112 protein-coding genes, 6 tRNA genes, 2 rRNA genes, 1 pseudogene and 1 riboswitch (1 of these 122 cut by a window edge) are annotated in these 113,485 nt (G+C 58.4%); of the genes and pseudogenes, 95 read left to right on the top strand and 26 right to left on the bottom strand.

Annotated features, from left to right (window positions below):
• The 13 genes from PHV01_RS03890 to PHV01_RS03830 all read left to right on the top strand — a co-directional run.
• Positions 1–2,471, top strand: a 23S ribosomal RNA gene (locus tag PHV01_RS03890) (it extends 556 nt beyond the left edge of the window).
• A 33-nt stretch (positions 2,472–2,504) separates the two neighbouring features.
• Positions 2,505–2,846 (top strand): helix-hairpin-helix domain-containing protein, encoded by a 342-nt coding sequence (locus PHV01_RS03885; RefSeq protein WP_337289830.1) that lies wholly within the window; start codon positions 2,505–2,507, stop codon positions 2,844–2,846.
• A 63-nt stretch (positions 2,847–2,909) separates the two neighbouring features.
• Positions 2,910–3,026 (top strand): 5S ribosomal RNA (rrf, locus tag PHV01_RS03880).
• A 214-nt stretch (positions 3,027–3,240) separates the two neighbouring features.
• Positions 3,241–4,872 (top strand): N-acetylmuramoyl-L-alanine amidase, encoded by a 1,632-nt coding sequence (locus tag PHV01_RS03875; protein ID WP_337289829.1) that lies wholly within the window; start codon positions 3,241–3,243, stop codon positions 4,870–4,872.
• A 78-nt stretch (positions 4,873–4,950) separates the two neighbouring features.
• Complete coding sequence (locus tag PHV01_RS03870; RefSeq protein ID WP_337289828.1) at positions 4,951–5,520, top strand: GerMN domain-containing protein; 570 nt, start codon at positions 4,951–4,953, stop codon at positions 5,518–5,520.
• Between the two features lie 35 nt (positions 5,521–5,555).
• Complete coding sequence (gene rph / locus PHV01_RS03865; protein ID WP_337289827.1) at positions 5,556–6,293, top strand: ribonuclease PH; 738 nt, start codon at positions 5,556–5,558, stop codon at positions 6,291–6,293.
• A gap of 36 nt (positions 6,294–6,329) precedes the next feature.
• Positions 6,330–6,935 (top strand): RdgB/HAM1 family non-canonical purine NTP pyrophosphatase, encoded by a 606-nt coding sequence (gene rdgB / locus PHV01_RS03860; RefSeq protein ID WP_337289826.1) that lies wholly within the window; start codon positions 6,330–6,332, stop codon positions 6,933–6,935.
• Positions 6,936–6,982: 47 nt separating this feature from the next.
• Positions 6,983–7,059 (top strand) — tRNA-Pro (locus tag PHV01_RS03855).
• 15 nt (positions 7,060–7,074) lie between these two features.
• Positions 7,075–7,152: transfer RNA gene (locus PHV01_RS03850), tRNA-Arg, on the top strand.
• An 84-nt stretch (positions 7,153–7,236) separates the two neighbouring features.
• Positions 7,237–7,311, top strand: a tRNA-His gene (locus tag PHV01_RS03845).
• A 1-nt stretch (position 7,312) separates the two neighbouring features.
• Positions 7,313–7,389, top strand: a tRNA-Arg gene (locus PHV01_RS03840).
• A 107-nt stretch (positions 7,390–7,496) separates the two neighbouring features.
• A tRNA-Arg gene (locus PHV01_RS03835) sits at positions 7,497–7,573 on the top strand.
• Positions 7,574–7,616: 43 nt separating this feature from the next.
• Positions 7,617–7,692: transfer RNA gene (locus PHV01_RS03830), tRNA-Lys, on the top strand.
• Positions 7,693–7,982: 290 nt separating this feature from the next.
• Here the strand turns inward: PHV01_RS03830 and PHV01_RS03825 are convergent.
• From PHV01_RS03825 to gltB, 3 genes are all read right to left on the bottom strand, one after another.
• Positions 7,983–8,702 (bottom strand): YqgE/AlgH family protein, encoded by a 720-nt coding sequence (locus tag PHV01_RS03825; protein WP_337289825.1) that lies wholly within the window; start codon positions 8,700–8,702, stop codon positions 7,983–7,985.
• Positions 8,703–8,966: 264 nt separating this feature from the next.
• Positions 8,967–10,412, bottom strand: a complete 1,446-nt coding sequence (locus PHV01_RS03820) for a glutamate synthase subunit beta (RefSeq protein ID WP_337289824.1) — start codon at positions 10,410–10,412, stop codon at positions 8,967–8,969.
• Positions 10,405–14,994 carry a glutamate synthase large subunit gene (gene gltB, locus PHV01_RS03815; RefSeq protein WP_337289823.1) on the bottom strand — a complete coding sequence of 1,530 codons (4,590 nt, stop codon included), beginning with the start codon at positions 14,992–14,994 and terminating at the stop codon, positions 10,405–10,407. Before gltB ends, PHV01_RS03820 begins: the two co-directional genes overlap by 8 nt.
• 317 nt (positions 14,995–15,311) lie before the next feature.
• Between gltB and PHV01_RS03810 the strand changes: the two genes are divergently transcribed.
• Together PHV01_RS03810 and PHV01_RS03805 are read left to right on the top strand one after the other, a co-directional pair.
• Positions 15,312–17,726 carry a transglycosylase domain-containing protein gene (locus PHV01_RS03810; protein WP_337289822.1) on the top strand — a complete coding sequence of 805 codons (2,415 nt, stop codon included), beginning with the start codon at positions 15,312–15,314 and terminating at the stop codon, positions 17,724–17,726.
• Between the two features lie 201 nt (positions 17,727–17,927).
• Positions 17,928–19,208, top strand: coding sequence for a hypothetical protein (locus PHV01_RS03805; protein WP_337289821.1), 1,281 nt, complete (start codon positions 17,928–17,930; stop codon positions 19,206–19,208).
• A 110-nt stretch (positions 19,209–19,318) separates the two neighbouring features.
• Here the strand turns inward: PHV01_RS03805 and pcaD are convergent, their stop codons facing one another.
• From pcaD to leuC, 3 genes are read right to left on the bottom strand one after another with little or no spacing between them, the layout of a single operon-like run.
• Positions 19,319–20,107, bottom strand: coding sequence for a 3-oxoadipate enol-lactonase (gene pcaD, locus PHV01_RS03800; protein ID WP_337289820.1), 789 nt, complete (start codon positions 20,105–20,107; stop codon positions 19,319–19,321).
• Positions 20,108–20,110: 3 nt separating this feature from the next.
• Complete coding sequence (leuD, locus tag PHV01_RS03795) at positions 20,111–20,707, bottom strand: 3-isopropylmalate dehydratase small subunit (RefSeq protein WP_337289819.1); 597 nt, start codon at positions 20,705–20,707, stop codon at positions 20,111–20,113.
• Entirely contained in the window at positions 20,704–22,107 is a 1,404-nt protein-coding gene (gene leuC, locus PHV01_RS03790; RefSeq protein WP_337289818.1) for a 3-isopropylmalate dehydratase large subunit, read from the bottom strand. The genes leuD and leuC overlap by 4 nt, the downstream gene beginning before the upstream one ends.
• Positions 22,108–22,356: 249 nt before the next feature.
• Between leuC and PHV01_RS03785 the strand changes: the two genes are divergently transcribed.
• Both PHV01_RS03785 and PHV01_RS03780 read left to right on the top strand, forming a co-directional pair.
• Entirely contained in the window at positions 22,357–22,707 is a 351-nt protein-coding gene (locus PHV01_RS03785; RefSeq protein WP_337289817.1) for a hypothetical protein, read from the top strand.
• 115 nt (positions 22,708–22,822) lie between these two features.
• A complete protein-coding gene (locus PHV01_RS03780; protein WP_337289816.1) occupies positions 22,823–23,299 on the top strand; it encodes a hypothetical protein in 477 nt (158 codons plus the stop codon).
• 172 nt (positions 23,300–23,471) lie between these two features.
• On the opposite strand, the gene PHV01_RS03775 is transcribed toward PHV01_RS03780, so the two are convergent.
• A complete protein-coding gene (locus tag PHV01_RS03775) occupies positions 23,472–23,771 on the bottom strand; it encodes a HigA family addiction module antitoxin (protein ID WP_337289815.1) in 300 nt (99 codons plus the stop codon).
• A 99-nt stretch (positions 23,772–23,870) separates the two neighbouring features.
• On the opposite strand from PHV01_RS03775, the gene PHV01_RS03770 reads away from it, so the two are divergent.
• The 5 genes and pseudogenes from PHV01_RS03770 (at position 23,871) to PHV01_RS03750 (ending at position 26,871) form a co-directional block, all read left to right on the top strand.
• Positions 23,871–24,194 (top strand): hypothetical protein, encoded by a 324-nt coding sequence (locus tag PHV01_RS03770; RefSeq protein WP_337289814.1) that lies wholly within the window; start codon positions 23,871–23,873, stop codon positions 24,192–24,194.
• Positions 24,195–24,223: 29 nt separating this feature from the next.
• Positions 24,224–24,322, top strand: a pseudogene (locus PHV01_RS03765) (type II toxin-antitoxin system HicB family antitoxin); the annotation flags it as partial.
• A 139-nt stretch (positions 24,323–24,461) separates the two neighbouring features.
• Positions 24,462–24,950 (top strand): DUF4440 domain-containing protein, encoded by a 489-nt coding sequence (locus PHV01_RS03760; RefSeq protein WP_337289813.1) that lies wholly within the window; start codon positions 24,462–24,464, stop codon positions 24,948–24,950.
• Between the two features lie 223 nt (positions 24,951–25,173).
• Entirely contained in the window at positions 25,174–26,478 is a 1,305-nt protein-coding gene (locus PHV01_RS03755) for an MFS transporter (protein WP_337289812.1), read from the top strand.
• A gap of 102 nt (positions 26,479–26,580) precedes the next feature.
• Complete coding sequence (locus tag PHV01_RS03750; protein WP_337289811.1) at positions 26,581–26,871, top strand: DUF1330 domain-containing protein; 291 nt, start codon at positions 26,581–26,583, stop codon at positions 26,869–26,871.
• 107 nt (positions 26,872–26,978) lie between these two features.
• Here the strand turns inward: PHV01_RS03750 and PHV01_RS03745 are convergent, their stop codons facing one another.
• On the bottom strand, positions 26,979–27,425 hold the full coding sequence (locus PHV01_RS03745) for a hypothetical protein (protein ID WP_337289810.1): 447 nt from the start codon (positions 27,423–27,425) through the stop codon (positions 26,979–26,981).
• A gap of 268 nt (positions 27,426–27,693) precedes the next feature.
• Here PHV01_RS03745 and PHV01_RS03740 point away from each other — a divergent pair, with 268 nt between their 5' ends.
• The 3 genes from PHV01_RS03740 to PHV01_RS03730 are packed head-to-tail and all read left to right on the top strand — an operon-like array spanning position 27,694 to position 28,843.
• Entirely contained in the window at positions 27,694–27,936 is a 243-nt protein-coding gene (locus PHV01_RS03740) for a ribbon-helix-helix domain-containing protein (RefSeq protein WP_337289809.1), read from the top strand.
• Positions 27,921–28,262, top strand: coding sequence for a type II toxin-antitoxin system PemK/MazF family toxin (locus PHV01_RS03735; protein ID WP_337289808.1), 342 nt, complete (start codon positions 27,921–27,923; stop codon positions 28,260–28,262). The genes PHV01_RS03740 and PHV01_RS03735 overlap by 16 nt, the downstream gene beginning before the upstream one ends.
• Positions 28,262–28,843, top strand: a complete 582-nt coding sequence (locus PHV01_RS03730; RefSeq protein WP_337289807.1) for a carbonic anhydrase — start codon at positions 28,262–28,264, stop codon at positions 28,841–28,843. Before PHV01_RS03735 ends, PHV01_RS03730 begins: the two co-directional genes overlap by 1 nt.
• A 52-nt stretch (positions 28,844–28,895) precedes the next feature.
• Here PHV01_RS03730 and PHV01_RS03725 read toward each other — a convergent pair whose 3' ends face one another.
• Positions 28,896–31,166, bottom strand: a complete 2,271-nt coding sequence (locus PHV01_RS03725; RefSeq protein WP_337289806.1) for an SBBP repeat-containing protein — start codon at positions 31,164–31,166, stop codon at positions 28,896–28,898.
• Between the two features lie 292 nt (positions 31,167–31,458).
• On the opposite strand from PHV01_RS03725, the gene PHV01_RS03720 reads away from it, so the two are divergent.
• Both PHV01_RS03720 and PHV01_RS03715 read left to right on the top strand, forming a co-directional pair.
• Positions 31,459–31,653 carry a hypothetical protein gene (locus PHV01_RS03720; protein ID WP_337289805.1) on the top strand — a complete coding sequence of 65 codons (195 nt, stop codon included), beginning with the start codon at positions 31,459–31,461 and terminating at the stop codon, positions 31,651–31,653.
• A 34-nt stretch (positions 31,654–31,687) separates the two neighbouring features.
• Entirely contained in the window at positions 31,688–32,116 is a 429-nt protein-coding gene (locus PHV01_RS03715; RefSeq protein WP_337289804.1) for a pentapeptide repeat-containing protein, read from the top strand.
• A gap of 24 nt (positions 32,117–32,140) precedes the next feature.
• On the opposite strand, the gene thyX is transcribed toward PHV01_RS03715, so the two are convergent.
• The 4 genes from thyX to PHV01_RS03695 are packed head-to-tail and all read right to left on the bottom strand — an operon-like array spanning position 32,141 to position 36,472.
• Complete coding sequence (gene thyX / locus PHV01_RS03710) at positions 32,141–32,923, bottom strand: FAD-dependent thymidylate synthase (RefSeq protein ID WP_337289803.1); 783 nt, start codon at positions 32,921–32,923, stop codon at positions 32,141–32,143.
• 45 nt (positions 32,924–32,968) lie between these two features.
• Positions 32,969–33,994 (bottom strand): 2-oxoacid:ferredoxin oxidoreductase subunit beta, encoded by a 1,026-nt coding sequence (locus PHV01_RS03705; RefSeq protein ID WP_337289802.1) that lies wholly within the window; start codon positions 33,992–33,994, stop codon positions 32,969–32,971.
• Positions 33,995–33,996: 2 nt separating this feature from the next.
• Entirely contained in the window at positions 33,997–35,907 is a 1,911-nt protein-coding gene (locus PHV01_RS03700; protein ID WP_337289801.1) for a 2-oxoacid:acceptor oxidoreductase subunit alpha, read from the bottom strand.
• Between the two features lie 37 nt (positions 35,908–35,944).
• Positions 35,945–36,472, bottom strand: coding sequence for a CBS domain-containing protein (locus PHV01_RS03695; RefSeq protein ID WP_337289800.1), 528 nt, complete (start codon positions 36,470–36,472; stop codon positions 35,945–35,947).
• A 393-nt stretch (positions 36,473–36,865) separates the two neighbouring features.
• On the opposite strand from PHV01_RS03695, the gene PHV01_RS03690 reads away from it, so the two are divergent.
• The 35 genes from PHV01_RS03690 (at position 36,866) to PHV01_RS03520 (ending at position 68,932) form a co-directional block, all read left to right on the top strand.
• On the top strand, positions 36,866–38,506 hold the full coding sequence (locus tag PHV01_RS03690) for a molybdopterin-dependent oxidoreductase (RefSeq protein WP_337289799.1): 1,641 nt from the start codon (positions 36,866–36,868) through the stop codon (positions 38,504–38,506).
• 148 nt (positions 38,507–38,654) lie between these two features.
• Positions 38,655–41,111: a hypothetical protein gene (locus PHV01_RS03685; protein WP_337289798.1), complete on the top strand. Its 2,457-nt coding sequence runs from the start codon at positions 38,655–38,657 to the stop codon at positions 41,109–41,111.
• Between the two features lie 51 nt (positions 41,112–41,162).
• Positions 41,163–41,444: a molybdopterin-dependent oxidoreductase gene (locus PHV01_RS03680; RefSeq protein WP_337289833.1), complete on the top strand. Its 282-nt coding sequence runs from the start codon at positions 41,163–41,165 to the stop codon at positions 41,442–41,444.
• Between the two features lie 143 nt (positions 41,445–41,587).
• A complete protein-coding gene (locus PHV01_RS03675) occupies positions 41,588–42,115 on the top strand; it encodes an NADH-quinone oxidoreductase subunit B family protein (protein WP_337289797.1) in 528 nt (175 codons plus the stop codon).
• 10 nt (positions 42,116–42,125) lie between these two features.
• Entirely contained in the window at positions 42,126–42,656 is a 531-nt protein-coding gene (locus tag PHV01_RS03670) for an NADH-quinone oxidoreductase subunit I (RefSeq protein ID WP_337289796.1), read from the top strand.
• Between the two features lies 1 nt (position 42,657).
• Positions 42,658–43,590 (top strand): thioredoxin-disulfide reductase, encoded by a 933-nt coding sequence (trxB, locus tag PHV01_RS03665; protein WP_337289795.1) that lies wholly within the window; start codon positions 42,658–42,660, stop codon positions 43,588–43,590.
• A gap of 82 nt (positions 43,591–43,672) precedes the next feature.
• Positions 43,673–44,884: a gephyrin-like molybdotransferase Glp gene (gene glp, locus PHV01_RS03660; RefSeq protein WP_337289794.1), complete on the top strand. Its 1,212-nt coding sequence runs from the start codon at positions 43,673–43,675 to the stop codon at positions 44,882–44,884.
• A 61-nt stretch (positions 44,885–44,945) separates the two neighbouring features.
• Entirely contained in the window at positions 44,946–46,148 is a 1,203-nt protein-coding gene (locus PHV01_RS03655) for a 2,3-bisphosphoglycerate-independent phosphoglycerate mutase (protein ID WP_337289793.1), read from the top strand.
• Positions 46,149–46,368: 220 nt separating this feature from the next.
• Positions 46,369–47,589, top strand: coding sequence for an IscS subfamily cysteine desulfurase (locus PHV01_RS03650; RefSeq protein WP_337289832.1), 1,221 nt, complete (start codon positions 46,369–46,371; stop codon positions 47,587–47,589).
• Between the two features lie 145 nt (positions 47,590–47,734).
• Positions 47,735–48,037: an iron-sulfur cluster assembly accessory protein gene (locus PHV01_RS03645; RefSeq protein ID WP_337289792.1), complete on the top strand. Its 303-nt coding sequence runs from the start codon at positions 47,735–47,737 to the stop codon at positions 48,035–48,037.
• A gap of 158 nt (positions 48,038–48,195) precedes the next feature.
• Positions 48,196–48,741, top strand: coding sequence for an NADH-quinone oxidoreductase subunit B family protein (locus PHV01_RS03640; protein ID WP_337289791.1), 546 nt, complete (start codon positions 48,196–48,198; stop codon positions 48,739–48,741).
• 34 nt (positions 48,742–48,775) lie between these two features.
• Positions 48,776–49,237: an NADH-quinone oxidoreductase subunit NuoI gene (nuoI, locus tag PHV01_RS03635; RefSeq protein ID WP_337289790.1), complete on the top strand. Its 462-nt coding sequence runs from the start codon at positions 48,776–48,778 to the stop codon at positions 49,235–49,237.
• A 155-nt stretch (positions 49,238–49,392) separates the two neighbouring features.
• Positions 49,393–49,821 (top strand): secondary thiamine-phosphate synthase enzyme YjbQ, encoded by a 429-nt coding sequence (locus PHV01_RS03630; protein ID WP_337289789.1) that lies wholly within the window; start codon positions 49,393–49,395, stop codon positions 49,819–49,821.
• Positions 49,822–49,829: 8 nt separating this feature from the next.
• Positions 49,830–50,582 carry a VIT1/CCC1 transporter family protein gene (locus PHV01_RS03625; protein ID WP_337289788.1) on the top strand — a complete coding sequence of 251 codons (753 nt, stop codon included), beginning with the start codon at positions 49,830–49,832 and terminating at the stop codon, positions 50,580–50,582.
• Between the two features lie 7 nt (positions 50,583–50,589).
• Positions 50,590–51,399: a formate dehydrogenase accessory sulfurtransferase FdhD gene (gene fdhD, locus PHV01_RS03620; protein ID WP_337289787.1), complete on the top strand. Its 810-nt coding sequence runs from the start codon at positions 50,590–50,592 to the stop codon at positions 51,397–51,399.
• Between the two features lie 18 nt (positions 51,400–51,417).
• On the top strand, positions 51,418–52,284 hold the full coding sequence (locus PHV01_RS03615; RefSeq protein WP_337289831.1) for a PHP domain-containing protein: 867 nt from the start codon (positions 51,418–51,420) through the stop codon (positions 52,282–52,284).
• Positions 52,281–52,673, top strand: coding sequence for a secondary thiamine-phosphate synthase enzyme YjbQ (locus tag PHV01_RS03610; protein WP_337289786.1), 393 nt, complete (start codon positions 52,281–52,283; stop codon positions 52,671–52,673). Before PHV01_RS03615 ends, PHV01_RS03610 begins: the two co-directional genes overlap by 4 nt.
• A gap of 127 nt (positions 52,674–52,800) precedes the next feature.
• A complete protein-coding gene (gene lipA / locus PHV01_RS03605) occupies positions 52,801–53,745 on the top strand; it encodes a lipoyl synthase (RefSeq protein ID WP_337289785.1) in 945 nt (314 codons plus the stop codon).
• Positions 53,733–54,704 (top strand): pyruvate dehydrogenase (acetyl-transferring) E1 component subunit alpha, encoded by a 972-nt coding sequence (pdhA, locus tag PHV01_RS03600; protein ID WP_337289784.1) that lies wholly within the window; start codon positions 53,733–53,735, stop codon positions 54,702–54,704. The genes lipA and pdhA overlap by 13 nt, the downstream gene beginning before the upstream one ends.
• A 16-nt stretch (positions 54,705–54,720) precedes the next feature.
• Positions 54,721–55,698 (top strand): pyruvate dehydrogenase complex E1 component subunit beta, encoded by a 978-nt coding sequence (locus tag PHV01_RS03595; RefSeq protein ID WP_337289783.1) that lies wholly within the window; start codon positions 54,721–54,723, stop codon positions 55,696–55,698.
• A gap of 148 nt (positions 55,699–55,846) precedes the next feature.
• Positions 55,847–57,103, top strand: coding sequence for a dihydrolipoamide acetyltransferase family protein (locus tag PHV01_RS03590; protein ID WP_337289782.1), 1,257 nt, complete (start codon positions 55,847–55,849; stop codon positions 57,101–57,103).
• Positions 57,104–57,114: 11 nt separating this feature from the next.
• The gene (gene lpdA, locus PHV01_RS03585; RefSeq protein WP_337289781.1) at positions 57,115–58,524 is read left to right on the top strand and encodes a dihydrolipoyl dehydrogenase; all 1,410 of its coding nucleotides are present in this window, start codon (positions 57,115–57,117) and stop codon (positions 58,522–58,524) included.
• A gap of 200 nt (positions 58,525–58,724) precedes the next feature.
• Positions 58,725–59,456, top strand: a complete 732-nt coding sequence (gene lipB / locus PHV01_RS03580) for a lipoyl(octanoyl) transferase LipB (RefSeq protein ID WP_337289780.1) — start codon at positions 58,725–58,727, stop codon at positions 59,454–59,456.
• Positions 59,456–60,463 carry an HD domain-containing phosphohydrolase gene (locus tag PHV01_RS03575; RefSeq protein ID WP_337289779.1) on the top strand — a complete coding sequence of 336 codons (1,008 nt, stop codon included), beginning with the start codon at positions 59,456–59,458 and terminating at the stop codon, positions 60,461–60,463. The genes lipB and PHV01_RS03575 overlap by 1 nt, the downstream gene beginning before the upstream one ends.
• Before the next feature lie 159 nt (positions 60,464–60,622).
• Positions 60,623–61,411 carry a heme ABC exporter ATP-binding protein CcmA gene (ccmA, locus tag PHV01_RS03570; protein WP_337289778.1) on the top strand — a complete coding sequence of 263 codons (789 nt, stop codon included), beginning with the start codon at positions 60,623–60,625 and terminating at the stop codon, positions 61,409–61,411.
• On the top strand, positions 61,408–62,085 hold the full coding sequence (locus PHV01_RS03565) for a heme exporter protein CcmB (protein ID WP_337289777.1): 678 nt from the start codon (positions 61,408–61,410) through the stop codon (positions 62,083–62,085). Before ccmA ends, PHV01_RS03565 begins: the two co-directional genes overlap by 4 nt.
• A gap of 55 nt (positions 62,086–62,140) precedes the next feature.
• Entirely contained in the window at positions 62,141–62,824 is a 684-nt protein-coding gene (ccsA, locus tag PHV01_RS03560) for a cytochrome c biogenesis protein CcsA (protein WP_337289776.1), read from the top strand.
• Positions 62,821–62,967: a hypothetical protein gene (locus PHV01_RS03555; RefSeq protein ID WP_337289775.1), complete on the top strand. Its 147-nt coding sequence runs from the start codon at positions 62,821–62,823 to the stop codon at positions 62,965–62,967. Before ccsA ends, PHV01_RS03555 begins: the two co-directional genes overlap by 4 nt.
• Entirely contained in the window at positions 62,964–63,416 is a 453-nt protein-coding gene (locus tag PHV01_RS03550) for a cytochrome c maturation protein CcmE (protein WP_337289774.1), read from the top strand. The genes PHV01_RS03555 and PHV01_RS03550 overlap by 4 nt, the downstream gene beginning before the upstream one ends.
• Entirely contained in the window at positions 63,413–65,413 is a 2,001-nt protein-coding gene (locus PHV01_RS03545; protein WP_337289773.1) for a heme lyase CcmF/NrfE family subunit, read from the top strand. Before PHV01_RS03550 ends, PHV01_RS03545 begins: the two co-directional genes overlap by 4 nt.
• Positions 65,392–65,910, top strand: coding sequence for a TlpA disulfide reductase family protein (locus PHV01_RS03540; protein ID WP_337289772.1), 519 nt, complete (start codon positions 65,392–65,394; stop codon positions 65,908–65,910). Before PHV01_RS03545 ends, PHV01_RS03540 begins: the two co-directional genes overlap by 22 nt.
• Before the next feature lie 32 nt (positions 65,911–65,942).
• Positions 65,943–66,422 (top strand): cytochrome c-type biogenesis protein, encoded by a 480-nt coding sequence (locus PHV01_RS03535; protein ID WP_337289771.1) that lies wholly within the window; start codon positions 65,943–65,945, stop codon positions 66,420–66,422.
• Between the two features lie 4 nt (positions 66,423–66,426).
• Entirely contained in the window at positions 66,427–66,747 is a 321-nt protein-coding gene (locus tag PHV01_RS03530; RefSeq protein WP_337289770.1) for a hypothetical protein, read from the top strand.
• A 20-nt stretch (positions 66,748–66,767) separates the two neighbouring features.
• A complete protein-coding gene (mqnE, locus tag PHV01_RS03525; RefSeq protein WP_337289769.1) occupies positions 66,768–67,883 on the top strand; it encodes an aminofutalosine synthase MqnE in 1,116 nt (371 codons plus the stop codon).
• A gap of 359 nt (positions 67,884–68,242) precedes the next feature.
• Entirely contained in the window at positions 68,243–68,932 is a 690-nt protein-coding gene (locus PHV01_RS03520; protein ID WP_337289768.1) for a trypsin-like peptidase domain-containing protein, read from the top strand.
• On the opposite strand, the gene PHV01_RS03515 is transcribed toward PHV01_RS03520, so the two are convergent.
• A complete protein-coding gene (locus PHV01_RS03515; RefSeq protein ID WP_337289767.1) occupies positions 68,929–69,060 on the bottom strand; it encodes a hypothetical protein in 132 nt (43 codons plus the stop codon). The genes PHV01_RS03520 and PHV01_RS03515 overlap by 4 nt on opposite strands.
• A 310-nt stretch (positions 69,061–69,370) precedes the next feature.
• Between PHV01_RS03515 and PHV01_RS03510 the strand changes: the two genes are divergently transcribed.
• From PHV01_RS03510 to fabF, 22 genes are all read left to right on the top strand, one after another.
• The gene (locus tag PHV01_RS03510; protein ID WP_337289766.1) at positions 69,371–69,598 is read left to right on the top strand and encodes a DUF433 domain-containing protein; all 228 of its coding nucleotides are present in this window, start codon (positions 69,371–69,373) and stop codon (positions 69,596–69,598) included.
• The gene (locus PHV01_RS03505) at positions 69,582–69,902 is read left to right on the top strand and encodes a DUF5615 family PIN-like protein (protein WP_337289765.1); all 321 of its coding nucleotides are present in this window, start codon (positions 69,582–69,584) and stop codon (positions 69,900–69,902) included. Before PHV01_RS03510 ends, PHV01_RS03505 begins: the two co-directional genes overlap by 17 nt.
• 92 nt (positions 69,903–69,994) lie before the next feature.
• Positions 69,995–71,068, top strand: coding sequence for a cyclic dehypoxanthinyl futalosine synthase (gene mqnC / locus PHV01_RS03500; protein ID WP_337289764.1), 1,074 nt, complete (start codon positions 69,995–69,997; stop codon positions 71,066–71,068).
• 95 nt (positions 71,069–71,163) lie between these two features.
• Positions 71,164–72,606: an RtcB family protein gene (locus PHV01_RS03495; protein ID WP_337289763.1), complete on the top strand. Its 1,443-nt coding sequence runs from the start codon at positions 71,164–71,166 to the stop codon at positions 72,604–72,606.
• A gap of 81 nt (positions 72,607–72,687) precedes the next feature.
• Positions 72,688–74,091: a DNA recombination protein RmuC gene (gene rmuC / locus PHV01_RS03490; RefSeq protein ID WP_337289762.1), complete on the top strand. Its 1,404-nt coding sequence runs from the start codon at positions 72,688–72,690 to the stop codon at positions 74,089–74,091.
• A gap of 230 nt (positions 74,092–74,321) precedes the next feature.
• Positions 74,322–74,434, top strand: a riboswitch (TPP riboswitch).
• Between the two features lie 58 nt (positions 74,435–74,492).
• Complete coding sequence (gene thiC / locus PHV01_RS03485; RefSeq protein ID WP_337289761.1) at positions 74,493–75,821, top strand: phosphomethylpyrimidine synthase ThiC; 1,329 nt, start codon at positions 74,493–74,495, stop codon at positions 75,819–75,821.
• 34 nt (positions 75,822–75,855) lie between these two features.
• Positions 75,856–76,128: a hypothetical protein gene (locus tag PHV01_RS03480; RefSeq protein ID WP_337289760.1), complete on the top strand. Its 273-nt coding sequence runs from the start codon at positions 75,856–75,858 to the stop codon at positions 76,126–76,128.
• Positions 76,129–76,141: 13 nt separating this feature from the next.
• Positions 76,142–77,293 (top strand): Xaa-Pro peptidase family protein, encoded by a 1,152-nt coding sequence (locus PHV01_RS03475; protein ID WP_337289759.1) that lies wholly within the window; start codon positions 76,142–76,144, stop codon positions 77,291–77,293.
• The gene (locus PHV01_RS03470) at positions 77,293–78,069 is read left to right on the top strand and encodes a hypothetical protein (protein ID WP_337289758.1); all 777 of its coding nucleotides are present in this window, start codon (positions 77,293–77,295) and stop codon (positions 78,067–78,069) included. Before PHV01_RS03475 ends, PHV01_RS03470 begins: the two co-directional genes overlap by 1 nt.
• A gap of 105 nt (positions 78,070–78,174) precedes the next feature.
• Entirely contained in the window at positions 78,175–78,420 is a 246-nt protein-coding gene (locus PHV01_RS03465; protein WP_337289757.1) for a hypothetical protein, read from the top strand.
• A gap of 353 nt (positions 78,421–78,773) precedes the next feature.
• Positions 78,774–79,424, top strand: coding sequence for a metallophosphoesterase family protein (locus tag PHV01_RS03460; protein ID WP_337289756.1), 651 nt, complete (start codon positions 78,774–78,776; stop codon positions 79,422–79,424).
• A gap of 425 nt (positions 79,425–79,849) precedes the next feature.
• Complete coding sequence (gene sucC / locus PHV01_RS03455; RefSeq protein ID WP_337289755.1) at positions 79,850–81,025, top strand: ADP-forming succinate--CoA ligase subunit beta; 1,176 nt, start codon at positions 79,850–79,852, stop codon at positions 81,023–81,025.
• A gap of 21 nt (positions 81,026–81,046) precedes the next feature.
• Positions 81,047–81,916: a succinate--CoA ligase subunit alpha gene (sucD, locus tag PHV01_RS03450; protein WP_337289754.1), complete on the top strand. Its 870-nt coding sequence runs from the start codon at positions 81,047–81,049 to the stop codon at positions 81,914–81,916.
• 32 nt (positions 81,917–81,948) lie between these two features.
• The gene (ndk, locus tag PHV01_RS03445) at positions 81,949–82,395 is read left to right on the top strand and encodes a nucleoside-diphosphate kinase (RefSeq protein ID WP_337289753.1); all 447 of its coding nucleotides are present in this window, start codon (positions 81,949–81,951) and stop codon (positions 82,393–82,395) included.
• A 90-nt stretch (positions 82,396–82,485) separates the two neighbouring features.
• Entirely contained in the window at positions 82,486–82,995 is a 510-nt protein-coding gene (locus tag PHV01_RS03440) for a DUF177 domain-containing protein (protein ID WP_337289752.1), read from the top strand.
• A gap of 25 nt (positions 82,996–83,020) precedes the next feature.
• The gene (gene rpmF, locus PHV01_RS03435; protein ID WP_337289751.1) at positions 83,021–83,203 is read left to right on the top strand and encodes a 50S ribosomal protein L32; all 183 of its coding nucleotides are present in this window, start codon (positions 83,021–83,023) and stop codon (positions 83,201–83,203) included.
• A gap of 27 nt (positions 83,204–83,230) precedes the next feature.
• Positions 83,231–84,229, top strand: a complete 999-nt coding sequence (plsX, locus tag PHV01_RS03430) for a phosphate acyltransferase PlsX (RefSeq protein ID WP_337289750.1) — start codon at positions 83,231–83,233, stop codon at positions 84,227–84,229.
• A gap of 16 nt (positions 84,230–84,245) precedes the next feature.
• On the top strand, positions 84,246–85,229 hold the full coding sequence (locus tag PHV01_RS03425) for a beta-ketoacyl-ACP synthase III (protein WP_337289749.1): 984 nt from the start codon (positions 84,246–84,248) through the stop codon (positions 85,227–85,229).
• Positions 85,230–85,249: 20 nt separating this feature from the next.
• Complete coding sequence (gene fabD, locus PHV01_RS03420) at positions 85,250–86,191, top strand: ACP S-malonyltransferase (RefSeq protein WP_337289748.1); 942 nt, start codon at positions 85,250–85,252, stop codon at positions 86,189–86,191.
• A 5-nt stretch (positions 86,192–86,196) separates the two neighbouring features.
• Positions 86,197–86,949, top strand: a complete 753-nt coding sequence (gene fabG, locus PHV01_RS03415) for a 3-oxoacyl-[acyl-carrier-protein] reductase (protein WP_337289747.1) — start codon at positions 86,197–86,199, stop codon at positions 86,947–86,949.
• Positions 86,950–87,034: 85 nt separating this feature from the next.
• Positions 87,035–87,268, top strand: coding sequence for an acyl carrier protein (gene acpP, locus PHV01_RS03410; protein WP_117278035.1), 234 nt, complete (start codon positions 87,035–87,037; stop codon positions 87,266–87,268).
• A 120-nt stretch (positions 87,269–87,388) separates the two neighbouring features.
• Entirely contained in the window at positions 87,389–88,624 is a 1,236-nt protein-coding gene (gene fabF, locus PHV01_RS03405; protein WP_337289746.1) for a beta-ketoacyl-ACP synthase II, read from the top strand.
• Positions 88,625–88,768: 144 nt separating this feature from the next.
• On the opposite strand, the gene nusB is transcribed toward fabF, so the two are convergent.
• The 8 genes from nusB to rnc all read right to left on the bottom strand — a co-directional run bounded on the left by nusB (position 88,769) and on the right by rnc (position 98,292).
• Positions 88,769–89,206: a transcription antitermination factor NusB gene (gene nusB, locus PHV01_RS03400; RefSeq protein WP_337289745.1), complete on the bottom strand. Its 438-nt coding sequence runs from the start codon at positions 89,204–89,206 to the stop codon at positions 88,769–88,771.
• A 36-nt stretch (positions 89,207–89,242) separates the two neighbouring features.
• Positions 89,243–89,707, bottom strand: coding sequence for a 6,7-dimethyl-8-ribityllumazine synthase (ribE, locus tag PHV01_RS03395; protein ID WP_337289744.1), 465 nt, complete (start codon positions 89,705–89,707; stop codon positions 89,243–89,245).
• A gap of 22 nt (positions 89,708–89,729) precedes the next feature.
• Positions 89,730–90,944 (bottom strand): bifunctional 3,4-dihydroxy-2-butanone-4-phosphate synthase/GTP cyclohydrolase II, encoded by a 1,215-nt coding sequence (locus tag PHV01_RS03390; protein ID WP_337289743.1) that lies wholly within the window; start codon positions 90,942–90,944, stop codon positions 89,730–89,732.
• Between the two features lie 20 nt (positions 90,945–90,964).
• Positions 90,965–91,615, bottom strand: a complete 651-nt coding sequence (locus tag PHV01_RS03385) for a riboflavin synthase (protein WP_337289742.1) — start codon at positions 91,613–91,615, stop codon at positions 90,965–90,967.
• A 12-nt stretch (positions 91,616–91,627) separates the two neighbouring features.
• Entirely contained in the window at positions 91,628–92,743 is a 1,116-nt protein-coding gene (gene ribD / locus PHV01_RS03380; protein ID WP_337289741.1) for a bifunctional diaminohydroxyphosphoribosylaminopyrimidine deaminase/5-amino-6-(5-phosphoribosylamino)uracil reductase RibD, read from the bottom strand.
• A gap of 102 nt (positions 92,744–92,845) precedes the next feature.
• Positions 92,846–93,712 carry a signal recognition particle-docking protein FtsY gene (gene ftsY / locus PHV01_RS03375; protein ID WP_337289740.1) on the bottom strand — a complete coding sequence of 289 codons (867 nt, stop codon included), beginning with the start codon at positions 93,710–93,712 and terminating at the stop codon, positions 92,846–92,848.
• A 94-nt stretch (positions 93,713–93,806) separates the two neighbouring features.
• Positions 93,807–97,409 carry a chromosome segregation protein SMC gene (smc, locus tag PHV01_RS03370; RefSeq protein ID WP_337289739.1) on the bottom strand — a complete coding sequence of 1,201 codons (3,603 nt, stop codon included), beginning with the start codon at positions 97,407–97,409 and terminating at the stop codon, positions 93,807–93,809.
• Between the two features lie 154 nt (positions 97,410–97,563).
• Positions 97,564–98,292 (bottom strand): ribonuclease III, encoded by a 729-nt coding sequence (rnc, locus tag PHV01_RS03365; RefSeq protein ID WP_337289738.1) that lies wholly within the window; start codon positions 98,290–98,292, stop codon positions 97,564–97,566.
• Positions 98,293–98,432: 140 nt separating this feature from the next.
• Between rnc and PHV01_RS03360 the strand changes: the two genes are divergently transcribed.
• Positions 98,433–98,663: an AbrB/MazE/SpoVT family DNA-binding domain-containing protein gene (locus PHV01_RS03360; RefSeq protein ID WP_337289737.1), complete on the top strand. Its 231-nt coding sequence runs from the start codon at positions 98,433–98,435 to the stop codon at positions 98,661–98,663.
• A complete protein-coding gene (locus tag PHV01_RS03355; RefSeq protein WP_337289736.1) occupies positions 98,660–99,070 on the top strand; it encodes a type II toxin-antitoxin system VapC family toxin in 411 nt (136 codons plus the stop codon). The genes PHV01_RS03360 and PHV01_RS03355 overlap by 4 nt, the downstream gene beginning before the upstream one ends.
• 337 nt (positions 99,071–99,407) lie before the next feature.
• On the opposite strand, the gene PHV01_RS03350 is transcribed toward PHV01_RS03355, so the two are convergent.
• The 4 genes from PHV01_RS03350 to PHV01_RS03335 are packed head-to-tail and all read right to left on the bottom strand — an operon-like array spanning position 99,408 to position 102,396.
• Entirely contained in the window at positions 99,408–99,956 is a 549-nt protein-coding gene (locus tag PHV01_RS03350) for a nuclear transport factor 2 family protein (protein ID WP_337289735.1), read from the bottom strand.
• 21 nt (positions 99,957–99,977) lie between these two features.
• Entirely contained in the window at positions 99,978–101,018 is a 1,041-nt protein-coding gene (locus tag PHV01_RS03345; RefSeq protein WP_337289734.1) for a radical SAM protein, read from the bottom strand.
• A complete protein-coding gene (locus tag PHV01_RS03340; protein ID WP_337289733.1) occupies positions 101,015–101,302 on the bottom strand; it encodes a hypothetical protein in 288 nt (95 codons plus the stop codon). Before PHV01_RS03340 ends, PHV01_RS03345 begins: the two co-directional genes overlap by 4 nt.
• A 14-nt stretch (positions 101,303–101,316) precedes the next feature.
• Entirely contained in the window at positions 101,317–102,396 is a 1,080-nt protein-coding gene (locus PHV01_RS03335) for a radical SAM protein (RefSeq protein ID WP_337289732.1), read from the bottom strand.
• 1,058 nt (positions 102,397–103,454) lie between these two features.
• On the opposite strand from PHV01_RS03335, the gene tilS reads away from it, so the two are divergent.
• The 9 genes from tilS to PHV01_RS03290 form a co-directional block, all read left to right on the top strand.
• The gene (tilS, locus tag PHV01_RS03330; protein WP_337289731.1) at positions 103,455–104,870 is read left to right on the top strand and encodes a tRNA lysidine(34) synthetase TilS; all 1,416 of its coding nucleotides are present in this window, start codon (positions 103,455–103,457) and stop codon (positions 104,868–104,870) included.
• 341 nt (positions 104,871–105,211) lie between these two features.
• Positions 105,212–107,023, top strand: a complete 1,812-nt coding sequence (gene ftsH, locus PHV01_RS03325) for an ATP-dependent zinc metalloprotease FtsH (protein WP_337289730.1) — start codon at positions 105,212–105,214, stop codon at positions 107,021–107,023.
• 220 nt (positions 107,024–107,243) lie between these two features.
• Positions 107,244–108,023, top strand: coding sequence for a dihydropteroate synthase (gene folP, locus PHV01_RS03320; RefSeq protein ID WP_337289729.1), 780 nt, complete (start codon positions 107,244–107,246; stop codon positions 108,021–108,023).
• 5 nt (positions 108,024–108,028) lie between these two features.
• The gene (gene cdaA / locus PHV01_RS03315) at positions 108,029–108,847 is read left to right on the top strand and encodes a diadenylate cyclase CdaA (protein WP_337289728.1); all 819 of its coding nucleotides are present in this window, start codon (positions 108,029–108,031) and stop codon (positions 108,845–108,847) included.
• A gap of 129 nt (positions 108,848–108,976) precedes the next feature.
• On the top strand, positions 108,977–109,639 hold the full coding sequence (locus PHV01_RS03310; RefSeq protein ID WP_337289727.1) for a CdaR family protein: 663 nt from the start codon (positions 108,977–108,979) through the stop codon (positions 109,637–109,639).
• Positions 109,640–109,682: 43 nt separating this feature from the next.
• Entirely contained in the window at positions 109,683–111,032 is a 1,350-nt protein-coding gene (glmM, locus tag PHV01_RS03305) for a phosphoglucosamine mutase (protein WP_337289726.1), read from the top strand.
• A gap of 61 nt (positions 111,033–111,093) precedes the next feature.
• Positions 111,094–111,828 (top strand): pyridoxine 5'-phosphate synthase, encoded by a 735-nt coding sequence (locus PHV01_RS03300; protein WP_337289725.1) that lies wholly within the window; start codon positions 111,094–111,096, stop codon positions 111,826–111,828.
• Positions 111,828–112,211, top strand: a complete 384-nt coding sequence (acpS, locus tag PHV01_RS03295; RefSeq protein WP_337289724.1) for a holo-ACP synthase — start codon at positions 111,828–111,830, stop codon at positions 112,209–112,211. Before PHV01_RS03300 ends, acpS begins: the two co-directional genes overlap by 1 nt.
• A 24-nt stretch (positions 112,212–112,235) precedes the next feature.
• Positions 112,236–113,485, top strand: a 1,250-nt coding sequence (locus PHV01_RS03290) for an NAD(P)H-hydrate epimerase (protein WP_337289723.1), incomplete at its 3' end; no start/stop codon positions are given.

Here is a 113,485-nt window from a genome sequence, read left to right as displayed (position 1 = left end):
AAAGGTGAAAAGCACCCCTGTGAGGGGAGTGAAATAGTACCTGAAACCGTACACTTACAAGCAGTCGAAGGGCTATGCTTACCGCAAGGTGAGAATGCCTGACGGCGTGCCTTTTGTTTAATGAGCCGGCGAGTTACTTGTACGCAGCAAGGTTAAGCCGTAAGGCGGAGCCGTAGCGAAAGCGAGTCCGAATAGGGCGATTCAGTTGCGTGCAGTAGACCCGAAGCCAGGTGAGCTACCCCTGGCCAGAGTGAAGTGCCGGTAACACGGCATGGAAGCTCGAACTCATCACGGTTGAAAACGTGTGGGATGAGCTGGGGGTAGGAGTGAAAGGCCAATCAAACCTGGAAATAGCTGGTTCTCCCCGAAATAGCTTTAGGGCTAGCCTCGCAACGTAAGTGGCGGAGGTAGAGCACTGGATGAGCTAGGGCTCCTACAAGGGTACCAAACTCAACCAAACTCCGAATGCCGTCAACTGGAATTGCGGGAGTCAGACTGTGGGGGCTAAGCTCCATGGTCGAGAGGGAAACAGCCCAGACCACCAGCTAAGGTCCTGGAATACAGGCTAAGTGGGAAAGGATGTCAGATTGCTTAGACAACCAGGAGGTTGGCTTAGAGGCAGCCATCCTTTAAAGAGTGCGTAACAGCTCACTGGTCAAGCGTTCTGGCGCCGATAATGTAACGGGGCTCAAGCCTGTTACCGACGCTGTGGGATACTGTTCGCTTCGGCGAACGGGATCGGTAGGGGAGCATTCTGCAGTCAGTGAAGCTGGACGGTAACGACCGGTGGAGAGTGCAGAAGAGATTATGCCGGCCTAAGTAGCGATAAACTAGGTGGAAAACCTAGTCGCCGTAAGTCTAAGGTTTCCTGGGGAAGGATAATCCGCCCAGGGTTAGTCGGGCCTAAGCTGAGGCCTACGGGCGTAAGCGAAGGACAACAGGTTAATATTCCTGTACCGCCTGGCGACGACAAAGACGCGATGGGGGGACGCAGGAGGGTAGGCCATGCCCGTGTTGGATGTCGGGCTCTAAACCGGTAGGGGGTCTCGATAGGCAAATCCGTCGAGGCATTAACTCCGAGAGGTGATGGGGAGGCCGCAAGGCCACAAACTGGCTCAGCCCACGCTGCCAAGAAAAGCCTCTAGCGAGTCGCTAGACGACCGTACCGCAAACCGACTCAGGTAGACAGGAAGAACATTCCAAGGCGCTCGAGAGAACACTCGCTAAGGAACTCGGCAAAATAGCCCCGTAACTTCGGGAGAAGGGGTACCCTGCCGGCGTGAGCGGGTTTACCCCGCAAAGCGCTGGAAGGTCGCAGAGAATTGGGCCAAGCGACTGTTTACTAAAAACACAGGTCCGTGCCAAGCCGAAAGGCGATGTATACGGACTGACGCCTGCCCGGTGCCGGACGGTTAACAGGAGGGGTTATCTGCCGCAAGGTGGAAAAGCTCTGAATCGAAGCCCCGGTAAACGGCGGCCGTAACTATAACGGTCCTAAGGTAGCGAAATTCCTTGTCGGGTAAGTTCCGACCTGCACGAATGGCGTAACGACTTGGCCGCTGTCTCAGCGAGTGGCTCGGTGAAATTGTAGTACCGGTGAAGATGCCGGTTACCCGCAGCTAGACGGAAAGACCCCGTGAACCTTTACTGTAGCTTGGCATTGAATCTTGGTGCAGTATGTGTAGGATAGGTGGGAGGCTGTGAAGCGGGGGCGCTAGCTTCCGTGGAGCCATCCTTGAAATACCACCCTTACTCTACTGGGGTTCTAACCTAGACCTGTGAAGCCAGGTCGGGGACAATGTCAGGTGGGCAGTTTGACTGGGGCGGTCGCCTCCTAAAGTGTAACGGAGGCGCCCAAAGGTTCCCTCAGCACGGTCGGCAATCGTGCGTTGAGTGCAAAGGCATAAGGGAGCTTAACTGCGAGACCTACAAGTCAAGCAGGTGCGAAAGCAGGGCTTAGTGATCCGGTGGTCCCGAGTGGAAGGGCCATCGCTCAACGGATAAAAGGTACTCCGGGGATAACAGGCTTATCTCCCCCAAGAGTCCACATCGACGGGGAGGTTTGGCACCTCGATGTCGGCTCATCGCATCCTGGGGCTGAAGCAGGTCCCAAGGGTTGGGCTGTTCGCCCATTAAAGCGGTACGCGAGCTGGGTTTAGAACGTCGTGAGACAGTTCGGTCCCTATCTGCTGCGGGCGTAGGAGATTTGCGGGGATCTGTCCCTAGTACGAGAGGACCGGGATGGACGAACCTCTAGTGTGCCAGTTGTTCTGCCAAGGGCATCGCTGGGTAGCTATGTTCGGAAGGGATAAACGCTGAAAGCATCTAAGTGCGAAGCCCACCCCAAGATGAGATCTCCCGGGCGCAAGCCCCTGAAGACCTCTTGTAGATCACAAGGTTGATAGGCCAGACGTGTAAGCGCAGCAATGCGTTCAGCCTACTGGTACTAATCGGTCGTGAGGCTTGACCCCAAATATTTTTTCTTCTGTATTGGATTCTTGGTGATGAGAGAAATCGCGCCCCTGTTTGTAGCCGTATTTGTTGGGGTGGTCGGTATATACACTTCGGTCGCGTGGGCAGGATCTGAGTGGAACGTAGCAGGCGAAGAGTCGCCTGTCGTTACGAAGTCTGTAGCGCGGAAGCTGAACCTTAACTCGGCGACGGCTCGAGAACTGGAAAAGCTGCCTGGAATTGGTCGAGAGCTGGCGGAGCGAGTTATCCAGCATCGGCCATATCGCAAGCTCGATGAATTAGTGGCAAAAAAGGTGCTGAGCCGTAAACAGTTCGCCAGAATTAAGGAGCGGATACGAGTGAATTCGTTTCCACTGAGGTCGACGTCGCATTAGTTGACTCATAGACCGCGGCCCTCGAAGGACCCGGAAAGCTATTCAAATATTCCTGTAAAGATTCCTGGTGGCCATAGCGGAGGGGAAACACCCGTTCCCATTCCGAACACGGAAGTGAAGTCCTCCAGCGCCGATGGTACTGCGTGGGCAACTGCGCGGGAGAGTAGGTCGCCGCCAGGAGTTTTTTGAAATGCCCCCACGGAAGGTTTCGTGAGGGCATTTCTTTTTTGGGCCAGTCTTCGCCTTTGACAAGTGCATGAAGAGATGGGATGATCCATTTCTAGAGATACTTACATTTCTTGGCGTGGTAGAGGATGAGAGGTTCGGTTTGAACTGGCAGAGGTGTGTTCAACAGTCTTCAGGCAGACTAGCTGTGCTTTTTGGGGTCTTGGTCATGGCAGGTGCGGTCGCTTCCTCTGCTGAGGCTGCTCAGGTAAGGATTGATCGCGAGAATGATTCTTTGACCCTCTCATTAGTGAAGGTCCATGGCGCTGAATATCTGCCGTTGGCAAGCCTAACCAAGGCCGTAGGAAATTCTCCGAAACCGCTACTGACTGGCCGAAGCTACCGAATTCAGCTTGGGAAATCCTCGCTGTCAGTCACAGTCGGCTCTCCCAAAGTTCGGATGGGAAAATCCGTTATCTTACTGTCCGATCCGCCTCGAAAGCTCGGGGGAGGTGTGGTCGTTCCCCTTGAGCTCCTGCCAATTGCGCTTGGTGTGCGATACGGTGAAGGCCGGATTAACTGGGATCCTGAGGCGCGGGTAGTCAGGATCGCCCAAAAGGCGTACTCGCTGAGTCTTTTACGGTTTCGCACCTACCAGGATCATACCAGGATCGTCTTGGAAGGAACTCGATCGCACGATTTCATTCTCAGGGACGATGGGGCATCAGGACGAGTTGTACTGGAGGTGAAGCGCGGAACTGTAAGCCCCGCAATCCGATTCAGTCAAGTCTCTGATGGCCTTGTGGCCTCAGTTGAAACCCAACAGCTTGGTAGTAACAGCCAGATCACGATCCATGGGGCAGGACGCCGTTTGCGGAGCAAGGCATTCGCCATGGGAGAGCCTGATCGGATTGTTGTCGATCTCTTTCCCATCGAAGAGCAGGTGCAGAATTCACGGCAAGTTGATGCTCTGGCGAAGGCGACACCTAAACGAGGAGATCAGGCGAAACCGGCGACTCGAGGTGTCGAGCCACCTGAGTTGTCTGCCGCATCGTCCCCGGAACCTATTGTCAGGACAGTCGTCATCGATCCCGGCCATGGAGGAAGAGATTCTGGTGCGATCGGCCCATCAGGAGCGATGGAGAAAGATATCGTCCTGGATGTCGGCTTCAAGTTACAGCGATTGATCGAAGAGAATCTTGGGATGAAGGTTATCATGACCCGGACGGAGGATGTGTTTGTCCCACTTGAGAGCCGAACGATGATCGCCAATCGACACCGAGCCGATTTCTTCATCAGTTTGCACGTCAATGCGGCTCCAGGGAGTCGTGCTGTCGGTTTTGAGACCTATTTTTTGAGCCGCGAACCATCGGATCGAGGCGCAAAGGCTTCTGCCGTCAGAGAGAACACAGCCCTCAACCTTGAGGGCGTCGGCCAGGATGCGCAGCGAGGCTTGAAAACTGTTCTTTGGGACCTGACTCAAACGTTCTATGTCAGGGAATCCAGTGAGTTGGCAGAGCTGCTCCTGAACGAACTTGGGCAGAGTCTCGGGGTAGACAATCGCGGGGTCAAGTCGGCACCCTTCTTCGTGCTGATCGGGGCGGCGATGCCGTCGGTTCTTGTGGAGGTCGCCTTTATTACGAACCCTCAGGAAGAGCGAAAACTTGAGCAAGAGGCGTATCGGCAACAGGTCGCAGAGGCTCTGCTGGCCGGCATCGCCCAGTTTAAGGCAAGGTATGAAAAACGGGTAGGATTGATGCCCGAGTCCTCAACGGCTATTGCGAGGCCGACGAAAGAAAAGAGCGTCCAACCATCAGCCTCCGCCGCGGCGGAGGGATGGATCGGAAGAGTTGAGCGCTGAAAGCTGACAACTTCCGGGATAACATTTTCGTGTGTCGTGTCGGGCAGCGTTTCATGAGCTGTTTGTAGGAGAATGGCAATGTGCCACATGAAGATTGCGGCTATCCTGATCGCCTTGCTGGTGGTGATCGTCGGTGCGATCGCTCTTTGGGGTAGCAAAGCGGTCACCGTGGACAGACCTGCCGTCCAGCGTACTGCCTCAGAACCGATGAAGCCGACATTCGAGAGTGGGAAGAAAAGTGCAACGCTCTTCTTCTTAGCCGGTGACGGCAACTCGTTCCATGAGGAGGTCCGAGAGATAGGAAGTGAGGCGACGACAACAGAAGAGGCAAAGCGGATCTTGACCGAGCTTATGAACGGGCCGAAAAGTAGTACGCTTGCGGCGGCGGTTCCTCGGGAGGCCCAGCTTCTCAATCTGTTTATTGATTCGTTCGGGACTGCGTACGTCGATTTCAATCGGGGGTTACGGGATGGCTTGTCAGGAGGCGCTCAAGCAGAGCTCTACGCCGTATTCTCTATTGTCAATACGCTTGCCTCGAACTTTGTCCAGATCACGCACGTACAGATCCTTGTGGAGGGAACTGAGATTCCAACGTTGGCAGGGCATGTTGATACACGGATGCCCTTGTCTCCCCAGTACGTCTTTTGAGATGGCTGGCGGGTGATTGCGCGAAAGGAGAGCTTGTGAGGAGTGATGGTCGGAAAATAGACGAGATCAGGCCGGTGAAGGTGAACCGCGGATTCCTCAAGCATGCTGAAGGGTCTCTGCTCATTGAGGTCGGTGAGACTAAAGTCCTCTGTACAGCCACGATAGAGGAAAAGGTTCCGCTGTTCCTGCGTGCAACCGGTCAGGGGTGGGTGACTGCGGAATATGGGATGCTCCCACGCGCGACCAAGACGAGGACAGCTCGGGAATCGGCGACCGGGAAGGCTAGCGGTCGGACATTCGAGATCCAGCGTCTCATTGGCCGGTCCCTGCGGGCGGTGATTGATTTGACACGCTTGGGCGAGCGGACAGTGCTGATAGATTGTGATGTGATCCAGGCTGACGGAGGGACTCGAACTACCGCTATCACAGGGGCCTTTGTGGCAATGACCGATGCGCTCTCTCGTCTTCAAGAGAACGGCCAACTCAAGGGACCGCTCCTAAAGGATTTCGTGGCCGGTGTGAGTGTCGGATGTGTGGAAGGAGAACTCTTGCTGGACCTCAACTATGCCGAGGACTCCATGGCCGATGTGGATATGAATGTGGTGATGACCGGCTCCAAGAGGTTCGTCGAGATCCAGGGGACGGCAGAGGAGGTTCCATTCGATAAGGCCCAGTTAGACCAGATGCTCCAGTTGGCGACTCGAGGTATCGAGCAGCTCGTTGACCTCCAACATCAACTTCTGGGAGCTGAGATCAACGGCTTGAAGATGTAAAGATGTAGCTTGACATTCGGTGGCGAGATTCCTAGAATGCAATTGGTTCTGGCGACGGCAAACGAAGGAAAATTTCGAGAAATTGCGAACATCCTCAGCGACCTGAGGATTTCTTTTTTATCGATCGCCTCGCTTGGCGGGCATATTCCTCCGGTTGAGTCCGGTGCCACGTACGCTGAGAATGCCGCGACGAAGGCCAAGGCAGCAGCAGAACTAAGCGGGTACTGGGCGCTTGCCGACGATTCCGGTCTCGAGGTGGAAGCCCTCGGAGGGCAGCCCGGAGTTCACTCCAACCGTTACCTCGGCCCGACAGCGACCGATCGGGAACGCAATCAGCGGATCCTCGAATTGCTCACAGGAATACCGCGTTCTTGGCGAGGAGCTTCTTTTCAGTGTGTGGTGGCCGTGGCTGGCCCAGGAGGAGAGCTGACCCTGTTTCATGGGAGCTGCCAGGGGATCATCGCCGAGGCCCCAAACGGCGATGGCGGGTTCGGTTACGACCCTATTTTCATCGTTCCAGAGTATGGTGTGACGATGGCCTCGCTTCCACCGGATGCCAAGAATCGAATCAGCCATCGTGCGCGTGCCCTCGAGAAAGCAAAACCGCTGTTGCGGCGTTTTGTTTGCCGTAGCGTGAGCTGACCGGAGGCTGAAAGGTCGGCGGTTGCGGTTAGGGAGGAGATGAAAGGCGGGGCGTGGCGCAGCCTGGTAGCGCACCTGCTTTGGGAGCAGGGAGTCGGAGGTTCAAATCCTCTCGCCCCGACCACAATGTAGGGTTTTCGCGCCTGTAGCTCAGCCCGGACAGAGCAACGGCCTCCGGAGCCGTGTGTCGCCCGTTCAAATCGGGCCAGGCGCGCCAATAAAAGAAATGGTTTAGGGTATAGGGGGTAGGGGATCGGAATGACGCAACCCTACCCTCTAAACTGTGTACGCGGTTCGAATGGTGAGCGTAGCTCAATGGCAGAGCACTGGACTGTGGCTCCAGGGGTTGAGGGTTCGAGTCCCTCCGTTCACCCCACGCGCCCATAGCTCAGCCGGATAGAGCGCCGGACTTCGAATCCGTAGGTCGGGAGTTCGAGTCTCCCTGGGCGCGCCATAAAAGAGCGTAGGGTATATGGTGAAGGGTTCAGGGCTGAGGCGTGGATAGCAGCGGGTTCCTTGTTTTCTATCCCCTATCCCCTAACCCCCATATCCTGTTGTTAGGCGCCCATAGCTCAGCCGGATAGAGCGGCTGCCTTCTAAGCAGTAGGTCGGGAGTTCGAGTCTCCCTGGGCGCGCCATGAAAATGCTGATAGCTGAAAGTTAACAGCTATCAGCTCGGAGGGGCCGTTAGCTCAGTTGGTAGAGCAGCTGACTCTTAATCAGCGGGTCATAGGTTCGAGTCCTATACGGCCCACCAAACTTTTCAGAGAAAAGCGGGCTATTCCTGTGAAGTCCTGCGAGTTTCGCTAGCATCTACGGCCGTAGTTATTCCTTGAAATGGTCTTCCTCTTCCCTAATTCAGTCTCCTAACGATCAGGATTCTGGTAGGCTGGAACCTCTGAAGCCTCATGGACCTTCCGTTTGCCGATAGACAAAAAAGTTCTGCTTGTACTCCCCTTCCCATCCTCCACATCGGGCGGAGAAGGGACTGTAGGGGGGCTTTCAGGGCAGCGACAACTTGGTTTCAGGGGGAATGCGGTGTGAAAATCAGAGACGAATCGTCCGTCGGGCCAGAGCGCGCTCCCACTTCGTCTCAGCGTTCTCATCGAACACGAGCGCTTCGTCGGCCGGGACGATCTCCCATGCCCCGGCCTTGATTTCGGCCTCGAGCTGGCTTGGCGCCCAACCGGCATACCCCAGCGCAAAGAGGCTCTTGTGTGGGCCTGTCCTGGCGCCAATGGCGCGGAGAATCTCCGGTTGCGCCGTTACGGCGATGCCGTTCTTGACGACTTTAGTGCCCTCGATCTTGTAGTCCGCAGTATGTAGGACGAATCCCAGTCCAGGATCGACCGGTCCTCCAAAGTGTACGCGGATCTTTCCCTTTACCCCCGTGCCTTCCAACCCCGCGTCTTTCAGCAGCTCAGATAGGGATGCCTCTCCGACCGGCCTGTTCAGGATGAGACCCATCGCTCCATTCGCGTCATGATGGAGGAGATAGATCACGGAGCGGACGAATCGTGGATCTCGAAGTTCATCCTTGGCAACCAGAAGCTGACCGGCAAGAGTGGCGGACTGGGAGGCAGCGGCCATCCGGGTTGTGGCGCCTGCGGCCAGTAGCAGGCCCGACCCTGATGTCAGCAGCCCCGCAATGACTGCGAGGGTTGCAAGAAACCACAGCAGAGAGCCGGCCTTGACGCGGCGAGGTACGCGCCTGTGTTGCCGCGGTGGGTCAGCGATGTTCGAGACGAACTGAGCGGAAATAACCATCGAACTCGCGTTTCAATTTGGCGAACTTCCGGTTTGTATGTTTAAGTATACCAGGAGTCCTTCGGTCTGCTTTGTATTTCTCGTATTGAAAGAGGGAGCACAAGGGGCGGCAGCCCCATAGTTACCCGTCCAGAACCGCGATCATGACGTAAAGATCCCCGATACGCGGGACCAGCGGCTCTTCAGGGAGAGCGGCGCACCCGCACTTTGAGACGGCGCACAAAACGCCCGCGCCTCCCCAGTGCGAATGGATGATCTGGTGGATTAGGGGAGGGGAGCGGGGAGGGCGGAATGGCCCATGAGGTAGCGGTCGATGCCTCGGGCGGCGCTACGGCCTTCGGCGATAGCCCAGACGATCAACGATTGGCCGCGCTGCATATCGCCGGCCGTAAAGACGCCAGGCACGCTGGTCATCCAGTCCTGATCCCGCCAGACGTTGCCGCGGTCGGTGAGTCGTACGCTGAGTTCACTAAGCAGTCCGCTGCGCTCTGGACCCAGAAAGCCCATGGCCAGCAGGACCAAGTCCACTTCCAGTTCGAACTCGGTGCCGGGGATCGGTCTGAAGGCCATCCGGCCGTTTTCGGTGATCATCTCGACCCTGTGTGCGTGCAGCTTCTGGACCTGGCCATTTTCTCCGGAGAAGCGGGTTGTAGAGATCGAGAACTCGCGGATGCCGCCCTCCGCATGGGCGGAGGAGGTACGGAAGATGACCGGCCACTGGGGCCAGGGATTATTCGACGCCCTGGTGTCGGGTGGTTGGGGGAGCAACTCGAATTGGTGGACGGACAGCGCCCCCTGACGGTGGGCAGTCCCGAGGCAGTCGGCGCCGGTGTCGCCACCGCCGATGATGACCACACGCTTTCCGTTGGCGGTGATGAACGCCTCATCAGGGATGACCTCGTCCTGGCAGCGCCGGTTCTGAAGCGTCAGGTACTCCATGGCAAAGTGGATCCCGCGCAGTTCGCGCCCGGGGACCGCAAGGTCGCGCGGCGCAGTGGCCCCTCCAGCGAGAAGAATGGCATCAAACTCGCGCCGAAGCTCCTCGATCGCCACATTCACCCCAACGTTTGCCTGAATACGGAATTGAACCTCTTCCTTAGTCATCTGATCAAGCCGTCGGTCCAGCACCCGCTTTTCCAGTTTGAACTCCGGAATCCCGTAGCGCAACAGGCCGCCGATCCGGTCGGCCCGTTCGAAGACCGTCACCCAATGACCGGCGCGGTTGAGCTGCTGGGCTGCCGCAAGCCCTGCCGGACCCGAGCCCACAATCGCCACTTTTTTTCCGGTGCGTAGCGCGGGAGGTTCTGGCTTGATCCATCCGGCCTCGAAGGCGTGCTCGACAATGGCTAACTCGATCGCCTTGATCGTCACGGGGTCGTTGTTGATCCCGAGGACGCATGAGCCCTCGCAGGGCGCCGGGCAGGCGGTCCCGGTGAATTCCGGGAAGTTGTTGGTGGCGTGCAGGCGCTCGATGGCGTCCTGCCAGCGGTCGCGGTAGACCAGGTCATTCCAGTCCGGGATGATATTGCCAAGCGGGCAGCCCTGATGGCAGAACGGGATGCCGCAGTCCATGCAGCGCGCCCCTTGCCGCCTCAGCACCTCTGTCGGCCACGGCAGCATCACCTGCTGCCAGTCTTTGATCCGCTCTTCGACCGGCCGGTATGGTTGCTTTTCGCGCTTGAACTCGATGAAACCGGTTGGCTTACCCATGGGCGCCCATCATCACCGCCTGTTCCCAGGGGATCCCTTCAGTCTCAGCGCGTTTCATTGCTTTCATCGCCCGTTTGTAGTCTTTTGGTATCACCTTGACGAACTTGGCCTCCATTGTCTGCCAGCTTCCGAGGATCCGCTCAGCCACCGTGCTGCCGGTATAGCGGAGGTGGCGGCGCAGTAGCTCCTTGACCTCCTCAATCTCCTCCTCGGTATCTAAGGCTTCCAGATCAACCATACTGAGATTGCACCGGGTCTTGAAGTCGCCGGCTTCGTCCAGGACATAGGCCACGCCCCCGGACATCCCGGCGGCGAAATTCCGCCCGGTGTGACCGATGACCACCACGCGGCCGCCGGTCATATACTCGCAGCCATGGTCGCCGACACCTTCCACCACCGCATGAGCCCCGCTGTTGCGCACCGCGAACCGCTCGCCGGCGACGCCCCGGAGATAGACCTCACCCTTTGTGGCGCCGTATAGCACTACGTTACCGACCAGAATATTCTCTTCAGGGACGAACGTCGCCTGACGAGGGGGGAAGACAATGATCTTACCGCCCGACAGCCCCTTCCCCAGGTAGTCGTTGCTGTCGCCCTCCAGGGCCAGCGTGACCCCTTTGGGGATGAAGGCGCCGAAGCTTTGCCCGGCCGACCCGGTGAAGTGGATCCGGATCGTGTCCTCCGGTAGGCCGTCGCCCCCGTAGCGCCTGGTCACCTGGGAGCCCAGGATAGTGCCGACCGTGCGGTTGACATTCCTGATCTGTAGGCGAAGGCCCACCGGCTCCCGCCGTTCGAGCGCGGGTTCGCAGAGCGGGACGATGGTGGTCATGTCCAGCGACTGTTCCAGGCCATGATCCTGCTCTCGCACCTTACGGATGGCCACCTCAGGCCCGACCTCCGGGCGATAGAGGATCGACGAGAAGTCCAGTCCCTTGGCCTTCCAGTGCTCCACCGCCTTCTTCGTGTCGAGCCTATCCACGCGACCGATCATCTCATCCATGGTGCGGAAGCCAAGTTCCGCCATCAGCTCGCGCACCTCGGCCGCAATGAAGCGGAAGAAATTTTCGACATACTCCGGCTTGCCGGAGAAGTTCTTTCTCAACTCTGGATCCTGAGTGGCGACTCCCACCGGGCAGGTGTTCAGATGGCAGACGCGCATCATGATACAGCCTGATACGACCAGCGGCGCCGTGGAGAAGCCAAACTCCTCGGCACCCAGCAGCGCGGCGATGACGACATCGCGCCCGGTCTTCATCTGACCATCGACCTGGACGGCAATCCGATCCCGGAGCTTGTTCATCACCAGTACCTGCTGAGTCTCGGCCAGTCCCAGCTCCCATGGCAGGCCTGCGTGCTTGATGGAACCCAGCGGGGAAGCCCCCGTCCCCCCATCGAATCCGGAGATCAGAACCACATCGGAAAAGGCCTTAGCTACCCCGGCTGCGATCGTCCCAACTCCAACTTCTGCTACTAATTTGACGTGAATACGAGCACTTGGATTACTATTCTTCAAGTCATGGATGAGCTGTTTAATGTCTTCGATGGAGTAGATGTCATGGTGCGGCGGCGGCGAGATAAGGCCCACGCCAGGGGTTGAATGCCGCACCTTGGCGACCCAGGGATAGACTTTTGCGCCGGGGAGCTGGCCACCCTCACCAGGCTTACTGCCCTGCGCCATCTTGATCTGCAGATCGGTGGCATTGACCAGGTACTCGCTGGTGACCCCGAAGCGACCGGAGGCGACTTGCTTGATGGCGCTGCGACGCCAGTCGCCGTTGGGATCCGGTATGAAGCGAGCGGGATCCTCGCCCCCCTCTCCGGTATTCGACCTGGCGCCCAGCCTGTTCATGGCAATGGCCAGCGTCTCGTGGGCCTCCTGGCTGATGGAGCCGTACGACATGGCCCCGGTGGCGAAGCGCTTGAGGATCGACTCGGCAGGCTCGACCTCTTCGATCGGAATCGGCTGCTCGGCGCGCTTGATCTCGAACAGCCCCCGGAGGGTGCACAGGTTCTGGCTGGTATTGTTGACCAGCGTGGTGTACTCCTTGAAGATAGTGTATTGGCCGGTCCGTGTAGAGTACTGCAGCTTCGCGACCGTCTCGGGATTCAGGAGATGATACTCGCCGTCTCGCCGCCACTGATATTCACCGCCCCACTCAAGGTTTGGCTCGCCGACGGGTCTGTCTGGGAAGGCCTTGCGATGGCGGAGGATCACCTCTTCGGCAATCCCATCGATCCCGATACCGCCGATTCGGGAGGCGGTCCAGGTGAAGCACCGGTCGACGAACGCCTTGTCCAGCCCGATCGCCTCGAAGATCTGGGCGCCACGGTAAGATTGGATCGTGGAGATCCCCATCTTGGAGATCACCTTCAGGACGCCCTTATTGAGCGCCTTGATATAGTGCTTGACGGCCTTCTTGTGGTCCATCTCGGGCAGCAGCCCCTCGCGGATCATATCGTCGAGGCTTTCGAAGGCCAGGTATGGGTTGACGGCGCCCGCGCCGTATCCGATGAGCAACGCGGCATGGTGGACCTCGCGCGGCTCGCCGCTCTCAATTATCAGTCCGGCACGCGTCCGGGTTTCCTCACGAACCAGGTGATGATGAACGCCGGCGGTGGCGAGGAGAGCCGGGATCGGGGCCAGATCCTTCGATACACCCCGGTCGGACAGGATGAGGAAGGTATAACCATCCGCAATAGCCTGGCTCGCCTTGCGGCACAGCTCCTCCAGCGCCTGCTGGAGGCCCTTGCCGCCTTCGGCCACCGGGAACAGCATCGGCAGCGTCATCGACCTGAAGCCGGGTAGATCCATATAACGGATCCGCGCCAACTCCTCGTTATCCAGAACCGGTGTCTTCAATTTGATCTGCCGGCAGCTTTCAGGCTCCGGCTTGAGCAGGTTCCGTTCCGGTCCGATGGTGGTCGCCATCTGAGTGACCAGTTCTTCCCGGATTGCGTCCAACGGGGGGTTGGTCACCTGGGCGAAGAGCTGCTGGAAATAGTCGTAGAGCAGACGCGGACGGTTGGAGAGGACGGCAAGCGGCGTGTCGGTCCCCATGGAGCCGACCGGCTCCTCACCCTTCATGGCCATCGGCCCGATCAGGAGGCGCAGATCTTCATGGGTATAGCCGAAGAGCTGCTGCCGCTGCAGTACTGTCTCGTGATCCGGCTCATGCACGTGAGGCGGCGCCGGTAACTCCTCCAGCGGGATCAGGTTCGAATCGAGCCACTCTCGATACGGGTGCTCGGTGGCAAAGGCATGCTTCAACTCGGTATCGTCGATGATCCTCCCCTGGGCGGTGTCCACCAGGAAGATCCTGCCGGGGTGCAGGCGCTCTTTGATCAGCACATTCTCGGGCGGGATATCCAATACCCCAACCTCTGATGCCATGACGACCAGGCCGTCCTTCGTGACGTAGTAGCGCGACGGGCGCAGTCCGTTGCGGTCCAGCACCGCCCCGATCACCGTCCCGTCGGTAAAGGCAATCGAGGCCGGCCCGTCCCAGGGCTCCATCAGGCAGCCGTGGTACTCGTAGAAGGCCTTGCGCTCCTCACCCATCGATTCGTGACCGCTCCAGGCCTCCGGGATCATCATGAGGATGGCGTGGGGCAGGGGACGCCCGGCCATGACCAGGAACTCCAGGACGTTATCGAAGATCGCCGAGTCGCTCCCACCCTCCAGCACGATCGGAAAGATCTTCTTGAGGTCGGGCAGCAGTTCGGATTCGCACAGCGCCTCGCGAGCGCGCATCCAGTTGATGTTGCCGCGCAGCGTGTTGATCTCGCCGTTATGGGCCATATACCGGTAGGGGTGGGCCAGCGGCCAAGAGGGGAAGGTGTTGGTCGAAAAGCGCTGGTGAACCAGCGCCAGCGCCGATTCAACGGCCGGGTCCATGAGGTCCGGGAAGATCGTCTCGATCTGATCCGCCGAGAGCATTCCCTTGTAGATCAGCGTAGTTGAGGAGAGGCTTGGCAGATAGAAGAGCTTCCGCTGCGGCAGGGCCGAGTCGTAGACCACATGCTCGACCTGCTTGCGGATCACGTAGAGCGTCCGTTCGAACGCCCAATCGTCCTGAATGGCCGGGTTGCGGCCGATGAAGATCTGCTTGAAGGCCGGCTCAGCGGCCTTGGCGCTTGGGCCGATCTGCGAATCGTCGGTCGGTACGTCGCGCCACCCCAGGAGCGTCTGCCCCTCTTGCAGGATCAGCTCCTCGAAGATCGCCTGGCATTTTGCGGCCTGCGAAGGGTCCGTGGGCAGGAAGACCAGCCCGGCGCCGTACTGCTTCGGCGCGGGCAGGGTGAACCCGATCTGGGCGCACTCGCGGGCAAGAAAGGCATGGGGCATCTGAATGAGAATGCCGGCTCCATCGCCCGTGTTCGGCTCGGCGCCGCAGGCGCCACGATGCAGCAGATTCTTCAGAATCGTCAGCGACTGCTGGATGATAGTATGGGATTTACGACCCTTGATATCGACCACGAAGCCGACGCCGCAGGCATCATGCTCGTAAGCCGGGTCGTATAGACCCTGTCGTGGCGGGATACCGAAAGGGGTCACAGACACTGAATTCGTCTGGTCAGTCACAAAGTTCTCCTTCCACCTTTTTGAAGCCGTCGTTCAATGAGAATTGCCATCAAATATAGCCGAAACCGTGCGATAAGTCACGTGAAAAACGGCCACGCTGAGCAATATGAACAGCCATCCTTTACGGAGCCCACCGAAAGACGGGGGCCAGGCTGGCAGCGGAGATCTTCCAAGAAGATTGAGCATAGTGTGATAGCGTTCTTCGATCCCGCTGTCAAGCGGAAAGTCTCGGGAAAAAGTCGCGGGAACTCGACGTGAGGGACCTTCGCCCATGAGCTTGGCTTACATCTTGAGATGAAAGGCGTATAATGTAAGTCATGGTTAAGAAATGGCTCACAGTTGTCGGTAGCGATATGAGGGCTCATATCGCTCGGTTCACCATTGCCCTGAGAAATAGGCTTGAGTCGGTGGGTGATCTGACAAAGGTCGCCCGCTCGATCCTGCCGCTGCTCTCGACAATTTTTCTGCTGACGCTTCCTCTTGCCGTCGGGATGTTTCTCATGCTGTACCTCAACGGCTTCTTCCGATGGCCAGACTTCTCGCGGATACAGGATCGTCGTGAAACCAGCACCCTGTATGCGGAGCAGGGTGAAGAGCTGAGAGAGTATTGCACCTACTGCCGCGAGATCATCAAGTTGGAAGAGATGGGACACTTTCCAAAGCTCGCTGTGCTGATAGAGGACAGAGATTTTGAGAAGCGCCTGACGCCTATCAGCGGCCGTGGCATCATGCGCGCGTTGTGGCAGGATCTCAAGACGTTGAGCTTCGAGCAAGGGGGATCGACCATCACCCAGCAGGTTGCGCGCCTGTTGTTTGCGGAAGAGGAACTCCGACACGAGCGGGAGACCAAGGCGTTGAGCGCTAAATTGTGGCGGAAGAGCAGAGAGCTGTGGATCGCGACGCTGCTTGAGGGGCGCCTGGGCAGAAAGAAAATCCTCGAGCTGTACCTCAACAATGTCTTTTGTGGGCATGGGCGATATGGGGTCAAAGCGTGCAGCGATTATTACTTCCATAAAGAGCCGGGAGAGCTGTCCGTTGCAGAAGCCGCGATGATCATTGGAACCTGGAGGACACCGCGGCGCTCCCCATTCATCGACCCGAATGAGGCGTTGAAGCTTCGGGGAAGGGTGCTTGAGCAACTGGTCAGCAGACAGATGATCACTGAAGCGCAGCGAGAGGAATTCCAGCGGCTGCCGATACCAAAACGGCAAGAGCATGACCAATGCAGAGCGCTCCACGTAGCCGAATTCGCTCGACGACAGATCATTGAGAAGACGCGCCTGGTCGATCAGGGGCTCAAGGTCCATACTACCGTCAATTGTAGCTGGCAGCGAGCGGCAGCCGAGGCTCTCCATGAATCGCTGGGGGCCATGAAAGGACGAAATCCTACTCTCACCGATTTGTGGGGGGTAGCCATTCTCATTGATGCCAGGACCGGGGCGATTAAGGTATTTGCGCAAGAGCCGACATTCCAGGAGAATGAATATCTGCTGAACCAGATCAAGCGACACTGCGGATCAGCCTGCAAGCCGTTCTTTTACGCGACGTGGATCCGGAAGGGTGGGCGGCTGTCCTGTAAAGACCAAGGGTTCGGGCCCTGCACGTTGGATGATTCGTACGGCAGGGCTGATGGCAGATCAGCGATCTATATTTCGATGGGTAACGGGCGCGGCAGACACTACATCCAGAACTTCCCGTATGAAGCGTTGCAACGCTATGTCGATATCAGCGAGCCGATCCGTTGTATCGCCGAATCACGAAATGCCTGCACCATGAGTGCGATCAGGGACGTTCGATCAGCAGCCAGAGGTTCACGAGTGCAACGACTTGTCTACAAAGAAGAAATGCTCCAGCTTATGGCCAGACTCGGTATGCACCTTCAGACGATGGACCCCGAACGCGCAAAACGCGAAGGGATCGAACTTATCGCGCCTGAGGTTGCAAAGCAATTTTCGCTTCCCGAGCACACGATTAATCCCGGACTGACGGTTGCGATCGGGTCGATTGATGTCTCACCGCTCGATATGACTGTGGCGTTGACCGGACTTATGGGGACGCGAGTTGAGCCTTATGTGATTGAAGAGATTGATGGTCCATCCGGAGAGGTGGCGTATGCCGTCACGATAAAAGAGCCGGAAAATGTCTTTCAAAAAATGGTCGAGGAAGAGCTGTCGAAAAAGCTCCAGGCCGAAAAGAGACGGAACGGATACGACGGTGAGCTGAGCGACGATGAAAAAAAGACGATTGAAGATAACGCGAAACAAGAGGCCGAAACGCTGGTGCTGGCCATTACACGTGCGCTTCGGGCGCCGATTGAACTTCCCCATGGTACCGGCAGGCTTGTAAAAACAGGTGATCAGCAGCGACATATTCCCAAGCTGGATTTTCCGGTGATGGGCAAGACTGGCACTGCTACCAATGAGAAAGGCGAAACCACCGACAACTGGTTTTATGGCTGTTCACCTTCCTACTGCATGGCGGTCTGGATAGGACGCGAAAAGAAGCTCCCCATGGAGACCGAGATCGAAACTCCAAGTGGCCGGAAGATCAAAAGGCAGGAGACCGGAGGCCGCAATGCGCTTCCCGTATTTATTAAGGCGATGCAGGCGGTCTACGAGAACCGCCCCACAGAGAGATTTCCTGAGGCGACCGATCCGACTACGCCGTTTCCATTGTCCGTGTCGTCACGGCTCTCCCCCGAAATGATCGAGGATGAAACGAGCGCTCCGTAAACGACGGAAGAAAAAACACCCCCAGGTGAACGCCATGACTGCCAGTGTGGTGACCCTGAAATGGCTTAGCAAGAAATCCGTTCGGGCTGAGCCTGTCGAAGCCCAAATGTGCACCATTCAACAAGCTCATAGTAAATGGGATGTGCAAAGATGACATTTAGGTCCAGACCAGTTTCCACGAAGGTACAGAGAGGCCGTCGCATGGCAGCGCTGCTGGGTGTCCTCTTCGGGCTGCTCATAAGCAGCTATCAGGCATCTGCGCAGCCCCCCCCGGTCTTTGAAAAGATCAAAGAAGCCCAGAATAGGCTGGATGGACTGGAGTTGAAACACCAGATCATCACTGTGCGGGAGGCCGTCCGAAAAAACCGCGCTGTTCGCTATGTCCGTCAAAAAGCGCTGATGCGAGAAGTGGCCGTGGTGGGGCTGAATAGCAAAACTGGGGAGTTGAAAGATTTTACGTTTCAAGAAACGGTTCTGCTCGATAGCAAAAATAGACCCCACATCAAGCCACCTCAACTGATTGCAAAAGACAACACCTGCGAACTGATCTGGCGCGGCGGAAGCCGTTGGGGCTTTAACCGAGATCTGTTGCTGACCTGCAATGGTGAAGAGTTGGTCATCATCAATCTTACGATGTGGACGTCGCGTACAGAGCGCAAAGTGGTGACGGACCAAAAAACCGGTAAACGGATATGTCGCCAAGGGCCGGCAGAGCTGCTTATTAGTTCCTATGTCCCGTATTCTTCAGATCTCCATACACCAGAGGTTGCAGAAGAGGGCCACAGGTATCTGGAGCGGACAATACTCCAAGCCCTTCAGGATCTGGACGACCTTAACGTGACATCCAAGACGTTTACCGAACAGAACCTGAGTGAACTTGCCTCAATTGAGTTCATTCACGCGCTGCTTGTTGATGAGCACATGGATCCGGACGAATTCAGGAAAGCCGAGAAAAACGGGATGCTCTTACGACTGGTCGAAAAGTATTGGGTGGAGGTTGCGATCAACCAAAACGCCGCGTTCAGGATGAGCGTGTCTCCCGCCGGGGCAACGGGCATCAGTCAGTTTATCTGTCCCACCTATGCGCGGATTCTCGACGAATCTCCTGAAGCCAAGCTTGATCCGGTGTTTGTGCGCGGCATGCAGGATCATGTCAATGCTGTGAAGGCGTCAATCACCCTTTTTGACTCCGACATGTCATCCCGGTGGACTCCAACGGTCAGAAAGATCTGTTCTGTCTCCACTGAAATGCTCGAAGACTGCTGGGCGGCTTCGTATAACGGAGGCCCCAATAGACTGAACCGGGTAATCGCAAGGCGCGGGCAGAACTGGATTGAGAAAGAAACAATGATCCGGAATTCGCGACGCTACTTCGCCTCTCGATTGAAAGAGGAAACCTACACCTATCTCGCAAAACTTGGCAACGTACTGGAGTTGCTCTTCACCATTGAAGAAAGCGTTCCATCAACAACGGATCCGTGATGTGAAGGGGTGTGCAGGGGCTTCACCGAATCTCTGAACGAAGTCATCATATCCCACTAAATCAAAAGACTCAATCCAAGTGTGACGAGCCTGTTCTTTGTAGGTCTGCGTTAGCCGGTTACCTTGTCGAGGAATCCGAGCAGAATACCGTTGAACGCCTCGCATTGCTCCAGGTTGCACAGATGCGACGCCGAGGGGAGGATGGCAAGCTTGGAAGAGGGTAGCGCAGCGTGGATGTCCTGCGCCATAGCAACGGGAGTTCCGGGGTCTTCTTTACCCGAGATCACAAGAGCCGGGCAGTGAACTTCACCGAGCCGATCAGTCACATCGATGGTAGGAATCGCGTAGCAGCAGCCAATGTATCCTTGCGCCGGCGTGCTCCGCAGCATGACCCGCACCCGGTCCATCACATCCGGTTGGTGTTCCCGGAAAGACGGGGTAAACCAGCGCTGAATTGCAGGCTCCACCATCGGCTCTACCCCATTCGCTTCCACCGTGCGGATCCGCTCCACCCAGGCCGACCGCACGGCCGTTGGGTAGCGGCTGGTGGTGGAGCAGAGGACCAGGCTCTGGAGCAGCATGGGGTACTTTAGTGCAAAAATCTGGCCGATCATCCCGCCCATCGAAATTCCCACGAGGTGCGTCTGCCTGACGCCAAGCCCGGTGAGCAGACCGTACAGGTCGTCAGCCATCTGCTCCAGGCTGTAGGGGCCTGGGGGCGCGCTGCTGGCGCCATGCCCTCGCGTGTCGTATCTGAGCACCCGATAGCGCGCACTGAGTGCTTTAGCCTGCTCATTCCAGAGGGCGAGATTGCACCCGAGGGCGTGACTCATGGTCACCACCGGGCCCTCTCCCTCAATCGTGTAGTGGATGTCGATGCCGTTCGCCGTGAGCCTCATCTTTTAGTAGCCGTTGACGTAAGGGAGGCTTCTGGCGACCCGGTCGATCTCGTTGCCGGCCTCCAGCAGGACGCCCATCGCGTTCCAGGTCCCCGTCAGGAGCTGATTGCGGGCGCCGTCCGGGATCATGGCGGGAATCGTCTGGTCGCCAAAGCGCACCAGACGATTCTCCAGATCGAGCACGATCTCCTGATCCGGATGCTGCGCCAGGACCTCCGCCAATTCCGTCAGGTCCTTCCGGTGCGACGTCAGGCAGGGGAGCCCGATCGCCGTACAGTTACCGAAGAAGATCTCGGCGAACGACTCGCCCACGATACCTCGGATGCCCCAGCGCCTGAGCGCCTCCGGGGCGTGCTCTCGCGAGGAACCGCAGCCGAAGTTCTGGCCGGCGACCAGGATCGTCGCCCCACGGTACCGGGCCTGGTTGAATGGATGATCCGGCATCTGGCGGCGGTCGTCCTCAAAGACGTGCGCCTCAAGCCCCTCGAAGGTGATGCATTTCAGGAAGCGGGCGGGGATGATCCGGTCAGTGTCGATGTCGTTGCCGGGAAGCGAAATCGCGCGACCGGTGATCCGGCGTCGAATATCGTCCTGTCTCACGGTAGCATCTCTCGCACGTCCGTGACCCGCCCTTGGATGGCTGCCGCAGCCACCATGGCCGGGCTCATCAGGAGGGTCCGGCCTGTGGGGCTGCCCATGCGTCCCTTGAAGTTTCGGTTGCTGGACGCGGCGCAGATCTCCCGGCCTGTCAGCTTATCCTCATTCATCCCAAGACAGAGCGAACAGCCCGCCTTGCGCCACTCAAACCCGGCCGTCAGAAAGATCTCGTGCAATCCCTCGGCCTCGGCCGCTCGCGCCACCGCCTGAGAACCGGGCACAACAAGGGCCCGGATCCCCTTCGCCACCGTTTGCCCCCGAACGACCTCGGCCGCAACCCGCAAGTCAGAGAGACGCCCGTTAGTGCAGGAGCCGATGAAGGCGACATCGATCGGCGTCCCGGCGATCGGCCGGCCGGACTCAAGGTCCATGAAGGCCAGCGCCTCGGCCCAGGCAGCCCGGTCCACATCGGGTGCGTCGTGTGGATGCGGGATCCGTTCACTGACTCCGATCGATTGCCCGGGGTTGATGCCCCAGGTGAGCATCGGCTCGATCGAGGGGGCGTGGAGGAGCACGACATCGTCGAAAGAAGCATCTGGATCTGTCGCCATGCCCCTCCACCAGGTTACCGCCCGGTCAAACGCCTCGCCCTGTGGCGCGAAGGGGCGTCCCCTGAGATATTCGAAAGTGGTAACGTCGGGGTTCACATAGCCGACGCGCGCCCCGCCCTCGATGCTCATGTTACAGATAGTTAGGCGCTCTTCCATCGACATCGTATGAATTGCTGATCCCGCGTACTCATAGGCGTAACCCACCCCCCCATTCACACCTAACCTGCCAATGATCGTCAGAATCACATCCTTGGCGTAGACCCCACGCGCCAGCCTGCCTTCTACCCGGATTTGCCGGAGCTTTGGCTTCGCCATCGCCAGACATTGGGTCGCCAGGATATCGCGCACCTGGCTGGTGCCGATGCCGAACGCCAGTGCCCCTAACGCCCCGTGGGTGGAGGTGTGGCTGTCGCCGCAGGCGATGGTCATGCCCGGCTGGGTCAGGCCAAGCTCCGGTCCGATGACGTGAACGATCCCTTGTCGGTCGTTGTCCAGGTCAAAGAACGAGATGCCGAACTCCTTGCAGTTTCTGGTCAGGTGGACGGTCATCTCCTCGGCCATCGCGTCGGCGAAGGGGCGGAGTTGCGAGGCGGTGGGGACGATGTGGTCGAGGGTGGCAAAGGTCCGATCCGGGAAGCGGACGGTGAGCCCCGCCTCCCGCAGCATCTGAAAAGCCTGCGGGCTGGTCACCTCGTGGATCAGGTGCAGGCCGATGAAAAGCTGCGTCTGTCCCGAAGGCAGCGTTCGAACCGTGTGGGCCCGCCAGACCTTGTCAAGAAGGGTTTTAGTCATAGCGCTGTTATTGTGCCAGAAGGCAACGTCTGGCGCAAGTACTGTCGAAGTGGATCATGTAGAGCATTTAATTCTTCACTTTTCTCGTAATTTCATTTTTCTTGACACCCGCGTATACCGAGCTATGTTTAACGTGCTGTTATCCCAGCGAATCGACTCGGATATAGTTCAGCGCGGCTACTGAATGGGTTGCAGTGGCAGCGAGTCGATTAACGCAACTCATCTTCATAAGGAAGGGAGCCTACGACGATGAAACGAAGACTGATAGTGCCCGCTCTGGCTGCTGCTCTGTCGCTGTCTGCTGAGTTCGCATTAGCCGCTGACCCGGAGCCCTCCAAAGAACAGGCTCAAACGCAGAAGCAAGAACAGATCTACGGTAGCCAACTTATGACGCCCCAAGAACGAACCGACCATCGCGCCAAAATGCGCGCGGCGAAGACGGCCGAGGAGCGAGAGCAAATCCGCAAGGAGCTTCATGAGCAAATGAAGGCACGCGCCAAAGAGCGCGGCATGACGCTGCAGGATGAGCCGCCCGCTATGGGTCGAGGCATGGGTCCAGGAGGTGGCGGTATGGGGCCTGGTGGGCGTCGCGGCTACTGAGCCGTTGTCTCCTGCCATTCAGTTCTATTCGTACGTGCACAGGCGAGCCACACGTGCCAGGTAGCCGGTCAGATCACGACTCTGTTGAGCGATGGCGCAGGCAAAGGAAGCAAGCATGAGAGAACAGCTTCGCATAGGCCTTTCCTTTGGCGTGACGTCGGCTGTCATCACAACATCGGGTCTTATGGTGGGTCTGCACTCAGGGACTCATTCAAAGGTCGCTGTGTTGGGGGGTATCCTGACCATTGCGATCGCTGATGCATTTTCCGATGCTCTGGGGATCCACATGTCGGAAGAATCCGAGAATATGCATACGACAAGCGAGATTTGGGGGGCCACCATTGCGACCTTCATGTCGAAGTTTCTCTTTGCCATGACGTTCGCCATTCCTATCCTTCTCCTCCCGCTGTTTACTGCCGTCATGGCAAGTCTGGTGTGGGGACTATCCGTTCTGGCGGTCCTGAGCTATATCATAGCCTGCAAGCAATGCGTGTCGCCGTGGAAAGTTGTCGGTGAACATCTTCTGATCGCATTCATTGTGATCGGCATCACTCACTGGGTCGGAGATCTCATCGCTAACTGGGGGACCTAAGGCTATTGAGGAATGCGGCCCTCTTACGCTGCCTTCTGCCGGATATCGCTTGCGCGCCGGCAATGAAGGCCGCAAAAGCGTTCTCCGTGTTGCGGTGCTTGATGCGGCCAGTGTTTGTTCAAGGTGGGATTGCGCCTCACCAGCGCTTCTCGCCGATGCCCCGCGCTCACCCTTAGAACCGTGCGCTTGCAGGCTTAAAGCGCTTGACCTTGATCTGATCGCCATGCATGCGGGCCTGGGCGGCATCGTAGCCGGCCTGCATTTTCAAGAGCAGATCCATACTGACACCGAAGGCCTTTTTCAGGCGCAGGGCCATCTCAGCGGACACAGACGCCTTGCCGTTGGTGACATCGGACAGCGTGGCGCGGCGAACGCCGAGAATCTCAGCCGCACTCGTGACAGTCAAATCGAGCGCCTCGATAATCTCCTCTCGGATAATTTCGTCCGGATGGGGCGGGGTCTTCATCGCCATAGTGTATTCCTCCTGCTGATAATCCCCAATAGTTGATCTACTGCAGGGGACTCGGGGATCTCGGATGCATTGCGGAACCTGGAGACACGAGGTGGAACTATGAAATCTCTGCTGCCGTGGCTGGCCTTTATTGCGGCGGCCCTCCTCGAGGTCGCAGGCGACGCTGTCGTCCGCAAGGGTTTGCGTGGGCATGGGTTGGCAGTCGTCTTTTTGGGTTGCGTGCTGCTCGGGTGCTACGGACTTGTCGTGAACTCGGTTACGTGGGACTTCTCCAAGTTGCTCGGGGTCTACATCGCTTTCTTTGCCCTGGTCAGCATTGTGTGCGGCCGCCTTGTTTTCCGAGAGAGCGTGCCGGCCTCGACCTGGGTGGGCTTGGCCCTTATTATGGCGGGCGGTCTGTTCATTCAATTTGGTCACGACTAACGTACTTCACCTGGAGCACGGCTAACCAGATGCGTTACAAGGTAGTAGTTGAAAAGGCTGAAAACAATTACTCGGTTTACGTGCCCGATCTTCCTGGGTGCGTGGCCACGGCCACCACGGTTGGAGAGACGGTAAATAGGGACAGCGATCATTTTAGGTTTGATACACAAAGACTGAGTCTAACCAATCGTTCCCGCGGATGGCGTAAACGCCGCTGCTGAACTCATCGTTATGCCTCTTGTTTTACAACTCTCAAAGGAGCCTTTTATGAAACTCATGTCGTTAAGTTCGATTTTTGTTGCTGCAACCCTCGTAGGCTGTGCCTCAAACCTAGTCGCACAGGCCAGTGCGCAAGGTGTACGCACGGAAAGCTGCAAGGCAACATCCGAAGCGGAAATCGCGTCACTGTTTGATCGATGGAATCGGTCGTTGCAAACAGGTGATCCGCATAAGGTAGTCGCCAACTACGCGGAGCGGTCAATCCTCTTGCCCACCGTTTCAAACAAGCCACGTCTCACGCCAGCCGAGAAGGAGGATTACTTCCATCACTTTCTGGAGGACCGCCCCTCCGGCAAGATTGACTTGCGATTTGTTGAGATCGATTGCAACACCGCGGTTGATGCTGGTCTTTATACATTTACGTTTGCCAAGACAGGGGCAACGGTCAGCGGACGCTATAGCTACACCTATCGCTGGAATGGTTCTGAGTGGCTAATTACAAGCCACCATTCCTCAGCAATGCCTGAGAAGAAGTAAGCACCGAGAGGTATGACCCATCATTCCACCGAGGGTTCATTGCGCACGATGACAGGACGGCTACCGCATGGATCGGCGCAGCTCGCACGTCGGTTACCGCGTGCACCAGCATCACCGACCTGGTCGGCCTCGCGCGAATGTCGCGTCCGGTGCGCATGCGGGCCGCAGTTGAAGCGCCTTCGCGAGAATCAGGAGGGTTTTATCCAAGTATCATCTGGTGGCGATGAACGACATTCGCGCAGCGACTCCAGCCTCCGTCATGCCGATTAAGGGCATCAACAACCCCGGTCAGGTCCTGTTTGCCAGCCTGATCGGCACCACCATCGAATTCTTTGACTTCTACATCTACGCCACGGCCGCGGTGCTCGTGTTTCCACGACTGTTCTTTCCGACGTCCGATCCGGCGTCCGCCATGCTCGCCTCACTGGCGACCTTCGGCATCGCCTTTCTTGCGCGACCGGTTGGCTCCGCGCTCTTTGGCCACTTTGGCGATCGTGTTGGCCGCAAGACGACGCTGGTCGCTGCGCTGCTGACGATGGGCGTGTCGACGGTGGCCATCGGGGCGCTGCCGACGTACGCGACGATCGGTGTCGCGGCGCCGCTACTGCTGGCGATTTGCCGCTTCGGCCAGGGCCTGGGGCTAGGCGGAGAGTGGGGCGGCGCCGTGCTGTTGGCGATCGAGAATGCGCCGCCCGGAAAGCGCGCGTGGTACGGTATGTTCCCGCAGTTCGGCGCGCCGGTCGGGTTTCTGTTCTCCGGCGGCATCTTTCTCGCACTCTCCGAGTGGTTTACCGATAATCAGTTTTTCGCGTATGGCTGGCGCATTCCGTTTCTCTCCAGCGCCGCGTTGGTGCTCGTCGGTCTCTACGTGCGGCTGACGATTACCGAGACGCCCGTCTTCCGCGATGCGTTGAAGGGCCGCGAGCCGGTGAAGGTGCCGATGCTGGCGGTGCTCCGCGATCACAGTAAGGTGCTCGTCGTGGGTGTCGTCGTATCGCTTACGGCCTTTGTGCTGTTCTATCTGATGACCGTCTTCGCGCTCTCGTGGGGGACCAGCGCGCTTGGCTTCACCCGCGAGAAGTTCCTTATCATCCAACTGTTCGGCATCCTGTTCTTCGCGCTGACGATCCCACTCGCCGCCGTCATGGCCGAGCGGGGGCGCCGCCGCATGCTGATGTGGGTGAACGGCGGCATCTTCGCGTTCGGCCTGATGTTCGCGCCGATGTTCGCCGCCGGCACGGCGGGCGCGGTGATGACGATGGTCGTGGGGCTGTGTCTGATGGGCCTGGTCTACGGACCATTGGGCACGGTGCTCTCAGAGCTGTTTCCGACCAGCGTGCGGTACTCCGGCAGTTCGCTGACATTCAACATGGCCGGCATCTTCGGCGCCTCGCTGGCGCCGTACGCCGCGACATACCTCGCCACGACGTATGGGTTGCAGTACGTCGGCTACTATCTGTCCGCGTCGGCGGTCTTGACGTTCATCGGGCTGATCGTGTCGCGCGAAACGAAAGACGACGTGCTCTGACATGCGAATCGCGATCGTCGGCGAGCCTGGCATCGGGAATTCAGAATGAGGTGTTTCTACAGCCTCGTGAGGCGCACACATTACAGGAGGAAGGGACACATCATGTCAAAGGCCTATTGGGTCAGCGCATATCGTGCGGTAAAGGACCCTGACAAACTTGCCGCATACGCGAAGCTTGCCGGTCCAGCAATTACTGCCGGCGGAGGACGCATTCTCGCGCGTGGCGAGCCGGCGAAGGTGTACGAATACGGCTTGAAACAGCGCATCGTTCTGATCGAGTTCGATAGTGTGGAGCAGGCTGTTGCCACCCATGACAGTCCCGGCTACCAGGCCGCGCTCGCCGCTCTTGGCGACGGCGCCGAACGGGAAATTCGCATTGTCGTAGGCGTCTGAGTGTCGTCGGTCGCAATGCCTTATAAGGCCCTTACGCGATTGGTCTTGATCCTTCGCTCAATGTCGCTACATCGTGGCGCTCCGCGTCGAATGCCTCGGCCGGACGGCTACTTTGCCCACTCCAGGGAATTGCGCTTGGCCTCGTAGTGCTCGCCCAATTTCAGGGCCATGGCCCGTTCGCAGAGGTTCAGGGCAGCAGGAAAGTTCCCCATCTCGGTGTAGGCCTGGATACCCCGCTCGAAACAGGTCATGCCCTCCAGCATCCGGCGGTACTCGTGCGGGAAGGCCGCCTCAAGATCCGGCAGGTAGCCCAGGGATAAGCCCACGGAGGCCGCACAGTCCTCCCACTGTCCGCACTGAGCCTGGGCCTCGGCGCACAGGTCGTATGCCACCGCTTTCACCGCATTGGGCATACTCGCCTGGCCTTCGAAGGTGCGGCGCAGATACTTCAGCGCGGATTCCGGCCCGCCGAAGGCCGCCTCGCGGTGACCCGCCAGCAGATCTGCCAGGACGTCCTTTACCGACTTGCGGACGGGTTCCTGCCGCTTTCCCATAAAACCTCCCTATGAATGTATGGAACGAGGATCACGTGAATATCGCATTCAACTGATAAACAATTGCTGTTCTGGCGGTACGGGCGCACGCCCGTTGGAACCGACCTGACGCAGCGTCTTCATAGCGGGGAGTATGCGGGAATCCGACTGGAAGGTCAAGATCGGGCGGACCCACGTGAGTCCGCGTCATTTGCAGGTTCACTCCTTATTTCTGTGCTTGACCTGGTCAGTGGTATGACATAATGTAATACTCATGGAGGTGCCGCCGATGGCCAAGTCAAAGATCGCTATATCTCTCGATGAGAATACCCTCGATCGCCTCGATCGCCTCGTGCAAGGTGAGGTCTTCCCGAATCGCAGCCACGCGATTCAGGTGGCGGTCGAGGAGAAATTGGAACGCCTCAAGCGGAGCCGTCTTGCCCAGGAGTGCGCGAAGCTGGATCCTGCCTTTGAGAAGGCCCTTGCGGAGGAGGGGCTTTCGGAGGAGTTATCAGAATGGCCCGAATACTGAGGGGGGAGATTCGCTGGGCGGACCTGAACCCGGTTCGTGGAAAAGAGCAGGCGGGACTGCGTCCGGTTCTGATTGTGAGCCACGACGTGTTCAATGAGTGCTCCGGTACGGTGATCGCTGTGGCGATTACTAGCCAGCCCCAGCGTGCCGGTTTTCCGCTGACCCTAGCATTGACTTCGAAGAGTTTGCCGAAGCGCTCATGGGTCAAGATCAGCCAGGTTCGCACGCTGGCTGTGGAACGAATCGGAAAGAGGTTGGGAGGCGCCACTGCCGCAGAGGTATCTCAGGTTATTGAAGGGTTAATCGAAATCATGGGAGGAAACTAATGAGCACGATTCGAAATGAGGTACTCGCCGCCAATAAAGCCTATGCTGCCAATTTTGGAGAGAAGGGTAAGCTGGCCATGCCGCCGGGGCGGCGGTTCGCCGTCCTGACCTGCATGGATGCGCGACTTGATCCGGCCAAGTACGCGGGACTGTCGGAAGGGGATGCCCACGTGATCCGCAATGCGGGTGGTCGCGCCAGCGATGATGCGATCCGGTCGCTGGTGATTTCCTACAAACTCCTCGGGACCCGGGAATGGTTTGTCATCCACCACACCAATTGCGGCATGGAGACCTTTACCGACGAGATCATGCGCGGGCTGCTGGCCAAGAGCCTCAAGACCGCGACTATTGATGCCGGAGGATGGCACGATACCGGTCAAGGCCCCGGGTCAATGGAAGGCACGTTTATCGACTGGTTGACCATCGGGGACCAGGCCGAGAGCGTCTGTGCGGACGTACAACGCATTAGGGCCCACCCGCTGGTCCCGCGCGACATTCCCGTCTATGGCTATATTTACGACGTGAAGACCGGGCAACTCGTCGAGGTCCCTGAAGCCACACGAATCGGGAAGGCCGCGTAAGCGACCGTCGCGGCGCGTTCGAGACGATTGCGCCTGATCGACCTGAAAAGCGCTAAAACTCGTATTTGGTGATGAAGGCGTCTCCAGTCCCATTGAGTGTGGAACTGACTGCGCCAGGAGTCGTAGGGAAGTCGGGGGACTTGGCGCCTCCAGTCACGTACGCATGGCCCTCCTTGTCCACGGCGATGGCCTCTCCCCAATCATGCTGGCTTCCTCCCAGGAAGGTGGAGTAGACGAGCGCTGATCCGGTCGGAGCGAGTTTCACCACAAAGGCATCCCCCCAACCGTTGTAGGAGGTATCGAGCGCCCCGAGGGTTGTGGGGAAGTTGATGGATTTTGTCCTTCCCGTCACATAAGCATGACCCTCGTCGTCCACGGCAATACCGAAGCCTATATCATACTCACTCCCTCCCAGGAAGGTGGAGTAGACGAGGGCTGAGCCGGTGGGAGCAAGCTTTGTCACGAAGGCATCCCCGGCGCCCTTATAGGAGGTATCGCGCGCGCCAGGGGTCGTGGGGAAATCGGCGGAAAGCGTTCCTCCCGTCACGTAGGCATGGCCCTGCGCATCCACAGCAATGCTGTGGCCCCAATCAGACCGGCTCCCTCCCAGGAAGGTAGAGTAAACGAGGCTGGCGCCGGTGGGGGCGAGTTTCGTGACGAAGGCATCCCTGTCGCTGTAAGGTTTCGTATCGAACGCTCCAGGAGTTGTGGGAAAGTTAAGGGAGAGGGTTTCTCCCGTTACGTACGCATTGCCCTCCGTGTCCACGGCGATGCCAAAACCCCCATCATACCGGACCCCGCCCAGGAAGGTAGAGTAGACGAGCGCTGAACCAGTGGGAGCGAGCTTCGCCACAAAGGCATCCCCGGCGCCGTTGAATGAGGTATCGAACGCTCCAGGAGTTGTGGGGAAGTTGGGAGACTCGGTGCCTCCCGTCACATATGCATGGCCCTGCGCATCCACAGCGATGCCGTGGCCCCAGTCATCGCCACTGCCGCCCAAAAAGGTAGAGTACACGAGGCTGGCGCCGGTGGGAGCAAGCTTCGTCACGAAGGCATCCCTGTCCCCATTGTGCGTGCGACTGAAGGCGTTGCGGGTAGTGGGGAAGTTGGCGGAGCGGGTCTCTCCCGTCACATATGCATGGCCCTGCGCATCCACAGCGATGCCGTGGCCCCAATCATCGCCACTGCCGCCCAAAAAGGTGGAGTAGACGAGGCTGGCGCCGGTGGGAGCAAGCTTTGTCACAAACACATCCCCAGCGCCTTTGTGCGTAGAATGAAACGCACCGGCAGATGTGGGGAAATTCGCGGACTCGCTTATTCCTGTCACGTACGCATGGCCTTTCGCATCCACAGCAATGGCGAGGCCCAATTCGTCGCCACTTCCACCCAGAAGGGTGGAGTAGACCACCACCGGGTCAATCACCAGCGGTCTGCTTGCATCGTAGGCGCCTACCTGGAAGCCGACCTGGTGTGCGCCTTTGATCGCATAGCCGCCGGAGATAGCCCGTCTCATGCCCTCCACCTCTTGATAGAGGAAGGGTTTCTGAAGGCGGATGGGTCTCCCCGCGGTGTGCAGGACCAACTCGCCCTGAGCCCCCACGTTAAGGTGTGTGGCCCCCTCAAAGCGCAGGGTGATGGCGTGAGGATCGGCTCCCGGCGCGACGAGAAAGTCGTACTCGAGTTGACTCTGGTTGCCGTAGTAGACAAGGTCGATACCTGGGTACACGCTTTGGTTGCGCACCTTGGCGTAGGTGGGGATGTCGGTGCGCCACATGGCGGGGTCGTTACCGCGAAGGTAGTGGACCGTACCAGGCAGCTTCTCGATCCCCACCGCCTGGAGCTTGGAGCTGGCGCCCACAAGCTCCATCTGCAGGATCGTGGGGCCGAGCCGCGGACTTGGCTGATGCCCAGCGGAAAGCGGCTGGTGAACCGCTGAGGATTTCGTGTTGGACTGACGCAGGACTAATACGGCCTTGGTGTCTGTCAAAAAGATGGTGTAACCCTGACCGCGGGCCAGGAACTTCACCTGGGGGTTGGTCTGACCATGGTTGGCCTCGAAGTGCATGGGTAACTTCCCGTATGCCGCCCGCACATGGGCTTCAGTGGCTGCGTTGGGGCCGGCAATGGAAGAGGACGTTCCCTGGAGGGTGGGAGCGAGGCTCGCCTTGGAGTCTACGGCTGCGACCGGCCCTTGGTTGGAGAACTGGACGGAATCGGAAGAGATCGGGGATGATGCCTGGGCAAGCGGGGCCGGGCAGTTCAGCGCCGCAAGCAATCCCATCACAAGTCCAACCCCAACCTTCGCGTGATCGATCAGATCCATGTTTCTCCTCCTGGTTAGATCGCACGGTTGATGACTTCCCCGAGTGAAGGGTGCAGCTCATCCTGTATTTCGGAATTTATTCTGGGGGCATCGGCCTTCGATGGTCAAGCGAAATGCGTGCGGCAACCATAACACCTGTCGCAATGGTCGTACGGTTTCATGTATCGGTTGAGTCGTTACCGTTCTTACAGCCCTATTTGAGAGCCTCATTTTTTTCTTGACACGTCGCTGAGCCCAATTATATTAACTGCGCTTGGTTGTTTTCTGTTCTACGGCAGGAGAGGATGCGGCCATGGCGGCTGGCGGGAACCTGCAACCGAAGCAGGCGAGTGAGAAGTTAAACACGTATGCATCAATGGCCCTTTGGGGCAACAGCCCTGAGGGCCGTATTGTTTTTGGGCGACATTGGTCTGGTGATGACCTCGAATGGACAGGTCAAACCAACAAGGGGATCGAAGCGGCGCAGAACTTCGAGAAACGTAGCTGAAGTATCACCGTATCAATGGGATTAGAGAACCATTATGAAAATTGTGTCTTGGTACGATAGTAGTAAGACTGTTTACGAATCTGGGAAAGAGGCCATTCGTGATGCCGTGATCGAAGCGGTCAGGAAGGAATCTCCCCTCATGAATGCCGACCTGAAGAACGCCTATCTCCGAGACGCCGACCTCGCGGGCGCCATCCTCGGAGGCGCCGACCTTCGGGACGCTGATCTGCAGGGCGCCAACCTCCAGGGCGCCAACCTCCGGGACGCCAATCTTGCCGGCGCTAATCTGAGACGTGCCAACCTCCGGGACGCCAACGTCGCGGGTACCAACTTTGCAGGCGCCAACCTCGATGAGGCCGACCTCTTCCATGTAAAGTTTTGGGGACGCGGCGGTTCAACAAAAATTAAGAAAGCCCAAGTCGAGTCTTTCCTGAAAGCGTTAGGGATCGTGGTCGAGGAGTAACCATCGCTCTGAAGACGACGTGACTCACACCTTGCTGTGATCTGGTTGCCACTGGCAGGTGCCGTCGGGTAAGGGGATCGGCGTGAAATCTCCGAAGAGGTTGGGAGCCTCCCGAGTCATGATCTCGGCCACCTTCCCAAAGACGCTGCGGATTTCCACCTCAGCTCCTGGTGCAGTTCTGGACTCGATCACCCACCGGAGCGTCCGGGCATTCGCGGTCCAGATGAGGGTCGTGGCGACTCCGTCCGGTGCGATCCGGCGCATGGCGGAGGTGAGAACCTTCTTCTCGTGAAACGGCCGCCCGTCAATCTTTAAGGCCTCTGCCAGTTGTTGTTGCGCCTTCTCACCGTTGACCACCGCCTCCTCGAAGATCGCGCGCGCCTCAGGGTTCTCGCGGATTTCCGGCGGCAGCCACATCGGGATGTCGGTCAGACGCACGAAGCGCAGGCTCTCCTGACTGATGGCGGTTCCGGCCCGGTGTCGCACCAGCTCATGGGTCAAGACCCGGCTGACATGAAAGAGTGCGAAGGTCCAGTTGGCGTGCTCCAGGACGCTGCCGTGCTTGACCTGTAGGATATTCTGCAAGTAGGCTTGGCTACCCTCCCGGACCTTAGTGACATTCGGATTGAGGCCAGGCTCAAAGGAGCGGTAGCAGGCGCGCCCCGCCACCTCGATCAGTTGCTCGGCTGCCGAAGGGGCATCAGTCGTCCACCCGGGAGCGCCTACGGCCTGCAGATAGGCGGCCAGCCCTTCAGCGTCTATTGCCGGTCTGGCCAGGAGAAAGACCTGGGGTTCCACCTGCTTCATGTTGCCCTCCTCGTATGGGGAATGTGTCGGGCCGCATCTGGTCGTTTATGAAACCATCCAGGTCTCGCCGGCGTGCAGGAGCTTTTCGAGATTGCCTTTACCCTGCTGTTGGCTGACGGTTCGGCCCTGCTCGGTCATCAGCTCGTCATAGGTCGGCTCGCGGACGGCGCGCAGCACGCCGACGGGCTGCGGGAAGTCCGGACCCGAGAGTCGCGACAGCATGAAGTGGTAACCTTCGTCGGTCCGGGTCTCGTCGTGGATCAGCAGCCCTGAAGTATCACCATCGATCTCGACCACCTCCGGAGACATATCGGGGCGCATTCGGATCCCCTTCTTCCGCTCCTTACCGAACACCAGCGGCTTGCCGTGTTCCAGGACCAGCAGCCGGTCGCTCCGCACATCCTTGTCGGTGACCGATTCCCATGTCCCGTCGTTGAATACGTTGCAGTTCTGATACAGTTCAACGAAGGCCGTCCCTTTGTGGTCGGCGGCGCGCCGAAGCACATATTGCAGATGTGGACTGTCGATGTCGATCGACCGCGCGACGAACGTTGCCGCCGATCCGATCGCCACCGAAAGCGGATTAAAGGGACGGTCGAGCGCTCCAAACGGCGTGGACTTGGTCTTCATGCCGTGCACGCTGGTCGGCGAGGTCTGACCCTTGGTCAGGCCGTAGATGCGGTTATTGAAGAGCAGGATCTTCAGGTCGACGTTGCGCCGCATCGTGTGGATGAGGTGGTTGCCGCCGATCGACAGACCGTCGCCGTCACCGGTGATCACCCATATCATCAGATCAGGGCGCGTCAGCTTGATCCCGGTCGCTATCGCCGGCGCCCGTCCGTGGATCGAGTGAAACCCGTAGGTATTCATGTAGTATGGGAAACGCGAGGAACAGCCGATCCCGGAGACGAAGACAATCTTTTCCCGCGGGATACCCAGTTCCGGCATCACCCGCTGAATACCGGCCAGAATGGCATAGTCGCCGCATCCGGGACACCAGCGGACATCCTGATCCGAGATAAAATCCTTGCGTGTCAGTTTGGGGGCCTGTTCGAGATTGCATTGAGTCATGGTTATCCCACCTCTGCGTGCGTGCAAAGCTCAGCCTGTTCACGCGCGCCCAAGATTTCTTCCACCTTGGTCACGATTTCGGAAATCTTGAACGGCCTGCCCTGGATCTTGTGGAACCCCACCGCGTCAACCAGGAACTGCGCCCGCAGCATCATCAGCAACTGTCCAAGGTTCATTTCCGCCACCAGTACGTGGCGAAAGTTCGCCAGTATCTGGCCGACGTTAGCCGACATCGGGTTCAGGTAGCGCAGGTGGAGCGCCGACACGCGGTAGCCGCGCCGACGGAGACTCTTGACCGCCTGTGTGATTGCCCCGTAGGTTGAGCCCCATCCGACGATGAGCAGATCACCGGAGGGATCGCCGTAGACCGTTGCGTTCGGGATCTCGTGGACGATGCGGGCGATCTTCTCGGCCCGTATCCGCACCATCTTTTCGTGGTTGTTCGCCTCGTAGGAGACGTTACCGATCACATCCTCCTTCTCAAGACCGCCGATCCGGTGCTCCATGCCCGGTGTTCCGGGAACGACCCACGGACGCGCCAGCGTCTTGGGTTCGCGCAGATACGGATAGAACCCCTGAGGGTCGGTCCTGAACGTAACCGGGATCTTCTGAAGCGAGGCAACCTCCGGGAGTTTCCAGGGCTCGGCGCCGTTCGCCAGGTAGCCGTCCGAGAGGCAGATGACCGGGCACATATGGCGTATCGCGATCCGCGCCGCTTCGATGGCCATCCAGAAACAGTCGCCAGGTGTCGCCGGGGCGATGACGACTACCGGGCACTCGCCGTTCCGCCCGAAGACCGCCTGGAAGAGGTCGGCCTGCTCGGTTTTCGTGGGAAGGCCGGTGGACGGTCCGCCGCGCTGCACGTTGACGATGACCAGCGGCAGCTCAGCCATCACCGCCAGACCGATCGCTTCACTCTTAAGCGCCATGCCCGGACCGGAGGTCGTGGTGACCCCGAGCGCGCCCGCGTACGCCGCCCCGATCGTGGCCGCTACTGCCGCGATTTCGTCCTCGGCCTGAAACGTGATCACATCGTAGTGCGGATACATCGCCAGGGTGTGGAGGATATCGGAGGCCGGTGTGATCGGGTAGCTTCCACAAAAGAGCGGCAGTGACGCAAGTTGCGCGGCGGTGATGAGGCCGATTGCCGTGGCTTCGTTGCCGGTGATATGGCGATAGGTGCCCGGCGCGATGACAGCGGGCGGCACGACGAAGCGAGATGGAAACAGTTCAGCGGTCTCGCCGTAATAGTAGCCGGCCCGAAACGCCGTAATGTTGGCTTCAGCAATCTTCGGGTTCTTCTGGAATTTAGCCCGGATGCTCTTCTCCTCACGCTCCATCGGGTGGTTATACAACCAGAACATAAGGCCGAGCGCGTAAAAGTTTTTGCAGCGTCCGACCTCTTTGGCCGTCAGCCCCATCCCTTCCAGCGCGAGCGCGACCTGCTTGGAGATGTCGATCGCGAACACTTGGTAACCGGAAAGGCTGCCGTCCTCAAGCGGGTTTGCCGTATATCCCGCCTTTTCAATATTCGGCTGAGTGAAACTCCCGACATTGGCGATGATGATCCCACCGCGCGGCAGGTCCGGCAGGTTGATGCGCAGCGCGGCCGGGTTCATCACCACCAGGACGTCGGGCTGATCGCCCGGCGTAAACACCTCCTGGCTCGAAAAGTGAACCTGGTAGGCCGATACGCCTGCCAGCGTTCCTGCCGGCGCCCGAATCTCAGCCGGATAATCCGGAAATGTCGCCAGGTCACTCCCTTCCAGCGCCACGCTCTTGGTAAATTCCGTTCCGGTCAGTTGCATGCCATCGCCTGAGTCGCCGGCAAACCGAATGACAACCGTCTCCAACTCGCTCGTCGGTCGTTGCCGATCTCCAGGCGCAGACTGCGTGTTCTTGATATTGCTCATCGAGGTCCTTTCGTTCTTGTGGTGGTCCAACTGTCCGCTAGCCACCGTGGAGCCCTCGCGCCGCGAGGCCTGGCTCAGGTGGCACATTGAGCACTGCGGCGGGGAACAGGGAGACAATGAACCTGACAACGTCCCGCATCGACACGACGCCCACAGGTCGGCCCTGCCGATCGAGCACCGGGATATGACGGTAGCCGCCGGTGTGCATCTTATTGAGGGCATAGGCGATGCCGTCATCTATCCCCACAGTCTCAGGATTCGGCGTCATAATCTCCCCAATAGGACTATCCAGCTCGAGCCGTCCGACCACCTTCTTCATGAGGTCCCGCTCCGTGAAGATTCCGATAAGCCGGTCGCCTTCCATCACCAGCACGCAGCCGACGTGAGCGTCGTTCATCGCCGTCGTCGCATCACGCACGGCGGTATCACACTGAACGCAAATCGGCTCCCGAAATCCTAATCCTCGGATCGGCTCCGTCAAGATAGCACAACATAACTTCTCAGCGTCCTCCTCTGACTCAACGTGGTCGTACGCGTCCTCAAATTCGCTTGCTGCAATACCCATGATGCTCAGCCTCCCGATCTTGACACCGGAGTGCTCTATAACGCGAGGTCTTTCCCCTTTCCGCCTCGCCTTCTTGTCGCCTCTTCTTACCATCCTAACGATAGCCTTCGTGTGACGCGAAGTCAAGGCGAAAGCCGGGATGGGAAAGGCAGGCGAGGCGTGTAGAATGCGCTGCTTTGCAGTTGACAGTGTCTGGGGGGCTCTACTATAGTTTAGTTAGAAAAGAGCATTCAGCAGTCGGCACTCAAAGCAGGTGTTTAGACTGAAGACCGAAGGCTGAAGAATCGGTAACACCTTTAGTCTATCTACCTTCAGCCTTTGGTGCCCGGTGCTGACAGCTTCCCTTGGTGTTTTTCTACGCTGCGGTGAGGCCTAGCCTCATGGGGTATTAGTTTGGTTGAGCTGATTGTTGATGGAAGGCCGGTGCAGGTTTCCGCCGGGACGTCGATTCTCGAGGCGGTTCTACAGACCGGTCGCGAGATCCCGCATTTCTGCTATCATCCGAAGCTCCGCGTCGTGGGCAGTTGCCGGATGTGCCAGGTGGAGGTGCAGGGAATCCCAAAGCTGGTGATTTCGTGCGCCACCCCCGTTGCGGATGGGATGGAGGTCTTCACGGCTTCCGAACGCGTGAAGAAGGCCAGGAATGCGGTACTCGAGTTTCTGTTGCTGAACCACCCACTCGATTGTCCCGTGTGCGACAAAGGCGGAGAGTGCCCGCTTCAGAACTACACGCTCAGATACGGCCCCGGTGAAAGCCGCTTCATCGAGCAGAAGATCCATCGGATTAAGCACCAGCCGATCGGCCCATTTATCATCTTCGATGCGGAACGGTGCATCCTCTGTACGCGCTGTGTCCGATTTTGCCAGAATGTGACGGGCACCTCAGAGCTGGGCGTGTTCGGCCGTGGCGACCGATCTGAGATCGGCCTCTTCCCTGGTCAGAGCCTGGATAACAGCTACTCGGGAAACGTAATCGACCTCTGTCCGGTAGGGGCACTGACAAGCCGGGACTATCGCTTTGCCGCAAGGCCATGGGATCTGGTCACACAGGTTCCGTCGATATGCGGGTTGTGCAGCGCCGGGTGCAACATTACGGTGGATGTTCGGCATAAGGAGCGGGGCCGGCAGATGCTCCGCATCCGCCCCAGAGTGAACAATGAGGTCAACGGACATTGGATCTGTGACGAAGGCCGATTCGAGTTTCATTTTGCTGGAGACCCGGGACGGATCGAGAGGCCATTGGTGCAACGAGATGGTGCGTTGCTGCCGGTGAATTGGAACGAGGCGATCGGTCGTATTGCCGACGACCTCGCCAGAATTCTCCGGGAGAAGGGAGCCGAGGCCGTTGGCGTGATCGCATCAGCACGGCTGACCAACGAGGAGGCGTTCCTCATTCGACAACTGTTTGGAGGCAGACTTGGCATTCCACACATAGATTACCGGGTGAGGCGATCTCAGGAGCCTGGGGGCGATGTGTCGGAAGATCACCTGCTTCGGCGGACCGATAAGTATCCCAACTCGGTCGGGATGCGCGCCCTGGGACTGCTTCCCAAGACCCAAGGGATGGGGACCAGAGAGATGCTCCACGCTGCAACCGAAGGTCGGTTGGCCGCCTTGCTCGTCTTTGAGGAGGATCTGGTGACTGCGCTGTCCGGGGAACTCGCCGTTGCAGAGTCGCTCAAGAAGCTGGAACTGCTGGTCGCTCACGATTTATTCTTGACAGCGACGGTAAAGCTGGCGCATGTTGTCCTTCCAGGATTGAGCTTTTACGAAAAAGAAGGGACGTTCACAAATGTCGCGGGACGGGTTCAGCGCCTTCAGCCGGCGCTGGAACCATTTGGTCACGCGATTCCGCTTGTCGAGATCCTCCAGCGCCTCGCATGTCAACTGGAACTTCCCCTCATGGAAGGGAACACAGAAGCGGTATGGAATGAACTCGCCCGATCGGTGTCGGCATACGCAGGCATAACGTACGAGAGTGTCGGTGAGTTCGGAACGCCGTTGTATGGGGATAGACCGAAGGCTGAAGACTGAAGGTTGTTAGGGGCGAATAGCGCAAGAGCGCTTAGAGCGCCATAAAAGCTCTTACCGGAGTGTGGTGTGAGCGTAACACGATGTTTGATATACTTTAGCCTAACCGCCTGACTAGTTACTGACTGCTTACATACGAAGGAGACTACTGATGGGATTGTTCGATCTGAGTAGGGCCTGGGTCGCTGCCAGCGGGCTGCTGCTGCTGGCGCTGATCGGTCTGGCTGCGAGCCCGACGGCTGCCCAGGAGCCCCAGCCGGTCGTGACGGCGAGCTTTGAAGGCGCGCCGACCACGGTCAGCACCGGCGTCACCGTAGACCTGGTCCTCCGCCTGACGGCCAACGCAGATGCGGTCGATGTGACGGCCGAGATCCTGCCCGCTCCCATGGTTCAGGTGGTCGGCGGCTTGGGCCGCTGGTCTGGCTCGCTCGCCCGCGGCGCGGTCCTGGACATTCCGGTCTCCGTTCAATTTACTGGCAGCGGCGAGTGCACGCTCGGCGCCCGGGTTACGAACCGGCTGGTGAATGGGCAGGAGCAGGTGACCGGTACCGTCCTCTACGTCACGGTCACTGCCGGCGCCGCGCATCTGAGCATCGAGCCTCATCCCGGGGAATGGCTTCGGGAGCCCGCTGCGGTTGGCGAGGTCGTGGTGGGCGTCGCCGAGCCGCCGCCCCCACTCCGGCCGGGGGAAGCCCGGGCGGTCCCTGATCCGCGGATGGAGTCGGGGACCGTAAGCGGCACCGTCCAGTGGCAGGACCCGGACGGCCACTTCTTTCCCGTGAGGCGCGCCCTGGTTGCGTTCTACGACGGGACCGACAACTACCTCGGCGTCCAGACCAGCACCAACGACGCCGGCGCCTACTCGGCGACCGTGAATACCCCTACGAACTCGGTTATCATCAAGATCTTTGCCCAGGACGTCGACAACACCCGGGTTGCCGTCTTTCCGTCTGGCCAGTCAAATCTCCGCTACCTCCTCCAAACGGGCGTCCTTCCCATAGCCCACTCGATGACGCAGAACATCCAGACCGGCCGCCCGGTACTGGGCTCGCCCGGCGCGCCTAGCCCCGACACGGATGCTGATCGTAGTGCCCGCATCATGGCCGTGTATGACGCAATGTTGACCTTCTGGTTTCAGTTCACGGGACTTATCGGCCACAACATGCAGCAGGCGCTGACGAACTATCCGCGTACCGACGGCACCGTCTCGTTCTACAACCCCAATACGCAGCAGATGGTCATCACCCGCGAGCGCGCGTTCGCCTGGGATGTCCTCGGCCACGAGTTCACCCATTTTGGCACGAACCGGGCCGCCCTCCGGCCGATCGACAACAACCCCGGCGGCAGTCACAGCGGCGGGTCTGCTATTGGGCAACTCCCCTGTGCCACTTGTTCTCCTCGGAATCGGGATGAGGGGATGCGGCTCGCCTGGAGCGAGGGTCTCGCCACCTACTTCTCACTGGCGCTCCAGAACCAGCCGGCCGACCCGGGCTTCCCTTTTCCGGCCACGCTCGCCCGGATTGGGGACGGTAGGTACACGACGACCGAGAATTTCATCCTCGATTACTCAGCCGAAACCCCAGACTCGAACGAGGGGTTCGGATCGGAGAACTCGGTCCTCGCCATGCTGTGGGACTTCCTGGACACCAACCAGGACGGGGATCAGGTGATCGACTCGATTGCCGGGGTCGGCCCGCAACTGCTGTGGAATGCCATCAACACCCTGCTCCCGTGTAATCCCTGTGATCGGGTTGACCGCGTATGGACCGGGGTGCGGAACTTCTTCGGTGCCGACAACCTGGTGGTCTTCGACTACACCAAGCCGCTCGTGATCAATAACATAGCCCCGCGGGCGACGGCGCCCTCCAACGGGGCCAAGGTGGCCGGCGGGGTAGGGTCTAAGTTCGAATGGGTTGCGAACGGCGACCCGAGCGCGAACCACCGAAACAATAAGTTCCGGATCGTCATCTCGCGGGACGACTTCCATCTCCACAAGTTCATATTCGACGTACCGATCGGCGAGACTTCCTTCACGCCGACTGACACCGACTGGTTGGCGGTCCTCGCCGGTGGTACCCCTGACACCGTGTACAAGTGGTACGTGGAAGGGACGAGCACTGGCGATCCCGAGGTCCCGGAGGGGTCGGTCTGGATCAGTAACCTGATGACCCTCACCGCGCGGACCATCCACGGACGGATTACCTGGACGCCACTAGGGGCAGATGTGGACTTCCACTTGGCGCCTCCGGCTGGGCAGGACGTCGCCTACTACAACCGGGACCCCGGCTGGGCGACGCTGGACCGGGACTGCATCACCTCCTGCACCGAGGAGAACATCAGCTTCGACCATCCGATCGGGCCGGGCAACTACCGGCTCTTCGCCCATTACTTCAGCGACCACGACAAGGGCGCCGCGACGGTCCACGCTGAGGTGTTCTTCAACGACATCAAGGTGGTCGACGAGACCTTTGTCCTCGGGGAGACGGGGGAGACGCATAATATCCTCACGGAAAACATCCCCGGTTCGCCCGCCGAGCCGGCCAGGGTGATGAGCGGGCCCGCCTCACGGCGCTCGCTCCTGGATAGCCGGACGCTGCCGCCGAAGTAGACCCCAGGTGAGGCTTCGCGAGGGGGACAGGGCTCCCCTCCGATCACTTAGCTGCTGGTCGCTCACGATTTATTCTTGACAGCGACGGCAAAGCTGGCGCATGTTGTCCTTCCAGGATTGAGCTTTTACGAAAAGGAGGGGACGTTCACAAATGTTACGGGACGGGTTCAGCGCCTCGCATGTCAACTGGAACTTCCCCTCATGGAAGGGAACACAGAAGCGGTATGGAATGAACTCGCCCGATCGGTGTCGGCATACGCAGGCATAACGTACGAGAGTGTCGGTGAGTTCGGAACGCCGTTGTATGGGGATAGACCGAAGGCTGAAGACTGAAGGTTGTTAGGGGCGAATAGCGCAAGAGCGCTTAGAGCTGCCATAAAAGCTCTTACCGGAGTGTGGTGTGAGCGTTAGCTTGATATACTTTAGCCTAACCGCCTGACTAGTTACTGACTGCTTACATACGAAGGAGACTACTGATGGGATTGTTCGATAACAGACAAGTCGACCCGAACGTCGTGACGACGACGGTCGAGTGGCTCTTCAACTGGGCCCGTAAATCCTCTCCTTGGCCGATGACCTTCGGCTTGGCATGCTGCGCGATCGAGATGATGGCCACCGGCGCTTCCCGCTTCGATCTTGACCGTTTGGGGGCGGGGGTCTTTCGCCCATCGCCGCGCCAGTCCGATGTCATGATCGTAGCCGGGACCGTTACCGAGAAGATGGCTCCTCGGATTAAGACGCTCTATGAGCAGATGCCCGACCCCAAGTGGGTGATCGCTATGGGCGCCTGCGCCATCTCCGGCGGCCCCTTCTACTATGACACCTATCACGTCGTCAAGGGGGTAGACCTGCTCGTTCCGGTCGACGTCTACGTCCCCGGCTGTCCCCCTACCCCTGAGGCGCTCATCTTCGGTATCCTCACCCTCCAGGAGCAGATCACCCGTGGCGAGCGCAGTAAACCGGGTGGCCGGCCGACCTTGCCGGAGCCCCTGGTGGCTGCCTGAGGAGGACACTATGGGACGCTACTTTACAGATCTTTTCGGCGGCAGCGCGAGCATCGCGCGCTCCCTGTGGGTGACGCTCCGCTACCTCTTTACTCCCGCGATCACCGTCCAGTACCCCGATGAGCATCGGACGCAACCGTTGCGCGCGTTGAACCGCCACGTGCTCAGAATCGATGAGACGACCGGGCAGCTCAAGTGTACCGCCTGCGAGGCGTGCGCCAGGATCTGTCCCACTCGCTGCATCGAGCTTACCGGGACCGGTAAAGGCAAGAACCGCCACCCGTCGGCCTTTACCATCGACCACAACCTTTGCATGTACTGCAACCTCTGCGTCGAGGTGTGCCCCTTCGACGCGATTACGATGTGGACGAGGATCGGTGAACTCAGCTCCGATGCGCGCAGCGGCCTGGTCTTCGATCTGAAGGCCCTGACGGCGGAGCGCTTCTACCCCTCTCCGACGACCCCCGAAAGACCGCCTGCGCCGGCCCCGGCGCCTGAGCCCGAAAAGGTAGAGGCAGCGGCTGCGGCGCCCACTTCTTAACATGGGCACTCCAGCGGAAGACGTCATCATTCTTGGTTCAGGCCCGGCGGGCCTGACGGCGGCCCTCTATACTGCTCGAGCCAATCTGCGTCCCCTGGTTATTGAAGGGAACGAGACCGGCGGGCAATTAGTCCTGACGACGCTGGTCGAGAACTACCCGGGATACCCCGATGGACTCATGGGGCCGGATCTGATCTCACGGATGCGACAGCAGGCGGAGCGGTTCGGCGCGAGGTTTGTGAAGGGAGATGTTACAGCCAGCGACCTGAGCAGCAACCCGTTTACCCTGATGGTGGAGAATGACGTACGTCAGACCAGGGCGCTGATCGTCGCGACGGGGGCTTCAGCGAATCTGCTGGGTCTTGAATCGGAACGCAAGCTACTGGGACATGGGGTCTCGACCTGCGCCACGTGCGACGGGTTCTTTTTCAGGGATCAGCAGGTGGCTATTGTCGGTGGGGGCGACTCGGCGGTTGAGGAGGCGCTTTTCCTGACGAAGTTTGCGACGAAGGTGACACTGATCCATCGGCGGGATAAACTTCGGGCGTCGAAGATCATGCAAGAGCGGATCTTCGCGAATCCGAAGATCGAGGTCTTGTGGAACCGAAGGATTGTTGAGATTCTTGACCCGTCGCAAGGGAAGGTGACCGGCATCACAACCCGGATTGATGGTTCGTCCTCATTGGAGACACTCGCCTGTGATGGTGTGTTCGTTGCAATCGGGCATTCCCCCAATACGAAGCTGTTCTCGGGACAGTTGGAGTTGGACGAGCGTGGTTATATTGTCACGAATCATGGGACGATGACCAGCATCCCCGGTGTCTTTGCTGCCGGCGATGTGCAGGACCATATCTATAAACAGGCCGTCACGGCAGCCGGATCGGGGTGTATGGCTGCCCTGGATGCCGAGCGCTATCTGGAAAACCAAGGGTAAGATGATAAGCAGTCAGCCATCAGCAATAATCAGCCAGAGCACGCACGCTGAAAGCTGATAGCTGAATGCTGAGGGCTGTGTTATGGCAATGAAACCGATGAAGGCGCTCCTCGACCTGGAGGCGGGGATGCGAATCGTCATGGACGCGGCCCAGCCGATAGAGCGGACCGAACAGGCGACGCTGCTCGAGGCGGTGGGGCGGGTTCTGGCTGAAGAGGTCTGCGCGTCTATGGATGTGCCGCCGTTTACGCGGGCAGCCATGGACGGGTACGCCGTGAAAGCAGAAGATACGTTCGGCGCCGGGAACTTTTCACCCAAGATCCTGGAGCTGATTGAGGTCATTCACGCCGGGGAGTCCGCCCGCCTCAGCGTCCGGTCGGGGAGCTGCATCCAGGTGGCAACGGGCGCCCCGATGCCCGGTGGCGCCGATGCCGTCGTGATGGTGGAAGATACGGAGCTCGACGGTGACAAGGTACGGGTCTACAAGCCTGTCTATCCGCAACAACACGCATCACCGATGGGTGAGGACATCAAGGCGGGAAGTCTGGTCCTGCAGCGTGGGATGCGTCTGGACCCGAGTAAGATCGGCGTACTGGCGGCCCTCGGGTTCCAAAAGGTTACGGTCTATCAGAGGCCCCTGGTCGCGGTGATTCCTTCCGGCAATGAAATCCTCTTAGCCGGAGAGGTGCTCAGTCCGGGGAAGATCTACGACATCAACTCCTATACCCTCTCTGCGTTGATTAGCGAGAACGGCGGCATTCCGCACATCTTTCCAATCATGAAGGATACATTGGAGTCGGCGATCTCGACGATCCGACAGGCCCTCTCGTATGACCTCATCGTCCTGTCCGGAGGCAGCTCTGTTGGCGAACGGGACATGATGGTCGAGGCGGTGCAGCGGATGGGGGAGGTGAAGTTCCACGGCATCGCCGTCAAGCCTGGCAAACCTACCCTGTGCGGTATTGTGGAAGGCCATCTCTTGCTTGGAATGCCGGGCTATCCCACGTCATGCTTGACCAACGGATACGGGATCCTGGCGCCTGCGCTCCGAAAGATGGCAAGGCTGGGCCGGCAGGCGCTTGCCTCAGTGAAGGCCCCGATGGCCCGTCGATACACCTCGACGATCGGGCGGCATCAATATCTGCCTGTCCGCCTTGATGGCGGGGAGGTGGTCCCTGTTTTCAAAGAATCAGGTGCCATTACCTCGATGGCTGACGCGGAGGGGTATATCGAGATTCCTGCCAATGTGGACCTCCTCGAAAAGGGAGAAGTTGTGGAGGTTCTCCTGTTTTGACCATCCATCCGGTTGTCTTTGGCGCCATTTCCTGGCAGCGCTGTCTGGAGGCGATACCTTCATGGACCTAACACTTGTTAAGCAACTGGCCATTCCCTCATCCTCTAAGATCGTTCTGCTAGTGGCTGATGGGCTAGGGGGCCTGCCGAGAGAGATGGATGGTCGAAGTGAAATGGAGGTGGCCAGGCTCCCCAATCTCGACGCCCTCGCAACTCGCTCCCTTTGCGGTCTCATCGATATGGTAGGCCCAGGGATTATCCCTGGCAGTGGACCGGGGCACCTTGCCCTCTTTGGCTACGATCCTTTTACATATCAAATCGGACGAGGCGTTCTTGAAGCGTGTGGCATCGATCTGGAGCTTTGTTCACGCGATGTGGCAAGTCGGGGTAACTTCTGCACACTCGATGAGGAAGGCAGAGTTGTCGATCGGCGCGCCGGGCGAATTACAACTGAGACCTGCGAGCGCCTGTGTCGTCGACTCGATCAGATCCGAATCGAGGGGGTAGAAGTCATCGTCAGGCCCGTCAAGGAACATCGGTTCGTGGTCGTGTTTCGGGGAGAGGGGCTCTCTGATGCCCTCTCCGATTCCGATCCCCTGGTCACAGGCGAGCGGCCCCTTCCTGTACAGGCTATCAGCTCAGGCGCGGAGCGGACGGCGGAGCTTGTCAATCAATTCCTGGACCAGGCGCGTGGAGTACTGAAGGAAGAGAAACCGGCCAATATGGTCGTACTCAGGGGCTTTGCCGCGCCGCCAAAGCTCCCTGTATTGCCGGAGCTGTTGCGACTTCGAGCAGTAGCGATTACCTGTTATCCGATGTATCGCGGTCTCGCCAAGCTTGTCGGCATGGAGGCGTTACCCTTCTGCGCCGACTTGGATGACGAACTGCGCGCGTTGGCCAGGAACTACGACCAGTATGACTTCTTCTACGTGCATTTCAAAGGGACCGATCGGGCCGGCGAGGACGGCGACTTTGACGCGAAGGTTGCTGCGCTGGAAGAGCTGGATCAGCGAATTCCCCAATTTCTTGCGTTACGTCCCGATGTGTTTATTATGACCGGCGACCATTCGACTCCGGCCATCATGAAAGGCCATAGCTGGCACCCGGTCCCTTTCTTGCTCTGGTCGCGATGGTCTCATTCTGCCGGGGTCGGCAGATTCACCGAAAGAGAGTGCGCTCAGGGACTATTAGGGACGATGCGGGCAATTGATCTTATGCCCCTGGCAATGGCCAACGCTCTGAGATTCAAGAAGTATGGGGCATAGGGCCAGAAACAGATTGGGGCTGCGAGATCAACGTTGAAATTGACAATCGTATAATAGTATCTTTAATATGAAAGAGAATGAAGGCGTTCATAGTCAGTGAGACTCAATAAAACGTGAGGCTCTGATTCAAACTCTCATCGCCAACGGGGCTACGAGACGCGACCGACGAAACACACGCGCTAGACATTTTCCAAACAAATTGACCGAGATCGCCATGGCAGTGACCCTTCCCATCTATATGGATCATCTGGCAACGACACCTGTCGTCCCAGAGGTGTTCGAGGCAATGCGTCCTTACTTCTGCGAGCGGTTCGGTAACCCGGCCTCTCGTAGCCACCCTTTTGGCTGGGTGGCCGAGGAGGCAGTGGAGCACGCTCGCGCACAGGTCGCGCAGGTACTTGGCTGTAAGGCGGCTGAGATCGTCTGGACGAGCGGCGCCACGGAGGCGAACAACCTGGCTCTCAAAGGGGTGGCCGCCGCCTACCGGGAGAAGGGCCGGCATCTCATTACTTCTCGGATCGAGCATCACGCTGTCCTCGATACCTGCAAGCGACTGGAGCAAGAGGGCTGTCAGGTCACCTACCTCCCCGTAGACGGAACAGGACGCGTCGATCCTGCCGACGTGGAAGGGGCGATCAGGAAGGACACAGTTCTCATTTCTATCATGGCGGCGAACAACGAAATTGGGACGCTACAACCGATTGCTGAGATTGGCCGGATTGCTAAGCGCCACGGCGTATTGTTTCATACCGACGCTGCCCAGTATGTGGGCAAGCTTCCGCTCTCGGTGGATGACTGGCAGGTCGATCTCCTTTCAGCGTCGGCACATAAATGTTATGGTCCCAAGGGAGTGGGCGCGCTCTATGTGCGGATGACCAAGCCTCGCGTCAAGCTGGTCCCCCAGATGGATGGGGGCGGCCACGAGAAGGGCCGCCGCTCCGGGACGCTCAATGTTCCTGGGTGCGTCGGTTTCGGCGCGGCCTGCGCCCTCGCCGAGCGCGAGCTTCAGACCGAGCCCGCGCGGCTCGTTGCGCTTCGCGAGCGCTTACGGAATAACCTCTGGTCAGGGCTTGATTACCTGCACCTCAACGGTCATCCGACCGAGCGTCTTCCCGGCAATCTGAATGTCTCTTTTGAGTTTGTCGAGGGAGAGTCGCTGCTCATGGCACTCAAGGGGATAGCCGTCTCCTCAGGTTCTGCCTGCACCAGCGCGACGCTTGAGCCCTCGTACGTCCTAATGGCGCTTGGCCTGAACGCAGAGCTGGCGCATGCCAGCATCCGTTTCGGCCTCGGCCGGTCGAATACCGAGGAAGAGGTGGACTATGTCGCTGCCCGGGTGATAGAGAGCGCGGCTCGTCTGCGGGCGCTTTCACCCTTGTACGAGATGGCCCTTGAGGGGATCGACGTAAAAGGTACGCAATGGAGTCTCCGCGCATGCTAGGAGAGATGCCGCAAGAGACATGCGGTTCGTCGTGTGTTAAGATCATCGAGACGATAGCAAATCGTTCTATTTTGAGCTGACGATACGAGCCTTTCAGCGAGGAGCCGAGGCTTCAACAAAAAGCTCTCGAAAGAAGGAGGTCCCAATGGTTACCCTGACCGAGTCGGCTGCAACGAAAGTGGCTCATCTGCTCGAGACGCAAGCGACGCCTGACGAAGGTCTGCGCGTTCGCGTCGTCGGAAGTGGCTGCTCAGGTCTCTCTTACCAGATGGAGTTCGACCAACCTCAAGCAGCCGACAAAGTCTTCGAGACAAACGGTGTCAAGGTCCTAGTGGATCCACAGAGCTATATCTACCTGGACGGCTCCGAGATCGATTATATCGAGAGCCTCCAGGGGGCGGGCTTCAGTTTGAAGAACCCCAACCCAAAGGCGAACTGCGGCTGCTGATTGTCACAATTCAGGTAGATAGACTGAAGGCTGAGAAGGCATTTAGGGTTGAAGCAGTGAGTACGCAAAACTCCGGGCATCTGATTCGTACCTTGCGAGACAATGCATCACCTTCAACCTTCAGCCTAAACACCTGAGCGGTTACGAGGATACATCATATGTCTCAGTTGGCGGATATCGACACCTCGCACTCCAAGGCGGAGGAAGAGGAGTTCCAGCGCGGCCTTCTCCTGACAACCCTGGACAGTTTGGTCAATTGGGCAAGGAAGTCGTCAATCTGGCCGGCGAGCTTCGGGCTTGCCTGCTGTGCTATTGAGATGATGGCAACGGGCGCGTCGCGTTTCGATCTTGCCAGATTCGGGGCTGAGGTCTTTCGGGGGTCGCCACGTCAGTCCGACCTGATGATTGTGGCCGGCCGCGTGAGCCGCAAGATGGCCCCTGTCCTGAGACGGATCTACGATCAGATGCCTGAGCCAAAGTGGGTGATCGCCATGGGCGCATGTGCGTCTTGCGGTGGGATCTTCAACACCTATACCATCGTTCAAGGCGTGGACCAGATAGTTCCGGTAGATGTCTATGTTCCCGGCTGCCCGCCCAGGCCGGAGCAACTGATCCACGGGATCATGCTGCTGCAGGAAAAGATCGTCAAGGAGCAGCCGAGCAGGCAGGGTCTCTTCCACCTTCCTTGGCGAAGGACAGCATAGGGAAGTCGCGTGCGGTGCGTCAGGAGTTGCGACGATGATTGCCGAGATACTCAGGGGGATGGCGACGACGTTCAAGCACATCTTTCGAAAGTCGGTGACGGTGTCCTATCCGGAAGAGCGACTTCCGCTTGCGCCTCGCTACCGTGGCCTGCACATGCTCGTTGTGGGCGAGGATGGGATGGAGCGGTGCGTGGGCTGCGAACTATGCGCGGTCGCCTGTCCCGCCGATGCAATCTATGTTGAGGCAGCCGAGAATACCGAGCAGGAGCGCCACTCCAGGGGTGAGCGCTACGCGAAGGTGTACAAGATTCATATGTTGCGCTGTATCTTTTGCGGCTACTGTGAGGAGGCCTGCCCGGAGGAGGCGATTGTGCTTGGCAAGCAGTACGAGCTTGCTTCCTCCAACAGGGATGGCTTTGTATACGGAAAGGAGCGTCTGATGACGCCACTGGCGGAGGCGCTGAAGCAGCGGCCTGACCTCCATCCTGACTGGTAGCTGAATCACAGCGAAATAGGGAGGTGAAGTCAGTGCTTGCGCAAGGCGGCCATGGCCGAAAGCGGCGGTATGTCTGGGCTTGAGGAGGGGTGATGCCGCAATCCTGAGCGGCAGATAATTGTGTGAAGAGTTCGGCAAATCAACGGAGGGAGGGCATGGTAATCAGGCACGAAACGTTTACGGTAGCTACGGAGGATCGACTCCAATTCATGGACCTGACAAAGCGTGTGCGAGATCTGCTTCAGCGGTATGAGATCAAGCAGGGGTTGGTCATCCTCAACTCCCTTCATACGACGACTGCACTATTTATCAATGAGTGGCAGGAGGCCTTGCTCCATGACATTCAGATCCTGCTGGACCGCCTGGTCAATAAGCAGGACGGCTATCGTCACAACGATCCGTGTTACTCTGATTGTGATCGGAGCAACGCCGACTCGCACCTTCGCTCCCTCCTGCTCGGTCGGCAACTCGTGGTTCCGATGGTGGATGGGGAGATGAGTCTCGGCACCTTTGAGTCGATCATCTTCGCCGAGTTGGATGGGCCGAGAGAGCGGCAGATCCAACTCCAGATACTGGCCGAATAAGGGGGTTGGTGGCGGAACCCCGCGCAAGCGGCAAGCGAATGAACGAGGCTGGCGCCGGGATTGCTGCACTTGAAGAGGGCTGGCATTCTCCGAAGGGACGGGCTATTCGCGAGGTCGTCTTTGGGATGCACGATGGCCTCATCACGACGATTGGTTTTCTGTCCGGGGTCAATGCCGCCAGCGCCAGCTTACGCGTGATCGTTATTGCTGGCTTGGCGGAGGCCTTTGCCCAGACTCTTTCGATGGGATTTGGGGCCTATCTCTCGACAAAATCGGAGCGTGAGTTCTACCAGCGAGAGATTGTTCGAGAACGGTTGGAAATCCAGACAACGCCGGAGAAGGAACGCGATGAGATGCGCCAGATCTACCGGAGCAAGGGCTTTACTGCAGATGAAGTCGAGATGGTGGTCACACGCATGACTGCGAACAACGAACTGTGGCTCAAGACGATGATGATGGAGGAACTGGGGCTGATTGAAGAGCGATTCGACAACCCACTCAAGGTGGGTCTGCTGATAGGGGCTTCGTCCTTTGTTGGAGCCTTTCTCCCGATCCTTCCTTATTTCTTCTTCGAGCCCAGGTGGGCGTTCACGGCTTCGGTCGCCCTGGCCGTGTCGGCCCTCTTTGCAACCGGCGCGGGCAAAACGTTCCTGACAAAGAAAGTCTGGTGGAGTAGCGGGCTCGAGATGATGGGGATCGGGTTGTTGGTCTCGGTTGCAGGGTACGGCATCGGGTACTTCCTGAGTGCCCTCTGGCGCTAAGATTACGATGTCCATGCATCGAATCGTCCGGTACCGCAGCGGATCGTGCGAGATGGTGGAGATCCCAGTGGTGGAGGAGCTGCCTCTCACGATCTTTGTCAACGGGTGTGAGCTGGCTACGTTGCTGTGCACGCCGGTGAAGCTCGATTGCCTGGTCCTGGGCTTTTTGAGTTTTGAGGGGATCATCCAGGCGCTCGACGAGGTGGGGTCGCTGGAGGTCTTCCACGAGGAGGCGGTGGCGGACGTCAGACTGACCAAGGCATTTACCCCCCCGCGTCGCCGCATCTTGACCTCCGGGTGCACCGGAGGCATCACATTCGGCATGCCGATGGAGGGGTTTAAAGCATTCCCCGAGGAGGCGACCCTGCGCCCGGAGCAACCGTTCGATCTCATGAAACAGTTGTATGCCGAGGCGTATCTCTACCGGGAGTCGCGTGGCATTCACGCCGCCGCCCTGAGCGACGGCAAGAGCCTGCTGCTCGTCGCTGAGGACGTCGGCCGACATAACGCCCTGGATAAAATCCACGGCGAAGCGCTTCTGCGGGGGATGGCAACCGCCGGGAATATTCTCCTTTCTACTGGTCGCATCTCATCCGAGATGCTGCGCAAGGGAGCCCACATGCGGACCCCATTTGTCATCTCTCGAACCTCACCCACCAGTCTCGCCGTCGCCGCGGCCAAGCGCTTCGGCATCACCGTGATCGGCTACTGCCGAGGCGAAGGGTTCAATGTCTATAGCCACCCAGAGCGTCTGCTTTCAGAGCGGGTGGCGATCAGCAGCCTTTCCCACATCCAACAGCTGACAGCTAATAGCTGATCGCTGATAGTTTACGTGATGCGCCTTATTGATCTGCATACCCACACGACTGCTTCCGATGGCGTCCTCTCTCCGCAACAATTAATTCGCTTTGCCAAGACTTGTAATATCTCGGTATTGGCCGTCACCGATCATGACACCCTGGCGGGTGTCCCCGTGGCGATGGCGGAGGCCATACAGGCGGGGCTGCAGGTCGTCGCAGGCGTCGAGATCACCGCGCATGTAGGGGACCTGGAGGTTCATATTCTGGGACATTTCATTGATTCGGACGATAACCGACTTGCCGAATTTCTTGCCTCCTCCCGGAACGACCGGATCGAGAGGGCTCGTCGGATGATCGAGAAGCTCTGGGCGCTTGGTCTCCCGCTGGACGCCGATGAGGTCTTGAGCCTGGCGCGAGGCCCCTCAGTTGGGCGCCCCCATGTGGCACAGGCGATGATCAGGCGCGGATATGTGGCGTCGCTGAAAGAGGCATTTGACCGGTACCTGACTCCCGGCAAGCCAGGCTACGTGGAACGCTCCAGAATTCCTGCGATCGAAGTGATTCATGCCATCAAGGAGGTTGGAGGTGTGCCATCCCTCGCGCACCCAGGGCAGTATGGCCGCGACGAGATCATTCCATCCCTCGTGCAGCAGGGACTTATGGGACTGGAGGTGTATCACCCGGAGCACGATACGGAATCATTATTCCGTTATGAGCGAATGCGCTTGGAATATGGTCTATTGGCCGTCGGCGGCTCTGACTACCACGGCACTGAAGGCCTTCGCTCAATCGGACTTGGGAAGCCGGCCTTGCCGGAGGAGAGGTTTGAACAGTTGGTCGCCACGGCGTCTGTCTTCCGCACTTCTACTGCCGGAGCCCGGACCGAACAGAGCAGCAGATGAAAGAATTCTTCGTCAAGACGGAACGAAAGTGCCAGGTAATTGACATCACGCCGAGAGTCCAGACAATCGTGGCGCAGGACGGATCGACAGACGGACTGTGCTGCGTCTTTGTGCCGCATGCGACCGCGGCTGTCACCATCAACGAGAATGCCGACCCCAATATCGGCGAAGATCTCCAGGATGCACTGACGAAACTGGTCCCTGAGGGGGTCTGGCGCCACGATCGGATCGACGACAACGCAGCGGCCCACATCAAGGCGACCATTATCGGTCCAAGCGAAATGGTACCGGTGAAGGACAGGAGGCTGGTGCTGGGAACCTGGCAGAGTATCATGCTTGTGGAGTTTGACGGTCCGCGTGAGCGGCGGGTGATCGTCCAGATCAGGTGAATGAGTGCGCCCTTGGAGTATTGACAGACAGATTAAGACATGATAAAAAGACATGTAACGTGCCCATATTCCGCCTTCCAGAATAGTAACCTGACCAATCACGTATGCGGACTCAAACGAGGCATTTGTGCTCCAATCGGCTACGGCAACGCCGCTGATTTCGCGTCCCGAGATTTATGGCTCGCCCAAGCCACCCTGGCTGAAGGTTAAGGCGCCAGGCGCACCTAACTACCTTCGTCTGCAACGACTCCTCCGAGAGCGTCAGCTTCAGACCATCTGTGAAGAGGCCCATTGCCCCAACATCGGCGAGTGCTGGGAGGAGCTTACCGCAACCTTTCTCATCCTGGGCGATACCTGTACCCGTCATTGCAGTTTCTGTGCGGTCAAACAGGGTAAGCCGACAGAACTCGATCTGACGGAGCCGGAGCGAGTGGCCGGGGCGATTGGCGCGCTGGGGCTTCACCATGCGGTGGTGACCTCCGCCAATCGCGATGACCTGATCGACGGGGGGGCGAGTATCTTTGCGGCCGTGATTCGTAGAGTGAGGGCGCTTGCTCCAGGCTGTAGCGTTGAGGTCCTGATTCCTGATTTTCGTGGTAGCGAGGCCGCCCTGAGAACGGTGGTTGAGGCCGGACCCGCTATCCTGAATCACAACATAGAAACGATTCCCCGGTTGTACCGGGAGGTCCGCCCTGGATCGCGCTATGAGCGGTCACTCGATCTTCTGGCCATGGCGCGAGGGATGGCTCCCGAATTGGTGACCAAGTCGGGGATCATGGTAGGGTTCGGGGAGGAGTGGCAGGAACTGCTCCAGACAATGGCGGACCTCAGGGCGGTCGATTGCGATATCCTGACACTGGGACAGTACTTGCGACCAAGCCATGCGCACCTGCCGATTATGAAATACTATACCCCGGAGGAGTTTAAGGAGTTGAAGGTGATCGGGGAGGGGATGGGGTTTCAACACGTGGAGTCCGGACCTCTGGTTCGGAGTTCGTACCATGCTCGCGGGCAAGCTGAGGAAGTCAGCCGGAAGCGCGAGGGCGAGAGGACTGAGCTATGCAGAAGCTAGAGCACAAGGAGCTGGTAGATCTGCTCCGGCAGATGCTCCTGATGCGGCGGTTCGAGGAGAAGTGCGCGGAGATGTACGCCTTAGGCAAGATCGGCGGCTTCCTGCACCTGTATATCGGTCAGGAGGCAGTGGCGACAGGCGCCATCTCTGTGTTGCGGCCCGACGACTATGTCATTGCCAGCTACCGGGAACACGGCCACGCGCTGGCCAAGGGTTCCGATCCACGGAAGGTGATGGCGGAGCTGTTCGGTCGGGCGGATGGCCTCTGTAAAGGGAAGGGCGGCTCGATGCACCTGTTCGACAAGACCCATCACTTCCTGGGAGGCCACGCGATCGTGGCGGGGCAAATTCCAATCGGGACCGGGGCCGCCTTCGCGAGCCAGTACGAGGGGAAGGATCAGGTCACGCTCTGCTTCTTTGGGGACGCTGCCGTCAACCAGGGGGTGTTCCACGAGGCGCTCAATCTCGCAGCCCTGTGGCACCTGCCGATCGTCTATATTTGCGAAAACAATCGGTACGGCATGGGGACCGCCGTGGCGCGCGCCACCTCGGTCAAGGATCTGTACCGGAGGGCCGAGGCGTATGGGATGCCCGGCGAGGCGGTAGACGGGATGGACGTCCTGGCCGTTCGAGAGTGTGTCGGATTGGCCGTAGAACGGGCGCGACGAGAGCGCATCCCATCCTTCATCGAGGCCAAGACGTATCGATTCCGGGGGCACTCGATGGCGGATCCGGGGACCTACCGAACGAAAGAGGAGGTCGAACAGGAAAAGCAACGGGACCCCCTTTTGCTGTTCCGGAATCACCTCATGGCGGAGGCGGTAGTCAAGGAGTCAGATTGGAAGGCGTTGGAGAAGGAGGTCCGAGCCACAGTGGAGGAGGCGGTTCGCTACGCCGATGCCTCCCCGGAGCCGCCGGTGGAGTGGCTGCATACCGACGTCTACGTCTCAGAGCGCTGAGGGAGGGAGCGAGAACATGGCGATCATTACCTATCGAGAGGCCCTGAATCAGGCACTCCGCGAAGAGATGCGCCGGGATCCTCGTGTGTTTCTTATGGGGGAGGAGGTAGGCCTCTACCAGGGGGCCTATAAGGTCAGTCAAGGTCTGCTTGAAGAGTTTGGCCCGAAACGGATTATCGATACCCCGATCAGCGAGGCCGGGTTCACCGGCGTCGGCATTGGAGCGGCGATGGTCGGCTTGCGACCGATTGTGGAGATGATGACCTTTAACTTTGCGCTGGTGGCGGTCGATCAGATCGTCAATCAGGCGGCCAAGATCCTATATATGTCCGGCGGCCAGTACAATGTCCCAATGGTCATTCGCGGCCCTGGCGGTCCGGCGCATCAATTGGCGGCTCAGCACTCCCAGAGCATGGAGTCGTACTTCTATCATGTTCCCGGTCTCAAGATCGTGCGTCCAGGGACGCCCAAGGATGCCAAGGGACTCCTCAAAAGCGCGATCCGGGACGATGATCCGGTCATCTTCATCGAGTCGGAGCTGCTGTACGGGACCAAGGGCGAGGTGCCGGATGGTGAGTATACCATCCCACTTGGAGTCGCCGACATTAAACGAGAAGGGCGCGACGTCACCATCGTGGCCTACTCCACGATGCTCTTGCTGGCCTTGCAGGCGGCAGAAGAGTTGGAGAAGGAGGGAATCTTCGCGGAGGTGGTGGATCCACGTACACTCCGCCCGCTGGATACCGAGCTCATCATCGGGTCGATCAAGAAGACCAACCGGGCTGTGGTCATGGAGTCCGGCGCAGGGTTCGGCGGGATTGGGACGGTAATCGGAGAGATCATTTCCGAGCAAGCTTTTGATTATCTCGACGCCCCGGTGGAGCGGGTAACGGGCGCCAACGCCCCGACGCCATATGCGAAGAATCTTGAGCGTGCCAAGGTCCCGAGCAAAGAACGGGTCGTTGCGGCGGTAAAGAAGGTCCTGGCTATTTAGGAAGGGTAGAGAAATAGGGTATAGGGTATAGTCTCAAGAGCCAGAGGTTCTGGTCCGCTCTTTCATTGCTGGCCCCTCCTGAGCTTTTCTTCATACCCTAAACCTTAGACCTTTACCCTACACCCTGTCTTTACGAAAGGACAAGACGATGGCCATTTCTGTGGTCATGCCTCGGTTGAGCGACACCATGGAGGAGGGAAAGATCCTTCGGTGGCTGAAGCAAGAGGGAGATCGGGTAGAGGGGGGCGACATCATTGCCGAGATCCAAACCGATAAGGCTGACATTGAGATGGAAGCCTTTGGATCTGGCACCCTTCGAAAGATTCTCATTGGGGCGGGTGGGTCAGCGCCGGTCGGCCACCTGATCGGGGTGATCGCCGAGGAGGATGAGAATATTTCGGCGTTGCTGCCTCCTGCTATGGGCGTGGCTGCGCAAGCCGCGGCGCCGGCTCGGCCAGACGCTCCTGCGCCGGCCCCTCCAACTCTTCAGGCGGTCGCTCCCGGGCGTGTCAAGGCCTCACCCCTGGCGAAGAAGTTCGCGCGAGCGCAGGGGATCGACCTATCGATGGTAAGAGGGTCAGGTCCTGGCGGAAGGGTTATCCGTCGGGACGTGGTTGCCTTGACACCATCGGCTGCAGCCGTCGATGAGCGTACGCCATCGATCTCGTTGACGCCACCGATTGCAGAGCGAGTCGCCGCGGTTGCCCCACCCATGCCATCGACCGGGTTTGAGGATCGGGAACTTTCCCCGATGCGTAGGGCGATTGCCAAACGCGTAGCGCAGAGCATGGCGACCGTGCCGCACTTCTACCTCACGGTTGAGGTGGCCATGGATAAGGCCACGGAGTTGCGCGAGGCGATGCAGGCCAGGATGCCGGACCTCAAGGTCACCTTTACCGACATCATCATCAGGGCCGTGGCCATTGCGCTTGGGAGGCATCCGGCAGTCAATGCATCATTTACGGGGGAGCGGATTCGCGTCTACTCCCAGGTCAATATCGGCATCGCAGTGGCGCTTGAAGTAGGATTGATGACCCCGGTGTTGCGTGACTGCGGTGGGAAAAGTCTGGCGCAGATTGCGAAGGAGACGAAGAGTCTGATCGAGCGAGCCAGGATCCAGAAGCTGAGGCCTGAAGAGTATTCCGGAGGCACCTTTACCGTTTCGAACTTAGGAATGTATGAGATAGAAGAGTTCACCGCGATCATCAATCCTCCCGAAGCCGCCATCCTGGCAATCGGCTCAATCCAGAGCAAGCCGGTCATCGTGGATGGGAGGGTGCGGGTCGGACAGCGAATGCGGATGACGCTGTCGTGCGATCATCGGGCGGTGGATGGCTTGACCGGGGCGACATTCCTCCAAGAGGTGAAGCGGCTGCTTGAGCATCCACTTGAGCTCGTTCTGTAGCAGAAGAGGCAATGGGATCGGACACTCAACCATTTGATTTGGCAGTGATTGGGGCGGGCCCTGGCGGCTACGTGGCATCGATCCGCGCCGCGCAGCTCGGGATGCGTGTGGCTCTCATCGAGAGAGATCGCTTGGGCGGGATCTGCCTCAACTGGGGCTGTATCCCGACGAAGGCATTACTTCAGAGCGCGCATATTCTTTCTCTTATGCGCCGAGCGGAAGAGTTTGGGATTCACGCGGATAATCTCCGGGCGGACTTCGGCGTTGCCGTCAAGCGGAGTCGCGAAAAAGCGCAGCGATTATCCAAGGGTATTGAGTACCTGATGCGTAAGCATAAAGTCGCTGTCTTCTCGGGGGAGGCCCGCTTCACTTCAGCCAAGGAACTTGAGGTTGGAGGTGCGGACGGAAAGACGAAGGGGTCAATCCGCGCTGAACGCATCCTCTTGGCAACCGGGTCGCGACCCAGGCTGCTGCCGAACCTGACGGTCGATGGTCAGGTCATACTGACCAGCACTGAGGCCATGCTGCTGAACCGGGCTCCCGCCTCCATGATCATCATCGGGGGAGGAGCGATCGGTGTAGAGTTTGCCGACATCTATCAAGCCTATGGAACGGCTGTGACAATCGTTGAGCTGCTGCCGACGATCCTTCCCTATGAGGACGAGGAGATCACGGCGCTCCTCCACCGTTCTTTGACTAAAAAGGGGATCAAGATCCTCACCGGGACAAAGGTTGAGCAGGTGATTGTTGAGGCCGGTAAAGCTAAGGTCAGGGTATCGAACAACGACGGCAACAAGGAGCTGTCTGGCGAAACGGTCTTGGTGGCGGTAGGTAGGGTAGCAAATTCTGAGGTAGGCGGCTTGAAGGAGTTGGGTGTCGCGACAAAGAATGGATATGTCGCGGTCAACGAGTGGATGGAATCCAGTATCGCCGGCATCTATGCCATCGGCGATCTTGTTGGCGCGCCGCTCTTGGCTCACAAGGCTTCGCACGAGGGAATCGTTGCGGTCGAAAAGATGGCCAAACTGGATGATGTGACACCGGTAGATCCCAGACGGATCCCGAGTTGCACCTACTGTCACCCGCAGGTCGCCAGCATCGGTTTGACGGAGGCGAAGGCGAAGGCTGAAGGGTATACGATACGCGTCGGCCGATTCCCGTTCAGTGCGAGCGGGATGGCGATCACCCTCGGCGAGGCCGAGGGGATGGTCAAGGTGATCGCCGATGCGACACATGGAGAGATCCTGGGTGTGCACATCATGGGCGCCCATGCCACCGAACTGATCGCCGAGGCCGGCTTGGCGATCGCATTGGAGGCCACTCCTGAAGAGATTGCCAAGTCGATTCATGCCCATCCAACTATTTCCGAGGCGGTTGCGGAGGCTGCCCTTGCCGCCCTGGGCCGCCCTATTCACGTATGAGAGGGTGTAGGGAAGAGGTAGGTGGATAGACCGAAGGCTGAAGGTTTTTTAGGGATGAATTATGCGTGATCGTATAAAACGCTGCTAAGCTCTTCTGTACTTTGATGCGAGCTTTTCACGATGCTTGACATAATTACTTCAGCCTTCAGTCTTCAGCCTAACCACCTGAGCAGTTATGCCCCTAAACCCCTTCAGTACCGATGCGGACGTGTAGCCTGATCGATCTTGGGCTCACGCCATACGACGAGTCGTTAATACTGCAACGACGGCTGGCGACTCTTCGGGCTGAGGACCGCCTGGAGGACGTCCTGCTCCTTGTCGAGCATCCGCCGGTTATCACCCTCGGGCGAGCAGGGCAGAAGGCTCACCTCCACGTACCGGAATCCTCCCTGACCGCGCTGGGGATCGAGTTTTTCGAAGTAGAGCGCGGTGGCGACATAACCTATCACGGTCCAGGCCAGTTAGTAGGATATCCGATCCTCAATCTGACCGAACATGGTTGTGACCTGCATCGATACCTTCGGCAACTCGAAGAGGTACTGATCGTGACCCTATCGGACTTCGGAATCGCTGCTGGTCGCTCGCTTGGTCGAACGGGCGTGTGGATCGGTGAAAGCAAAATTGCCTCGTTAGGCATTCACGTCAGCCGTTGGATCACTCGTCATGGCTTCGCGCTGAACGTCAATATGGATTTGGCGCCGTTTGAGTTGATCGTTCCTTGCGGGATCCAGGGCGCCAAGGCGACAAGCGTGGCGCAGGAGTTGTCTCGCCTAATCTCAGTTCGTGAGGTGATGGCGGCTCTTATCGAACGTTTCGAGGTTGAGTTCGGGGTATCTCTTCTGCCTACATCGCTGTCCGAGCTTTTCAGTTCGAGAAGCAGGGCGAGCATAATCAATAGGGATAGACCGGCTATCGTTCGAGGCATGAGTTAATGGACTCAGAGCGCCCACCTCGCCCGGCGATTTTGGTCGTCGATGACCAGGAAGTCAATACATTATTGGTCGAGACGATCCTGGCCCCACAGGGTTATGAAATTCTCTCGGCATCAAATGGGGAACAGGCCCTCGAACTTGTAGCAGCCCAGCCGCCGGATCTTATCCTGCTTGATATCATTATGCCAGGTCTGGATGGGTTCGATGTCTGTGCTCGGCTTAAGGGGGACGAGCGCACCCGACTGATTCCCATCGTGATGGTGACCTCTCTCAGCGATCTGCAAGACAGAATCCGCGGGATCGAGGTCGGGGCAGACGACTTTTTGACTAAACCCTTCCACCCGGCGGAGTTGAGCGCGCGAGTCCGGTCTCTTCTGAAGCTCAAGCAGTTTACCGATGAGTTAGAAGATGCGGAGGACGTGGTGTGTACGTTGGCCCTGAGCGTTGAGGCCAAGGATGCGTACACCGACGGGCATTGCGAGCGTTTGGCCCTGTACTCGGTCGCCCTTGGCCGAAGCATGGGTCTTCCCCAAGAGCAGTTGAAGGCGTTACACCGTGGAGGCTACCTGCACGACGTCGGCAAGATTGCTGTATCGGAATCGATCCTGAATAAAAAGACGGGATTGACCGATGAAGAATGGCGCATCGTGCGAGAACACCCGATTATCGGGGAGCGGATATGCAAGCCGCTTAAGTCGCTGAAATTGGTCCTTCCCATCATTCGCCATCACCATGAACGATGGGACGGCAGTGGATACCCCGATGGCTTGAAGGGACAGAAGATTCCCCTTGCGGCCAGAATCATTCGCGTTGTTGATATCTACGACGCACTGATGACGGCCCGACCCTATAAGCCCTCACTCGACACCCACCAAGCCTTTTCGATTATGCAGTTGGCATCGGAGAAAGGCTCATGCGACCCCAGGTTGGTGGAGCAGTTTATCAGCCTGTTGCAGTCTGGTAAGACCCTCGTAGGTCTGGAGAGGATGAGGCCAAGGCGACTATAGGCGGCCCCCTGCTCGTCCCCTTTTGGGTTGTTCCTCTATGCAATCTCTGCTAGACTAAATGCGTTTTGAGAACAGGGTGCGCACGTCTATTCGACTGTATACTCGCCATCTGCGCGAATCCGTGGTTGGGATGTGGCGTCTTGGGTAGCGGAGCTCGCGATGGCGCTTGGCCTCCCATTCTCAGGGTCTCGAATGGCGAGAACTGACGGAGTAGGGGGGCTCCCTGAGGTGACGGCTGCCGTCGAGACCAGGGGTTTGGTCAAGTGGTTTGGCGCGTATCCGGCCCTGCGTGGCATTGATCTTCGCGTTGCCAGAGGGGAGATCCTGGCTCTGTTTGGCCCGAACGGAGCGGGGAAGAGCACCCTGCTGAGAATCCTGGCCGGGCTGGTGCGGCCTACTGCCGGATCAGCGCAGGTCGCTGGGTTCGATGTAAATAGGAATGGCGACGGCGTAAGGCGGGTTGTCGGTGTTCTTGCTCACGGTCACCAACTGTATGAGGCTCTCACCGGGCGTGAAAACCTCCTGTTTGCGGCGACCATGCTGGGACTGGATCGTCCCGCCGAACGCATATCGGAGGTTCTGACGAAGGTTGGACTGGAGGGAGCGGCGGCAACTCGGGTCAGGACTTTCTCCAGCGGGATGAAGCGGCGTCTTGCGCTCGCAAAACTGATGCTGCGTGAGCCGAAGATCCTGCTGCTTGACGAGCCCTTCACAAACCTTGACCTCCAGGCGTCGAAGCTGCTGGAGGAATTCCTCATGGCCTCAAAAATAGCGGGTACCACGACATTACTGGCTACTCATAACCTGTCGATCGGGTTTGCCCTGGCAGACCGGATGGCCATCTTGCAACAGGGGCGGCTGGTCTTTGACGCCGGACGGGACGAGGTGAGCCTGGAATCGTTACGCTCCTTTTTTGCGCTCCATGGGGAGTTGTGGGGGGGTGAATGATCTTTACCCGAAGGGTCCTGGCGATCGCGTGGAAGGATCTCATAGCGGAGTGGCGTGATCGGGAAAGCCTCACCGCTATGTGTTTTTTCGCGTTTCTGGTCTTGTTCCTCTTCAACTTCGCCCTCGGCGGGGATCAGGCGCTTATCCGGCAAGCCTCATCCGGCCTGTTGTGGTTGGCCTTTGCATTTACCGGTGTGCTTGGCCTGGCTCGATCGGTTCAGAGCGAACTGGTGAATGACTGTTTAGACGGCCTGCTTCTGTATCCTGCCGAGCGGGAAGCGATTTATCTGGGGAAACTGTTAGGCAGCTTCAGCGTGATCCTCCTTGTGGAGCTGATAAGCTTTCCCCTCTTTGCAGTCCTGTACAACATGGACATCTGGTCGCAACTCCCTAAGCTCTTGTTGATCACGGTGCCTGCAACGCTCGGATTCGCCGCAGCGGGAACGCTGATGTCCACCATGACGGCGGGCCTGAGGGCGCGGGAGGCCATGCTGCCGTTCCTCCTGTTCCCCATGACGATTCCCTTGATTTTATCTGCTGTACGAGGAACGGAGGTCGTGCTGCGACGTGAGGCATTCGAACTCGCCATGCCCTGGCTCAAGCTGATGGCGGCGTTTGATGTGCTGTTTCTTGTGGGGTCGTTGTTGACATTCGAATTGCTGGTTGAGGAATAATGGTTCATACCCTAAACCCTAGACCCTATACCCTGTTTTTAAGGTGCAAGGTGCGATGATCGGACGGAGTTGTGAGCGGGCATTGGGCATCGTGACGGTCATTGGCCTCGTGATCGGGCTCTACATTGCGTTCGTCTATGCACCGGCTGATGCGGTGCAGGGAGACGTGCAACGGCTGATGTACCTGCATGTCCCCCTGATCCTTGTCAGCTACCTGGCCTTCTTTGTCGTGTTCATTGCGAGTATCCTGTATCTGTGGCGACGTCGCCTGCAGCATGATGCCATCGCGCATTCGTCCGCCGAGATCGGAGTGCTCTTCACTGCGCTGACAATCGCGGTCGGCTCAATATGGGGACGACCAACCTGGGGGGCCTGGTGGACGTGGGACGCACGGCTGACCACGACCGCCATCCTGCTCTTGATGTTCCTGGGCTATCTGATGCTTCGCGCGCTGGTCGATGATCCGTCACGAGGGGCCACCTTCTGCGCAGTCCTTGGGATTATCGGCTTTCTCGATGTTCCGATCATCCACATGTCGGTCGTGTGGTGGCGCACCTTACACCAGCCCGCGTCGATCCTCAGGCCCGGCCCCTCAACGGTGGCCCCGGACATGCAGGTGGCGCTCTATACAAACCTGGCCGCCTTCGTGCTGTTGTATGGCTATCTGCTGGTCAAGCGACTTCAGGTCGAGGGGGCGAGGCGGGAACTGTTCAGGCTGCAGATGGAATTACTCGGGTGAATCCATGGTCTTATATTCTGGCCGGGTATCTGCTCACCGCTGTCAGTGTACTCGTCTATCTCGTATCGCTGCACTGGCGCAAGAAGGCGGTGAGCGCTCAGAGTGATGCCCTCAGACGGCAGCGGAAGGATACGACACGATGACGAAGAAGACCAAACTGCTGTTGGGCGGAGGTATCGTGGTGGCAGCCCTCGCATACTTAATCAACAGCGGGATTCAGGAGGCCACCGTCTATTACATCACGCCGTCGGAGCTCAAGGCGAAAGGCGGGGCGGTCTCTGATCGATCGTTCCGCCTCGGCGGGATGGTGGTGCCCGGCTCGCTCCACTGGGAGCCGCAGACACTGAAGCTCACGTTTCGTCTGACCGACGGGAAGGAAGAGGTGCCGGTCGAGCACACGGGCTCCCCACCCGACCTCTTTAAAGAGGGCGCGGGCGCGGTTGTCGAGGGGAAGTGCGTGAAGGGTGGTCCGTTTCAGTCAAGCATGATTATGGCGAAGCATTCCGAGGAGTACAAGCCCCCGGAGAAGGGGCAGACTCCGACCGAGCATATCCACCGAACATTAGTGCAACCACAGGGCACACAACCATGATTTCTACGCTTGGCCGGTTTAGTATTTGGTTGGCCCTCGCCATCACGGTCTACGGCGTGTTCGTGTCCGTCCTGGGAGCGCGGCGACGTCGGCCGGCCCTGATCGAGAGCGGACAAGGGGCGGTTGTCTCGGTATTTGGCCTCTGCACCTTCGCCGTCCTGCTGATGGAGGCTGGGCTGGTCGGCCACGATTTCAGCCTTCAATACGTTGCCAGGAATGCCAGCCTCGATACACCGCTGTTCTACACGATCATTGCGCTGTGGGGAGCGCTCGAGGGCTCAATTTTACTCTGGGTCTGGCTGTTGGCCCTGATGAGCCTGCTCACGGTGATCATCGAGAGAAAGCGGCAGGGTGAATTGACCCCGTACGTGACGGCTATCCTGCTGTGCATCTCGGCGTTTTTCCTCCTGCTGGTAGCCTTTCCGGCCGATCCCTTTACTACGGTGCTGCCGGCGCCGGCTGACGGGCGCGGACCGAATCCGCTCCTGCAAAACCATCCCTTGATGGCGGTGCACCCGCCCGGCCTGTACGCCGGCTATGTTGGCTGGTCCATTCCGTATGCCTTCGGTATGGCCGCCCTGATCACCGGTCGGCTCGGTGAGGCATGGATCAGAACCGTGCGCCGCTGGTCGATCGTGGCCTGGGCCTTCCTGACGGTCGGCATCATCGTCGGGGGACGGTGGTCCTATGAGGTGTTGGGATGGGGCGGCTACTGGGCCTGGGATCCGGTAGAGAACGCCTCACTGCTGCCCTGGCTTACCGGCACGGCATTTCTCCATTCGATCATGGTCCAGGAGCGACGAAAGATGCTGAAGTTCTGGAACGTGGCGCTGATCATCATCACCTTTGCGCTGACCATCTTCGGCACCTTTCTCACGCGAAGCGGCATCCTCTCGTCTGTTCATGCCTTCTCTGACTCGGCCGTCGGGCCGTTGTTCCTGGCCTTCATTGGTCTGATCCTATTGACCTCCTTCAGTCTCCTGGTGTATCGAAGCGATAAGTTACAGGCAGAGGGTGATCTCGACTCGTTGGTGTCGCGTGAGAGCACCTTCCTGGTGAACAATCTGTTGCTCCTGGGGTTTGCGTTTGCGGTCCTGCTTGGCACCCTGTTTCCCCTCCTGTCCGAGGCGGTTCGCGGGGTCAAGGTCAGCGTGGGCGAGCCGTTCTTCAACACGGTGAACGTCCCCATCGGCTTGGGCCTGATCTTCCTGATGGCCGTCGGGCCGCTGATCGCCTGGCGACACGCCTCGCTCGAAAGCCTGCGCCGGACCTTTGCCGGTCCCTTGTGTCTCGCCATCCTGGGCGCGGGCATCTGCTGGTTGCTTGGAGTACGGGGGCTGTATCCACTTCTGGCCTTTGGTCTCAGTCTGTTTGCCGCCATCACCGTGATGCAGGAGTTTGTCCGTGGCGCCAGGACACGGCGCCGAAACACAGGAGAGGGGTATCTGACCGCGCTCTCGAAACTCACCAGCCGGAACCGACGGCGCTATGGCGGCTTCATCGTCCATCTGGGAGTCACCTTCGTCGTGATCGGTATTACCGCCTCGTCGGTCTTCAAGCTGGAGCAGGAGGTCACCCTGAGGCAAGGCGAATCGCTCCAGCTTGGTCGGTACCAGGTCCGATTCGACGACCTCAGCGCCTGGCAAGAACCGCAACGCTTTGTGGTGCAGGGGAACTTTACGATCTTCAACTCGAACCACAAGGTGGCCGAGATGCGGCCTGCCAAGCGGTTCTATCCGGCTGAGCAGCAGCCGATCGGCACGGTCGATGTTCGCTCGACGCTACGAGAGGATCTCTATCTGGTTCTCTCGTCGTTTGCGCAGGATGGAACCACTGCCACCGTGAAGGCGTTGGTTCGCCCGCTGGTGATGTGGATCTGGTTTGGCGGCTGGGTGATGGTCCTGGGTTCGCTGATCGCGATCTGGCCCGACCGACGACGGGCTGTTGCGACAGATCAGGCGAGGGAGCATATGGCATGGCAACCTGGAAGAAGCTAAGCCTGCTGCTCAGTATTATCCCGCTCCTCCTGCTCCTGGCTTACGGCTTCAAGACCAACCCGAGGGAGGTGCCATCGCCGCTGGTGGGGCGCCAAGCTCCCCCATTCGCCCTGTCCATGTTTGATGGGAGCAGTAAAAGCCTGGAGGCGCTCCGTGGGAAACCTGTAGTCCTGAACTTTTGGGCCTCCTGGTGCTTCCCAGCGTGCTACGAAGAAGCGCCACACCTGGAGGCCGCCTGGCAAATCTACCGGGATCAAGGGGTAACGGTCATCGGGGTGGATATCCAGGACCGGGATACCGATGCGAAGGCGTTCATCGAGCGGCACAAACTCAGCTTTCCAAACGGTCCTGATCTGCAGGGAAAGATCACCATTGACTATGGCGTCTATGGCGTGCCGGAAACCTTCTTCATCAGGAAGGACGGCACGATTCATTACAAGCACGTCGGAGCTCTCGACGCGAAGTTACTGAAGGCGAAGATCGAGGAGATGCTCTGAAAGCACAGGGTGTAGGGTTGCACATGCAGAATATGAGTAGTGGAAAGCGGCCCCTGGTAGTGTGCCTACTGTTACTGATGGTCCTGCCGGGGACGTGGCCATCCGCCATACTCGCCGGCAGTCTCGAAAAGCAAACCCACGAGTTAGCCGCAGAGCTGCGCTGCCCGGTGTGCCAGAATCTCTCGGTAGCCGACTCGCCCTCAGAGATGGCGATCCAGATGCGCGAGATAATCATCGAGAAACTCAAGAACGGTGAGAGCCCGGAGCAGGTCCGAGGCTACTTCGTCAGTCGCTATGGCGAGTGGATTTTGCTCGCGCCCACGCGCCGGGGGTTCAACTGGCTGGCGTGGCTGCTGCCATTCGTCGCCATCCTGGGCGGAGCTGGCATCATCGTTCTCACGATTCGTCGCGCGATTAAGAGGGGTCACGGGCCAAATGCGGATGCCTCGCGCCCCCTTGATCCCCGCTACGCCAGTCGGCTCGAAGCGGAACTTAAGGAATCGGAACGCTGACGACGTGGAAATTCTGATTGCCATCCTGCTTGTTTTTCTCGCCCTCTTGCCGGTGCTCATTCCATTCTTCAGATCATCTGAAGGATCTCCATCGAGGTCAGAACAGACCGAGTTGCAGGAACTCCTGGCCGAGAAGGAGATGGTATATGCCGCAATCAAGGAACTCGAATTCGATCACCAGGCCGGTAATCTGGCTCTAGACGATTATCAGCAAGCCCGCCATAGTTATGAACTGAGAGCTATTGCCATCCTCAAACAGATCGACGCCCTGGATGCGCAGCAGGCAAGTGGGGGCGTAGGGTCCAGAGAGAAACCGAGCCGATGAGCCGCCTGATGGAGTCCAGGTTGGCAGTTTCGGGCTTGGACAAGGTGTATCAAAAGATACTGCACGGCATCCGCTTGGACTTCTGTGACGGGCTAGCGCTCTATCAGACGCGCGACCTGACCTCGGTAGCGTTCCTCGCCAACCTGGTCCGGGAGCGCATGAACGGGAACCTGACCTATTTCGTTCGCAACCTGCACATTAACTACACAAACATCTGCAACAAGGGCTGCAAGTTTTGCTCGTTTTATGCCCCGCCCAGCGACCCACGAGGATATGTGCTGAGCATCCAGGATATCCAGGATCGGGCCCGCATGCATGACGAGGTTCCCATCCGTGAGATCCACATTGTCGCCGGGATCAATCCGAAGCTGCCATACCAGTACTATCTGGACGTCGTTAGGGCAGTGAAGGATGCCAGACCCGGCGTCCAGGTCAAGGCGTTCACCATGATCGAGCTGGCACAGATCCAGCGGGTAGCCGATAAGCCGTTGGAGGAGGTGCTGGCTGACCTGAGGGCGGCAGGGCTGGATTGTTGTCCTGGCGGTGGAGCAGAGGTGTTCAGCGACCGCGTCCACGAGGAGCTGTTCAGGGCCAAACTGGACAATGAAGGTTGGTTCGACGTGACCAGGGCCGTGCATCGGGCTGGCATCCGCTCAAACGTCACGATGCTCTACGGTCACATTGAGACAGTAGAGGAAAAGGTCACGCACCTACTTCATATTCGCGAGTTGCAGGACGAAACGGGCGGCTTCATGTGCTTTGTCCCGCTGGCATTCGATCCGGCCGGCACCGATCTCAGTCACCTGCCGATCACGACCGGGTATGCCGATCTGCGCGAGATCGCCATCGCCCGTCTGCTCCTCGATAATATGCCTCACATCAAGGCGTTCTGGATCATGACCACGCCGGCGGTGGCGCAGTTGGCGCTCTGGTACGGGGCCGACGACCTCGACGGGACAGTCACGCATTATGAAATTACGCACGCCCTGGGCGATAACTCCCATCATCAGGAACTCCGTCATGACCAGCTTCTCGCCATGATCCGCGAGACCGGCCGCCAGCCCATCGAACGCGACGCGCTCTACAACCCCGTTACTCATATTCCTCTCGCCACTTCGGAAATTGAAACAAGGTGAGGGGGTAGTCGAGTAGGTCGGGTTAGCGTAGCGTAACCCGACGAAGCATTGCGATACCGGCGAGCATTCATTTCAACCCGGTCAAACACGGGCTGGCGTCATCGGCGATAGAGTGGCCGTATTCCAGCCTTCGTCGGTATGTTACGGCTGGGATGTATCCCTCAGAGTGGGGACAGGGTGCGGTTGATTTCGAGGAAGTGGGGCATGAGTGATGAATCGGATTGTCGGGTTACGCTGCGCTAACCCGACCTACGATACTGAAGTGAAGTCTTTTTCACAGGCGTCTTATACGGCACTTGAAAGATGTTGAGGGTGTTACGCGGATCCATATAACCACTGTTAGGTGCCTGAGCGAGTCAATGGCGTTCGCAATACTCAAACTCTCGTACAACGCGCCGGGCGACTCCTCGCTCATCGGCGGAATCTGTGGCACAGGATTCTTCGTCAACGGCCAGACGGCCGTCACCGCGTATCATGTTCTGAATAATGAAACGTTCAGACCGAATGGCGGCTTTCGGTATGCGTCAGTGTGGCTTCTCTGCAGGAGTGGATCAATCCTGAAGATTCGAGAAGATTCTGCCTCACTACATCCAGAGATTGATTCCACCATAATCAGGTTTCGAGATCGAGTGCCACAAGCTCAAACGTACGAGCCGCTACTGGGAGCCGTTGTTAACGGAATGGAGGTCTTAGGGGTCGGTCACGTTGGTAACTCTATGCCTTCCGTTCAGGCGGACTGGCAGGGATCTGAACTGGTAATTCGATCCGCGAATCTGACGGGGGCGATGACGGACGTAAAGGGCCTCGTGAAGCGATCAGTCACTTTTAACGTGAACGCGAACGATATCAAGTTGCGCGGAGTCCGAGGGTTTGAATTGGGCTTCGGAAGCCGGGTCGGAATGTCTGGTGGTCCCGTCGTCGACAACCGGACTGGTCAGGTGCTTGGAATGTTATCGATTGGACTGCCGCAAGACTCCGAGGTCAAGACCGAGACATTTGTGGTGTCGATCGACGAGATTTGGAAACATTTAGCTCAACACGGCACCTAACACGCGATGGAGCCGTCGGTGCCTATCGCCGTGAAGCGCCGCGGCTCATCGCTCACGTTCGACTCTAAGAGGGAGGAAAGGAAATCATCAAAGATGCCGGAGATTTCGCGATTCTTCGGAATAATCATCGCAAGCTTCTTCGACGAGCGTAACCCACCTCAGAAGATTGAACCACTTCGACAGGAGGCGCGCCATGACTCTATACCTGTTCATGACGTTACTGTAAAGATACAAGGGTCAGACTGGATTCCGTGTCAAGCACGGAATGACGGGTCGGAATAGAAGACGATACCCCGCAGCTTGCTGCAAGGTTGTTCATTCCCAATAGAGTTCCTTCCCCACGGCTTGCCGACTTGACGATTCGAGGGAAAGGTGTCAAATTGGGCCATACGTGGGAGATTACGAGTAAGTTCGTTGTGAATAATTGGAGGATATATCATGCCGCAGAGACGTACCGTTGTTCACAGTGATCCTGAGATACTCGGAGGGACGCCCGTCTTCGTTGGAACTCGCGTGCCTGTGAAAGCGCTTCTGGACTACCTGGAGGGCGGACATCGACTGGACGACTTTCTCGACGACTTCCCGACGGTGACTCGAGAGCAAGCGGTGGCTGTGCTGGAAGAGGGCATCCAGTCGGTGGTAGGTTCCAGTGCGCGTGCTGCTTGACGAGTGTGTCCCCCGCAAGCTTCGAAGCGAGTTAGTCGGGCACGATGTAAAGACGGTGGCTGAGATGGGTTGGTCCGGCACGAGAAATGGTGCCCTCCTCAGTCTTGCGGCTGGTGCATTCGACGTACTTCTGACCGTAGACCAAAGCATCCCGCATCAACAGAACTTTCAGGGGCTTGATCTGGCGCTGGTGATTGTCAGGGCGCCGAGCAGCGACATTAACGACCTGCGGCCAAAGATGCCCGATGTGCTGCGTGTTCTCGATACGATCCGACCTGGTCAGGTCGTACACGTCGGGGCCTGACTGCACGCTACATCCGACCGCCGCCCCGATCCTATGTGCACGGACTTTCGTAATGAAACACTAGATCATAGTGAGGTTGAGGAATCTTAGACGTGGCTGAATCGAACGGTAGGATCGAAGCAATTGCCGAGAAGGTCGAGACGGGGGAGCGGCTCAGCTTCGATGATGGAGTCGATCTCTTCGATCGGGCGACGCTGCTGGAGCTGTCCGCCATGGCTGACTGCGTGCGCTGGCGCTTGCATCCCGAGCCGGTTGTGACCTATGTCATCGGCCGCACTGTCAACTATACCAACATCTGCTGGGTCCAATGTTCATTCTGCGCCTTCTATCGACTGCCGACCTCTCCGGAAGCGTATCTCCTGTCCAAGGAGGAGATCTTTCAGAAAATCGAGGAGCTGATCGAGCTTGGCGGGACAGAGGTTCTGCTGCAAGGGGGGCTGAACCCCAGCCTGAAGATCGATTATTATGAGGATCTGCTCACCTCAATCAAGGCCCGTTTTCCGGTTCATCTTCATGCACTCTCCACTGTGGAAATCAGTTATATATCGAATAGTTCCAAGCTATCTCTCAAGGAAACGTTGAAGCGACTCAAAGCAGCCGGCCTCGACTCGATCCCGGGAGCGGGAGCCGAATTGTTGGTTGATGAGGTGAGACAGCGGGTCTCGCCATTGAAGGAGAGCGCATCCGATTGGCTGAACCTCATGCAGATCGCCCACGGTCTTGGAATACCCAGCTCAGCCACGATGATGTATGGGGTAGGCGAAACGTCGGCCCAGCGCGTTGAGCATTTGGTCAGGATTCGAGAGCTGCAAGATCGAACCGGCGGTTTTACGGCCTTCATTCCCTGGAGCTATCAACCGAATGGCGATGCGCTCGGGGGGACCGCGGGTAGTGGCTATAGTTATCTTCGAACCGTAGCCGTCTCCAGGGTCATGCTGGACAATGTGGAGCATATTCAGGCCGCCTGGCTGACGATGGGTCCGAAGATCGGTCAGCTTTCGCTGCAGTATGGCGTGAATGATTTCGGGAGCAGTGTCCTTGAGGAGAATGTCGTGAAGACGGCCGTTACGCGGCAGATCATGCCTCTTGAGGAGATCCGACGAAACATCCGCGATGCCGGTTTCGTTCCGAAACGTCGAAATACACGGTATGAGCTTTTGGAGTAATCCCCTGTCCACGAATCTCGCGCTGGTTCTTCTGCGACGAGGTGTCATCCTGTTCACCGGACGCGATAGATCCGATAGACCCCAAGGAATTGGATATGAGCAAGGTTGTACAAAAGCTCGATGACTATCGGTGGCTGCTCCCGCGAGACTACAAGCCTGGGATGCGGGTTCCAGGGATTATCTATGCCGATGAGGCCCTGATGGAGGCGATTATGAAAGACCTCTCCCTGGAGCAGGTGGCGAACGGCGCCTTCCTGCCGGGGATCGTTAAGGCCTCCTTCGCCATGCCTGACATCCATCAGGGGTACGGCCTGCCGGTTGGCGGGGTGGTGGCCACCGACATCACGGATGGCGTCGTATCTCCCGGTGCCGTCGGCTATGACATCAACTGCGGGGTCCGATTGCTTCGGACGGAGCTGACAAAGGAGCAGGTGCGGCCAAGGCTGAAGGAGTTAGTCCTTGCCCTCTTTCATGAGATCCCGACGGGGGTCGGCTCGCGAGGCCGGATCCGCTTGAGCAGGAAGGAGATGGAGGCGCCGCTGCTCGAGGGCGCAGCCTGGGCCGTCAAGCAGGGGTACGGAGAATCGGCGGACCTTGCCTGTATCGAATCGGGCGGCTGTCTTCCGGACGCTGACCCGGATGCCGTGAGCCATAAGGCGTTTGAGCGTGGGAGTAGCCAGCTCGGGACATTGGGCTCGGGCAATCATTTCCTTGAGGTCCAGACGGTCGCCGAGATCTACGATCCCCAGGCCGCCGAGGTCCTCGGTCTGTTCGAGGGCCAAGTGACCGTGATGATTCACACCGGCTCCAGAGGGCTTGGGCATCAGGTTTGCACAGATTCTCTGGTCGAGATGGAACGGGCGGTCATCAAGTATGGGATCGAGCTTCCAGACCGGCAACTCGCCTGCACACCTTGGAAGTCGCGGGAGGCCAAGGCGTACCTGGGCGCGATGCGGGCCGCCGCCAACTTTGCCTGGAATAATCGCCAGTGTCTGGCCCACTGGGCGAAGGAGGTGCTTCTGAAGGTCTTGAGTATCTCGCCCAGGACATTGGGACTCTCAACGGTCTATGATGTCGCCCACAACATCGTCAAGGTCGAAGAACACGAGGTCGAGGGCAGACGGCTCAAGCTGGCGGTCCACCGCAAGGGCGCCACACGCGCCTTTCCACCAAGGCACCCGGAGTTGCCGGCTCACTACCTGGCCATCGGCCAACCTGTGCTGATTCCAGGCGACATGGGCCGCGCCTCATTTGTGCTGGTGGGCACAGGCGCGATGGAGCAGACCTTCGGGAGTACCTGCCATGGGGCCGGCAGGGTCATGAGCCGACATGCCGCCATCAGGGTCGCCAAGGGTCGCGCCATCCACAGGGAGCTGGAAGATCAGGGGATCATCGTCAAGGCATCGGGCCGGGAGTCGCTGGCCGAGGAGATGCCAGAGGCGTATAAGGATGTGACCCAAGTGGTGAGGGTTGTGCACCGCGCCGGTCTCTCCAAGATGGTCGCCCGCCTATGTCCCATGGGCGTTATTAAAGGGTAAGGACCGCGATCAGAACGGTCCATTCGACATTCGACACAATGAACGCAACAGACGTAATAGACATTTTCTGAGGAACTCAACATGACAGAATGGATGACCCTGCTGTTAGGGCTCGTGATCGGAGCCGTCCTTGGATGGGTGATAAGTGCGGCCCGGGCCAAGGCTGGAGTAGGCTCTATCCTCCGAGATCAGGAGGCGCGAACCGCTGCTGCAGAGGCGCGGGTCGAGGAGATTCGCAGTCAGCTCGCTTCGGCTAAAGAGGACTTCGAGATCCTCCGGGAGGATTTACGACAGGCCGAGACGACCAGGACCGCCGCCGAAACCCGAGTTGTTGAGACCGAAAAGAACCTTGCGGAGCAGAAAGCCATCCTGGAAGATGCAAAGACCAGGTTGACTGATACATTCAAATCGCTTGCAGCCGAAGCGCTGGCCGGCAACAACACGGGGTTCCTCATTCTCGCCGAGGAGAAGTTCAAGGCGCTGAAGGATGAAGCAACTGTTGACCTGGAGACGCGCAGAAAAGCGATCGAGGCGATCATTCAGCCCCTCAGCGCAACCCTCTCCGTCTATCAGCAAGAGACAAAAGCGCTCGAAGACAAACGCCTCAGAGAGTACAGTACGGTGGGGGAACAACTGCGCGCAGTCGCGCTGGGTCAGACAACCCTTCAGAGTGAGACCGCCAAGCTGGTCAACGCGCTGCGGTCCCCACAGGTTCGCGGCCGGTGGGGAGAGATTGCGCTTCGGAAAACGGCCGAGCTTGCCGGGATGTCGCCGCACTGCGATTTTGTGGAACAGGAGAGCGTAACAACCGAAGAAGGGCGCGTCCGCCCCGATATGGTCGTCAAGCTACCGGCCGGGCGCGAGGTGGTGGTGGATTCCAAGGTCCCACTCGGCGGATTCCTCGAGGCGCTGGAAGCCAAAACAGATGAGGATCGCGAAGTGGCTCTCCTGAAGCATGCCGCCCAAGTGAACCAGCATGTCGTGAAGCTGGCCTCGAAAGAGTACTGGGATCAGTTCGCGGCCGCTCCGGAGTTCGTCGTACTCTTCATCCCGAACGATTCCTTTCTCGCCGCAGCCGCCGAGAAGGATCCGGTTCTGGTTGAATCTGCCCTCTCGAAGAAGGTGGTGATTGCCACGCCCACGACCTTTATCGCCCTGCTCCGGGCCATCGCCTATGGATGGCGACAGGAGCTTGTGGCGGAGAGCGCCCAGCGCATCTGTGCCCTGGGCCAGGAACTCGCCGACCGGATGGGGACGCTGGCCGAACACCTCATCAAGGTTGGTGGGGCCATTGGCAAGGCCGTAGATTCATATAACGCCGCGGTGGCCTCATTCGAGAGTCGCGTCCTCCCCACCGCTCGAAAGTTCCAGACGCTGGGAGCCGGCGGCAAGAAGGAGATTCAGGAACTGCAGCCGGTTGATCAGAAGCCCCGCACCCTGGCGACATTCGATAGTGATGAGACAGATAACTACTCAGGTAGATAGACTGAAGGCTGAAGACTTTTAGGAGTAAGTCGTACATGATCATACCAAATCCGAAAAAGTCTTGAAGAGCGCGCCTCGTACCTTGCGAAATTGTTCAGAGCCTTCAGCCTTTAGTCTTCAGCCTAAACACCTGAATGGTTACTGAGACGGCGTGACTCCGTTCACACTCTTACGGGTGTGTGTCGTATTCTTGACACCCCTGTGGATTGGGGGTAGATTAAAACATAATAGGAAGCGAGTACGGGAGTCTGCGGCAAGCAGGCTGAGAGGGCGACTGAAACCGTCGCCGACCGTCGGACCTGATCTGGGTCATGCCAGCGTAGGGAGCGTCCTGAAAAGGTTGAAGTGTAACGCTGGCGGTGTCTTGCCGGCGTTTTTGCTTTTCTGAGGAGGAGCCTCATATGGTCACACGGACTACTCACGGCAATGGGGACTGCGTCACGCAGATGCACTACGCCCGCAAAGGGGTAATCACTCCGGAAATGACCTACGTTGCCGAGCGGGAAGGCCTCGATGCTGAGGTCATCCGGACCGAGGTGGCCCGTGGCCGACTGATTATTCCCTGTAATATTCATCACAGAAGTCTCGAGCCGATGGGGATCGGGACGGTAGCCACTGTCAAGATTAACGCCAACATCGGCAATTCCGCCCTGACCTCCGACATCGATGGGGAGTTGCAAAAGCTGAAGCTGGCTATACAGTACGGGGCCGATACGGTCATGGACTTGAGCACGGGCGGCAACATCGACGACATCCGCCACGCAATGATTGCGGCCAGCCCGGTGCCGGTCGGTACGGTCCCTCTCTATCAGGCGGTCGCGGGCGTCACTTCGGTAGAAGAGCTGACCGCTGACGATATGATCGACATGATTGCGCACCAGGCTAAGCAGGGCGTGGACTATATGACGATTCATGCCGGTGTCTTGCGCGAGCACCTGCCGCTCGTGCAGTCCCGGATCACCGGAATCGTCAGCCGAGGCGGCGCCCTTATGGCGAGATGGATGCTTGCTCATAACGCGCAGAATCCCCTGTACACCCATTTTGGAACGCTCTGCCATATCTTCCGAAAATATGACGTCAGCTTCAGTCTGGGCGATGGGTTGAGGCCGGGTTGTACCGCAGATGCCTCCGATGCGGCCCAGTTCGCCGAGCTTCGGACATTGGGCGAGCTGACGAAGGTGGCATGGGCCCACGATGTCCAGGTGATGATCGAAGGACCTGGACACGTTCCGATGGATCAGATCGAGATGAACGTACGGATGGAGCAGGAGATCTGTCAGGAGGCGCCGTTTTACACGCTGGGCCCGCTGGTGACCGACATCGCGCCAGGGTACGATCACATCACGTCGGCGATCGGCGCAGCCATTGCCGGCTGGCACGGTACCTCGCTGCTCTGCTATGTGACACCGAAGGAGCACCTCGGCTTACCCACGCCGGAGGATGTGAAGCAGGGATGTATCGCGTACAAGATTGCCGCCCATGCAGCCGATATTGCTAGAGGCCGGAAAGGCGCGCGCGACCGCGACGATACGCTTTCCCGCGCCAGGTTCAACTTCGACTGGGACACTCAGTTTGCGCTGGCGCTCGACCCCGAGACGGCGCGCACGATGCACGATGAGAGCCTGCCGATCGAGGCGTTCAAACGCGCCGAGTTCTGTTCGATGTGCGGCCCGAAGTTCTGCTCAATGAATATCTCGTCGCGTCTTGGTGAACTGGCCGATTGTCCGTGAGCCATCCTGACGGGAGGGAGGCATCATCGCTGACATGACGAGCGCAAAATCGAGGGGTCCAACCTTCTGGGGGGGCTGCTATGGCTTCGCCTGGGTGGCGCTGCTGCTTATCCTCTTTGCTTTCATGCTGACGGGTTACGAAGATGTGTGGGGGGTCAGGGGCATGCTCGGGGCCATCGCGTTGCTGCCGATCTCGACCCTGGCCTATCCGGTCGTGGCCTGGTACCATACCGGCGCGTTCCCCTGGGTGTGGACGGTGGGGCTGCTGGCCGCGATTGGAATGGGTAAGGTGATCCTGGCTGATTGAAGGGACGTGTGCGATGGAAGAGCTGACCGGATGTGACGCGACGGTCATGATCGCAGTTAGCGAGATCGATGCGAACCTGTACTATGCGACCCGCTTTGCCGCACCGGACCCATTTATCTTCGTCCAGGCAGGCGCAGAAAAGATCGTCGTAATGAGCGACCTGGAGATGGACCGGGCCAGAAGCCAGGCGAGGGTAGATACAGTCTTATCCTATAGCGCGTATGAGCGCAGGGCGAGGGAAAAGGGCGCCGACGCACCATTCTTACTGGATGTCCTGGACCTCGTGCTGCGGGAGCGAGGCGCGCGTCATCTGCTGGTTCCCGGCAACTTCGGCGTCGCGCACGCCGATGGTCTGCGGGCGAAGGGCTACACGCTCGCCGTAAAACGTGAGCCGTTCTTTGAGGCGCGGCTGGTAAAGAGTGAAGAAGAGATTAAGGCGATTGCCCAGACCCAGCGCGTCACCGAAGAGGCCGTAGGCGCGGCGATCTCAGCGGTTCGGGCAGCCAAGGTGGAGGGTGACGGGCTCCTGTACCTCGATGGCGAGCAGTTGACCGCCGAAGGGCTCAGGAAGATCATGCATGTGAAGTTGATGGAACACGAGTGCGTGGCCCAACATACGATTGTGGCGCCCGGCCTGCAGGGAGTCGATCCCCACCATCATGGAAATGGGCCCATCAGGGCCAACGAGTCGATCGTGATCGACGTCTTTCCGAGGTCTGAGCGTAGCCGCTACTTTGCCGACATGAGCCGCACCGTCGTGAAGGGGAAGGCATCGCCGAAACTTCTGGCGATGTACAGGGCGGTCCTCAATGCCCAGGAACGCGGGATAGAGTTAATTAGGGATGGAGCCGACGGAAAGACCATTCACGCTGAAGTGAATGCGGTGCTGGAAAAAGACGGCTTCACTACCGGTATGGTAGGCGGTCGGATGCAAGGGTTTTTCCACGGCACCGGTCACGGGGTTGGCCTCGATATCCATGAACCCCCTCGTATCAGCAAGACAGGTGAAGTCCTGAGAAGCGGCTATGTGGTCACAGTTGAGCCCGGGCTCTATTATTCCGATGTCGGGGCCATTCGAATTGAAGACCTCGTGGTCGTCACGAAGGCTGGATGCCGAAACCTGACCAACTTCCCAAAAGAGATTAGCGAGTTTGAGATCGACTGATGGCGCATCTTGCCCTCCCAGCCTTTCAGGCGGTACAAGAACTGGCAGTCGGAAGCCTGTTCTGCCTGAGTCTCCTGCATTCACCCATGATCAGGCGGAGCTTTCTTCAGACCTGCGCCCTGACCTTGGTGAGCGTGTTTGGCGTGGAGATCTGGATCGGCCCAACACCGGCTTCAATGATCTTTTTCATTCTGCTCCTGTTCTATACGGGATCACTCTGGATTCCGGATGGGCGATGGCCGAGGCGGATGCTGTGGTTGAGCCTGCTGGTTGGAGCGGGAGAGATCTCTATCCTACCACTATTACTTACAAAAGAATTGCCAACCTTGCCTGAGATAGCCGCCCAGATCGTCACCACCCTTGCGTCAGCTCTTCTCCTGGGCTCAGCCTTGATCGGCATGTTACTCGGGCACCACTATCTCAGAGACCCTAAGCTACCAGTGGCGTTGATCCGCCGCCTGGCCATTCTCTTTATACTATCCACCGCGCTGCAGGGCCTGTTGTTGCTCGTGACTCTTGGATCGCTCTACCTGTTTGGCGGGGCCGATGCCGTGGCCAGGATCGAGCTTCTCTCGACCTCATACCTGGCGGTGTTTCTTGGTCGTGTGGTTGTCGGGATTCTTGGCTCGTTCGTTGTAGCGTGTGTCATCTGGGACACCTTACGTATCCCAAACGTCCAGTCTGCAACCGGTTTCTTTTACATCGCGATTGTCACCGGCGCAATTGGGGAGTTTCTGGGGCGATTCCTCTGGTATTCGACGCTCATCCCATTGTAATACGGCGCGATCTTTTCTCTGGCCCCAGTGAGGTTTCTTGCTTGTGAAGTGGATGAGGAGGTGTTATATTACAATTAGTATTCAGGATAAAATAAAGGTGGCGTAATGCGCAAGTCATTGGCTCAGGACATCTTAGATATCTTGTATTCTGATCCGAGTACACGCCGGTCGCATAAGGATGCCCTCAGCGACTGGATTCTCGACAGCCAGCCACACGGCTCCTCGCTCGACGGAATCGCCATGATTCAATACCTGGCTGAACACCATCCGGATATTCTCGCGCGGCTCAAGATCAACACTCACGTCAAGGAAGAGATTGCTCGCGTCCTGGACACCATCGGCCATAAATAGTGTACCCAGCCCTCAGCGATCAGCAATCAGCCACTCAGCCCCAGATTCAACAGAATGCCACTCGGAGACTGTTCACTGGTAGGCGTTGAGACATGATCGTAACTACCCTAGGCGTTTAGACTGAAGACTGAAGGCTATACATTATCTTGCAAGGAACGAATCAAGCTATTCAAGACCTTTTTGGTTTCGACGATCTTTGGCTCTACCAGAGAGGACTTCTCAGTGGGCAAGAAGCCCAAACGCTTCGACAAATTGCGACTTCATCAGCGCCAACTCAAATGCCAGAAGTTTTGCATGATCACTGCCTTACCTCTAAAAGCCTTCAGTTTTTAATCTCTCTACAGTAGTTACACATGATCTATGTCATCGGCGATATTCACGGGTGTCTGGAGCCGTTGCGCCGCCTCATCGCTCAGCTCCGTCTGTCCGAGGCGGACGAACTGGTCTTCCTGGGAGATTACGTTGATCGGGGACCGGATTCAAAGGGGGTCATTGATTATCTGCTGACCCTTCGTGGACGGTACACCTTCCTCATGGGCAATCATGAGCGTATGTTTCTTGATTTTCTTCAGGGAAAAGAGCGGGCGCTGTTTCTATATAACGGCGGGATTGCGACGGTAGAGAGCTACGGTGGGCTCAGCCGGATCCCTGCCGCCCACCTGGCATTCCTGGAACGCTTAAGACCGTACCATGAGACGCAGGACTATCTCTTTGTCCATGCCGGCATCAGGCCTGGAATTCCGGTGCAGGAGCAAGACGAAAGCGACCTCCTCTGGATTCGCGAGGAGTTCTACGCGTATTCAGGTCGGTACCCTAAAACAGTTGTTTTCGGCCATACGCCAATGCGAGAAGTTCTAATGGACGACGACCGGATCGGTATCGATACAGCCTGTGTCTATGGTAACAAGCTGACCTGCCTGATCCTCCCCTCACGTGAAGTGATTCAGGTTTCGAATCCTCTCGATATGTATTCGCGCACCACGCCACTCAGTCGAGGCGTCTGAAGCGCATCTTCAAGCTCAGTCTGCCGCCACTTCTGTCCCTCTCGGAGCGATCCTTTTGACCTCTGTCGGGTGGAATCCGACTTTGACAGAATCTACTGACACTCTGCCAACACGCCAAGAACTGTGCGTAGCTATGGAATTACTCCCAAGGAGCCGTCTGCGTGGGTGGCGTTGCGATTTTCACGACGGGAGGTTGAGGCGGAATCTTCAGTTACTTCCGAGAATCTATTTGGGCTTGACAAGGGTGTTGATACCATGATACCGATTCAGCCTCTCAAAGGACAACCTGCTCACTTTTTTGTCTTGTGGGATGGGGAGCTGCGCCAGCGATCCCACCAGACCAATAGAAGGTTAAGATTCAGGGCTTTCCATATTCGAGAAAGGAATCCGATCCCCACCTCAAGGGGTTGCATCGAAGCTAAACCATGAAGATCCATGAGTTTCAGGCGAAGGCGATTCTTGGCGTCTACGGGGTGCCCGTTCCAAAGGGGGAGGTGGTCACGACGCCCGTAGAGGCGGGGCGTGCTGTCGAGCGGCTTGGCGGTACCGCTGTGCTGAAGGCCCAGATTCACGCAGGCGGTCGTGGCAAGGCTGGTGGGGTCGTGCCGGTATCTTCACCGCAGGAGGCAGAGGCTGCGGCGAAGCGGCTCATTGGCTCCCGTCTGGTTACTCATCAGACCGGCCCTGAAGGGAGGGTGGTCAAGAGGATTCTGGTGGAGGAACAGGTAACCGTCGGTCGCGAGCTCTATGCTGGGATCGTCCTGGATCGCAGGGCGGCAGGGCCCGTGATCATGGCCAGCGGAACCGGCGGAGTTGAGATTGAGGAGATCGCGGCGAACTATCCGGAGAGGATTGTTCGGGTTGCAGTGGATCCGGCCACGCAGCTTCAGCCCTTCCACATCCGTCGGCTTGCTTTGGCGTTCGCGCTGCAGCAGCCGGTGAAGAATTTAGCCGCCAAGCTATTTCCGGCCATGTATCGACTCTTTCAGGAGAAAGACTGTTCGTTGGTCGAGATCAATCCCCTGGTGGTCACTGCTGAGGGTCGTCTCTTGGCCCTGGATGCCAAGCTGAATATCGATGACAATGCCCTTTTTCGTCACTCTGATCTGGCGGAACTCCGCGATCTGGACGAGGAGTTACCTCTCGAAGTTGAGGCCTCAAGGTTCGGGCTGAACTACATCAAGCTGGATGGTACCGTGGGATGCATGGTCAACGGTGCCGGCTTGGCCATGGCGACTATGGATTTGGTCAAGCTGGTCGGCGGTGAGCCGGCCAACTTTCTCGACGTCGGCGGAGGCGCCAGCGCCGAGCAGATCCAGCATGCGTTTCGCATCCTGATCTCGGATCAGTCTGTGAACGTAGTGCTTATCAACATCTTCGGGGGGATCCTCAGGTGTGACCGGTTAGCGGAGGGAGTAATTCATGCGGTTCGTTCCCTCCAGGTGACATTGCCGATCGTGGTCCGGATGGAAGGGACCAATGTGGACCAAGGCAAGCGCATGCTTGTTGAGTCCGGCTTAAAGTTCATTACGGCGGATGGGATGCAGGAAGCGGCGGAAAAGGCGGTAAAGGCCGCCAGACAACAAAAGGCTGAAAGCTGATGGCTGACAGCTTTAAAAACCATGAGCATTCTGGTAGATAAGAATACTCGCGTGGTGGTGCAGGGCATTACCGGGAAGGAAGGCACCTTTCACGCCCTGGCGTGCCGTGACTACGGAACCAGCGTGGTTGCAGGTGTCACCCCAGGTAAAGGAGGGGTACGTCACGAGGGGATTCCAGTTTTTGACACAGTGCGAGAGGCCGTAGATAAGGAGGGTGCCAATACCGCCTTGATCTTTGTCCCGGCTGCCTTTGCCGCCGATGCTATTCTGGAGGCGATCGATGGGGAGGTCCCGCTGGTAGTGTGTATTACGGAGGGGATCCCGATCTTGGATATGGTGCGGGTGGCCCGCGTCCTCCATGGGTCTCGAACTCGCTTGATTGGCCCGAACTGTCCAGGGATTATCTCTCCTGGCAAGGCCAAGGTCGGGATCATGCCCGGACACATCCACAAGCGTGGGCAGATCGGTGTGATCTCAAGGAGTGGTACGCTGACCTATGAGGCGGTGAATCAGCTTACGCGTCTGGATCTTGGCCAGTCCACCTGCATCGGGATCGGTGGGGATCCGATTATCGGTACCACCTTCGTCGATTGCCTGGCGCTGTTTGAAAGCGATGCGGCGACCGAGGCGATTCTTATAATCGGCGAAATCGGGGGTATTGCTGAAGAGGAGGCGGCAGCATTCGTTGAGCGTCACGTGTCTAAACCGGTTATCGGGTACATCGCTGGGCTTGCCGCCCCTGCCGAGCGACGCATGGGCCATGCGGGGGCGATCATCTCTGGCGGGAAAGGAACGGCAACAGAGAAGATCTCTGCCATGCGGCGCGCCGGTATCGCAATGGTGCAAAGCCCGGCGGAGATCGGAGTCGCTGTAAAAGAAGCCCTCAGCTGATGGCTGACAGCTTTTAACCAAGGAGTGAAAGCATGGAACAGACCTTAGCTATTGTAAAACCGGATGCTGTAGCGAGGGGTCTTATCGGTGAGGTGATCCGACGATTTGAGGCGGAAGGGCTGGTGGTCTGTGGGCTGAAGATGGTATGGCTGGAGCAGAAAGAGGCTGAGGGGTTCTATCAGGTGCATCAGCACCAGCCATTCTTTGACAGCCTGACGCGTTTCATGACTTCTGGTCCTTGTGTGGCGATGGTCCTCGAGGGGGAAGAGGCGATACGACGCGTTCGGACGCTGATGGGCGCTACTGATCCGCTCAAAGCCGCCGAGGGGACATTGCGGCGAAACTTTGCCGCCAGCATTGAGAAGAACGTTGTGCACGGCTCCGACTCGGCGGCATCAGCGGCCGTTGAAATCCCGTACTTTTTCTGTCGATTGGAGATTCTTCCCGTGGTCGGGAGGGGGGAAACATTGTTGGCGTGAACTGGAATCGACGGCTATTCTGTCGGGAAATTCCTTGACTTGGAAGTGCTCCCCTTGTAAAATGCGACTGGCTTTGAGGGAGTATTTGCCATGCTGGTGGATCGATCACAGATTCCTCCAGAAGGGTTAGATCTTGAAGTGCATGAAGAACCTCGCTGGGAGGGAGTTGAAGGATTATGGCTTTCACTCGCCCCGGTTGAGGCCGTATTCCATCTGGAGCGAAAGGGCAACGGCGTCCTCGCGAACGGCACCTTCACGACAACGGCAGTCGTGATGTGCAGCCGATGCTCCGAGCCGGTTTCTGTTCCCGTCTCTGATCAGTTTACGATTCTGTATGCCGGAGCCAGCGAAGCCTTTCGCGCCGAGGAGAGCGAACTCAGCGCTGCTGAGATGGATGTCGATGTGATGCAAGGTGATCGTCTTGATCTGTCTCGGCTGTTGCGCGAGAATGTCTTGCTGAACCTGCCGCTTCAGCCTCTGTGCCGGGCTGAGTGCCGCGGCCTATGTCCCCGTTGTGGAATCAACCTGAACGAGAGCTCGTGCCAGTGCCGCGTTCAGGAAAACGATCCAAGGCTTCTTCCCCTTCAACATTTATCCTAGCCACTGAACTCCAGGAGGATGAACGATGCCCCTTCCGAAACGTCGTCACAGCAATGCCCGGACACGAAAACGGCGCTCCCATGACGCCCTCTCCACGCCTGCGCTTAGTGAGTGCCCCAACTGCCATGAGCGGAAGTTGCCTCATCGTGCCTGTTCCGCTTGTGGCTATTATCGGGGCCGGGAGGTTGTGAAGCGGGAGGAAGTCTAGCCTCCCGCTCCCGATGGGCAAACAGGTATGGGAACTCGTATAGCCCTTGACGCAATGGGCGGCGACCAAGGCCCCATCGTCACCGTTGAGGGCGCAGTAGCTGCCGCCCGTGAGTTTAACCTTTCCGTGCTGCTGGTCGGGAACGAAGATGAAATCAGTCAGAGACTGAAGCAGCACGCCACGAACGGTCTTAGCATTGCGATCCGACACGCCCCCGAGACGGTCGGGATGCAAGAGTCCCCCTCTGCCGCCTTGCGAAAGAAGAAGCAGTCGTCAATCCGGGTCGGCCTGGAGTTGGTGAAGAGTGGGGAGGCCGATGCCTTTATCAGCGCCGGGAATACGGGGGCAGTAATGGCCACCGCGCTGATCACCTTGGGTCCGCTTCCCGGCGTTGAGCGTCCTGCCATCGCTCTCATCGTTCCAACGCTCAAAGGTCAGTCGCTCGTGTTGGATGTCGGCGCTAATGCTGATTGTAAAGCGCGGCATCTCCTGCAGTTTGCTATTATGGGGGATGTCTATGCGCGTCAAATCATGGGGAAGCTATCGCCTACCGTCGGTCTCCTGAGTATCGGGGAGGAGGAGAGCAAGGGGAACGAACTGACTCGAGAGGCCTTCAGGGGGCTTGAAGAGGAGCAGTCTCTGAACTTCATCGGGAACGTCGAGGGTCGTGAGGTCCTCATGGGGACTGCCGATGTCATCGTCTGCGATGGCTTCACCGGAAACATTGCCTTGAAGATTATTGAAGGCGCCGGGGAGTTTTTTACGCTCTTACTCAAGGAGGAACTGGGGAAGGGGTTAGCGGGGATGGCCGGCGCCTTATTGGCTCGAGGCGCATTTAAGCGTTTTAAGAAGCTGGTTGACTACACGGAGTACGGTGGCGCGCCACTGCTTGGGGTCCGAGGGGTCTGTATCATCGGCCACGGCCGCTCGACCGCCAAGGCCATCAAGAATGCGATCCGGGCGGCCGCCGAATGCGTCGAGAACAGGGTGATCGAACATATCATAGAAGGGATCGCCGTCAGTTAGCGAGAGGACGCATGTGATGTACGGTAGCAAGATCGCTGGCACAGGGGCCTCGGTTCCGGATCGGATCCTCACCAATGCCGAATTGGAGCAGATGGTTAGCACCAGCGATGAGTGGATTGTCACCCGGACGGGGATCTCGGAGCGGCGAATCGCCTCCGACGACCAGGCAACCTCGGATCTGGCCGAGGGGGCGGCTCGACGCGCCCTAGAGGCCGCTGCGGTTGAGCCCCATGACCTGGACCTGATCCTCGTGAATACGGTGACCCCAGACATGTTTTTCCCCTCTACCGCATGTGTGCTGCAGGAGCGACTTGGTGCGTCGCGCGCGGCGGCCTTCGATCTGTTGGCTGCGTGTACCGGCTTTATTTACGGCCTGTCAGTCGCCGATGCCTATTTGCGGGCAGGTCTCATGCGAAACATCCTGGTGATAGGGGCCGACACCCTCTCCAAGGTAGTTGACTGGAGCGATCGAGGTACCTGTGTTCTCTTTGGCGATGGGGCGGGAGCGGTGCTCCTCCAGCGAACAACCGCTGATCCCTGCATCCTCTCCACGCATCTCTATTCAGACGGATCAAAGGGGAAACATCTGATTATTCCGGGGGGGGGATCACGACTGCCTGCTTGCCAAAAGGTCATTGACGAGAAGCTGATTACGATCCGGATGCCCAACGGAAACGAGGTGTTCAAGACGGCAGTCCGGTCGATGGAAGATGCCGCTATAGCCGCGCTGAAGGCCAACGGGGCAGAAGTTTCTGACATTGATCTCTTTATTTCGCATCAGGCCAACGCCAGAATCATCTATGCGGTGGCTGAGCGGCTGGGTCTTCCGCGGGAGCGGATCTTCATGAATATTGACCGCTATGGGAATACCTCTGCCGCTTCTATCCCCATTGCCATGGATGAAGCCGTCCGGACAGGACGACTCAAATGTGGTGATTTGCTGTTGCTGACGGCCTTCGGGGGCGGGATCACCTGGGGATCGGCGCTCATCCGATGGTGAGCGTGCGCGTCTGACGCCTGATGAATGCGCTCGCGCTGGTTTTTCCCGGTCAGGGTTCGCAACGGATTGGCATGGGGCGAGATTTTTGGGCGCAGGTCCCTGAAGCCCGTCGGTTTTTCGAAAAGGGGAGCGAGTCTCTGGGAATCGACTTGGCTCGCCTCTGCTTCGAGGGCCCCGATGAGTTGCTCACGCTTACTGCGAATGCACAGCCGGCGATCATGGCGGTCAGTATGGCCGCCTTTGCTGCGCTTCAGTGTGAGGGAGTTAAGTTTGACTATGTGGCCGGTCATTCGCTTGGTGAATATTCGGCACTCGTGGCGGCCGGTAGCCTCGCATTTGAAGATGCGATTCGCGTGGTGAGAAAGAGAGGCGAGTTCATGCAGGAGGCGGTGGTCCCTGGCGCCGGCGCTATGGCGGCCATTTTAGGTCTCGACAAGGAGAGCGTCTATACGGTGTGTGGCGAGGCTGCCAGCCATGGGGTCGTCGAGGTTGCTAATCTCAATGGCCCCGGTCAGGTAGTGATTGCAGGAGAGACGAAGGCGGTCGAGCATGCCATCGAGTTGGCCAAACAACGTGGCGCCAAGCGAGCCGTGCGCTTGCAGGTGAGTGCACCCTTTCACTGTTCCTTGATGGGGCCGGCAGGCAAGCGATTGGCCGCTGTGCTTCAAGCGGTTCCGATTGCCGACCCGTTGGTCCCGTTGGTCAACAATGTCGACGCCGAGTTCCTGATGAGCAGGGAAGAGATCGCCGGAAGTCTCGTCCGCCAGGTCACCAGTCCGGTGCGGTGGGAGGATGTGGTGCGAAAGCTGGTGAAAGAAGGCGTCACCCTTTTCCTGGAGCTTGGTCCGGGAAAGGTGCTTACCGGGCTGATCAAGCGGATTGCCCCTGAGGTGACCGCGCTCTATGCAGAGGATCTGAGTTCGTTGCAGGTTGCGATCAATCAGGCGAAGGCACTTTTCTAATCCCGATGGGAACAACGATCGAACTTAAAGGGAAGGTAGCTATCGTCACCGGTGGCTCGCGTGGGATTGGGCGGGCAATTGCGCTGAAGCTTGCGGCGGAGGGTGCAAATGTGGCCATCTGCGGGAGAAACCTGGAGACAGCCGAGGGGGTAGTTGCCGAGATCGAGGCGGTCGGGGCGACCGGGGCGGCAGTGGCCGCGGACATTTCGCGGGAGTCGGACGCTGAGGGGTTGATTCAGGCCAGCATCAAGCGTTTCGGTCGTCTTGATATTCTGGTCAATAACGCCGGCATCACCAGGGACGGGCTCCTGATCCGGATGAAGGAGGAGGACTGGGATACGGTCCTGGACGTCAACCTGAAGGGAGCATTTTTTACGACCCGAGCGGCACTTCGACCAATGCTCAGGGCACAGAGCGGTCGAATCGTGAATATCAGCTCGGTTGCAGGGACGATGGGGATTCCTGGACAGGCTAACTACTCCGCAGCGAAGGCGGGCCTGATCGGTTTCACCAAGGCTGTCGCCAGGGAGGTTGCCTCCAGGTCGATCACGGTGAATGCGGTGGCTCCAGGATTCATCGAAACCGAGATGACCGCGGTCCTGTCTGAGGATCGCAGGAGGACCTACCTCAGCCAGATCCCTATGGGTCGGTTCGGGGATCCGGCGGAGGTGGCTGCCCTGGTTTCGTTTCTGGTTTCAAAAGCGGCAAGCTATATTACAGGTCAGATAATTACGATCGATGGCGGGTTGCGAACGTAAGATGCGAGCGTAATCTATAAGGCGGTACTGACCTGCCTGGCGGCAGACAGGGACCGGGGAGAGAGGGGGGACGATGGCTGACGTGATGGAGATCGAGGAGAGGGTCAAGAAGATTATCGTGGACCAATTGGGCGTTAATGCGACCGAGGTGACGCCGGAGGCTTCTTTCGTCGAAGATCTGGGCGCCGACTCGCTTGATACGGTGGAGTTGGTAATGGCCCTGGAGGAGGAGTTTGGTATCGAGATCCCTGACGAGGAGGCTGAGAAGATCGTGACCGTGAAAGACGCTATCGCACATATCAAGGCGCATCCCGCGTGACATGGCTGGCCTACCTGTTCATTGTTGATTGCGGATTGGTGATCGGGGATTTTAATCCGTTAATCGAAAATCGGCAATCTGTATGCGTAAGCCATTGGTGGGCGCTTGGGACATGAGGCTATGAGGCGAGTCGTCGCGACAGGGTTGGGCGTAGTAGCGCCAAACGGCATCGGTGTCGAAACCTTCTGGGATAACCTGGTCAACGGGGTCTCAGGGATCGACCATATCACTCGATTCGACGCCGGTTGCCACGATACGAAGATCGCTGCAGAGGTCAAGGGATTTGACCCGCTTCTCTATATGGAGAAGAAAGAGGTCAAGAAGATGGACCGGTTTATCCACTACGCCTTGGCCGGCGCCATTATGGCGGTGGGTGACGCCCAGCTCACGGTAAAGGATGTTGAACGAAGTCGCATTGGTGTCCTTATCGGCACCGGCATGGGCGGAATCCCCGCCCTGGAGGAAACGCATAAGACGTTGCTGGAAAAAGGACCTGGCCGGATCAGTCCCTTCTTCATTCCCTCGATTATCACGAACCTGGCCTCCGGTCATATCGCCATACGCTTCGGACTCCGCGGACCTAATTCATGCGTCTCGACTGCCTGCGCGACAGGGAATCATGCGATTGGTGACTCGTTCGAACTGATCAGGCGAGGGATGGCCGATGTGATGTTTGCGGGTGGAACAGAGGCCGTCATCACTCCGCTGACGATCGGAGGATTCGCCGCCATGAAGGCTCTGTCCACCAGAAATGATGCGCCGCAGCGCGCCAGCCGACCGTTCGATAAGGGACGCGATGGCTTCGTGATGGGGGAGGGCGCGGGCGTCCTGATTCTTGAGGAGTTGGATCATGCGCTGGAGCGCGGCGCCAGGATTTATGCCGAGTTAGCCGGCTACGGGATGTCGGCTGATGCCTATCACATGACTGCACCAGAGCCGGAAGGGGCCGGCGCGATCGCCTCGATGGTCCTCGCGCTGGAGTCTGCTCGGCTCCAGCCGGAAGAGGTGGATTACATCAATGCCCACGGAACATCAACGCCAGCAGGCGATGCCGCCGAGACTAAGGCGATCAAGAAGGTATTTGGAGATCACGCCTATCGACTGGCGGTGAGCTCCATCAAATCGATGACCGGACACCCCTTGGGCGCCGCTGGGGGTATCGAATCGGTGGCCACCGTGCTGACCCTCCACCATGGCGTGATCCCGCCGACCATCAACTACGATGAGCCGGACCCTGAATGTGATCTTGACTACGTCCCAAACAGAGCACGCCACGCTGAGGTGCGGGTCGCCGTCAGCAACTCGTTCGGATTTGGCGGAACCAATGCTACCCTAGTCTTCAAGCAGTATCCGTAGCGAGCATCTTTCCTGCTAAGCCTCCACTACATCGCTTTTGACAGAACCAGGACGTCAGAACCAGCCGATTAGTCCCAGGACAGGCGTATAGTCATACCGCATTTCCTATCCTATTGACTGTTGATGGGTGTGAGGGGCGAGCGCCTACGTTTCCATCAGGGGGGCGGTGGAGCGGTCCTTGGCGAAGGCGGAGAGCTTGTCCAGGACCCCGTTGACAAAGGCGCCAGAGTCTTTTCCCCCAAATGCCTTCGCCAACTCGATCGCTTCGTCGATCGCGACCTTCCAGGGCGTCTTTCCGTAAAAGAGCAGCTCAAACGCGGCTAATCGAAGGATGCAAAGATCCACGAGCGCCAGCCGCGAGAGGATCCAGTGTTCGACATGCGAGGAGAGCAGTTCATCGATCGACTTTCGGTGGTCGAGGGTGCCTCTGACCAACTCCTCAGCCAGCGATTGGGTTTCTGGTTTAACGGGGTGCTCTCCCCAGAAGGCCTGATACTGCTCCTCAAAGGCCTCCAGTGGGTAAAATTCAAGCTGATACAGGAGCGAGAGCGCGAGTTCCCGGGCGCGGTGACGTTTACCCATTGTCGGTGTTGTAGGTACAACCCTCTCGCTTGTACACTATTTGAGTTGGGCGAAGAGGTTGGCCATTTCAATCGCTGAGAGCGCCGCCTCGAACCCTTTATTGCCGCCCTTGGTCCCGGCCCGTTCGATCGCTTCATCCAGCGTGTTGGCGGTGATAACGCCAAAGATAATAGGCACCCCCGTGTCGAGACTGGCCGCCGCAATTCCCTTCGCGGCCTCCCCCGCGACGTATTCGAAGTGTGCGGTGGCGCCTCGGATGACGGCGCCCAGCGCGATGATCGCGTCGTAACGGTTCGAGACAGCCAGGCGCTTGGCTGCGTACGGCAGCTCAAAGGCGCCCGGTACCTTCACCAGGTGCAGGTCGCCATCCTCCGCGCCATGGCGGAGCAGGCAGTCAAGCGCCCCCTCCAGCAACCGGTTGGCGATCAACTCGTTCACCCGACTCACCACAAGGGCGAATCGAAATCCTCTGGCTTGGTATATCCCTTCGGTCGTCTTCACCGCACCCCTCCCATGCTGACTATTATACCGTTTCGAGCAGGTGGCCGAGCTTCTCGCGCTTGGTTCGCAGGTACGCACGGTTCTCAATGTTAGGGTGAATCTCGATAGGGACCCGCTGCACCACATGGAGACCGTACGCCTCGAGCCCGACGATCTTTCGTGGATTGTTGGTCAGTAGCCGGATATTGCACAATCCAAGGTCAGACAGGATCTGAGCGCCGATCCCATACTCTCTGAGATCGGGTTGGAACCCCAGTTTCACATTGGCCTCTACCGTGTCCAGGCCATTATCCTGTAACTCATACGCGCGCAGCTTGTTCTCGAGGCCGATGCCCCGACCTTCCTGTCGAATATACAGAAAGACCCCCTTTCCCTCGTTGGCAATCAGCTCGAGCGACTTATCCATCTGCGGTCCGCAATCGCATCGAAGGGAGCCGAAGACGTCGCCGGTGAGGCACTCGGAGTGGACCCGCACCAGCGTCTCTTCAACCGCATTGATCTCCCCCATGACCAAGGCCAGATGGTGTTTATTCTCAATCTGACTGTTATACAGGATCGCGGTAAATCGGCCGTATGGGGTCGGCAGCGTAGTCGTGGCAATGCGACTGACGAATCGCTCCCGCTTCAATCGAAATTCGATCAGGCTTTTCACGGTGATTAACTTCAAATCATGCTTGCGGGCGAAACGATGCAGTTCCGGTGTGCGGGCCATCGTTCCATCGTCGTGCATGACCTCGCAGATTACCCCGGCAGGGTACAAGCCGGCCAGTCTGGTGAGGTCAATAGCGGCCTCGGAATGCCCTGCGCGCGTCAGCACCCCTCCATCTCGTCCGCGGAGTGGAAAAGTGTGCCCCGGGCTGGTGAGATCGTCGGCTGTCGCCTTGGGGTCGATGATGGTTTGGATCGTGATCGCCCGGTCGTAGGCTGAAATTCCAGTTGTCACCTTATGTCTGGCATCGACGGACACGCAGAAAGCAGTCTCGTGGGGGGAGGTGTTGTCCGTGACCATCGGCGAGATGCCGAGCTGATCCAACCGCTCGCCGATGACGGGCATACAGATCAACCCTCGCCCCTGCGTGGCCATGAAGTTGATCGCCTCCGGCGTCACCTTCTCCGCGGCCATCGTGAGGTCGCCCTCGTTCTCCCGATCGTCGTCGTCGACGACGAGTATCATCTTGCCGTCGCGCAGGTCTCGTATCGCTTCTTCGATGGTATGAAAATGGATCGCTTTCTCCATGGCTACTCCGTGGGCACGGCTCAAACGAACCCCAGATCCCGGAGTCGCGATTCGGTGAGCCCCGCCTTCCTCGTGAGGGGTCCGAGTCCCTCAAGATATCGGACGACGTATTTTCCAAGCAGGTCCGCTTCCAGGTTGACCCGCCGCCCGACCTGCTTCCTCTCCAGCGTGGTACGATAATAGGTATGGGGAATGATGGCTACCCCAAAAGAGCGATTGTCCAGATCGGCTACCGTCAGGCTGATTCCACCCACCGCGACAGATCCCTTTTCCACAAGCAGAGGCCGCAGCGCCTCAGGGTACGCGATTGAGAACCACCACATCCCCCCGGTCTGGCGTATCTCGCGGATGGTTCCGACCCCGTCGATATGGCCGGTGACGAAGTGACCTCCGAGTCGATCCGTCGGTCGGCAGGGCCGTTCCAGGTTCACGGGATCGCCGATCCGGAGCTCTCCTAGGGTTGTACGCGCCAAGGTCTCCTCGGACAGATCAGCCTCGAACAGGGGAGGCGTCGTTCTTGTAGCCGTGAGGCAGGCCCCATCGACCGCAATGCTGTCCCCGATGGCGAGGGAAGAGGCGATCTGTTGCCCTGTAATGGCAAGCTTCGCGATGGCGCCTTCCCGGCGCACTCGCTGGACTTGGCCTACCTCTTCGATCAGTCCGGTAAACATCCCGTTGGCTTATTAGGTTTCTTCATGCCTCGAGCGGTATCCTTCAATCAACAGGTCGTCTTCCAGTTGTTCCATGCGCAAGCGATGCAGCCGGAAGGCATGGCTGATCTCTTCAACGCCTGCTCCCCCGAAAAGGCTTGGGGCGGTCTTCCCTCCCACCAGCAGGGGGGCCACAAAGAGACGGAACTTATCGACGATCTCCTCTTCAATGGCAGAGGTGAAGATACCCTCTCCGCCCTCAATCATCACACTTGTCACCTCGCGCTCGCCGAGGAGTTTCAGGAGGTGTGTAAGGCGAACCCGTCCATGGGAGTCGCCAGCTTCGAGTACCGTTAGTCCACGGCGAAGCAGGGCTCTAATTCGCTCAGCGGGCGCATCGGAGGCGACGGCGACCCAGGTTCGCGAGGCGGCACCGGCTTGAAAGACCTGCGCATCCAGCGGCAGCGTACCGAGTCCATCTACGATGACCCGGATCGGGTCGCGCCCGCCCTCTTGGAGCCTGGTTGTAAGCCTGGGATTGTCGCGCCGGACCGTCCCGATCCCGACGATGATCGCGTCCACCTGATCCCGCATCGCGTGCACATGCTCGCGCGAGCGTTCCCCGGAGATCCACCGAGCGTCTCCGGTCCGGGTGGCAATCTTACCGTCCAGGCTGATTGCGGCCTTGAGGAGCACAAACGGGATGCGACGTTTGATAAATTTTACAAAGGCTTCGTTGAGGCTCGCCGCTTCTTCTGACAACAGCCCAAGCTCGACGATAATCCCTGCCGCGCGCAGCATTTGCGCGCCTCTGCCGGAGACGAGCGGATTAGGATCAAGGGTTGGAATAACGACCCGACGAATGCCGGCTTGAATAATCCGATCGGTGCATGGTGGGGTTCGACCGTGATGGCAGCACGGCTCAAGCGTGACATAGAGGTCGGCGTCGTTCGCCGCCCCGGCCGCGCTCTCCAACGCCATCACCTCTGCGTGTGGCTCGCCGGCTCGCGCATGGTATCCCTCGGAAATGATGCAGCCGTCCCGCATCACCACCGCACCCACCATTGGGTTGGGACTTGTGCGTCCGTACCCCTTTGCCGCAAGAGAAAGGGCACGCCGCATGAATAGCTCGTCGTCAGGACTGAACATCTGGCCTCAATGAGGGAAAGCGGACTTTCTGAGGAATTACATGCAGTTACCCTAGCATTGGGTCAAGGTGGGTGTCAAGCCGAAAACGGAACGGGTGGGGGATTAGGACCGTGCGAACAGGGCGTCCGTGAAGGTTTCCGGGACAAACGGCTGCAGATCGTCAACGCCCTCGCCCAGGCCGACGAAGGTGATCGGGAGTTTCAACTGATCGGCGATCGCGACCACGACGCCCCCTTTTGCGGTACCGTCCAGCTTGGTCAGGATCAGACCCGTCAGTCCCACAGCCTCGTGAAAGTGCTTCGCCTGGACCAGTGCGTTCAGGCCGGAGGTGCTATCGAGTACCAGGATCCGTTCGTGAGGCGCGTCCGGCATCTGACGCGAGATGACTCGCTGGATCTTCTTCAACTCCTCCATCAGGTTCCGTTTGGTGTGCAGGCGGCCGGCCGTATCGATAAGCAGGTGGCTGGCGCCGCGTGCGCAGGCGGCCTGGACGGCATCGAACACCACCGCAGAGGGATCGGCCCCGGCCTGGTGGCAGATGACATCGGCGCCCACACGTCGGCCCCACAGTTGAAGCTGCTCGATAGCCGCCGCCCGAAAGGTGTCGGCTCCGGCTAACACCACGAGTCCGCCGTTACTGATGAGGCGGTTCGCAAACTTCCCGATGGTGGTGGTCTTCCCGGACCCGTTGATTCCGAGAAAAAGCAGGACCTGCGGTTTCGTCTGAGGGTCCTTGGATAAAGAGGGCGGTGCGGTTTCGTTGAGGACAGCAAGGATACCACGCTTGAGGGCGGCTTCTACTTGGTCCATGTTGCTGAGATCACGGCGGCTGAGACGCTCCTGAAGGGGCGTTATGAGTTGTTGCGCCAGTGCAGGGCCAAAATCGGCGGCGATCAGGAGCTCTTCCAGCGTCTCCAGATGCTCGGCACTGGGGGCACTGGTGCCGAATAGCCGTTCAATCTGCCCCACCAATCCTTGGCGGGTTCGAGCGAGTCCGGATACAAGTCGTTTAAACAGGCCCTGGCGTGGGGAGTCGTTCGTCAGCAGAGTCAATCTTCTTCTCTCAGGCGGCTCGGCCCATGTGAAGAGAGAGGAGTTTCGAAACGCCGTGCTCTTCCATAGTGACTCCGTACAGGAGGTCGGCGGTCGCCATCGTCCGCTTGTTGTGAGTGATGAGGAGGAACTGGGCGCTTGCAGCCATTTCCTTCAGGAGCGAGGCAAAACGCTCGGCATTCGCATCATCGAGGGGGGCATCAACCTCGTCAAGTAGGCAGAATGGGCTGGGGCGCGTGTGAAACAGCGCCAGCAGGAGCGCCAGCGCGGCCAGCGCTTTCTCGCCTCCGGACAGCAGATTGAGGGTGGCGCGCTTACCTGGAATCCGAACGACCATCTCGACGCCTGGCTCCTCCTGCTCCCCAGGAGCGGGTTCGACTAAGGTGAGAGACGCCTGGCCTCCCGGGATGAGGCAACTCCACAATCGATCCAAATGGCCGGCTACGGTCTTGAGTGTCTCGCTGAACCGCTGTTGAATGGTGTGGTTGATCTCCGAAATGGCTGTTCGGAGTGAGTGAGCAGATGATGAGAGGTCTTCGACCTGAGCGGAGAGGAAGCGGTGCCGCTCAGCCAGTTCCTGATATTCCTCCAAGGCAGCCATGTTGACCGCGCCCAGCTCAGCAATCTTGGCCGTAAGATCCGCGAGTTCACTGTTGGCCGCTTCGACATCAAGGCCGCTGCTGGAGAGTCGCAGCGCAATAGCCTCCACCTCGTGAGGTCCTTCTTCCTTCAGCGCCTCCTCAAGGAGCGAGATGGTGTTTCGCAGTTCGGCGAGACGGATCGCCGCGTCACTCCAGGCCTGTTGCTTTTCTGCGAGCGACTGCTTCAGCCCCCGAAGGCGTTCGTCAATGGACTGGCGTCTCTCGCTCAATTCTCGGCGCGCCTCGTCCTGTGCAACGACAAGCCGATGCGCCGCCTGCTCCTCCTCAACCAGGGAAGTCAGCCGTTCCTGAAGCTGTATCACGGCGGCCTCCATCTTCGTTTCTCGAAGCTGTTGTTCGGCGAGCTCGCCTTCGAGCGACTCCAGCTCGCCCCTCACCTGTCCCAGCTCTTCGACCGTTCTGGCAAGGCCACGAGTCAAGATCTCTCGCTGGCCTTGCAGCGCCGTAAGATGGACGCGGCATTCCCCCACCTCCCGAATGAGACCGTCCCGTTCCTGTTGTCGGGCGACTGCCTCGGTTTCGAGCTGAGAGATTTCGATTTGAGCAGCTTGGTCTCGTCCCTGGAGCGCCAAAAGGGCGTCCTCGAGCGTGTGGATCTCCTCGGCGAGTACACGAGCGTCCTCCTCATGACTCTTGACTTCATAGGTCAGCACCTCGATCTGCTGTAAGAGACGGCGCCGTTCCGCACTCGTATGAGAGAACGACGCCTCCCCCTTGAGACGATCAATCTCCAGTTCGTGGAGGCGCTGGTTCAGTAACTCCAACGATTCCGCAAAATGTGCTGAGCGGCGACAGGACGCTTCCCATGAGGCTTCGACCGCCTGAAGGTTATCGTGCAACTCCCGGACGCGACCCTGAAGTCGGGCGATTTCCCGTCGTCGTGGAAGGATACCGGAACCTCCTCCAGGACCACCGGCGATGATTCCCCGACTGGTGACGACCTCGCCGGTGAGCGTGGCTATCGCAAACGGGGAGGGGAGAGAGGCGCTGAGAGCGAGCGCATCGGACAGCTCTCGGACGATGACCCCGTCGGCGAGCAGGGCTTCCACCAGCGGCCGATCGCATTCGGCGCAGCGGATCAGATCAAGCGCAAGACCCTCGACCGAAGCGCCTGAGGAAGGAAGCATCTCACGCAGCCGGGCTGCGGCCGTCCCGTCCTGAGCGCGGACCGCCGATCGCCGATCGCCGATCGCTTCGGGGAGAAGAAGGAAGGTTGCGCGACCCTGTCCTCGCTCGGTGAGCAATCGAATGGCCTCTTTGACGTCTTCCGGCCGTTGCATCACCAGACCCTGCAAGGCATCGCCGAGCAGTGCTTCGATAGCGCGCTCGTACTGAGCAGGCACCTCAAGCAACTCAGCCAGTGAATTCCGCAACCCCTCGAGTCTTGTCTCGCCCTGGGTTTTTTGCTGGAGCAGGTACCGGTGGCCATCGACATACCCTTCGAAGCTTTGACTGAGTTCGATGAGCGAAGTCAAGCGGCTGCGCAGCTTGGCTGACTCCTCCCGGATCGCGTCCAGTTGAGGCTTACTGGCCTCCCGTGCAGTTTCCTCCTCCGCCGTCTGTCTGGCGAGTTCCTGCCGCTCTGCCTGCAGTAAGGTCAGTTGTTCGACCGCGCGTTCGATGACGGCGTGCTGTGCCTCCTCCAGGGGGACGAGGTCGCGATCCTGCTGCTCGATCCGAGCCTTGCGCTCGACGGCCAGATCATGCTGTGTGCCGTAGAGGCGTTGTCGCTCTCGGAGGCCGGTCAGGTGGTTACGACGGTCTGCCAGAACTGCCGTATCCTGGACGAGACGCCGTCGTTTGGCCTCAAGCGCTCGCGCCATCTCCGCGATCATCTCCTCCAGCGCATGTAATTCCGAAGACTTAAGGTCGAGTTGCGCGCGGCTGGCCTGTAGCTCGCTGGCCAGAAGCTGTTCCTGCGCTCCGGCTTCAGCCTCCTGTTGTGCCAAGGCTACGCGTCGACTCTGCAGGTGTGCCGAGCGGTCCTGTCGCTCCTTTTTCCGAAGCGCTGATTCATTCAGCATCTGTCGCAGATGGTTGAGCTCGGCTTCATCGCGAGACAGTTGACTTCTCAGTTCGTGTAGGCGCTCCTGCGAGGCAGCCCTGACCTGTTCCTGCTCCAACTCGCGGATTCGTACGGCCTCCTGTTCGGCCTCTACGGTAACCACTGCGGCCTGCACCGCATCCACCTCGCCCTGTGCTGCCGTCGTGCAGTCCTGGAGCAGTGAGAGTTGTTGCCCCAACTGTTGTAATTCGGAAAATTTGAGAAAACCTTTGAGCTCAAGCGCCCGGTCCTGGTAGGTGCGATAACGCTCCGCCTTGGTCGCCTGTCGTTTGAGGGAGTTCTTTTGCCGCTCCACCTCCCGGATGATATCACTCACCCGGAGCAGGTTTTGCTCCGCCGCCTCCAGCTTAACAAGCGCAGATTTCTTCCGGACCTTGTAGGTCATGATGCCGGCAGCTTCCTCAATCAGGACTCGCCGCTCGGATGGCTTGGCGCTGATAATGTCGCCGACGTGCCCTTGTTCGATCAGGGCATACGGTTCACTCCCTAACCCGGTATCCAGGAACAGATCGGTAATATCGCGCAGCCGGCAGGGAACGTGATTCAGGAGGTACTCGCTCTCACCGGAACGATACAATCGACGGGTGACCGTCACCTCATGAAATTCCGTCGGGATGTTGCCATAGTTATCAGTGAAGATCAGAGAGACCTCTGCCATGCCAAGCGGTTTCCTGGCGCTGTTGCCGGCAAAGATCAGGTCGTCCATTCGATCGCCGCGCAGCAGCTTTGCGCTCTGCTCGCCGAGGGCCCAACGGATCGCGTCGGAGAGGTTGCTCTTGCCGCAGCCGTTCGGGCCGACAATGGCCGTCACGCCAGGCTCGAAGGCCACCTCGACCTTCTCGGCGAACGTTTTGAAGCCGAACGCGGTTAGTCGCAGAAGCCGCATCGCCTACGCTGACCGCCGGCAGCTCTTAGCACCGCTCTACCGTGATTCATGGTGAGACCTCCAAGAACTGATTGTAGAAATGACCCTATGTTGGCACACATTACCAACCCCGTTCCCCTTTTGTCAAGAATAAATACAACTTTCAGTGGTCAACTTATACTTGGCTACTAGATGTTGTAGATATGAGGTCTGGCAGTGATCTGAGTGCGGCTCGAGCAGCCTCCCGTTCGGCCTCCTGCCTATTTCGCCCCTTTCCCTTTGCCATCGGTGACCGTCCGACTACCACCTCGACCTCGAACGTCGGAGCGTGAGGAGGTCCGGATCGGCGGACAAGACGATAACGGGGGGTCGAGCGAAGGTGCAATTGAGCGAGCTGTTGTAAGGCGGTTTTCGGATCGTGGGTCAGTCCTTCTCCGCTGAGGGCGTTGACACACGCCTCACGCGCCAGCTCGCGGATCTTCGCGACGCCACCGTCCAGGTAGATCGCCGCTATTACCGCTTCGAAGGCACTTGAGAGAACCTTGGCCTTATCTCTACCCCCCGTTGATTCTTCTCCCTTGCTCAGTAAGAGCAACGGCGCAAGGCCGTGGATTTTCGCCATTTCGGCCAGCGCGGCAGCACTCACGAGGCTCGCGCGACGCAGGGTGAGTTCGCCCTCCGAGGCTGTCGGAAGCAGGGAGACGAGTGCGTCGCTTACATAGAGGCTCCAGACCGCATCTCCCAGAAATTCGAGCCGTTGGTAGCGAAGACGCACATCTGCCTGCGCCGTGTCGGTCGAAGAGGGGTGAGTCAAGGCTGCTTCAAGAAGCTCGATATTTTGGAATTGATAGCCGCAGAAGGAGAGAGGAGGGGATGGTGTGGCCGCCTGTAAAGATGTCGTCATGCGTTACGGATAACATACTTGTAGCGTCCCGTCAACACAGCTTCACGTCCAGTGCTTGATCCCTCTTGACTGACTAGAGGGGCCTGTCCATCCGTGATTTCTCACTTGACATTTATGGTAAGAATTCATACATTTTTAGTATGAAAACCATTGTGTCGGAAAAGGGCCAGGTCACGATCCCAAAGCCTCTCCGGAAACGCCTGGGAATTCGCCCTGGAAACGCCCTGGACTTCAGTGAAGAGAAGGGCCGTCTGGTGGCCACCAAGGCGACTGCGCAAGATGCCGTAGAGAGCGTGTACGGGATCCTCGGGTTGAAGCATCCAACGGACGATCTGATCACTTCTCTACGAGGCAAAGCGGACGCGGTGTGATCACAGCGGTCGATACCAGCGTCTTGTTGGATGTGTTCGGGCCAGACCCGATTTTCGGACTCCGGTCAGGGAAGGCTATTCGTGTCTGTCTGGCCGAAGGTAGCCTTGTCGCTTGTGAGGTGGTATGGGCAGAGATAGCGAGCTTCTTTCCGTCCACCAATGTCGCGCAAGACGTTCTGAGCCGCCTCGAGGTAGAATTCAACCCCATAGAACTGAAAACGGCGCTTCTGGCCAGTCGGGTTTGGAAGACCTATCGCAGCAGAGGAGGCCAGCGAGAACGCATGGTGGCGGATTTCTTGATCGGTGCCCATGCCCTTTCCCAAGCCGATCGGCTGCTGACTAGAGATCGTGGATTCTACCGGACCTACTTTTCCCGCCTTCGGGTTCTCGACCCGTCGAAGGGATAGCCAGGAATGATCACGGGTGAAGTCGCGGTAACGACTAGACGTGACACCCTACCTGTACCTGGCTGGGGTCGAGTCTTAAATCATATCTGTATCGACCGCATCCATGTCATACACGTTCGCCCAAGGGTAGATCACGTTCAGAAAGCGACGACTGGCAGGATTCACACTTCAAGCCTTGACCCCGATCGTTAAAAGACTCTCGGCGCTTTTTCACCCTAGCTCTGCCTTACTCACCTGAGTCAAGGGTAGACTTGACCTTTTTTGTCCTAATGGATTTCGAGCTCATTCCTCCAAACCAGTAGTAATCTTGTCTGTCAGGCAGAGACGCCCGCCACACTCAAACAACAACCGGCCACGCAGCCAGAGAGAGCCTTCCGATGTCATCTACCGTCAGGCCCTCAAGATTGAGGTGTGGTGCTGCCTCCGGCCGGGGTGAGACAACCACCTTGAGGCTGCTAATTTTTCCATTCTTGAAGGTGAAAGTATGGCTTCCAGCGACTTGGAAGCCACGCTCGTCCTGGGTGCCGATCTTAGTGATCCAACCGGCCACGATTTTCTCGTCCATCACTTTGATCCGATGGACCTCGGTATCCACCACGCCGAGGGCAGTCTCCTGCATAGGCGCCGGCTTCTTCCCCGTACCCTCCAGTTTCAAGGGCATGCGGTTGGAGTGAAACCGGTTCTTGTAGAGCGTATGAATTGCATTGCGGCCTTGAAAGGTTCCGGTGACTGGAGGAGAACCGGCAAACTCAAAGGTGCCGTCTGCATCCCAGAGATTCAGCAACGCTTCCACCGAACCGGTCTTTCCGGTACGCAGGTCCCGAATGTGTCGGAAGTAGGCCTCCACGATTTGTTCATGTTGTTTTTCGACGCGTTCGTTTGCCATTTCTTATCCTCCTTGAAGTATTTAGGCGACTTGGGCCTGACAGTGGTTCACCAACCAGCAACGTGGATCAGTGGCGAGATAATCCCCGGTTTTTGCATAAGCCACAGCACGACAGCCCCCACACCGGTTTCTGACCTGGCAAGCGGCGCACTCACCCTTTAGATACTCTCTAGATTGCAGGACTCGAATGACGGGAGAGTTAAGCCAGATCTGACGGAAGGTTCCTTCACGGATGTTGCCGAGCGGGATCGGCAACAGCACGCAAGGCAACACGGTGCCGTTGGCGGTCACGCATCCCTGGCCTATACCTGCCTGGCAGCCTATGAAGCCCGGCATTCCCTCAAGTTCATGATCGACGAAAATCTGTTGCGCCAGGTGATTGACGATGTCGACTTTGCCCCGGTAGCGGATTCGGAGTTCCGCCGATAAGGTGATCACCAAGCGCCACTCCTCGTCCGTGAGGTCCAATTCGTCGGTCCCACGGCCGGTCGGTACGTAGCGTGAGAAGTTCAGCCGGATGATCTTAGTGCTAGAAATAAATTCCGTGAAGGGTTCCAGTTCAGCCGCGTTGAGGCGGTTGATGGTGCAACAAACGGTGACCCGCAGGCCAGCGCAGGCCGCCACCTCGATGGTTCGAAGCGCGCGATCAAACAAGCCGGGCCAACGTCGAATGGTGTCGTGAGCGGTGTGAAATCCATCCAGGCTGACCTGAAAACGATTGATGCCTGATGCTGCCAAAAGCGCCGCCTTGCGCTCGCTCAGTACGGCGCCGTTCGAGCCCACTCCCACAGCCAACCCAAGGCGTCTCGCTTCCGCGATGATCTCCAGAAGATCGGGGCGCAGCAGAGGCTCGCCACCAGATATGGCCAGATCGACAACCCCCGCTTCGGCAAGCTGACTCAGAAGGTCAATAGCCTCATTCGTCCGCAATTCATCAGGCGATCGAACGCTCGCATTCGAAGAGCAGTGCAGGCAGCGCGCGTTGCACGCGGTGGTTGCCAGCCACACCATGTGGAAGGGAGTTCGAGGACGAAAGCTGCCAGCCTGCAACACTTGAATCACCACTCGACTTCTAGAATGCCTCTGGCCACCAGATTGCTGAAAAATTTCTGAAGCTGGGGTCGCAAAATCCTGCTGTCCACCTGCATTGCCATGGACAGAGATTGCTCGATCTCACCCACTGTGCTCCAGCCATTGCAGAGCTGGTACGCGTAGAATCCGGTTAGAGGCAGGAGGTGCAATTCATCGGTCTGAGAATTGTAAATCAGGTACTGCTCCTCCTGCTCGCGAATGACGCACCAAGATGTCAGTTTGAGGACGGTCTCAGTCGTTAACGCAGTGGCCACTGATCGTTCCGAGTTTAGACGGGAAGAGCCTCGCCGCAGGGGAGCAATTCCAACCTCGGATCGGGCTGGAGCTTCACCCAGCAGTGCGGATCTCCAGCGAGTGGATTTCCGCTACTGTATGCATACGCCACAGCCCGACATCCTCCGCAAGTGGAGAGATACTCGCAGGTTCCGCAATTTCCCGTAAATTGCCCCAGTCGTTTGCGGAACCGAAAGAGGAGATCGGAGCGATTCCACATCTCTCTGAAGGTACTCTGGCGAAATGAGCCGATAGGTGTCGGAAGGAAAACGCAAGGCGTCATCGTACCATCCGGGCAGATCCGACCTACGAGCCGGCCGGCGCCACAGCCAACGTAATGTCTCTTTTCGTTGTCGGGTACCAGCATGCCGACGCGACAATCGTGCCAGATGATATCGATCCGGCCGCGAAAGCGCTCGCGCATCTCGATCCATTCCAGGAGTGTCTTTCTTAAGTCTTCGGGCGGAAGGGCTAGGTTGAGCGCGCCACGCCCAGCGGGAACGTATTCCGACAAGTTGACCGCGTGGGCGCCCAATTCCTCGGCGAGCTTCACCAGCTCTGGGCCGTCCAACCAGTTGATTCGGGTGGGTGTGAAGCCGACCACTACCCGCATGTGCCGCTTCACCAGGGAGCGAACCGCGTTGACCGCCCGCTTATACAATCCTGGACATTGGCGGAAATAGTCGTGAGTCTCGGACTTGTGACTATCCAAGCTGATGGTGACGCTCCGCACGCCGAGTTGCTGCAACTCAGAAGCGGTGAGGTCGTTGATGACAGAGCCGTTTGTACCCATAGTGACGTTGAGCCCCCGAGCTACGGCATGTCCGACCAGTACCTTCCAGTCCTTCCGCAGCATCGGCTCCCCGCCGGAAAACGCCAGTACTAGCAGCCCTGCGTCCGCAAGTTGGTCGATGACCGAAAGTGCCTCGCTCGTCGAGAGTTCCTGTGCGCAGTCAGCTTCCGGTCCTGAATTGGAATAGCAATGCAGGCATTTGGCATTGCATAGATGGGTGATTTCCCAGGCAACATAGAGTGGTGCCTTGAAGGCAGTTACCGGCGCAAACTCCTCTATCATCACTTTGGCCCTCCGTGGATTTCGCTACTCAAGTCCTGATAAACTGCCGTCTCAACCGAACCCTCTAGCAGAGATCTCCAACGATCAAGGGAGCTCTTCATTTCTCGGTCGGATCGAACACGAATGTTGTCACGATCGTAAGTAGCACGGTCTACATACTCGACGACTTCAGTGAAACTATTAGGATCATCTAGGGACTGGAACAAGCGGATCCGGATTCCACCGGGTTGTTCATAAAAGGGAACGACCTCCCGTAGGAAATCTAGCAATTTCTGGCGTCCCTCCGCAGGAGTCCGGATCGCCAAGTGAAGAACTACCGGGTAACTCATCTGTTCCCCTGTTTTTTTCATTGTGGTGATATTAGCCTCAGCAGGAAAGACTATTTACCTCACAAACGCTGGAGATATCAGCCCCTGTCCCGCTACCGGTCCGCTGTCATCCAGCTACCTATATGGATCGGTCTCCGCGGTCACAACCGATCCGCATGGGTATAGACCCCGGATCCGCCTCGATTGAGACCATGCATGTACAGCATCATTGACCCAATTGGTCGTCCCACCGGCCCCTTCTAGTGGCAAGGCAGAGCTCTCCTAAAAACAGAATGGCCCTTTGGGGCTCCCGTACCCCAAAGGGCCATATAGATCTTCTCCTTTAACTTACTACTGATCTGGCGCGGTTGCATTTTCCCACTTATCGCCATTTTTACATCTTCTTCATAGGTATTAAGCATAAACAGATCATACTGAGCAATCTTTGTTTAGCAGTTACTTTCCTGGCTGTCAAGAAGAAAATGAGGTCACAATTTCACACCCAGCCTGCGTTCCAAGACTTTTCGCTCTTCGGTAGTCAGTGCCGATGAGGATAACGGGCATCCAGTATGGATAGGCGTCTTCTTCAAGGCCTTTCGCTACCTTCTCTTATGGATGATCGAATCAATGACGTAAGCCCGTTGTTGTGCGCGCAATTTGTATTGACAGCAGGTAGGAGGCTCATTAGAGTAGACGTACAGACGATCAGCGGGAGATGGCCGCTAGAGGCTGCTTTGCAGTTTCCACTCGATGAGGGACGCGCTGCTTCATAGGGCTCAAGAGACAATCGATCGGCATCGGATGCTGGTAGCGGGAGAGATGGTTGTTCTCGCCGTATCGGGCGGTGTTGATTCGATGGTGATGCTTAACCTTCTGCTGCGTCTCCGAATCCGCTATCACATCTCTCTCCATGTCGCCCATCTGAACCACGATCTCCGAGGGGCGGAGTCGGCTGAGGCGGCCGACTTTGTGCGTCGCCAATGCGAGGCCTATCAGATTCCTGTGACCATTACGACGGCCGACGGGAGGGCGTTGCGGGAACGGGGGGTGGGCTCGCTTCAGGCCGCCGCCCGTGATCTCCGCTACCGATTCCTGGAACAGGTGGCGAACGAGCGAGGCGCCGACAGCATCGCCGTAGGCCATCACCGTGACGACCAGGCGGAGACTGTCTTGATGAATCTGCTCCGGGGATCAGGGGTCAGGGGGCTTGGAGGGATCCCGCCCGTGAGAGGCCGGATCATTCGCCCGTTGATCGACTGCTCACGGGAGGAGATCGAACGGTACGCGCGAAAGGAGAGGATCCCGTACGTCGAGGACTCCTCGAACCGGAGCCTCTCGTACGGCCGGAACCGGATTCGCCTGGAACTCCTACCGAGACTGGCGAAGCGGTATAACCCCCGCATCGTCCATGCTCTGGCGAATACAGCCAGAATCCTTGAGGCTGAGGACACACTACTGAACGCGATAGTCGAGCAAGAGCTGGGGACTGTCCTGCTCTCGCGATCGCGTGAGGAGTTGGTACTGTCTATTCCCCGCATGGCTACTCTTCCCACCGCTCTGAGATGGCGGATCATTCGGCGATCCGCCGAATACCTGCGAGATAGCCGAGCAGGCCTGACCTTTCAGCAGATACTCCTCATCGATCGACTCTTGCTGACGGAGGGCGCGCAGGGCACTATTCAGGCGTCAGGTGGGTTGCGCGCAAGAAGGGCAGGCGCCGGCATTGTTCTTTCGGTGGGGGAGGGTCAAGTAAGGGGCCGCATTTCATCTTTCCCGCTTGCTGTCCCAGGTCTCACGGTCATTCCGGACTCGCCGCTCATCTTGAGAAGCGACCTCCTTGAGGAGTGGTCCCGGAGCGAACCCCCGCCGGATACCTGGACCGCCCTCCTTGATGCTGATTGTACCGGAAAGGAGCTACACGTCAGAGGGTGGGAGGAGGGTGACCGGTTCGTTCCCCTCGGGATGGATGGCCGGAAAAAACTCCAGGACTTCTTCGTAGACGCAAAGGTGCCGCGCAATCAACGCGGGAACATCCCGTTGGTAGTTTCAGGTGGTCAGATCGTATGGGTCGTTGGCTTTCGAGTGGACGAACGGTTTAAGGTAACCGATTCGACGCGGCGTATTCTCCGGCTGCGTGCAGCCGATACAGGCGGATACACGGGATAACGCATCGATAGCGCTCTTATTGATGGGAGATGAAATCGTATTACCGCTCGCGAGTGTCATGTCTCACGATTACCGTTCGTGCTGAGCCAGTCGAAGCATGAACGGAACGCCGCAACAAGCTTCACCCTTCGACAGGCTCAGGGCGAACGGAATGTGTAAAGAAGCATCGGATACACTGCATTAGCTTGGCCGGTTTGGCCTTCCAGACGTTGGAAGACGGTTTGCGGGTATATTACGTTGAAAACCCATAAGCTTTTTGATATAAATGATTATAGTGCTAAAAAATCTTATGCATCAACCTGCTGAGTGAGGAAATGGGATTGGTAACAGGAGGGAAAAGGTTGAACCCGTTTTTTAAGAATCTTGCCCTGTGGCTTGTTATCGGATTAATCATGGTGCTGGTCTTCAACATTTTCAATCAGAACCAGCCACAGGAGAAGGAGTTGATCTTCAGCGACTTCATGGCCAAGGTCACGAAGGGTGAGGTTGCGGAGGTCATCGTGAAGGGGGCGGATATTAAGGGGAAGCTTACCAGCGGCGAAGTCTTTCGGACCTATACCCCTGATGATAAGGATATGATTTCAGAGCTGCGGCAGAAGGGGGTTCGAATTATTGCAAAACCGGTTGACGGGAATCCCTGGTATGTCAATATGCTGCTGTCGTGGCTTCCGATGCTGCTGTTTATCGGGGTATGGATTTTCTTCATGCGACAGATGCAGGGCGGTGGCGTAAAGGCCCTCTCATTCGGGAAAAGTCGAGCGCGCCTGCTATCTGACAAGCAAAGCAAGGTGACTTTTGCCGATGTCGCGGGTGCGGATGAGGCAAAAGAGGAGCTTCGGGAGATTATTGAGTTCCTGAAGGACCCGCCGAGGTTTCAGAAACTCGGCGGGAGGATTCCCAAGGGTGTGTTGCTTATGGGTCCCCCTGGCACGGGTAAGACGCTGCTCGCGCGGGCGATCGCCGGTGAGGCCAATGCCCCCTTTTTCAGCATCTCCGGCTCGGACTTTGTGGAGATGTTCGTTGGTGTCGGCGCCTCGCGAGTGCGGGATCTGTTTGAACAGGGCAAAAAGCAGGCCCCTTGTATTATCTTCGTGGATGAGATCGACGCCGTAGGCAGGCATAGGGGCGCGGGTCTCGGTGGCGGTCACGACGAGCGGGAGCAGACCTTGAATCAGCTCCTGGTCGAGATGGATGGCTTCGAGTCAAACGACGGGGTGATCCTGGTCGCCGCGACCAACCGCCCGGATGTCCTGGATCCGGCGCTGCTTCGGCCCGGACGGTTTGATCGCCAGGTCGTAGTGGCAAGACCTGACATCAGGGGGCGCGAGGGGATCCTGCGCGTCCACACGAAAAAGATTCCTCTTGACGCCGACGTTGACCTCACGCTTCTGGCTAGGGGGACCCCCGGCTTTTCCGGGGCTGACCTGGCCAACCTCGTGAATGAGGCAGCCCTGTTGGGCGCCCGGCAAAATAAGAAAGCCGTGGGCATGACGGACTTCGAGAACGCCAAAGACAAAGTGATGATGGGCGTCGAGCGGAGGAGCATCGTCATCAGCGAGGAGGAGCGAAAGGTGACCGCCTATCATGAGGCCGGACACACCCTGGTGGCGAAGGTCCTCCCCGGAACCGACCCGATTCACAAAGTGACGATCATCCCGCGGGGCCGAGCGCTCGGTATGACCCAGCAGTTACCCATCGACGAGAAGCACAACTACGCGAAGGAGTATCTCCTCAACGAGATCGCCATCATGATGGGCGGACGCGTTGCGGAGGAGTTGGTCTTCGGTCAGATGACCACCGGAGCAGGGAACGACATCGAACGAGCCACCGATCTGGCCAGGAAGATGGTGTGCGAATGGGGCATGAGCGAGAGGCTGGGCCCTCTCACGTTCGGCAAGCGCGAAGAGATGATCTTTTTGGGTCGGGAGATCGCCCAGCATCAGGATTATAGCGAGCAGACGGCGGTGGAGATCGATCGAGAAGTCAAACAGATCGTCATGACGAACTACGACAAGTCCAAGGCGCTGATCATCGAGCGAATTGGTGTCCTGCACGCCTTGGCAAAGGCCCTGTTAGAAACCGAGGTGCTCGACGGCCTTCAGATCGATGCCATCGTGAACGGGGCTGCTGCCACGGTCCCGGCACCCGCCTAAGGTGAAGTCCTCTGCCCCTTGACCGGGACTGTAGGCGAGGACATTTGATCTCTTCGTTCCGCAGCATCGCCCATCGTTTTTATCTGCCCCCTTTGTCGGCATTTGGTTCGACCCAAGACCAAACAGACCAGATAGACCAACTGACTAAGTTGACTCAATGACTCAATTACACTTTCGCTGTCGGGACCATCTGTTAGATGTTCAGGAAAAGACCTGGATAGTGGGGGTATTGAACATTACTCCGGACTCTTTTTCTGATGGCGGTCGCTTCCTGGATCCTGGGGCAGCTACCGATCAGGCCATGCAGATGGTGGAGGAGGGAGCCGATATCCTGGAGATGGGCGCTGAGTCAACCCGTCCAGGCGCCGTCCCTGTGTCTGTGGACGAGGAGCTTCGCCGAATCCTTCCGGTTCTGCGCGACCTGCGGCCCAAGCTTACGATTCCTGTGGCGGTAGACACCTATAAACCGGAGGTGGCGAGGGTCGTCCTGGAGGAAGGGGCGGATATCATTAACGACGTCTATGGCGTTCGAGGAGAGGGGCGTCTGGCGGCGGTGGTGGCTGAGAAGCGGGCCGGCCTTGTTATTATGCACATGAAGGGGACCCCTCAGGATATGCAAATCGAACCGCGCTACAACGATGTTGTTGGCGAGGTCGTGGCCTTCCTGGCCGATCGCGTTGCCTTTGCCGAACGTATGGGCGTTGACCCGCAGTCAATCGTTGTAGATCCCGGGCTGGGTTTTGGGAAGCGGTCGCAGGACAATTTAGCCCTGCTCCAACATCTCGCGGAGCTTGATTGCCTTGGGAAGCCGATTATGGTTGGTCCATCGCGCAAATCGCTTGTCGGGGAGGTGCTGAAGTTGCCGGTAGAGCAGCGCCACCATGGCACGGCGGCCTGTGTTGCGGCGGCGGTGTTGCACGGTGCGTCCTTTGTCCGGATTCACGATGTCCAGCCCTGTGCGCATCTGGTCAGGATGTTGGACGCGATCAGGAGGGCGTAGCGGCCATGTGGACCACAATGGCCCAATTCACGTGGGTTGACGCCGTAGACGTGCTGATCGTGGCATTCGTGGCCTACCAGCTTCTCCTGATGTTCAAGGGGACGCGGGCGCTGCAAATGATCCTGGGTCTCGCACTTGTCTATCTCGCATCGCGAATCGCCCTCAAGGGCGGTCTGCTGACCGTGAACTGGGTCCTGCAGAATCTGCTTGGTGTCTGGTTTCTCCTAATCATCATCCTTTTTCAGCCGGAACTCCGTCGAGCCCTCGCCACCGTTGGCCTTCGTTCCCGCCTGCTTCGCGCCTTTGCCAAGCGCGAAGAGGCGTACATGATTGACGAGATCGTTCGATCTGCAACCTCATTGGCCGCGAAAAAGATCGGCGCGATTATTGTCCTGGAGCGAGAGACAAAGCTGTCCGACTACGTCGATTCCGGTGCGCCTCTTGACGCACGGGTGTCGAGGCGGTTATTGGAATCGATCTTTTGTCCTGGTTCGCCGCTCCACGATGGGGCGGTCGTGATTCAGGGCGGGCGTCTGGCTGCCGCCTCCTGCTTGTTGCCTTTGACACTCACCAGCGACGTCAGCGAGGGGCTCGGGACGCGCCATCGCGCAGCCATCGGGCTGACAGAGGAAACCGACGCCATCGTCATCGTCGTTTCGGAGGAGATGGGTAGCGTGTCTCTGGTTCAGGCGGGGGCCATCAGTAAGGGTCTTGATGCTCAGATGCTGCGCCGCCTGCTCGTGGAGCGTTTGGGACCGCCTCGTGGGGGCGGTTCCGGCGCTAAGCCGAGAGAAGTGGCAGCACCATCAGCGATCAGCGGTTAGACATCCCCTGGTCTATCAGGTCTGTCTGGTCTAGCTCGAGGGATCAGCATCTGAGGGCCGGCGTCGTATTTCACAATTACCGTTCGTGCTGAGCTGGTCGAAGCATGGACGGAAAGCTGTAAGAGGATCATGTCCAGAGGACTCTTTGATAATCTCGGTCTCAAGCTCTCCTCTTTGGGCCTCGCTGTTGCCCTATGGATGGTGGTCGCAGGGGAGCAGAGGGATGAGCGTACGTTGAATGCTCCGCTCACGCTCGCACGGCTTCCGAAAAATACGGCCCTCCTCAATGTTCCGGGAGACTTCGTCACGGTCCAGTTGCGTGGTCCGAAAAGTCTGATCTCGGGCCTGTCACCCAACGAGATAGACGTGAATCTGGATCTCTCAACCCTGAAAGAAGGGGAGAACCTCATTGCTGTGAAGTCCGACCAAGTTGATGTCCCTCGCGGAGTGGAAGTCGTCCAGGTCTCGCCGAGGTGGGTTCGCCTCGTCGTAGAATCAGTGACAGAGCGTACGGTGCGGGTCGCAGCCCGCGTGGAAGGGAATCCGACCTCAGGGTATTATTTCAAGCGGGCCTCTGCGCACCCTGATCATGTTCGGTTGGTTGGACCGAGGAGCGAAGTGAATCGTCTGGAGAAGGTCTATACCTCGACTATCAGTATTGAAGGTCGATCTCATGACTTTGGTGTCTTGACCTCTCTTGAACCTCTCGGGAAATTAGTCAAAGTGGAAGGGCCCGTCCACGTCCAGGTCTCAGTTGAGATCAGGGCTAATCCCAGGCCCTCGTCTTCGTAGCGTGACCGCAAGGGCGAGGCGCATTGAGGAGAAAGGAGTGATCGTGCGAAAACTATTCGGCACCGACGGGATTCGGGGTGTAGCCAACAGGGAGCCGATGACTCCGGAGACCATGGTCAAGGTGGGGCGCGCAACGGCTCATCTCCTACGCGGGACAAGCGAGCGGCCTGCGATCGTCATCGGGAAGGACACACGCCTGACCGGCTATATGCTGGAGACGGCGCTGACAGCGGGAATCACCTCGATGGGCGTGGACGTGCTGTTAGTCGGCCCGCTCCCGACGCCTGGGATTGCCTTTATGACGCGAAGCCTCCGAGCCGATGCCGGAGTGGCGATTTCGGCCTCCCATAACCCGTACGAGGATAACGGCATCAAGTTCTTTTCTCACGATGGCCTGAAGCTGCCGGATGCGATGGAGCAACGGATCGAGGAGCTGATCGGCAACGGAGAGATTGATGGAATCAGAGCGGCGCCCCGTGAGATCGGCAAGGCTTACCGGGTGGGCGATGCCGTCGGCCGCTATATCGAATTTGCGAAAAACAGCCTTCCCAAGGGAATGACGCTGAAAGGAATGCGGGTAGTGGTTGATTGTGCCAACGGCGCGGCCTACAAGGTATCGCCCGCAGTCCTCAGAGAGTTGAGTGCCGAGGTGGTGTCGCTCAACGTCGAGCCTGACGGGACCAACATCAATAAAGGATGCGGCGCGTTGTATCCGGAAGGACTGCGGCAGGCGGTAGTGCAACACAAGGCGCACCTCGGGTTTGCCCATGACGGGGACGCGGACCGAGTCCTGTTTGTGGACGAACAGGGTGAGGTGGTAGATGGCGACCACATCCTCGCGCTCTGTGCCCTCGACCTGAAGCGAGAAGGCCGTCTGCGCGAAGATACGATCGTCGCGACTGTCATGAGCAACATCGGCTTGGATGTCGCGATGCAAGAGGCAGGGATCAAGGTTGTTCGCGCCGCGGTGGGCGATCGGTACGTCCTGGAGGAAATGCTGGCGAAGCGATACATGCTGGGGGGCGAGCAGTCCGGGCATATCATCTTCCTCGAACACCATACCACCGGAGACGGGATCGTGACCGCCCTGCAGGTGCTGGCCATCATACAGAGGTGTGGGAAGCCGCTTTCGGAACTCAAGGCATGCATGACCTCGTACCCTCAGATCTTGATCAACGTGCCTGTCAGGCGCAGAGCCGCCATCGAGGCGCTTCCACGGGTGCAGGAGGCGATTCAAGCGGCGGAGGCGGGTATGGGAGGTCGAGGACGAGTCCTGGTTCGCTTATCCGGCACGGAGCCGGTGGCTCGTGTGATGGTGGAAGGCGAGGAGCCGGCGAAAGTTGAGCGACTGGCTCGAGAGATTGCGCTGGTGATCGAAAAAGAACTTGGTTAAAACCGGTTCTATCCCTTACCCTAAACCCTAGACCCTATACCCTGGTTGTGAGGTGCGAGTGATGGTTGGGTTATGTGTGAACGTCGATCATATCGCGACGATTAGACAGGCAAGACGGGGGCAGGAACCTGACCCGGTCCAGGCGGCCGTGCTGGTTGAGCTGGCCGGTGCGTCCGGGATTACCGTACACCTGCGTGAAGACCGCCGGCATATCCAGGATCGGGATGTCGAACTTCTTAGACGATTGGTCAAGACGAAGCTGAACCTGGAGATGGCCGCTACAGAAGAGATGATCCGAATCGCGCTGGCGCTCAAACCGGAGATGGTGACGCTCGTTCCGGAGCGGCGTGAGGAGCTTACCACTGAAGGAGGACTGGACGTTCACGGACACGTCGATGAGGTGGGGAGGTGTGTGCGCCGCTTGCGAGAGGACGGCATTGTTGTCAGTCTCTTCATCGACCCGGAACGCGATCAGTTATCGGCCGCTGCGCGCGCCGGCGCCGACTTCGTCGAGCTTCACACCGGATCGTATGCGGAGGCGCGAGATTACAAGGCGCAACAGGTTGAGTTGACTCGCCTCATTCAGTCGGCGACAGTGGGAAGAGAGTTGAGCCTTCGGATCAATGCCGGGCACGGCCTGGACTATCGCAATGTCGGGCCGGTAGCAGCGATCCCGGAGGTGGAGGAGTTGAGTATTGGCCACAGTATCATCGCCAGGGCCGTTCTTGTGGGGCTGGAGCGAGCGATCCACGAGATGCTTGCGGCGATGGAGAAGGACGGTGCGGGGGGACGGTGATGGTGATCGGGATCGGCATCGACGCCGTGCAGATCGGACGATTCGAACGTGCCGTTGCGCGTCACGGCACCCGTCTGCTCGATCGTCTCTTCACAGCGGAGGAACAGGCGCGCTTGAGAGGCCACCGGTCGCCCGGACGACACCTCGCGGCCCGCTTTGCGGCAAAGGAGGCGGCCTTCAAGGCGCTTCGCACCGGATGGGGGCAGGGGGTGGTGTGGCAGGATGTACAGATCGTGGGCGGCGGGCGTGAGCCGTCCAGCGTGGTCCTGTCGGGCTGCGCCCGGGAGGTCGCAGCCCGCCTTGGGATCACGCAGATGCTGGTGAGTCTCACGCACGATGGTGACTACGCGATGGCCTGTGTTGTGGCTACTGACGACAGATAGAGAGTGCGCGACGAGGAGGGGACGATGGCCGTGAGCGTTGTGACGGCGAGCCAGATGCGTCGGCTTGATCGACGGGCGACCGAGGAGTACGCCATCCCGTCGCTGCTGCTGATGGAGAACGCCGGACTTCAGGCGGTCCTGGAACTGGAGCGCGCGTTCCCGAATCTCACGCGAAGCCGCGTCGCCGTGATCTGTGGCAAGGGGAACAACGGCGGCGATGGCCTTGTCGTGGCGCGTCACCTCTTTAACCGCGGGATCACGGTTGAGGTGTTTCTGCTGGCTCGGCAGGCGGAGATCAAGGGGGATGCGCGGACGAATGTCGAGATCACTCGAAAATTAGGCGTACCGATCCATGAAGCGGCGATCAGTCAGGAGATCGAGGTCATTCAGGGGACGATTGAACGAGCAGACGTCGTCGTGGACGCCATCCTGGGAACTGGGACGACTGGGCCTGCCAAGGGTCTCTTGGGCGAGGCTATCGAGCTGCTTAACCGATCCGGTAAGCCGATCGTGGCCCTCGATATCCCCTCCGGCCTGAACAGTGATGAAGGGATCATCCCCGGACCGAGCATCAACGCGGTCCTCACTGTCACCTTCGGTCTGCCGAAGCGGGCACTGATCCTCTATCCGGCGGCCTCCTGTGCCGGTCGGGTCGTGACGGTAGACATCGGCCTGCCAAGGCAACTGCTCACCGATCCGCTTCTCGATGTCTCGCTCGTGCAGGCTGAGGATCTGGCAAGTGTACTCCCGCCACGCGACCCGAATGCCCACAAAGGGACGTATGGTCACGTCCTGGTCCTGGCCGGCTCGCCGGGTAAGACCGGGGCAGCGGCGATGTGCGCCCTTTCCGCGCTTCGAATCGGCGCAGGGTTAGTGACGCTGGCGTTGCCTGAGAGCCTGAACGACGCCATGGAGGCCAAGCTTACAGAGGTGATGACCGAGCCGCTCCCTGAGACCAGAGAGCGCACGATTGCCCACGCCGCCCTGGAGAGGGTCCTGGATCTGATGCAGGGCAAACGGGTTATTGCGATCGGTCCCGGCCTGTCTACGCATCCCGAGACCGCCGAGCTGATCCGGGCAGTCGTGAACACCGCCAAGGCGCAGATCGTTGTGGATGCCGATGGAATCAATGCCCTTGGACCGAACCTGGAAATGCTGCGCGATGTTCCACTCCCGCCGATCCTCACCCCCCACCCTGGAGAACTCGCCCGTCTGCTCGGCATCGATCGGGATGAGGTGGTCCGGCACCGGATTCCGATCGCGCAAAAGGTCGC

Source organism: Candidatus Methylomirabilis sp. (assembly GCF_028716865.1).
GTDB lineage: Bacteria > Methylomirabilota > Methylomirabilia > Methylomirabilales > Methylomirabilaceae > Methylomirabilis.
This window is presented reverse-complemented; position numbering and strand designations above follow the sequence as displayed.

Bases quoted from the DNA above. Each gene is read 5' to 3' on its own strand.
- thiC (WP_337289761.1), top strand. From the start codon at position 74,493: ATGGTCACACGGACTACTCACGGCAATGGGGACTGCGTCACGCAGATG.
- PHV01_RS03385 (WP_337289742.1), bottom strand. From the start codon at position 91,615: ATGTTTACCGGACTGATCGAAGAGGTAGGCCAAGTCCAGCGAGTGCGC.
- PHV01_RS03730 (WP_337289807.1), top strand. From the start codon at position 28,262: ATGAGCACGATTCGAAATGAGGTACTCGCCGCCAATAAAGCCTATGCT.
- PHV01_RS03440 (WP_337289752.1), top strand. From the start codon at position 82,486: ATGCTGGTGGATCGATCACAGATTCCTCCAGAAGGGTTAGATCTTGAA.
- PHV01_RS03785 (WP_337289817.1), top strand. From the start codon at position 22,357: ATGAAACGAAGACTGATAGTGCCCGCTCTGGCTGCTGCTCTGTCGCTG.
- acpS (WP_337289724.1), top strand. From the start codon at position 111,828: ATGGTGATCGGGATCGGCATCGACGCCGTGCAGATCGGACGATTCGAA.
- PHV01_RS03630 (WP_337289789.1), top strand. From the start codon at position 49,393: ATGGTAATCAGGCACGAAACGTTTACGGTAGCTACGGAGGATCGACTC.
- plsX (WP_337289750.1), top strand. From the start codon at position 83,231: ATGGGAACTCGTATAGCCCTTGACGCAATGGGCGGCGACCAAGGCCCC.
- PHV01_RS03535 (WP_337289771.1), top strand. From the start codon at position 65,943: ATGAGTAGTGGAAAGCGGCCCCTGGTAGTGTGCCTACTGTTACTGATG.
- PHV01_RS03770 (WP_337289814.1), top strand. From the start codon at position 23,871: ATGAAATCTCTGCTGCCGTGGCTGGCCTTTATTGCGGCGGCCCTCCTC.
- PHV01_RS03565 (WP_337289777.1), top strand. From the start codon at position 61,408: ATGATCTTTACCCGAAGGGTCCTGGCGATCGCGTGGAAGGATCTCATA.
- PHV01_RS03540 (WP_337289772.1), top strand. From the start codon at position 65,392: ATGGCAACCTGGAAGAAGCTAAGCCTGCTGCTCAGTATTATCCCGCTC.
- PHV01_RS03685 (WP_337289798.1), top strand. From the start codon at position 38,655: ATGGGATTGTTCGATCTGAGTAGGGCCTGGGTCGCTGCCAGCGGGCTG.
- rdgB (WP_337289826.1), top strand. From the start codon at position 6,330: ATGCAATTGGTTCTGGCGACGGCAAACGAAGGAAAATTTCGAGAAATT.
- PHV01_RS03640 (WP_337289791.1), top strand. From the start codon at position 48,196: ATGTCTCAGTTGGCGGATATCGACACCTCGCACTCCAAGGCGGAGGAA.
- PHV01_RS03475 (WP_337289759.1), top strand. From the start codon at position 76,142: ATGGAAGAGCTGACCGGATGTGACGCGACGGTCATGATCGCAGTTAGC.
- ribD (WP_337289741.1), bottom strand. From the start codon at position 92,743: ATGTTCAGTCCTGACGACGAGCTATTCATGCGGCGTGCCCTTTCTCTT.
- PHV01_RS03465 (WP_337289757.1), top strand. From the start codon at position 78,175: ATGCGCAAGTCATTGGCTCAGGACATCTTAGATATCTTGTATTCTGAT.
- PHV01_RS03760 (WP_337289813.1), top strand. From the start codon at position 24,462: ATGAAACTCATGTCGTTAAGTTCGATTTTTGTTGCTGCAACCCTCGTA.
- PHV01_RS03775 (WP_337289815.1), bottom strand. From the start codon at position 23,771: ATGGCGATGAAGACCCCGCCCCATCCGGACGAAATTATCCGAGAGGAG.
- PHV01_RS03360 (WP_337289737.1), top strand. From the start codon at position 98,433: ATGAAAACCATTGTGTCGGAAAAGGGCCAGGTCACGATCCCAAAGCCT.
- PHV01_RS03520 (WP_337289768.1), top strand. From the start codon at position 68,243: ATGGCGTTCGCAATACTCAAACTCTCGTACAACGCGCCGGGCGACTCC.
- PHV01_RS03545 (WP_337289773.1), top strand. From the start codon at position 63,413: ATGATTTCTACGCTTGGCCGGTTTAGTATTTGGTTGGCCCTCGCCATC.
- pcaD (WP_337289820.1), bottom strand. From the start codon at position 20,107: ATGAGGCTCACGGCGAACGGCATCGACATCCACTACACGATTGAGGGA.
- lpdA (WP_337289781.1), top strand. From the start codon at position 57,115: ATGGGATCGGACACTCAACCATTTGATTTGGCAGTGATTGGGGCGGGC.
- PHV01_RS03460 (WP_337289756.1), top strand. From the start codon at position 78,774: ATGATCTATGTCATCGGCGATATTCACGGGTGTCTGGAGCCGTTGCGC.
- ndk (WP_337289753.1), top strand. From the start codon at position 81,949: ATGGAACAGACCTTAGCTATTGTAAAACCGGATGCTGTAGCGAGGGGT.
- ccsA (WP_337289776.1), top strand. From the start codon at position 62,141: ATGATCGGACGGAGTTGTGAGCGGGCATTGGGCATCGTGACGGTCATT.
- thyX (WP_337289803.1), bottom strand. From the start codon at position 32,923: ATGAAGCAGGTGGAACCCCAGGTCTTTCTCCTGGCCAGACCGGCAATA.
- PHV01_RS03755 (WP_337289812.1), top strand. From the start codon at position 25,174: ATGAACGACATTCGCGCAGCGACTCCAGCCTCCGTCATGCCGATTAAG.
- PHV01_RS03750 (WP_337289811.1), top strand. From the start codon at position 26,581: ATGTCAAAGGCCTATTGGGTCAGCGCATATCGTGCGGTAAAGGACCCT.
- PHV01_RS03550 (WP_337289774.1), top strand. From the start codon at position 62,964: ATGACGAAGAAGACCAAACTGCTGTTGGGCGGAGGTATCGTGGTGGCA.
- PHV01_RS03515 (WP_337289767.1), bottom strand. From the start codon at position 69,060: ATGATTATTCCGAAGAATCGCGAAATCTCCGGCATCTTTGATGATTTC.
- PHV01_RS03780 (WP_337289816.1), top strand. From the start codon at position 22,823: ATGAGAGAACAGCTTCGCATAGGCCTTTCCTTTGGCGTGACGTCGGCT.
- PHV01_RS03495 (WP_337289763.1), top strand. From the start codon at position 71,164: ATGAGCAAGGTTGTACAAAAGCTCGATGACTATCGGTGGCTGCTCCCG.
- PHV01_RS03595 (WP_337289783.1), top strand. From the start codon at position 54,721: ATGGCGATCATTACCTATCGAGAGGCCCTGAATCAGGCACTCCGCGAA.
- PHV01_RS03350 (WP_337289735.1), bottom strand. From the start codon at position 99,956: ATGGCAAACGAACGCGTCGAAAAACAACATGAACAAATCGTGGAGGCC.
- ccmA (WP_337289778.1), top strand. From the start codon at position 60,623: ATGGCGCTTGGCCTCCCATTCTCAGGGTCTCGAATGGCGAGAACTGAC.
- PHV01_RS03740 (WP_337289809.1), top strand. From the start codon at position 27,694: ATGGCCAAGTCAAAGATCGCTATATCTCTCGATGAGAATACCCTCGAT.
- PHV01_RS03745 (WP_337289810.1), bottom strand. From the start codon at position 27,425: ATGGGAAAGCGGCAGGAACCCGTCCGCAAGTCGGTAAAGGACGTCCTG.
- PHV01_RS03300 (WP_337289725.1), top strand. From the start codon at position 111,094: ATGGTTGGGTTATGTGTGAACGTCGATCATATCGCGACGATTAGACAG.
- PHV01_RS03715 (WP_337289804.1), top strand. From the start codon at position 31,688: ATGAAAATTGTGTCTTGGTACGATAGTAGTAAGACTGTTTACGAATCT.
- sucD (WP_337289754.1), top strand. From the start codon at position 81,047: ATGAGCATTCTGGTAGATAAGAATACTCGCGTGGTGGTGCAGGGCATT.
- PHV01_RS03645 (WP_337289792.1), top strand. From the start codon at position 47,735: ATGGTTACCCTGACCGAGTCGGCTGCAACGAAAGTGGCTCATCTGCTC.
- acpP (WP_117278035.1), top strand. From the start codon at position 87,035: ATGGAGATCGAGGAGAGGGTCAAGAAGATTATCGTGGACCAATTGGGC.
- nusB (WP_337289745.1), bottom strand. From the start codon at position 89,206: ATGGGTAAACGTCACCGCGCCCGGGAACTCGCGCTCTCGCTCCTGTAT.
- PHV01_RS03820 (WP_337289824.1), bottom strand. From the start codon at position 10,412: ATGGGTAAGCCAACCGGTTTCATCGAGTTCAAGCGCGAAAAGCAACCA.
- PHV01_RS03810 (WP_337289822.1), top strand. From the start codon at position 15,312: ATGGTTAAGAAATGGCTCACAGTTGTCGGTAGCGATATGAGGGCTCAT.
- PHV01_RS03615 (WP_337289831.1), top strand. From the start codon at position 51,418: ATGCGCCTTATTGATCTGCATACCCACACGACTGCTTCCGATGGCGTC.
- PHV01_RS03480 (WP_337289760.1), top strand. From the start codon at position 75,856: ATGACGAGCGCAAAATCGAGGGGTCCAACCTTCTGGGGGGGCTGCTAT.
- PHV01_RS03310 (WP_337289727.1), top strand. From the start codon at position 108,977: ATGTCCAGAGGACTCTTTGATAATCTCGGTCTCAAGCTCTCCTCTTTG.
- fabF (WP_337289746.1), top strand. From the start codon at position 87,389: ATGAGGCGAGTCGTCGCGACAGGGTTGGGCGTAGTAGCGCCAAACGGC.
- PHV01_RS03825 (WP_337289825.1), bottom strand. From the start codon at position 8,702: ATGGTTATTTCCGCTCAGTTCGTCTCGAACATCGCTGACCCACCGCGG.
- smc (WP_337289739.1), bottom strand. From the start codon at position 97,409: ATGCGGCTTCTGCGACTAACCGCGTTCGGCTTCAAAACGTTCGCCGAG.
- PHV01_RS03700 (WP_337289801.1), bottom strand. From the start codon at position 35,907: ATGAGCAATATCAAGAACACGCAGTCTGCGCCTGGAGATCGGCAACGA.
- fdhD (WP_337289787.1), top strand. From the start codon at position 50,590: ATGTCCATGCATCGAATCGTCCGGTACCGCAGCGGATCGTGCGAGATG.
- leuC (WP_337289818.1), bottom strand. From the start codon at position 22,107: ATGACTAAAACCCTTCTTGACAAGGTCTGGCGGGCCCACACGGTTCGA.
- PHV01_RS03735 (WP_337289808.1), top strand. From the start codon at position 27,921: ATGGCCCGAATACTGAGGGGGGAGATTCGCTGGGCGGACCTGAACCCG.
- PHV01_RS03805 (WP_337289821.1), top strand. From the start codon at position 17,928: ATGGCAGCGCTGCTGGGTGTCCTCTTCGGGCTGCTCATAAGCAGCTAT.
- PHV01_RS03675 (WP_337289797.1), top strand. From the start codon at position 41,588: ATGGGATTGTTCGATAACAGACAAGTCGACCCGAACGTCGTGACGACG.
- fabD (WP_337289748.1), top strand. From the start codon at position 85,250: ATGAATGCGCTCGCGCTGGTTTTTCCCGGTCAGGGTTCGCAACGGATT.
- PHV01_RS03590 (WP_337289782.1), top strand. From the start codon at position 55,847: ATGGCCATTTCTGTGGTCATGCCTCGGTTGAGCGACACCATGGAGGAG.
- PHV01_RS03655 (WP_337289793.1), top strand. From the start codon at position 44,946: ATGGACCTAACACTTGTTAAGCAACTGGCCATTCCCTCATCCTCTAAG.
- PHV01_RS03610 (WP_337289786.1), top strand. From the start codon at position 52,281: ATGAAAGAATTCTTCGTCAAGACGGAACGAAAGTGCCAGGTAATTGAC.
- rnc (WP_337289738.1), bottom strand. From the start codon at position 98,292: ATGACGACATCTTTACAGGCGGCCACACCATCCCCTCCTCTCTCCTTC.
- cdaA (WP_337289728.1), top strand. From the start codon at position 108,029: ATGTGGACCACAATGGCCCAATTCACGTGGGTTGACGCCGTAGACGTG.
- PHV01_RS03705 (WP_337289802.1), bottom strand. From the start codon at position 33,994: ATGACTCAATGCAATCTCGAACAGGCCCCCAAACTGACACGCAAGGAT.
- PHV01_RS03575 (WP_337289779.1), top strand. From the start codon at position 59,456: ATGGACTCAGAGCGCCCACCTCGCCCGGCGATTTTGGTCGTCGATGAC.
- lipB (WP_337289780.1), top strand. From the start codon at position 58,725: ATGCGGACGTGTAGCCTGATCGATCTTGGGCTCACGCCATACGACGAG.
- PHV01_RS03670 (WP_337289796.1), top strand. From the start codon at position 42,126: ATGGGACGCTACTTTACAGATCTTTTCGGCGGCAGCGCGAGCATCGCG.
- trxB (WP_337289795.1), top strand. From the start codon at position 42,658: ATGGGCACTCCAGCGGAAGACGTCATCATTCTTGGTTCAGGCCCGGCG.
- rpmF (WP_337289751.1), top strand. From the start codon at position 83,021: ATGCCCCTTCCGAAACGTCGTCACAGCAATGCCCGGACACGAAAACGG.
- PHV01_RS03695 (WP_337289800.1), bottom strand. From the start codon at position 36,472: ATGGGTATTGCAGCAAGCGAATTTGAGGACGCGTACGACCACGTTGAG.
- pdhA (WP_337289784.1), top strand. From the start codon at position 53,733: ATGCAGAAGCTAGAGCACAAGGAGCTGGTAGATCTGCTCCGGCAGATG.
- glp (WP_337289794.1), top strand. From the start codon at position 43,673: ATGGCAATGAAACCGATGAAGGCGCTCCTCGACCTGGAGGCGGGGATG.
- PHV01_RS03875 (WP_337289829.1), top strand. From the start codon at position 3,241: ATGGCAGGTGCGGTCGCTTCCTCTGCTGAGGCTGCTCAGGTAAGGATT.
- PHV01_RS03510 (WP_337289766.1), top strand. From the start codon at position 69,371: ATGCCGCAGAGACGTACCGTTGTTCACAGTGATCCTGAGATACTCGGA.
- PHV01_RS03870 (WP_337289828.1), top strand. From the start codon at position 4,951: ATGTGCCACATGAAGATTGCGGCTATCCTGATCGCCTTGCTGGTGGTG.
- tilS (WP_337289731.1), top strand. From the start codon at position 103,455: ATGAGGGACGCGCTGCTTCATAGGGCTCAAGAGACAATCGATCGGCAT.
- PHV01_RS03470 (WP_337289758.1), top strand. From the start codon at position 77,293: ATGGCGCATCTTGCCCTCCCAGCCTTTCAGGCGGTACAAGAACTGGCA.
- PHV01_RS03425 (WP_337289749.1), top strand. From the start codon at position 84,246: ATGTACGGTAGCAAGATCGCTGGCACAGGGGCCTCGGTTCCGGATCGG.
- rmuC (WP_337289762.1), top strand. From the start codon at position 72,688: ATGACAGAATGGATGACCCTGCTGTTAGGGCTCGTGATCGGAGCCGTC.
- PHV01_RS03390 (WP_337289743.1), bottom strand. From the start codon at position 90,944: ATGGAGAAAGCGATCCATTTTCATACCATCGAAGAAGCGATACGAGAC.
- sucC (WP_337289755.1), top strand. From the start codon at position 79,850: ATGAAGATCCATGAGTTTCAGGCGAAGGCGATTCTTGGCGTCTACGGG.
- fabG (WP_337289747.1), top strand. From the start codon at position 86,197: ATGGGAACAACGATCGAACTTAAAGGGAAGGTAGCTATCGTCACCGGT.
- PHV01_RS03885 (WP_337289830.1), top strand. From the start codon at position 2,505: ATGAGAGAAATCGCGCCCCTGTTTGTAGCCGTATTTGTTGGGGTGGTC.
- nuoI (WP_337289790.1), top strand. From the start codon at position 48,776: ATGATTGCCGAGATACTCAGGGGGATGGCGACGACGTTCAAGCACATC.
- PHV01_RS03335 (WP_337289732.1), bottom strand. From the start codon at position 102,396: ATGATAGAGGAGTTTGCGCCGGTAACTGCCTTCAAGGCACCACTCTAT.
- PHV01_RS03720 (WP_337289805.1), top strand. From the start codon at position 31,459: ATGGCGGCTGGCGGGAACCTGCAACCGAAGCAGGCGAGTGAGAAGTTA.
- PHV01_RS03725 (WP_337289806.1), bottom strand. From the start codon at position 31,166: ATGGATCTGATCGATCACGCGAAGGTTGGGGTTGGACTTGTGATGGGA.